The organism is Kitasatospora sp. NPDC094028, assembly GCF_049543595.1.
Classification (GTDB): Bacteria; Actinomycetota; Actinomycetes; order Streptomycetales; family Streptomycetaceae; genus Kitasatospora.
Window position 1 is genome coordinate 1 of sequence record NZ_JBMVFA010000007.1, and the last position, 90,636, is coordinate 90,636.

Annotated in this window: 87 protein-coding genes, 1 tRNA gene and 2 riboswitches; of the genes, 49 read left to right on the top strand and 39 right to left on the bottom strand. The window is 72.4% G+C overall.

What is annotated here, in order from left to right:
* The first annotated feature begins 276 nt into the window (after window positions 1-276).
* Both ACPC54_RS13410 and ACPC54_RS13415 read left to right on the top strand, forming a co-directional pair.
* A complete protein-coding gene (locus tag ACPC54_RS13410; protein WP_498964470.1) occupies window positions 277-1,194 on the top strand; it encodes a DUF4097 family beta strand repeat-containing protein in 918 nt (305 codons plus the stop codon).
* A gap of 1 nt (window position 1,195) precedes the next feature.
* Window positions 1,196-2,224, top strand: coding sequence for a PadR family transcriptional regulator (locus ACPC54_RS13415; RefSeq protein WP_498964472.1), 1,029 nt, complete (start codon window positions 1,196-1,198; stop codon window positions 2,222-2,224).
* A 62-nt stretch (window positions 2,225-2,286) separates the two neighbouring features.
* On the opposite strand, the gene ACPC54_RS13420 is transcribed toward ACPC54_RS13415, so the two are convergent.
* Both ACPC54_RS13420 and ACPC54_RS13425 read right to left on the bottom strand, forming a co-directional pair.
* Window positions 2,287-3,249 carry a zinc-binding dehydrogenase gene (locus tag ACPC54_RS13420; protein ID WP_498964474.1) on the bottom strand — a complete coding sequence of 321 codons (963 nt, stop codon included), beginning with the start codon at window positions 3,247-3,249 and terminating at the stop codon, window positions 2,287-2,289.
* 96 nt (window positions 3,250-3,345) lie between these two features.
* Entirely contained in the window at window positions 3,346-4,527 is a 1,182-nt protein-coding gene (locus tag ACPC54_RS13425) for an NAD(P)-dependent malic enzyme (protein ID WP_498964921.1), read from the bottom strand.
* A gap of 912 nt (window positions 4,528-5,439) precedes the next feature.
* Here ACPC54_RS13425 and ACPC54_RS13430 point away from each other — a divergent pair.
* The 4 genes from ACPC54_RS13430 (at window position 5,440) to ACPC54_RS13445 (ending at window position 8,903) form a co-directional block, all read left to right on the top strand.
* Complete coding sequence (locus tag ACPC54_RS13430; RefSeq protein WP_498964476.1) at window positions 5,440-6,378, top strand: ABC transporter substrate-binding protein; 939 nt, start codon at window positions 5,440-5,442, stop codon at window positions 6,376-6,378.
* 39 nt (window positions 6,379-6,417) lie between these two features.
* A complete protein-coding gene (locus ACPC54_RS13435; RefSeq protein WP_498964478.1) occupies window positions 6,418-7,392 on the top strand; it encodes an amino acid ABC transporter permease in 975 nt (324 codons plus the stop codon).
* Between the two features lie 50 nt (window positions 7,393-7,442).
* Complete coding sequence (locus tag ACPC54_RS13440; RefSeq protein ID WP_498964922.1) at window positions 7,443-8,195, top strand: amino acid ABC transporter ATP-binding protein; 753 nt, start codon at window positions 7,443-7,445, stop codon at window positions 8,193-8,195.
* A 123-nt stretch (window positions 8,196-8,318) separates the two neighbouring features.
* A complete protein-coding gene (locus ACPC54_RS13445; protein ID WP_498964480.1) occupies window positions 8,319-8,903 on the top strand; it encodes a CGNR zinc finger domain-containing protein in 585 nt (194 codons plus the stop codon).
* Here the strand turns inward: ACPC54_RS13445 and sodX are convergent.
* On the bottom strand, window positions 8,900-9,262 hold the full coding sequence (sodX, locus tag ACPC54_RS13450) for a nickel-type superoxide dismutase maturation protease (RefSeq protein WP_498964925.1): 363 nt from the start codon (window positions 9,260-9,262) through the stop codon (window positions 8,900-8,902). The two genes, ACPC54_RS13445 and sodX, sit on opposite strands and share 4 nt — an antisense overlap.
* Window positions 9,263-9,530: 268 nt before the next feature.
* Here sodX and sodN point away from each other — a divergent pair, with 268 nt between their 5' ends.
* From sodN to ACPC54_RS13485, 7 genes are all read left to right on the top strand, one after another.
* Entirely contained in the window at window positions 9,531-9,926 is a 396-nt protein-coding gene (gene sodN, locus ACPC54_RS13455; protein WP_498964482.1) for a superoxide dismutase, Ni, read from the top strand.
* 86 nt (window positions 9,927-10,012) lie between these two features.
* A riboswitch (cobalamin riboswitch) is annotated at window positions 10,013-10,128 on the top strand.
* A 133-nt stretch (window positions 10,129-10,261) separates the two neighbouring features.
* Entirely contained in the window at window positions 10,262-11,314 is a 1,053-nt protein-coding gene (locus ACPC54_RS13460) for a FecCD family ABC transporter permease (protein WP_498964484.1), read from the top strand.
* Window positions 11,314-12,093, top strand: coding sequence for an ABC transporter ATP-binding protein (locus ACPC54_RS13465; RefSeq protein WP_498964486.1), 780 nt, complete (start codon window positions 11,314-11,316; stop codon window positions 12,091-12,093). Before ACPC54_RS13460 ends, ACPC54_RS13465 begins: the two co-directional genes overlap by 1 nt.
* Window positions 12,094-12,110: 17 nt before the next feature.
* Window positions 12,111-13,106: an ABC transporter substrate-binding protein gene (locus ACPC54_RS13470; RefSeq protein WP_498964488.1), complete on the top strand. Its 996-nt coding sequence runs from the start codon at window positions 12,111-12,113 to the stop codon at window positions 13,104-13,106.
* Between the two features lie 56 nt (window positions 13,107-13,162).
* Window positions 13,163-13,642, top strand: a complete 480-nt coding sequence (locus tag ACPC54_RS13475; RefSeq protein ID WP_498964490.1) for a GNAT family N-acetyltransferase — start codon at window positions 13,163-13,165, stop codon at window positions 13,640-13,642.
* A 232-nt stretch (window positions 13,643-13,874) separates the two neighbouring features.
* A complete protein-coding gene (locus ACPC54_RS13480; RefSeq protein ID WP_498964492.1) occupies window positions 13,875-14,285 on the top strand; it encodes an ATP-binding protein in 411 nt (136 codons plus the stop codon).
* A 157-nt stretch (window positions 14,286-14,442) separates the two neighbouring features.
* A complete protein-coding gene (locus ACPC54_RS13485; RefSeq protein WP_498964494.1) occupies window positions 14,443-15,435 on the top strand; it encodes an RNA polymerase sigma factor SigF in 993 nt (330 codons plus the stop codon).
* A 49-nt stretch (window positions 15,436-15,484) separates the two neighbouring features.
* Here the strand turns inward: ACPC54_RS13485 and ACPC54_RS13490 are convergent, their stop codons facing one another.
* Window positions 15,485-15,901 (bottom strand): hypothetical protein, encoded by a 417-nt coding sequence (locus ACPC54_RS13490; RefSeq protein WP_498964496.1) that lies wholly within the window; start codon window positions 15,899-15,901, stop codon window positions 15,485-15,487.
* Between the two features lie 50 nt (window positions 15,902-15,951).
* On the opposite strand from ACPC54_RS13490, the gene ACPC54_RS13495 reads away from it, so the two are divergent.
* A complete protein-coding gene (locus ACPC54_RS13495) occupies window positions 15,952-16,923 on the top strand; it encodes a diacylglycerol/lipid kinase family protein (protein ID WP_498964498.1) in 972 nt (323 codons plus the stop codon).
* A 364-nt stretch (window positions 16,924-17,287) separates the two neighbouring features.
* Window positions 17,288-17,539, top strand: a complete 252-nt coding sequence (locus tag ACPC54_RS13500) for a WhiB family transcriptional regulator (protein ID WP_014138019.1) — start codon at window positions 17,288-17,290, stop codon at window positions 17,537-17,539.
* Between the two features lie 431 nt (window positions 17,540-17,970).
* On the opposite strand, the gene ACPC54_RS13505 is transcribed toward ACPC54_RS13500, so the two are convergent.
* The 7 genes from ACPC54_RS13505 to ACPC54_RS13535 form a co-directional block, all read right to left on the bottom strand.
* Window positions 17,971-19,491 (bottom strand): sensor histidine kinase, encoded by a 1,521-nt coding sequence (locus ACPC54_RS13505; RefSeq protein WP_498964504.1) that lies wholly within the window; start codon window positions 19,489-19,491, stop codon window positions 17,971-17,973.
* A gap of 437 nt (window positions 19,492-19,928) precedes the next feature.
* Window positions 19,929-20,981: an SIS domain-containing protein gene (locus ACPC54_RS13510; RefSeq protein ID WP_498964506.1), complete on the bottom strand. Its 1,053-nt coding sequence runs from the start codon at window positions 20,979-20,981 to the stop codon at window positions 19,929-19,931.
* Between the two features lie 198 nt (window positions 20,982-21,179).
* Window positions 21,180-22,493, bottom strand: coding sequence for a type 2 periplasmic-binding domain-containing protein (locus ACPC54_RS13515; RefSeq protein WP_498964508.1), 1,314 nt, complete (start codon window positions 22,491-22,493; stop codon window positions 21,180-21,182).
* A 302-nt stretch (window positions 22,494-22,795) separates the two neighbouring features.
* Window positions 22,796-24,349: a glycoside hydrolase family 3 protein gene (locus ACPC54_RS13520; RefSeq protein ID WP_498964510.1), complete on the bottom strand. Its 1,554-nt coding sequence runs from the start codon at window positions 24,347-24,349 to the stop codon at window positions 22,796-22,798.
* Between the two features lie 6 nt (window positions 24,350-24,355).
* Window positions 24,356-25,186 (bottom strand): carbohydrate ABC transporter permease, encoded by an 831-nt coding sequence (locus ACPC54_RS13525; protein ID WP_498964512.1) that lies wholly within the window; start codon window positions 25,184-25,186, stop codon window positions 24,356-24,358.
* On the bottom strand, window positions 25,183-26,202 hold the full coding sequence (locus tag ACPC54_RS13530) for a carbohydrate ABC transporter permease (RefSeq protein WP_498964514.1): 1,020 nt from the start codon (window positions 26,200-26,202) through the stop codon (window positions 25,183-25,185). Before ACPC54_RS13530 ends, ACPC54_RS13525 begins: the two co-directional genes overlap by 4 nt.
* A gap of 91 nt (window positions 26,203-26,293) precedes the next feature.
* On the bottom strand, window positions 26,294-27,574 hold the full coding sequence (locus ACPC54_RS13535; protein WP_498964516.1) for an extracellular solute-binding protein: 1,281 nt from the start codon (window positions 27,572-27,574) through the stop codon (window positions 26,294-26,296).
* Window positions 27,575-27,912: 338 nt separating this feature from the next.
* Between ACPC54_RS13535 and ACPC54_RS13540 the strand changes: the two genes are divergently transcribed.
* From ACPC54_RS13540 to ACPC54_RS13555, 4 genes are all read left to right on the top strand, one after another.
* A complete protein-coding gene (locus ACPC54_RS13540; RefSeq protein ID WP_498964518.1) occupies window positions 27,913-28,704 on the top strand; it encodes a GntR family transcriptional regulator in 792 nt (263 codons plus the stop codon).
* Between the two features lie 275 nt (window positions 28,705-28,979).
* Window positions 28,980-29,273, top strand: a complete 294-nt coding sequence (locus tag ACPC54_RS13545) for a DUF3311 domain-containing protein (RefSeq protein ID WP_498964519.1) — start codon at window positions 28,980-28,982, stop codon at window positions 29,271-29,273.
* Window positions 29,270-30,877: a monocarboxylate uptake permease MctP gene (gene mctP / locus ACPC54_RS13550; RefSeq protein WP_498964520.1), complete on the top strand. Its 1,608-nt coding sequence runs from the start codon at window positions 29,270-29,272 to the stop codon at window positions 30,875-30,877. The genes ACPC54_RS13545 and mctP overlap by 4 nt, the downstream gene beginning before the upstream one ends.
* A 157-nt stretch (window positions 30,878-31,034) precedes the next feature.
* Window positions 31,035-31,877 (top strand): histidine phosphatase family protein, encoded by an 843-nt coding sequence (locus ACPC54_RS13555; RefSeq protein ID WP_498964522.1) that lies wholly within the window; start codon window positions 31,035-31,037, stop codon window positions 31,875-31,877.
* A gap of 59 nt (window positions 31,878-31,936) precedes the next feature.
* Here the strand turns inward: ACPC54_RS13555 and ACPC54_RS13560 are convergent, their stop codons facing one another.
* Window positions 31,937-32,890, bottom strand: coding sequence for a helix-turn-helix domain-containing protein (locus ACPC54_RS13560; protein ID WP_498964927.1), 954 nt, complete (start codon window positions 32,888-32,890; stop codon window positions 31,937-31,939).
* A gap of 398 nt (window positions 32,891-33,288) precedes the next feature.
* Between ACPC54_RS13560 and ACPC54_RS13565 the strand changes: the two genes are divergently transcribed.
* Both ACPC54_RS13565 and ACPC54_RS13570 read left to right on the top strand, forming a co-directional pair.
* A complete protein-coding gene (locus ACPC54_RS13565) occupies window positions 33,289-33,780 on the top strand; it encodes a GNAT family N-acetyltransferase (protein WP_498964524.1) in 492 nt (163 codons plus the stop codon).
* Window positions 33,781-33,909: 129 nt separating this feature from the next.
* Window positions 33,910-36,123, top strand: coding sequence for an SGNH/GDSL hydrolase family protein (locus tag ACPC54_RS13570; RefSeq protein WP_498964526.1), 2,214 nt, complete (start codon window positions 33,910-33,912; stop codon window positions 36,121-36,123).
* A 27-nt stretch (window positions 36,124-36,150) separates the two neighbouring features.
* Here ACPC54_RS13570 and ACPC54_RS13575 read toward each other — a convergent pair whose 3' ends face one another.
* The 5 genes from ACPC54_RS13575 to ACPC54_RS13595 form a co-directional block, all read right to left on the bottom strand.
* A complete protein-coding gene (locus ACPC54_RS13575; protein ID WP_498964528.1) occupies window positions 36,151-37,344 on the bottom strand; it encodes a glycoside hydrolase family 113 in 1,194 nt (397 codons plus the stop codon).
* Window positions 37,345-37,360: 16 nt separating this feature from the next.
* Window positions 37,361-38,812 (bottom strand): glycosyltransferase family 2 protein, encoded by a 1,452-nt coding sequence (locus tag ACPC54_RS13580; protein ID WP_498964530.1) that lies wholly within the window; start codon window positions 38,810-38,812, stop codon window positions 37,361-37,363.
* Window positions 38,813-38,922: 110 nt separating this feature from the next.
* Window positions 38,923-39,777, bottom strand: a complete 855-nt coding sequence (locus ACPC54_RS13585) for a hypothetical protein (RefSeq protein ID WP_498964532.1) — start codon at window positions 39,775-39,777, stop codon at window positions 38,923-38,925.
* A 133-nt stretch (window positions 39,778-39,910) separates the two neighbouring features.
* Window positions 39,911-41,377: a glycoside hydrolase family 26 protein gene (locus ACPC54_RS13590; RefSeq protein WP_498964534.1), complete on the bottom strand. Its 1,467-nt coding sequence runs from the start codon at window positions 41,375-41,377 to the stop codon at window positions 39,911-39,913.
* A 180-nt stretch (window positions 41,378-41,557) separates the two neighbouring features.
* Window positions 41,558-42,784, bottom strand: coding sequence for a flagellar basal body-associated FliL family protein (locus ACPC54_RS13595; protein WP_498964536.1), 1,227 nt, complete (start codon window positions 42,782-42,784; stop codon window positions 41,558-41,560).
* A gap of 265 nt (window positions 42,785-43,049) precedes the next feature.
* Window positions 43,050-43,181, top strand: a riboswitch (cobalamin riboswitch).
* Window positions 43,182-43,372: 191 nt separating this feature from the next.
* Here ACPC54_RS13595 and ACPC54_RS13600 point away from each other — a divergent pair.
* Window positions 43,373-45,772 carry a ribonucleoside-diphosphate reductase subunit alpha gene (locus tag ACPC54_RS13600; RefSeq protein WP_498964929.1) on the top strand — a complete coding sequence of 800 codons (2,400 nt, stop codon included), beginning with the start codon at window positions 43,373-43,375 and terminating at the stop codon, window positions 45,770-45,772.
* Window positions 45,772-46,788: a ribonucleotide-diphosphate reductase subunit beta gene (locus ACPC54_RS13605; RefSeq protein WP_498964538.1), complete on the top strand. Its 1,017-nt coding sequence runs from the start codon at window positions 45,772-45,774 to the stop codon at window positions 46,786-46,788. Before ACPC54_RS13600 ends, ACPC54_RS13605 begins: the two co-directional genes overlap by 1 nt.
* Window positions 46,789-46,851: 63 nt before the next feature.
* On the opposite strand, the gene ACPC54_RS13610 is transcribed toward ACPC54_RS13605, so the two are convergent.
* Both ACPC54_RS13610 and ACPC54_RS13615 read right to left on the bottom strand, forming a co-directional pair.
* Entirely contained in the window at window positions 46,852-47,040 is a 189-nt protein-coding gene (locus ACPC54_RS13610; protein WP_498964540.1) for a DUF397 domain-containing protein, read from the bottom strand.
* A gap of 17 nt (window positions 47,041-47,057) precedes the next feature.
* Window positions 47,058-47,930 carry a helix-turn-helix domain-containing protein gene (locus ACPC54_RS13615; RefSeq protein ID WP_498964542.1) on the bottom strand — a complete coding sequence of 291 codons (873 nt, stop codon included), beginning with the start codon at window positions 47,928-47,930 and terminating at the stop codon, window positions 47,058-47,060.
* Window positions 47,931-48,128: 198 nt separating this feature from the next.
* On the opposite strand from ACPC54_RS13615, the gene ACPC54_RS13620 reads away from it, so the two are divergent.
* The 8 genes from ACPC54_RS13620 to ACPC54_RS13655 all read left to right on the top strand — a co-directional run bounded on the left by ACPC54_RS13620 (window position 48,129) and on the right by ACPC54_RS13655 (window position 52,402).
* Window positions 48,129-48,542, top strand: a complete 414-nt coding sequence (locus ACPC54_RS13620; RefSeq protein ID WP_498964544.1) for an ATP-binding protein — start codon at window positions 48,129-48,131, stop codon at window positions 48,540-48,542.
* Window positions 48,539-48,811, top strand: a complete 273-nt coding sequence (locus ACPC54_RS13625) for a hypothetical protein (RefSeq protein WP_498964546.1) — start codon at window positions 48,539-48,541, stop codon at window positions 48,809-48,811. The genes ACPC54_RS13620 and ACPC54_RS13625 overlap by 4 nt, the downstream gene beginning before the upstream one ends.
* A 433-nt stretch (window positions 48,812-49,244) precedes the next feature.
* Window positions 49,245-49,766 carry a DUF6879 family protein gene (locus ACPC54_RS13630; protein ID WP_498964548.1) on the top strand — a complete coding sequence of 174 codons (522 nt, stop codon included), beginning with the start codon at window positions 49,245-49,247 and terminating at the stop codon, window positions 49,764-49,766.
* The gene (locus tag ACPC54_RS13635) at window positions 49,763-50,599 is read left to right on the top strand and encodes a helix-turn-helix domain-containing protein (protein WP_498964550.1); all 837 of its coding nucleotides are present in this window, start codon (window positions 49,763-49,765) and stop codon (window positions 50,597-50,599) included. Before ACPC54_RS13630 ends, ACPC54_RS13635 begins: the two co-directional genes overlap by 4 nt.
* Entirely contained in the window at window positions 50,592-51,209 is a 618-nt protein-coding gene (locus tag ACPC54_RS13640) for a DUF5753 domain-containing protein (RefSeq protein WP_498964552.1), read from the top strand. The genes ACPC54_RS13635 and ACPC54_RS13640 overlap by 8 nt, the downstream gene beginning before the upstream one ends.
* Before the next feature lie 169 nt (window positions 51,210-51,378).
* Window positions 51,379-51,615 (top strand): hypothetical protein, encoded by a 237-nt coding sequence (locus ACPC54_RS13645; RefSeq protein ID WP_498964554.1) that lies wholly within the window; start codon window positions 51,379-51,381, stop codon window positions 51,613-51,615.
* A gap of 86 nt (window positions 51,616-51,701) precedes the next feature.
* Window positions 51,702-51,941 carry a DUF397 domain-containing protein gene (locus tag ACPC54_RS13650; RefSeq protein ID WP_498964555.1) on the top strand — a complete coding sequence of 80 codons (240 nt, stop codon included), beginning with the start codon at window positions 51,702-51,704 and terminating at the stop codon, window positions 51,939-51,941.
* A 59-nt stretch (window positions 51,942-52,000) separates the two neighbouring features.
* Window positions 52,001-52,402, top strand: coding sequence for a hypothetical protein (locus tag ACPC54_RS13655; RefSeq protein ID WP_498964557.1), 402 nt, complete (start codon window positions 52,001-52,003; stop codon window positions 52,400-52,402).
* A 5-nt stretch (window positions 52,403-52,407) separates the two neighbouring features.
* On the opposite strand, the gene ACPC54_RS13660 is transcribed toward ACPC54_RS13655, so the two are convergent.
* Complete coding sequence (locus ACPC54_RS13660; RefSeq protein WP_498964559.1) at window positions 52,408-53,001, bottom strand: TetR/AcrR family transcriptional regulator; 594 nt, start codon at window positions 52,999-53,001, stop codon at window positions 52,408-52,410.
* Window positions 53,002-53,084: 83 nt separating this feature from the next.
* On the opposite strand from ACPC54_RS13660, the gene ACPC54_RS13665 reads away from it, so the two are divergent.
* Window positions 53,085-53,921 (top strand): SDR family oxidoreductase, encoded by an 837-nt coding sequence (locus ACPC54_RS13665; RefSeq protein WP_498964561.1) that lies wholly within the window; start codon window positions 53,085-53,087, stop codon window positions 53,919-53,921.
* A gap of 17 nt (window positions 53,922-53,938) precedes the next feature.
* On the opposite strand, the gene ACPC54_RS13670 is transcribed toward ACPC54_RS13665, so the two are convergent.
* Entirely contained in the window at window positions 53,939-54,556 is a 618-nt protein-coding gene (locus ACPC54_RS13670; protein ID WP_498964563.1) for a TetR/AcrR family transcriptional regulator, read from the bottom strand.
* A gap of 120 nt (window positions 54,557-54,676) precedes the next feature.
* On the opposite strand from ACPC54_RS13670, the gene ACPC54_RS13675 reads away from it, so the two are divergent.
* Window positions 54,677-55,234: an ester cyclase gene (locus ACPC54_RS13675; protein WP_498964565.1), complete on the top strand. Its 558-nt coding sequence runs from the start codon at window positions 54,677-54,679 to the stop codon at window positions 55,232-55,234.
* Between the two features lie 188 nt (window positions 55,235-55,422).
* Complete coding sequence (locus tag ACPC54_RS13680; RefSeq protein ID WP_498964567.1) at window positions 55,423-56,640, top strand: serine hydrolase domain-containing protein; 1,218 nt, start codon at window positions 55,423-55,425, stop codon at window positions 56,638-56,640.
* 86 nt (window positions 56,641-56,726) lie between these two features.
* Here the strand turns inward: ACPC54_RS13680 and ACPC54_RS13685 are convergent, their stop codons facing one another.
* Both ACPC54_RS13685 and ACPC54_RS13690 read right to left on the bottom strand, forming a co-directional pair.
* Window positions 56,727-57,629 carry a hypothetical protein gene (locus ACPC54_RS13685; RefSeq protein WP_498964569.1) on the bottom strand — a complete coding sequence of 301 codons (903 nt, stop codon included), beginning with the start codon at window positions 57,627-57,629 and terminating at the stop codon, window positions 56,727-56,729.
* Window positions 57,630-57,770: 141 nt separating this feature from the next.
* Window positions 57,771-58,160 (bottom strand): VOC family protein, encoded by a 390-nt coding sequence (locus ACPC54_RS13690; RefSeq protein WP_498964571.1) that lies wholly within the window; start codon window positions 58,158-58,160, stop codon window positions 57,771-57,773.
* 123 nt (window positions 58,161-58,283) lie between these two features.
* Between ACPC54_RS13690 and ACPC54_RS13695 the strand changes: the two genes are divergently transcribed.
* The 6 genes from ACPC54_RS13695 (at window position 58,284) to ACPC54_RS13720 (ending at window position 63,514) form a co-directional block, all read left to right on the top strand.
* Window positions 58,284-59,060 (top strand): TetR/AcrR family transcriptional regulator, encoded by a 777-nt coding sequence (locus ACPC54_RS13695; RefSeq protein WP_498964573.1) that lies wholly within the window; start codon window positions 58,284-58,286, stop codon window positions 59,058-59,060.
* Window positions 59,061-59,372: 312 nt separating this feature from the next.
* Entirely contained in the window at window positions 59,373-59,813 is a 441-nt protein-coding gene (locus ACPC54_RS13700) for a hypothetical protein (RefSeq protein ID WP_498964575.1), read from the top strand.
* Window positions 59,800-60,597 carry a class F sortase gene (locus ACPC54_RS13705; RefSeq protein WP_498964577.1) on the top strand — a complete coding sequence of 266 codons (798 nt, stop codon included), beginning with the start codon at window positions 59,800-59,802 and terminating at the stop codon, window positions 60,595-60,597. The genes ACPC54_RS13700 and ACPC54_RS13705 overlap by 14 nt, the downstream gene beginning before the upstream one ends.
* Before the next feature lie 126 nt (window positions 60,598-60,723).
* Window positions 60,724-61,533, top strand: a complete 810-nt coding sequence (locus ACPC54_RS13710) for a hypothetical protein (protein WP_498964579.1) — start codon at window positions 60,724-60,726, stop codon at window positions 61,531-61,533.
* Window positions 61,530-62,312: a two-component system response regulator CseB gene (cseB, locus tag ACPC54_RS13715; RefSeq protein WP_498964581.1), complete on the top strand. Its 783-nt coding sequence runs from the start codon at window positions 61,530-61,532 to the stop codon at window positions 62,310-62,312. The genes ACPC54_RS13710 and cseB overlap by 4 nt, the downstream gene beginning before the upstream one ends.
* Window positions 62,309-63,514: a sensor histidine kinase gene (locus tag ACPC54_RS13720; protein ID WP_498964583.1), complete on the top strand. Its 1,206-nt coding sequence runs from the start codon at window positions 62,309-62,311 to the stop codon at window positions 63,512-63,514. Before cseB ends, ACPC54_RS13720 begins: the two co-directional genes overlap by 4 nt.
* A gap of 378 nt (window positions 63,515-63,892) precedes the next feature.
* On the opposite strand, the gene def is transcribed toward ACPC54_RS13720, so the two are convergent.
* The 8 genes from def to ACPC54_RS13760 all read right to left on the bottom strand — a co-directional run bounded on the left by def (window position 63,893) and on the right by ACPC54_RS13760 (window position 71,839).
* A complete protein-coding gene (gene def, locus ACPC54_RS13725; protein ID WP_498964931.1) occupies window positions 63,893-64,459 on the bottom strand; it encodes a peptide deformylase in 567 nt (188 codons plus the stop codon).
* Between the two features lie 132 nt (window positions 64,460-64,591).
* A complete protein-coding gene (locus ACPC54_RS13730) occupies window positions 64,592-65,578 on the bottom strand; it encodes a tetratricopeptide repeat protein (RefSeq protein WP_498964585.1) in 987 nt (328 codons plus the stop codon).
* 257 nt (window positions 65,579-65,835) lie between these two features.
* On the bottom strand, window positions 65,836-67,113 hold the full coding sequence (locus ACPC54_RS13735) for an HD-GYP domain-containing protein (protein WP_498964587.1): 1,278 nt from the start codon (window positions 67,111-67,113) through the stop codon (window positions 65,836-65,838).
* 92 nt (window positions 67,114-67,205) lie between these two features.
* Window positions 67,206-68,642, bottom strand: coding sequence for an HD-GYP domain-containing protein (locus ACPC54_RS13740; protein WP_498964589.1), 1,437 nt, complete (start codon window positions 68,640-68,642; stop codon window positions 67,206-67,208).
* Between the two features lie 380 nt (window positions 68,643-69,022).
* Window positions 69,023-69,403, bottom strand: a complete 381-nt coding sequence (rsrA, locus tag ACPC54_RS13745; protein WP_498964591.1) for a mycothiol system anti-sigma-R factor — start codon at window positions 69,401-69,403, stop codon at window positions 69,023-69,025.
* Entirely contained in the window at window positions 69,400-70,308 is a 909-nt protein-coding gene (locus tag ACPC54_RS13750) for a sigma-70 family RNA polymerase sigma factor (RefSeq protein WP_498964593.1), read from the bottom strand. The genes rsrA and ACPC54_RS13750 overlap by 4 nt, the downstream gene beginning before the upstream one ends.
* A 99-nt stretch (window positions 70,309-70,407) precedes the next feature.
* Window positions 70,408-71,052 (bottom strand): alpha/beta hydrolase family protein, encoded by a 645-nt coding sequence (locus tag ACPC54_RS13755; RefSeq protein ID WP_498964595.1) that lies wholly within the window; start codon window positions 71,050-71,052, stop codon window positions 70,408-70,410.
* A 40-nt stretch (window positions 71,053-71,092) separates the two neighbouring features.
* Complete coding sequence (locus tag ACPC54_RS13760) at window positions 71,093-71,839, bottom strand: SOS response-associated peptidase (protein ID WP_498964597.1); 747 nt, start codon at window positions 71,837-71,839, stop codon at window positions 71,093-71,095.
* A gap of 182 nt (window positions 71,840-72,021) precedes the next feature.
* Here ACPC54_RS13760 and ACPC54_RS13765 point away from each other — a divergent pair, with 182 nt between their 5' ends.
* The 5 genes from ACPC54_RS13765 (at window position 72,022) to hisN (ending at window position 76,485) form a co-directional block, all read left to right on the top strand.
* Complete coding sequence (locus ACPC54_RS13765) at window positions 72,022-72,744, top strand: M50 family metallopeptidase (RefSeq protein WP_498964598.1); 723 nt, start codon at window positions 72,022-72,024, stop codon at window positions 72,742-72,744.
* A 68-nt stretch (window positions 72,745-72,812) separates the two neighbouring features.
* The gene (gene aroA, locus ACPC54_RS13770; RefSeq protein ID WP_498964600.1) at window positions 72,813-74,144 is read left to right on the top strand and encodes a 3-phosphoshikimate 1-carboxyvinyltransferase; all 1,332 of its coding nucleotides are present in this window, start codon (window positions 72,813-72,815) and stop codon (window positions 74,142-74,144) included.
* 15 nt (window positions 74,145-74,159) lie between these two features.
* On the top strand, window positions 74,160-75,215 hold the full coding sequence (gene rsgA / locus ACPC54_RS13775; protein ID WP_498964602.1) for a ribosome small subunit-dependent GTPase A: 1,056 nt from the start codon (window positions 74,160-74,162) through the stop codon (window positions 75,213-75,215).
* A 108-nt stretch (window positions 75,216-75,323) separates the two neighbouring features.
* Window positions 75,324-75,647: a DMT family transporter gene (locus ACPC54_RS13780; RefSeq protein WP_498964604.1), complete on the top strand. Its 324-nt coding sequence runs from the start codon at window positions 75,324-75,326 to the stop codon at window positions 75,645-75,647.
* A gap of 40 nt (window positions 75,648-75,687) precedes the next feature.
* The gene (hisN, locus tag ACPC54_RS13785; protein ID WP_498964606.1) at window positions 75,688-76,485 is read left to right on the top strand and encodes a histidinol-phosphatase; all 798 of its coding nucleotides are present in this window, start codon (window positions 75,688-75,690) and stop codon (window positions 76,483-76,485) included.
* A 187-nt stretch (window positions 76,486-76,672) separates the two neighbouring features.
* On the opposite strand, the gene ACPC54_RS13790 is transcribed toward hisN, so the two are convergent.
* Window positions 76,673-78,148, bottom strand: coding sequence for a catalase (locus tag ACPC54_RS13790; RefSeq protein ID WP_498964608.1), 1,476 nt, complete (start codon window positions 78,146-78,148; stop codon window positions 76,673-76,675).
* Between the two features lie 103 nt (window positions 78,149-78,251).
* Between ACPC54_RS13790 and ACPC54_RS13795 the strand changes: the two genes are divergently transcribed.
* A complete protein-coding gene (locus ACPC54_RS13795) occupies window positions 78,252-78,665 on the top strand; it encodes a Fur family transcriptional regulator (RefSeq protein ID WP_498964610.1) in 414 nt (137 codons plus the stop codon).
* Window positions 78,666-78,681: 16 nt separating this feature from the next.
* On the opposite strand, the gene ACPC54_RS13800 is transcribed toward ACPC54_RS13795, so the two are convergent.
* From ACPC54_RS13800 to ACPC54_RS13810, 3 genes are all read right to left on the bottom strand, one after another.
* A complete protein-coding gene (locus ACPC54_RS13800; RefSeq protein WP_498964612.1) occupies window positions 78,682-80,676 on the bottom strand; it encodes a tetratricopeptide repeat protein in 1,995 nt (664 codons plus the stop codon).
* A 372-nt stretch (window positions 80,677-81,048) separates the two neighbouring features.
* A tRNA-Met gene (locus ACPC54_RS13805) sits at window positions 81,049-81,122 on the bottom strand.
* 64 nt (window positions 81,123-81,186) lie between these two features.
* A complete protein-coding gene (locus tag ACPC54_RS13810) occupies window positions 81,187-84,186 on the bottom strand; it encodes a UPF0182 family membrane protein (protein WP_498964933.1) in 3,000 nt (999 codons plus the stop codon).
* A gap of 199 nt (window positions 84,187-84,385) precedes the next feature.
* Between ACPC54_RS13810 and ACPC54_RS13815 the strand changes: the two genes are divergently transcribed.
* Window positions 84,386-84,958, top strand: a complete 573-nt coding sequence (locus ACPC54_RS13815; RefSeq protein WP_498964614.1) for a PPA1309 family protein — start codon at window positions 84,386-84,388, stop codon at window positions 84,956-84,958.
* Window positions 84,959-84,963: 5 nt separating this feature from the next.
* Here ACPC54_RS13815 and ACPC54_RS13820 read toward each other — a convergent pair whose 3' ends face one another.
* The 4 genes from ACPC54_RS13820 to ACPC54_RS13835 form a co-directional block, all read right to left on the bottom strand.
* The gene (locus ACPC54_RS13820) at window positions 84,964-86,091 is read right to left on the bottom strand and encodes a YlbL family protein (RefSeq protein WP_498964616.1); all 1,128 of its coding nucleotides are present in this window, start codon (window positions 86,089-86,091) and stop codon (window positions 84,964-84,966) included.
* Between the two features lie 42 nt (window positions 86,092-86,133).
* On the bottom strand, window positions 86,134-86,325 hold the full coding sequence (locus tag ACPC54_RS13825) for a hypothetical protein (RefSeq protein ID WP_498964618.1): 192 nt from the start codon (window positions 86,323-86,325) through the stop codon (window positions 86,134-86,136).
* A 213-nt stretch (window positions 86,326-86,538) separates the two neighbouring features.
* Window positions 86,539-86,979, bottom strand: coding sequence for a molybdenum cofactor biosynthesis protein MoaE (locus ACPC54_RS13830; protein WP_498964620.1), 441 nt, complete (start codon window positions 86,977-86,979; stop codon window positions 86,539-86,541).
* 97 nt (window positions 86,980-87,076) lie between these two features.
* Entirely contained in the window at window positions 87,077-88,225 is a 1,149-nt protein-coding gene (locus ACPC54_RS13835; RefSeq protein ID WP_498964622.1) for an NAD-dependent epimerase/dehydratase family protein, read from the bottom strand.
* 199 nt (window positions 88,226-88,424) lie between these two features.
* Between ACPC54_RS13835 and ACPC54_RS13840 the strand changes: the two genes are divergently transcribed.
* Both ACPC54_RS13840 and ACPC54_RS13845 read left to right on the top strand, forming a co-directional pair.
* Complete coding sequence (locus tag ACPC54_RS13840; protein ID WP_498964624.1) at window positions 88,425-89,948, top strand: zinc-dependent metalloprotease; 1,524 nt, start codon at window positions 88,425-88,427, stop codon at window positions 89,946-89,948.
* Window positions 89,945-90,532, top strand: coding sequence for an NUDIX hydrolase (locus ACPC54_RS13845; RefSeq protein WP_498964626.1), 588 nt, complete (start codon window positions 89,945-89,947; stop codon window positions 90,530-90,532). Before ACPC54_RS13840 ends, ACPC54_RS13845 begins: the two co-directional genes overlap by 4 nt.
* The last annotated feature ends 104 nt before the right edge of the window (window positions 90,533-90,636 follow it).

Sequence of the window (90,636 nt, forward strand, 5' to 3'; positions counted from 1 at the left end):
GCAGCCACCGGCACATGCGGTTCGATCAAGGCCCACTCGGCATCCGTCACGTCAAAACGCGCCACAACCCCGAGTTCTACCAGAGACACCCAGCCAACAACCGAGCCCAACCAAGATCCGAACCTTCAACAGCTCCTAAGGGGACGGCCGGGGGACGACTCCGGGGCGGCTCCGGGCCGCTCCCGGGTCGGAACCGCTTGCTTTTCCCGGCACGCGATATATCGTCTTTAAAAGAGAACGCGATACATCGCGACCAGGCAGCGGGAGGCGGTAGGCATGAGCCAGTGGACGATCGAGGGGCCGGGCAGGACGACCTTCGAGGACGCGGTCCGCGAACTGCACGTGCGCGTCATCGACGGCACCGTGAACGTGGTCGCGGCCGAGGGCCCGGCCCGCATGGAGGTGACCGAGCTCCGGGGGGAGCCGCTGCACGTGACGCTGGTCGACGGCGTCCTGACGGTCACCTACAAGGACATCAACAGCTGGGGCGAGTTCGGCGAGCAGCTCAAGTCGGTCGCCTCGGTCAAGAGCTTCCTCGGCAGCTTCAAGCGCAAGCGGACGGTCGGCGTCACGCTGACCGTCCCGGTCGACGCCGTGGTCAAGGTCGGCACCGTCTCGGCCGGCGCCACCGTCACCGGCATCGACGGGCACGTCTCGGTGCAGAGCGCCAGCGGCGACGCCACCCTCGCCAAGGTGACCGGCCGGATCGACGCCGCCACCGTCACCGGCGACGTGGACGCCCAGGCGGTCGGCGGCGAGCTCCGGGTCAACACCGTCTCCGGGCAGCTCACCGTGATCGCCGGCACCGCCGACCGGGTCCAGGCCAACTCCGTCACCGGCGCCGTCACGCTGGACCTCGACGTGGCCGGCGAGACCGACGTCAAGGTCAACACGGTCAGCGGGCCGGTCGTGGTCCGCATCCCCGCGCAGGCCGACGCCACCGTCGAGGCCGGCTCCACCACCGGCGACGTCTCCAGCACCTTCGAGCAGCTCAAGATGAGCAGCACCTGGGGCGCCAAGAAGATCTCCGGGCAGCTCGGCGAGGGCCGCGGCACCCTGAACGTCACCACCGTCTCCGGCGCGGTCACCGTGCTGAACCGCCCCGACGCCGAGGACGACGCCCCGGCCCGCGAGCTCCCGGCCGGCCCCGACCTCACCAAGCCCGCCGGGCCCGATCTGACCAAGGAGGCCTGAGATGACCCCTGTGTTCGGCCACGGCCGGCTCCGGCTCTACCTGCTGAAGCTGCTGGACGAGTCGCCCCGGCACGGCTACGAGGTGATCCGCCTGCTGGAGGAGCGCTTCCAGGGCCTGTACGCGCCGTCGGCCGGCACCGTCTACCCGCGCCTGGCCAAGCTGGAGCAGGAGGGCCTGGTCAGCCACAGCACCGAGGGCGGCCGCAAGGTGTACCGGCTGACCGACGCCGGCCGCGCCGAACTCGAAGCCCGGCAGAGCGAACTGGACGAGCTGGAGGGCGAGATCCGGGACTCCGTGGCGCAGTTGGCCGGGGCGATCCGGGAGGACGTCCGGGACAGCGCCAAGGACCTGCGCGAGGAGCTGTGGAAGGCCGCCCGGCAGGCCCCGAAGGCGGGCCGCCCCGAGGGCGCCGGCGACCCGTGGGCCGGGCCCTGGGGCGACAACGAGTCCTGGCAGCGCGCCAAGGAGGAGTTCATCCAGTTCAAGCTGCATGCCAAGGAGCAGGCCAAGCGCGCCCGGGAGCAGGAGAAGGCCGCCAAGGCGAAGGCGAAGGCCGCCGAGGAGGAGGCCCGCCGGCTGCGCGAGCAGGCCAAGGCCTCGCGCACCGCGGCCCAGCAGGAGGCCCTGCGGATCAAGCGCCGGGTCGAGCAGCAGGTGCGCGAGCACGCGGCGCAGGGCGACTGGCCGAAGGGGCTGGCCGAGGGCCTGGCCGAGCTGACCAAGGGCCTGTCCGGGCTCGCCGACGCCGCCCGCTGGGGCCACCCGGCGGCGGAGTCGGACGAGCAGGTCACCGTCACCCGGATCGACCTGGACAAGCCCGGCGCCCCCGCGGCCCCGGCCGACCTGCCGGCGTGGGCGCGCACCGACCCGGCCGGGGAGCCGGACCGCGAGCTGGAGCGGCTGCTCGACCGCTTCCGCGACCAGGTCCGCGACGCGGCCCGGGACGGCGGGGTGAGCGCCGCGCAGCTGGCCGAGGCCCGGACGGTGCTGGGCACGGTCGGCGAGCGGCTGAAGCGGCTGCTGGGCTGAGCACCGCCGTACGGAACGGTCCGGCACCTCCGGGGGGAGGGTGCCGGGCCGTTCCCGTGCGTTCAGGGCGTGAGCACGATCTTCCCGAAGAGGTCGCCCTTGGCGAGCCGGGCGAAGCCGTCCCGGGCCTCGGCCAGCGGCAGCACCGAGTCGATCACCGGCCGCACCCCGGTGTTGGCGCACAGCGCCAGCAGCCCGGCCAGCTCCTCCTTGGAGCCCATGGTCGAGCCGACCACCTTCAGCTCCAGGAAGAAGATCCGGTTCAGCTCGGTGGCGCTCGGGTTCGGGCCGGAGGTGGCCCCGGAGATCACGATGGTGCCGCCCGGGCGCAGCGACTTGACCGAGTGCGACCAGGTGGCGGCGCCGACCGTCTCCATCACCGCGTCCACCCGCTCGGGCAGCCGGGCGCCGCTCTCGAAGGCCGCGTCCGCGCCGAGGCCGATCGCCCGCTGCCGCTTGGCCTCGTCCCGGCCGGTGACCCACATCCGCAGGCCGGCCGCCTTGCCGAGCACGATCAGCGCGGTCGCCACCCCGCCGCCGGCGCCCTGCACCAGCACGGTGTCGCCGGGCTTGACCCCGGCGTTGGTGAACAGCATCCGGTAGGCCGTCAGCCAGGCGGTGGGCAGGCAGGCGGCCTGCTCGAAGCTCAGCTCGGCGGGCTTGGGCAGCAGGTTCCAGGTGGGCACCGCGACCCGCTGGGCGAAGGTGCCCTGGTAGCGCTCGGTCAGGATGGACCGGGGCTCGTCCGGGCCGACCCCGTGGCCGCTCTGGCCGATCACCGAGTGGATGACCACCTCGTTGCCGTGCTCGTCGATCCCGGCGGCGTCGCAGCCGAGGATCATCGGCAGCTTGCCGGCGGGCAGGCCCACCCCGCGCAGCGACCACAGGTCGTGGTGGTTGAGGCTGGCGGCCTTGACCGTGACCACGCTCCACCCGGGGCGGGCCTGCGGCTCGGGGAGTTCGCCCAACTCCAGCCCGCTCAGCGGGTCGTCGGCGTCGATACGTGCGGCGTAGGCAGCAAACATGTCCCGGACGATAGCCGGGTACGGCCGAGGCCGGAACAACACGTCGGTGTGACGCGCGTCCCGGCCTCGGGCCGACAAGTGCCGATCGTCAGATCGTCAGATCCGCGCCACGCCCTCGGCGCGGGCGGCGTCGGCCACGGCCTTGGTGACCGCCGGGGCGACCCGCTCGTCGAACGGCGAGGGGATGACCTTCTGCGGCGTCAGCTCCTCGGCCACCACGCCGGCCAGCGCCTTGGCGGCGGCCAGCTTCATGCCCTCGGTGATCCGGGAGGCCCGCACCTGCAGCGCACCGGCGAAGATGCCCGGGAAGGCCAGCACGTTGTTGATCTGGTTCGGGAAGTCGCTGCGCCCGGTGGCGACGACGGCCGCGTACTTGTGCGCGACCTCGGGGTGGATCTCCGGGTTGGGGTTGGCCATCGCGAAGATGAACGCGCCCTCGGCCATCGTCGCGACGACCTCCTCCGGCACGGTGCCGCCGGAGACGCCGATGAACACGTCGGCGCCGTTCAGCGCGTCGGCCAGCGAGCCCTTGACGCCGGTGCGGTTGGTCAGCGCGGCGATCTCGGCCTTGACGTCGGTCAGGTCGCCGCGGCCCTCGTACACCACGCCCTTGCGGTCGCACACGGCCACGTCGCCGATGCCCGCCGCCACCAGCATCTTGGCGATCGCGATGCCGGCCGCGCCGGCGCCGGAGATGACGGCCCGCAGCGAGCCGATCTCGCGGCCGGTCACCTTCGCGGCGTTCCACAGCGCGGCGGTCGTGACGATCGCGGTGCCGTGCTGGTCGTCGTGGAAGATCGGGATGTCCAGGGCCTCCTGGAGCCGGCGCTCGATCTCGAAGCAGCGCGGCGCCGAGATGTCCTCCAGGTTGACGCCGCCGAAGGACGGCGCCAGCCGCACCACGGTCTCGACGATCTCGTCGACCCCGGTGCAGGCGAGCGCGATCGGCACCGCGTCCACGCCGCCGAACTGCTTGAACAGGATGGCCTTGCCCTCCATCACCGGGAGCGAGGCCTCCGGGCCGATGTCGCCCAGGCCGAGCACGGCGGTGCCGTCGGTGACCACCGCGACGGTGTTGGACTTCCAGGTGTAGTCGTTGACCAGCTCCGGCTGCTCCGCGATGGCCGTGCAGACGCGGGCGACACCGGGGGTGTAGGCGAGGGACAGGTCGTCCGCGTCGCGCACCGGCACGGTCGCCCGGATCTCCATCTTGCCGCCGCGGTGGAGCGCGAAGACGGCGTCGACCGGATCGTCGGTGTCCTGGGTGCTGCTGTGCATGATCTCCGCTGCCACGATGACCTCTTCGTCATTGGATTGGCGAGGTGCGCGGCCGACGGACTGGGCGACCCGCCGGAAACCGGAACCCGGGTACGCCGAAGCGGACCCGGGGGGCGGGGTCGGGGCGCTGCCGCCGGGCGGCGCCCTCGGATGAGGGTTTTATGAGGTTCTTGTTGTCCGTTGTGCTTCCGGGCCGAGCGTAGGTCGGACGACGGCATCGCACCTATGCCTTTTCGTCCTCGTCGCGAGCTGTTCATCGCCGCGCCGTCGCGTCGGGCGCCCGGCGTCACGGGAGCCGGTGTCCGGCACAGGCAACGGCAAGAAACGCACGCTTACCCGCAGGAGTGAACGCAGACCAGGGGGAGCCGGTGCCCGGGATACGGAGCCGCGTGAGGACTTCCGTTCCCTGACACCCCGAGCCTGTCGGGACTCGTCGGTCTGGTTCGAGCGTTCGGGGGTCACCCGGGGTACGAATTCTGACACACCCGCCCGCAGGGCCCGGCGGCGGGCCTCCGAGCCGGTGGCCCGGGGATCTGCATACTTATACGGAGGGTGACAGGGGTACTGTATTCGTCCGGATAGCGGACACCGTACGCCCTCGTTATCCGATTTTGATCTGGATGAGGGTCACCTGACCGTCCTCAGATGGCAGGATTCCCCCCATCTCGGATCGAGCCGGCCACTGGTCGAGGCGGTTCGGTCAACGTCCACCTCGGCGGAGGGTGGCGGAAGCAGTACCCGTACGACCCTGTGCGCCCCCGCGCCCAGGCCCCGCACCACCCGGCCCGCACGTACGACGACGTACAGCCGAATACACCACCCTCCGTACGGCGCCGTACGGCCTGCTGCACCGGTGCGCCGCTCCCGCGGCGTGCTCCGCCCGACCTCTCTCCCGAGAAGGAGATCCCCCTCATGACCGCCCGTACCCAGCGCACCCGGCTCCTCGCTGCCTGCGCGGTTGCCGCCTCCGTCTCGCTCGTGCTGACCGGCTGCGGCAGCAGCAAGTCCTCCTCCGGCTCCTCGGCCGGCGCCGGTGCCAACCCGAGCGCCACCGTGGCCGCCGTGACGGCCGACCCGAAGCTGGCCGACCTCGTCCCGGCCGACGTGAAGGCCTCCGGCAAGCTCGTGGTCGCCGCCGACGCCTCGTACGCGCCCAACGAGTTCAAGGACGAGAAGGGCAACATCGTCGGCATGGACGTCGACCTCGCCGACGCGATCGCCAAGAAGCTGGGCCTGACCGCCGACGTCCAGAACGCCGACTTCACCTCGATCATCCCGGGCATCTCGGCGAAGAAGTACCAGCTCGGCATGAGCTCCTTCACGGACACCAAGGAGCGCGAGGCGACCGTCGACATGGTCACCTACTTCACCGCCGGCAGCGCCGTCGCGGTGAAGAAGGGCAACCCGGACAAGATCGACCCCAAGGACCTCTGCGGCAAGAAGGTCGCCGTCCAGACCGGCACCACCCAGGCCGACGAGATCAAGGACACCCGTAACCCGGAGTGCACCAAGGCCGGCAAGCCGACCATCCCGAACGACGGCGACAAGTTCCCGCTGCAGACGGACGTCACCCAGTCCCTGATCGCCGGCCGCGACCAGGCCATGATGGCCGACTCCCCGGTCATCGACTACGCCCTCAAGCAGACCAACGGCCAGCTGGAGAAGGTCGGCGACACCTACGACAGCGCCCCCTACGGCGTGGTCGTCGACAAGAACTCCCCGCTCTCCAAGGCCGTCCAGGGCGCCGTCCAGTCGCTGATCGCCGACGGCACCTACAAGCAGATCCTCGCGAAGTGGGGCGTCGAGGCCGGCGCGATCGACAAGTCCGAGATCAACGCCGCCAAGAGCTGACCTTTCCGCACCACCTGACACCCCCTGAGGCCACCCACTGTGAATCCTTCAGACCAGGGGCTGGCGAAGCCGGGACGGCCTGAGCCCATCAAGGCCGTCCCGGTCCGCCACCCCGGACGCTGGGCCGGAGCCATCGTCGTCGTCGTCCTCGCGGCGATGCTGCTCCACGCCCTGATCTACAACCCCGCGTTCAAGTGGGACGTCGTCCGCGACACCATGCAGGACGACACGATCATCAGCGGTATCGGGACGACCCTCGAACTCACCGTGTTCTCCATGCTCATGGGCGTGGTCGGCGGTGTGCTCCTGGCGATCATGCGGCTCTCGCCGAACCCGTTGCTGTCCGGAACGGCCTGGTTCTACATCTGGGTGTTCCGCGGCACCCCGGTGCTGGTCCAGCTGGTGTTCTGGAACTTCCTGGGCTCGCTCTGGGAGAAGATCTCGATCGGCGTCCCGTTCGGCCCGGCGTTCTGGTCCGAGAACACCAACACGCTGATCCCGACGTTCACCGCCGCGCTGCTCGGCCTCGGCCTCAACGAGGCCGCGTACATGGCGGAGATCGTCCGCGGCGGCATCCAGTCCGTCGACGAGGGGCAGAGCGAGGCCGCGCACGCGCTGGGCATGAGCCGCACGGCCACCCTGCGCCGGATCGTCCTGCCGCAGGCGATGCGGGTGATCATCCCGCCGACCGGCAACGAGACCATCTCGATGCTGAAGACCACCTCGCTGGTCCAGGTCATCTCGCTGTCCGAGCTGTTCACCGCCGGCCACGACATCTACTCGCGCACCTTCCAGACCATCCCGGTCCTGGTCGCGGTCAGCATCTACTACCTGATCATGACCTCGATCCTCACCGTGGGGCAGTACTACATCGAGCGGTACTACGCTCGTGGTGCGAACCGAACACTGCCGCCGACGCCGCTCCAGCGGCTGCGCAGGCTGTTCGCCGGAAAGCCCGCCCCGAAGGTCGAGCACGACGTCGTCCCGGGGCTCGAGGGAGGTGGTCACGTATGACCGATCTGACCAAGACCCCCCAGGACGGCGCCCGACCGGCCGCCGAGCCGATGGTCCGGGCCGAGGGCGTGCACAAGTCGTACGGCCTGGTCGAGGTCCTCAAGGGCATCGACCTGGAGGTCAAGCAGAGCGAGGTGTTCTGCCTGGTCGGCCCGTCCGGCTCCGGGAAGTCGACCTTCCTGCGGTGCATCAACCACCTGGAGAAGATAAACGGCGGCCGCCTCTGGGTGGACGGCGATCTGGTCGGCTACCAGCAGCGGGGCGACAAGCTCTACGAGCTCAAGGACCGCGAGGTCGCCCTGAAGCGCCGGGACATCGGCATGGTCTTCCAGCGCTTCAACCTGTTCCCGCACATGACGGCCGTCGAGAACGTCATGGAGGCCCCGGTCCAGGTCAAGAAGGAGAACAAGGCCGCCGCCAAGGAACAGGCGATGGCCCTGCTGGAGCGGGTCGGTCTCGCCGACAAGGCGAAGAACTACCCCTCCCAGCTCTCCGGCGGCCAGCAGCAGCGCGTGGCGATCGCCCGCGCGCTGGCCATGAAGCCCAAGCTGATGCTCTTCGACGAGCCCACCTCGGCGCTCGACCCGGAGCTGGTCGGCGAGGTGCTGGACGTCATGCGCGGGCTCGCCGAGGAGGGGATGACGATGATCGTCGTCACCCACGAGATGGGCTTCGCGCGCGAGGTCGGCGACGCGCTGGTGTTCATGGACGGCGGCGTGGTCGTCGAGTCCGGCAACCCCCGCGAGGTGCTCACCAACCCGCAGCACGAGCGCACCCGGGCATTCCTCTCCAAGGTGCTCTAACCGGTGCTCTGAGTACGCACGGTCGGCGCCCGGCAGGCGAACCTGCCGGGCGCCGACGTTTTCCCCGCACGGGTAATAGGCTGGACGCTGTCAGCCCGTTACCGATCATCTGGAAGGACCGCCGTGGAGCTGGCCTCGTACGCCGACCTCGCCGTTCGGCTGGTGAACACCGAGGAGCCCGAGCGCGGCACCGACACGCTGACCTCCGTCGACGCGGTGCGCTCCCTGTTCTCCGACTCCTCCCGGGCCGGCGCGCTGGCCGAGGAGGCCGACGTGCCCCGCCTGCGGGGCGTCCGGACCAGGCTGCGCGGCGTCTTCGAGGCCGCCGCCGAGGGCGACGAGGTCCGCGCCGTCGACCTGCTGAACAGCCTGCTGATGGAGTACCCCGTCAGCCCGCTGGTCTCCGGGCACGACCACCTCGACGACGCCGGGCGCCCGCGCTGGCACCTGCACCTGGCCGACAACTCGCCGACCGCCACCGCGCACTTCAGCGCCGTCGCCTGCATGGGCCTGGCCGTCCACCTCACCGAACTGGGCGCCGACCGGCTCGGCATCTGCCAGGCCGCGCCCTGCCGCAACGCCTACCTGGACACCTCGACCAACCGGTCCCGCCGCTACTGCTCGGACCGCTGCGCCACCCGCGCCAACGTGGCCGCCTACCGGGCCCGCAAGCGCCAGGAGGCGGCGGCCGCCATCCAGGAGCCCTAGAGTTCCTCGGCCCAGACGCCGAGCCGGCGGGCCAGGCCCGGCACCCGGGCCAGCCGGGGGGCGAGCAGCAGCCGCTCCAGCCGCCGGCCCGGCGCCAGCCAGGCCGGCGAGGGGCGCAGCCGCAGCAGCACCCGGCCGAGCAGCAGTTCGTCCGGCACCGGGCCGTAGGAGCGGCTGTCGCTGTCGACTGGGCGGTTGTCGGAGAGCAGCCACCAGCCCTGCGGGCGGCGCTCGGCGGCCCGCTTCACCACCAGCAGGTCCTGCTGGAAGGGGTGCCGGAAGAGCACCACCGCGCCCGGCCGGATCGGCGCGCCGTAGCGGACCAGCAGCTGGTCGCCCTCGCGCAGGGTCGGCACCATCGACGGGCCCGCCACGTCGACCAGCCCGAACGGCAGCGCGCCGCCCGGCCCCGGCCGTTCGGTGCCCACCGGTCCCGTGCTCCGTGCCACGACTCCTCCTCCCGCGCTGCCCGCACCCCAGTCTGCCGTACGGACCGTCACCTGTTCGATGTCCGGATTACCCCGGTTCCGGGTCCGTCTTTCGCCCTAGGCCCACCGCCCGGCCGCGAAACCGGGAGGCCGGAAGGGTAATCTCGGGCGCGGGAAGACGATCTAAGGAAGGACTCCCATGTTCTCTCGTCTGTTTGCACCGCGCGCCACCGCCCACGCCCACTGCGACCTGCCCTGCGGTGTGTACGACCCAGCCCAGGCCAAGCTGGAGGCCGAGTCGGTCAAGGCCACCCAGGAGAAGTACCAGGCCAACGAGGACGAGCACTTCCGCGCTCGCGCCATCATCATCAAGGAGCAGCGCGCCGAGGCCGTCAAGCACCACATCTCGGTGCTGTGGAGCGACTACTTCAAGGCCCCGCACTTCGAGAAGTACCCGCAGCTGCACCAGCTGATCAACGACACCCTGAAGGCCGCCTCGGCCGCCAAGGCGTCCACCGACCCGGCCACCGGCCAGGCCCTGCTGGACCTGATCGCCGAGGTCGACAAGATCTTCTGGGAGACCAAGCAGGCCTGAGCCTGACGCGTCGCCACCCGACCGCCCCCGTCCGCAACCGCCGGACGGGGGCGGTCGTGCGTTCACGTCCCGACAAAAGGTAAGGGTCATTCATGCCGTGCGACTGTTATGCTGCGAGGGCGTCCGAGGGAGAAGTCCGGTGTGAATCCGGCGCTGACCCGCAACGGTGAGCGGAGCCCGTACAGCCCGTACGGCCCCGCCAGCCCGATCGCCCCCGGCCGCTGAACTCCCGACAACTCGCCGCGGACTGCGAGGGGACGGCGCGCCCCGGCACACCCTCCGGCAGGCCGCCCGGCCCGGCGCACCCACGGCCCGAGGCAAGGCGCAGCCCGTCCGTGAGCACCCGTGAGACCCGCCGAACACCCGCCGCCCCGCTCGCCCTGGGCCTCGCCGCCGTGCTGCTGGTCTCGTTGCTGTGCGGCGTCTCGCTGGGCGCCTCCGGGATCGGCCTCCCGCACGCCCTGCGGCTGGTCGGCGCCGGACTGACGGGCGGTCGGCTGGACGCCGACGAGGCCGCCGCGTACGCGATCGTCTGGCAGATCCGGCTGCCGCGCACCGTGCTCGCCGCCGTGGTCGGCGCCGGGCTGGCCGCCACCGGGGTCGCCGTGCAGGCGCTGGTGCGCAACGCGCTGGCCGACCCCTTCGTCCTCGGCATCTCCTCCGGCGCCGCGGTCGGCGCCAACGCCGTCCTGCTGCTCGGCGCCTTCGCCTCGCTCGGGGTCTGGGCGATCTCCGTCTCCGCCTTCGGCTCGGCACTGGCCGCGATGGCGCTGGTCTACCTGGTGGCCCGCACCGCGGCCGGGCTCACCCCGCTGCGGCTGGTGCTCACCGGCACCGCGCTGTCCTACGGCTTCTCCGCCCTCACCTCGCTGATGGTCTTCGCCGCCGCCCGCGGCGAGGCCGCCCGGGACGCCATGATGTGGCTGCTCGGCAGCCTCGGCGGCGCCACCTGGGGCTCGGTGCCGATCGCCGCCGCCACCGTGCTCGCCGGGCTGGCCTACCTGGCCTGCGCCGCCGGGCGGCTGGACGCGCTCGCGATGGGCGACGAGACCTCCGCCTCGCTCGGCGTCGACCCGGACCGGCTGCGCCGCGAGCTGTTCACGGTGACCGCCGCCGTCACCGGCACGGTGGTCGCGGTCAGCGGGGCGATCGGCTTCGTCGGGCTGCTGGTGCCGCACCTGGCCCGGATGCTGGTCGGCGCCGGGCACCGCCGGGTGCTGCTGGTCGCGCCGCTCGCCGGGGCGGTGCTGCTGGTCTGGGTGGACATCGCCTCGCGCACCCTGCTGGCGCCCGCCGAGCTGCCGGTCGGGATCTTCACCGCGGTGCTCGGGGTGCCGGCCTTCCTGCTGCTGATGCGCCGCCGCGGCTACGCCTTCGGAGGCCGCTGATGACGACCGCCGCCGATCTCACCGTCGACGGGGTCTCGGTGGAGCTGGCCGGTGCCCGGCTGGTCCACGAGGTGACCATGCGGGCCACCGCCGGGCAGGTGGTCGGGCTGGTCGGGCCGAACGGCAGCGGCAAGTCGACCCTGCTGCGCTGCGTCTACCGGGTGCTGCGGCCCGCCGCCGGAGCCGTCCGGCTGGACGGCGCCGACCTGCACGCGCTCACCGCCCGGGAGTCGGCCCGCCGGGTGGCCGCACTGCCCCAGGAGCACTCCGCCGAGTTCGACTTCACGGTGGCCGAGGTGGTCGCCATGGGCCGGCTGCCGCACCGCCGCCCGCTGGCCGGGCCCGCCGCCGCGGACCACGAGCGCTGCGCGGAGGCGCTGCGCCGGGTCGGCGCCGGGCACCTCGCCGAGCGGGGCTTCCTGAGCCTGTCCGGCGGCGAGAAGCAGCGGGTGCTGATCGCCCGGGCACTGGTCCAGGAGCCGCGGCTGCTGGTGCTGGACGAGCCCACCAACCACCTCGACATCGCGCACCGGTTGGAGGTGCTGGCGCTGGTCCGCGAGGCCGGCCCGACGGTGCTCACCGCGCTGCACGACCTCAACCTCGCGGCGGGCCACTGCGACCTGCTGTACGTGCTGCGGGCCGGCCGGATCGTCGCCTCCGGGCCGCCCGGGGAGGTGCTCGAACCGGGCCTGCTGGCCGAGGTGTTCGGCGTCCGGGCCACCCCCGTCCGGCACCCGGTGACCGGCGCCCTCCAGCTGCTCTTCGACCGCCTCTCCTGAGCCCCCTAGGAAGTTCCGTGCGCACCAAGGCCGTTGCCGCCACCGCCCTGCTCGCCCTCGGGCTCACCGCCTGCGGCGCCGAGATCGCCCCGAGCGCGGGGCCCACCACCGCCTCCGCCCACTACCCGGTGACCGTGGACAACTGCGGTACCCCGCTGACCTTCCGGCAGAAGCCGGCCCGCGCCGTCACCAACGACGTCGGCATCACCGAGCTGATGCTCTCCCTCGGCCTCGCCGACCGGATGGCCGGCTACGTGATGCCCGACGACAAGGGCCGGATCGACCAGGTGCCGTGGAAGGACGGCTACCAGCGGACGGCGTGGCTCTCCAGGAAGCAGATCACCAAGGAGATCGCCCTGGACGCCCGGGCCGACCTGGTCTTCGCCGGCTGGCACTACGGCTTCGACGAGGGCCGCGGCGTCACCCCGCAGGCGTTCGGGGCGCTCGGCATCGACTCCTACGTGCTCACCGAGTCCTGCCGCAGCGGCAAGGGCTCCGAGCGCGGCGTGATGGGCCCGCTCGACGCGCTCTACACCGACCTGGCCAACCTCGGCGAGATCTTCGACGTCCGCGAGCGCGCCGACCGGCTGATCGCCGACTTCAGGGCCCGGATCGCCGCCGTCCCGCAGCCGGAGCACCGCCCGTCCGTCTTCCTGTACGACAGCGGGAAGGACAAGCCCTACACCGCCGGGAAGTTCGCCGCGGCCGAGGAGATCATCGCCAGGGCCGGCGGGCGGAACGTCATGGGCGACCTCGCCGACTCCTGGGTGACCACCGGGTGGGAGAGCGTCGTCGAACGCGACCCCGAGGTGATCGTGATCAACGACTACGGGGACGTCGGCGCCGAGGAGAAGCGGGCGTTCCTCAAGTCCCTCCCGGCGCTGGCCGGGGTCTCCGCGATCAGGAACGACCGGATCGTGGTGCTGGACTACGTCGACCTGGTGGAGAGCCCGCGCAACCCGGCCGCGATCACCACGCTCGCCGAGCACCTGCGGGCCGTCCCGTCCCGCTGAAAGCCCGTGCCCTTCACCCCTGGGAGGAACCGGGCCCGGTCGGTAGGCTCGGTGGCATGATCCGCACCGCCGTCGCCAGCGACGTCCCCGTCATCCGGGAATTCATCCGCGAGCTCGCGGAGTACGAGAAGGAACCGCAGGAGGCCGTGGCCACCGACGAGCAGCTGCACACCGCACTGTTCGGCCCGGACCCGGCGCTGTTCGGCCTGATCGCCGAGGACGACGCCACCGGCGAGCCGGTCGGCTTCGCGGTCTGGTTCCGCAACTTCTCGACCTGGCGCGGCACTCACGGGATCTACCTGGAGGACCTGTACGTCCGGCCCCAGGCCCGCGGCGGCGGCCACGGCAAGGCGCTGCTGCTGGAGCTGGCCCGGATCGCCGTCGAGCGCGGCTACTCCCGGGTGGAGTGGTCGGTGCTGGACTGGAACCGTCCCTCGATCGACTTCTACGAGTCGCTCGGGGCGGTGCCGATGACCGGCTGGACGGTCTACCGGCTGACCGGCGAGGCGCTCGCCGCCGCGGGCGGCCGCGCCTGAGACGACCGACCGGCGCCGTGCGGATTCTTTCGGGGCCCGCGCGGTGTTGTACGGAGTCAGGCGGAATCTTGCGGAGTCGGGAAAGGCCCTGCCACCCTGCGTCGCAATGCCTTACCATGAGTAACCCTCGCACCAGGGTGCCGAGGGCTTTGAGCAGCGATGGCGGATTCCCGGCATCGAGCCCCCGTCCGGGGGTACCTAGGAAGCACGGCACGCCACCCAGGAGGCAAGGGTGTCCCAGATCGACGACGATCTCGGAGTTCAGGACTTCGTGGAGGTCCGGCTGCCCGCGGCGGGGGCCTACCTCTCCGTGCTGCGGACCGCGACGGCCGGGCTCGCGGCCCGGTTGGACTTCACCCTCGACGAGATCGAGGACCTGCGGATCGCGGTGGACGAGGCCTGCGCCATCCTGCTCCAGCAGGCGGTGCCCGGTTCCGTCCTGTCCTGCGAGTTCCGCCTGGTCGGCGACTCGCTGAAGATCACCGTGTCCGCCCCGACGACCGACGGCAAGGCCCCCGAGCGGGACACCTTCGCCTGGACGGTGCTCTCCGCGCTGGCCGGCGAGGTGGACTCCTCGGTCGGCGAGGACAACACCGTGTCCATCAGCCTGCACAAGAAGCGCGGCGGCTCCGCCGCCCACTAGCGGGCCCCGCAGCAACACCCTGCACGGGCCGTCCGCCGCTCCCCGCCCGGGGGCCGGAGGACGGCTCCCGGTACCGCAGCACCACGCGGTACGACCAACGAGACGACTTCCGGGGCCAGCGGCCCCGGTGCTCCCGGAACGGAACGGGGGAATGGCCGTGAGTGATCTGGACCGTACCGGCCTCGCGACGGCGGGCCCTGCCGTACCGACCCAGGCGAGCGTTCCCGGCCTCGCCGCCAACGACGAAGCGCACCCGAAGGACGCCCACCGGATGAGCCAGCCGACCGAGCCGACGTCTGATCCGTCGCACGACTCGCCGAACCCGCCCGAGCCGGCGGGCGGGGCCGGGGACCTGCACGGTGCGGTGCCCGCCCAGGGCTCGCACCGCACCGGCGCGCCGGACCGGGAGGCGGCCCGCGCGCTGTTCGTCCGGCTGTCCGCGCTGCCCGAGGGCTCCCCGGAGCGCGTCGAGCTGCGCAACCAGCTGGTACGGATGCACATCCCGCTGGTCGAGCACCTGGCCAGACGCTTCCGCAACCGCGGCGAGCCGCTGGACGACCTGACCCAGGTCGCCACCATCGGCCTGATCAAGTCGGTGGACCGCTTCGACCACGAGCGCGGGGTCGAGTTCTCCACCTACGCGACGCCGACCATCGTCGGCGAGATCAAGCGGCACTTCCGCGACAAGGGGTGGGCGGTGCGCGTCCCGCGCCGCCTGCAGGAGCTGCGGCTGTCGCTCACCACGGCGACCAGCGAGCTCTCCCAGCGGCACGGCCGCTCCCCCACGGTGCACGAGCTCGCCGAGCACCTGGGGATCTCCGAGGAGGACGTGCTGGAGGGCCTGGAGTCCGCCAACGCGTACTCCACGCTGTCCCTGGACGTCCCGGACAGCGACGACGAGTCGCCGGCCGTGGCGGACACCCTGGGCGCCACCGACGAGGCGCTGGAGGGCGTCGAGTACCGCGAGTCGCTGAAGCCGCTGCTGGCCCAACTGCCGCCCCGGGAGCAGAAGATCCTGGTGCTGCGGTTCTTCCGCAACATGACCCAGTCGCAGATCGCCGCCGAGGTGGGGATCTCCCAGATGCACGTGTCCCGGCTGCTCGCCCGGACGCTGGCCCAGCTGCGCGAGAAGCTGCTGGTGGAGGAGTAGGACTGACGGCCGCTCAGCGGCCGTCAGTCGTGCCGGCGGCCCGGTGCGCTCAGCCCTCGCGCTGGGTGTACAGGGCCGCCGTCGACTTCGGGCTCAGCAGCGACCCGATGCCGACCAGCCCGAGCAGGAAGGTCAGCACGCCGATCACGACCATCGCGCCCCCGCTCTGGACCATGTAGTACCCGACCGGCAGGCAGATCGAGTTGGTCAGCACCGCCGGGCTGCGCCCCCAGCGGCGCTCCTTGAGCAGCGCCCGGGCGGCCAGGATCGGCAGCACGCCGAGCAGCACGATGACCACGCCGCCGAACTCGTTCAGGGCCAGCTGCTTGGCCTGGCCGGACAGCGCGGAGACCATGTCCCAGACGCCGACGACGGCCAGTGCGGCGCCCTCCAGGGCGGTGATGGCGGCGCCCAGGGTGAGCGAAACCGGGCGAGTGGGTACGGGTGCGGAGGTTTCTGCGGTCACTCCAGCAGGGTAGCCGCCGACCGGTCCGTACCGACCCGTAGGCTTTCCCCATGCGCGCACTCCTGGTCGTGAACCACAAGGCCACCACCACCAGTGGCCGGACCAGGGACGTACTGATCCACGCGCTGCGCGCCGACCTCAAGCTGGACGTCGCCGAGACGCAGTACCGGGGCCACGCCCGCGACCTGGCCCGGGAGGCCGCCCAGGACGGCTCGGTGGACCTGGTGGTGGCGCTGGGCGGCGACGGCACCGTCAACGAGGTGGTGAACGGGCTGCTGACCCACGGCCCGGGCGAGAAGGTCCCGCGACTGGCCGTGGTGCCGGGCGGTTCGACCAACGTGTTCGCCCGCGCGCTGGGCCTGCCCAACGACCCGGTGGAGGCCACCGGCGTCCTGCTGAACGCGCTGGACCACGGGCGCGAGCGCCCGATCGGCCTGGGCAAGGCGATGACCGAGGGGCTGCCGGACCGCTGGTTCACCTTCACCGCCGGCTACGGCTTCGACGCCGGGGTGGTCGGCCGGGTCGAGGCCCAGCGCAACGCCGGGCGCAAGTCCACCCACTCGCTGTACGTCGGGCAGGCGATCCGGCACTACTTCACCCAGCGTGAACAGCGCCGGTCAGGGCCGGTGTCCCTGGAACTTCCGGGCCACGAACGGGTGCCGGGCCTGGTGATGGCCATAGTCAGCAACACCTCGCCGTGGACCTTCCTCGGCAACCGCCCGGTCTACCCCTCGCCGCTCGCCTCCTTCGACACCGATCTCGACGTCTTCGGGATCACCCGGATGACGGCGTTCGGTACGGCTCGAACGATCCGTCAGATCCTGCGGTCGCACACGCCTTCGGCGGACGGCACCCCGCCCGCCGGCCCGTCCGGGAAGCACGTCGTCTCCTATCACGACGTCAGGCACTTCACCTTGGTTTCAGAGGAACCCGCACCGTTCCAGGTGGACGGGGACCATCTTGGAGACCGGAGTCGCGTCAGTTTCACAGGCGTACGACGGGCACTGCGTGTGATTGTGTGACCAGAAGCGGGGTTCGCCCTTCTTCTCGAACGCACAAGCCCCCTTCACTCCATCGAAGTACTGGCTGTGAGCTAAGCGACACCGAAGAATCAAAAATTCCTCCCCGAAGGGGGTTGTATCCGAGCCCGAGGTTTGCGAACCTCTACATGGCGATCGGGACACATCGCAGCGACGGCGACCAGCACCACAGGGAAGCTGACCGCGAGGTGCCCCTCGAATCGCCGAATCCCCTCCCAGCACAGACCACCCGGGCCGATGGGCCTTTGGTCTCTTTTGCTGTTGTGGGATTCGTGAAAGCGTTCACATTCACAAGCCATTCGATTATGCCGGTGCCACCCCCGCCGGCTGGAGGAGTTGGACGACCATGGACTGGCGCCACCGCGCTGTCTGCCGCGAAGAGGACCCGGAGCTGTTCTTCCCGATCGGGAACACCGGTCCTGCTCTGCTGCAGATCGAGGAAGCCAAGGCCGTGTGCCGCCGCTGCCCGGTGATGGAGCAGTGCCTGCAGTGGGCGCTCGAAACCGGCCAGGACGCCGGCGTCTGGGGCGGCATGAGCGAGGACGAGCGTCGCGCCATGAAGCGCCGCGCCGCCCGCAACCGCGCCCGCACCGCCTGATCACACGCAGTGACACAGGCGGCGACGCCGCACCGGTGGCAACACCAGCTGTAACCGCAGTACCGATCGACTCATGATCAAAGGCTTCCCTGCACTTCCTGGTGAAGCCTTCCGAACAAAGGGCCTTGCCTCGCAAGGTCCCGCGACACCAGACCGTCCAGCCACTTGATACTGTTCACTTAGAGCAATATTGTGGAGCTGAGGCGCTCACCGTGTGCAACGCACCGGCTGGGTGTCGCACCACCCAGAGCCCCCGTTCCGGCCGACTCCCCCCGACGGCCGGAACGGGTTGAGAGGCCCTGTCGACCCACCCCCCCCGGTCGACAGGGCCTCATTTCTGTTTCCGCACCCCGTCACCCTTCGGGTGGGCGCACGGAGCGTGCACCCGGCGCTCCCGCCGAACGCACGCCCCCCACACACCTCGGTGCACCTCAGCGCACCGGGATCTCCAGGACGACCTTCGTCCCGCCGTTCGGGCCGGCCACCATGTCGAAGGTGCCGCCCAGCTCCCCGGTGGCCAGCGTCCGGACGATCTGCAGCCCGAGGTTGCCGGCTGTCTTCGGGTCGAAGCCCTCGGGCATCCCGCGGCCGTCGTCCTGCACCGTGATCAGCAGGTACTCCTCCGGCCGGGCGCCGCCGTTCCAGCTGTCCGACCAGCCCATACCGGTCGCCGGGGCCCGCCCGCGCAGCGCGCTCACCTCCAGGTTCCCGGAGGCGGTCGGGCCGAAGGCGTGCTCCAGGGCGTTCTGCAGCAGCTCGGTCAGCACCATCGACAGCGGCGTGGCCACCTCGGCGGACAGGATGCCGAAACTGCCGGTGCGGCGGGTCGCCACCCGGCCGTCCTGGGACAGCTCCATCACCATCGCCAGCACCCGGTCGGCGATCTCGTCGAAGGCGACCTGCTCGTCCAGCGCCTGGGAGAGCGTCTCGTGCACGATCGCGATCGAGCCGACCCGGCGCACCGCCTCGTCGAGCGCCGCCCGGCCGGCCTCGGACTCCATCCGGCGGGACTGCAGCCGCAGCAGGGCGGCGACGGTCTGCAGGTTGTTCTTCACCCGGTGGTGGATCTCCCGGATGGTCGCGTCCTTGGTCATCAGTTCGCGGTCGCGCCGGCGCAGCTCGGTCACGTCGCGGCACAGCACCAGCGAGCCGGTCAGGGTGCCCTTGGGCTTGAGCGGGATCGCGCGCAGCGTCACCACTCCCCCCTGGGCCTCGACCTCGGTCTGCCGGGGCGCCCAGCCGCTGGCCAGCTTCACCAGTGCCTCGTGCACGGCCGAGCGGGACGGCGGGGCGAGCTCGGCGGTGGCCCGGCCGAGGTGGCTGCCGACCAGGTCGGTGGTGAGGCCCAGCCGGTGGTAGGCGGAGAGCGCGTTCGGGCTGGCGTAGGTGACGATGCCGTCCGCGTCCACCCGGATCAGGCCGTCGCCGACCCGGGGGGCCGCGTCCATGTCGGCCTGCTCGACCCCGGGGAACGGGAAGCTGCCGGCGGCGATCATCTGGGCCAGGTCGGAGGCGCTCTGCAGGTAGGTGAGTTCGAGCCGGCTGGGGGTGCGGACGGTCAGCAGGTTGGTGTTGCGGGCGATCACCCCGAGCACCTTGCCCTCGCGCCGGACCGGGATCGACTCGACCCGCACCGGCACCTCCTCGCGCCACTCCGGGTCGCCCTCGCGCACGATCCGGCCCTCGTCGAAGGCGGCGTCCAGCAGCGGGCGGCGGCCGCGTGGGACGAGGTGTCCGACCATGTCGTCCTGGTAGGAGGTGGGGCCGGTGTTGGGCCGCATCTGGGCGACCGACACGTAGCGGATGCCGTCCCAGGTGGGGATCCACAGCACCAGGTCGGCGAAGGAGAGGTCGGAGAGCAGCTGCCACTCCGAGACCAGGTTGTGGAGCCATTCCACGTCGGCCCCGGTGAGGGTGGTGTGGCGGCGGACGAGTTCGTTCAGCGAGGGCACATGGCGAGGGTAGCGCCGCCGGTCCCGGCGGGGCGCGGCGGACCGGGCGGAACCGGTCCGCGACCCTCCGGAGTTGTTTAGACCAATTCGCCGAGCAACCTGGACAACCCCGATTGGTCTAGTCCACAATGAAAGGGCACCAAGGAGAGGCCCACCGCGCAACTGCCCTGACCGCGCGAGGCCGCTCCTCGGTCGGACACCGCCGAACGAGGACCCCGCACAGTTCTCGATCGTCCCCGGTGGCCGACGACAGCTCCGGGCTACGGTGCCGCATGGGTTGAGGGTCCCGTGTCGGCGCCGTGGCCCGTAGTGCTTTCCGGGCCCGGTGCCCCCGCGCCCCGGCCCCCCGATGCGCTCCCCCGGCCACCTTCCGCCGCTCAACGGGCCGGGCCCCGTCCACAGCCTGTGGACGGGGCCCGGCCCGCGGCACGCGGGGGTCAGTGCGTCTCGGTCACCTTGGCCAGCGCGCGCGGGGCGTCCGGGTCCTGGCCGCGGGCGATGGTGACCTCGTACGCCAGCAGCTGCAGCGGCAGGATCTCCAGGATCGGCTGGACCTCCTCCGGCACGCCCGGCGGCAGCGCGAAGCCGGCCGAGGCGGCGTCCACCTGCGCCTGCTGGCCGACCACCACCAGGTCCGCGCCGCGCCCGCGCAGCCGGTCCAGCACCGGCTGCAGCGCCTCGCCGCCCTTGCCGTCCGGGACGATCGCGATGACCGGCGAGACGTTGTCCACCATGGCCAGCGGGCCGTGCAGCAGGTCGGCGCCGGAGAACGGGCTGGCCGGGATGTAGGTGGTCTCCATCAGCTTCAGCGCCGCCTCGCGGGCGGTCGGGTAGCCGTAGCCGCGCGAGGTGATCACCAGCCGCTGGGCGAAGCGGTAGCGCTCGGCGAGCGCCTTCACCTCGGGCTGCCGGGCCAGGATCCCGGCGGCCAGCTCCGGCAGCCCCCGGGCCCGGTCGCCGTCGCCGCCGCGCAGCCCCTCGACCAGCAGGTAGAGCGCGAGCAGTTCGGCGGTGTAGGTCTTGGTGGCCGGCAGCGCCTTCTCCGGGCCGGCCAGCACGTCGATGTGGAACTCGGAGACCTCGGCCAGCGGCGAGGCCGCGTTGTTGGTGACGGCCAGGGTGATCGCGCCGGCCTCGCGGGCGGCCTTGGTGGAGGCGACCAGGTCGGGCGAGCCGCCCGACTGGCTGACGGTGACGACCAGCACGTCGGTGAGGTCCGGCTTGGCGCCGTACGCGGTGGTGGTGGACATCGAGGTCAGGCCGGCCGGCTTGCCGAGCAGGATCTCGATCAGGTACTTGGCGTACAGCGCGGCGTTGTCGGAGGTGCCGCGTGCGGTCAGCAGGACGAAGCGCGGCTTGCGGGCGGCGATCTCGGCCGCGATCCCGCGGATCTTCGGGGCGCCCTCGTCGAGGATGCGCCGGAGGACGGCCGGCTGCTCGGCCATCTCCGCCGCCATGATCCGGCCGGGAGCGGTCTGCGGGTCGGACATCTGGGTGTGCCTCCGATGAGATGGGTCGACCCCGCTGGGCGGGCGCCCGGCGGGGGCCTCTACGGCGGCGAGTCCGCACACTCGCTGCGGTGGTCTTCCTGGCGCGGCAATCCTACGAGCGCGGCCGCCGGGCAGCACCTCCGGCCACCGCGCCCCGGACGGCCGGAGCGGGGCGGCCGGAGGCGGCCGGACGGGCGGTCAGGACGGGTTGTTGATCAGCTGGTCGATCGCCGCGTCGGCCTCCTTGGTGGCCTGGTCGACGGACTTGCCCTTGAGGATCGCGGCCAGCATGTCGGGCAGGATCTTCTGCTTCTCGACCGCGCCCCAGCCGGGGGCCAGCGGGGTGAACCAGGCGTCCGGCACGGCGTTGGCCGCGGCGGCGGTGGTCGGCTTGTTCTTCAGCGGGGCCAGCTGGGTGAGGTTGTTCGGCAGGATGTCCTTGTCGGCCAGCGCCTGCTCGGACTTGGTGCTGGTGAACATCCGGATCCAGTCGGCGGCCGGCCCCGGCTGCGCGGACTTGGCGGTGACCGCGAGGTCGGAGCCGCCGATGAAGGTGGGCAGCGGCTTGCCGTCCGGGCCGGGCATGGTGGCGAGCTTGACGGAGTCCTTGAGGCTCGCGTCGCCGGTGCCGGGCGCGGTGACGCTGGAGGCCTCGTAGCCGTTGCCGTAGAAGGCGGCGGCGCGCCCGCGCGCCATCGCCTCGTACTGGTTCTGCTCGTTGACCGTCTGGTCGCCCTTGTTGTACTTGCGGACCAGGTCGACGAAGTGGCTGACGCCCTGCTGGGACTTGGGGTCGTGCAGGGTGCCGTGCCAGTTGCCGGAGGAGTCGAACTTGGCGATGCTGCCGCCGTACGCGGCCACGTAGCTCATCGCCGCGTACCAGTACGGGCCCGGCAGGTAGAGCGGGGAGTAGGACTTGTCGGACCTGTTCTTCTCGGCGATCCGGTCCAGCGCGGCCAGCAGGTCGGTCTCGGTCTTCGGGAACTCCGCGCTGCCGGTGGCCTGCTGGAACACGGCCGACTGGTAGACCGCGACCCGGGCGCCGGCGTAGTAGGGCACGCACCAGAGCTTGTCCTGGTAGGTGCAGGTGTTGGCGAGCGCCTTGATCCAGGCGTCGGAGTTGTCGAAGCTGCCGCGGTCGACCGGGGCGAGCGCGCCGGAGAGCACGTACTTCATGGTCTCGGTGTTGCCGAGTTCGACCACGTCGGGGGCGCCGCCGTCGGCGATGGCCTTGTCGAGCTTGCCGACCTTGTCGGCCCAACCCTGGTAGGAGAGCTTGAGGGTGACGTTCGGGTACTTCGCCGCGAACTCGTCGTTGACCCGCTGGACCAGGTCGGGCCAGTTCTTCTGGGCGTCGTCCATCAGCCAGACCGTGACGGTGCCGCGGGCTGCCTTCGGATCGGCGGCGGCGCTCTTGTTGTCGGCCGAGGGCGAGCCGGTCGAGGAGCAGGCCGCCAGGGCGAACGCCAGGGCGGTGATCCCGGACGCGGAAATGAGCTGACGCTTCGTCACGTCATTCTCCGAGGTGCTAGAGCAGAAAGTGGTGCAGGAGGGATGGGGTGGACTTTGGCCTAGACCAAAGGTGGTGTCAACGGCCAACCACCTTTGCCAACACGGCCGTTGCAGAGCCGTTGTATCGCGTGGCGATCAGCCACCGGGCCATCACTCTCCGTGGGAATTCCAGGCGGATTCAAGACCTGTTTGAGGGAGCACGGTCATTCCGGGGAATCCACAGGTCAATTCCGGGAAATGCCCGGGAAAACGGAAAAGGGCCAGTCATGCGCCATGCGCATGACGGGCCCGTGCCCCGGTTCTCAGGCGATCGCCCCGTACTGCCCGGTGAGCACCTCCACGGCGGCCAGCCCGCAGACCCGGGCGGCGCCGTGGGTGGCGATGTGCAGCGCGCCGACCGGCTCGGACTGGGGCAGCCCCATCTCGACCACGGCGGCGTCCGGCCGGGCCGCGACCAGGCGGCCCAGCGCGGCGGCCATCCAGGCGTGCCGGTGCGCGTCCCGGACCACCAGCACCAGGCGGCGGCCCTCGGCGGCGCCCACCAGCTCGGCGACCAGCGCGTCCAGCAGCTCGGGGGCGGCCTCGGCGGCCGACACCTCGCGGGTGCGGGTGCCCGGGAAGCGGTCGGCCAGCATGCCGGCCACGCCCCACGGGGTCACGTCGCCGACCGCGATGTTCGGCTCGTCCGAGAACGAGGCCACGTACGGGCGCTCGGTCACCGGCAGCACCTCGCGGCCCGGTGCCCGGACCACCTTGAGGGCCCGGCGCGCGGCCCGCAGGCCGACCGCGAGGTCCGGCTCGAACCGCTCGCCCTGCGCCGCGATCCGGCCCCAGCAGCCCAGTGCACGGACCCGCTCGGCGGCGTCCGCCAGCCGCTCCTCGGTCAGCCGGCCGGCCCGCACGCCCGCCACGATGGCGTCGCGCAGCATCAGCACGGTGTCCTCGTCGGCCAGCCCGCCGCCGACGCAGATCGCGTCCGCGCCGGCCGCCAGGGCCAGCACGGTGCCCTCGCCCATGCCGAAGGTGTCGGCGATGGCGCCCATCTCGATCGCGTCGCTGACGATCAGGCCCTGGTAGCCGAGGCCGCCGTCCTCGGGCGCGGCCCGCAGCAGGTCGCGCAGCACGGTCGGGCTCAGGGTGGCGGGCAGCTTCGGGTCCAGCGCCGGGATCATGATGTGGGCGGTCATCACGGCCTTGGTGCCGGCCGCGATGGCGGCCTGGAACGGCACCAGGTCGCGGGCGCGCAGCACGTCCAGGTCGACGTCGATGACGGGCAGGCCGTGGTGCGAGTCCACCGCGGTGTCGCCGTGGCCGGGGAAGTGCTTGGAGCAGGCGGCCACGCCGGCCGACTGCAGGCCCTCGACCCACGCGGCGGTGTGCCGGGCGCACAGCTCGGGGTCGGCGCCGAAGGAGCGGACGCCGATGACCGGGTTGCGCGGGTTGGAGTTGACGTCCGCGGTGGGCGCCCAGTTGTAGTTGACGCCGGCCTCGGCCAGCGCCCGGCCCAGCTCGCGGGCGACGTCCCGGGTCAGCCCCGGGTCGTCGATCGCGCCGAGCGCGAGGTTGCCCGGCCAGGAGGACCCGGAGCCGGCCTCCAGGCGGGTGACGTCGCCGCTCTCCTCGTCGATCGCGATCAGGAGGTCGGGGTTCTCGGCGCGCAGCGCGCCGGTGAGCGCCGAGAGCTGGTCGAGGTCGACCACGTTGCGGTCGAACAGCGCGACCGAGCCGAGCCCGGCGGCGAGGTGGCGCAGCAGCCACGTCGGCGGCTCGGTGCCGACGAAGCCGGGCTGCAGGACGGTCAGCGCGTCCCGGTGCAGCTGGTCGCTGTCCGGGGTGGTGGGGACGAGGATGCTCACGTTGACTCAGCCCTTCACGGCGCCGTCGGTCAGACCGCCGACCGCCTTGCGCTGCAGGAAGATGAACAGGATCAGGATCGGGACCGCGAAGAGGGTGGAGGCGGCCATGGTCGCGCCCCAGTCGGTGCCGAAGTTGGTCTGGAAGGACGACAGCCACAGCGGCAGGGTCTGGGTGTCGGGCTTCTTGTTCAGCCACAGGACGAGCGGGAACTCGTTCCAGGCGGTGACGAAGCCGAACAGCGAGGTCGACATCAGGCCGGGGGCGAGCAGCGGGAAGATCACCTTCAGGAAGGCCTGGGTGCGGGTGCAGCCGTCCACCATGGCCGACTCCTCCAGCTCCTTCGGCACCGCGGCGATGAAGCCGCGCAGCGTCCAGATGGTGAAGGGCAGCACCATCATCATGTAGAAGGCGGTGAGCGGGACGATGCTGTTCAGCAGGTCGTTGTCGCGCGAGAGCATGTAGACGCCGATGGTCATGACCTCCCACGGCGCCATCTGGGCCACCATGATGACCAGCACGAACGCCTTGCGGCCGCGGAACCTCATCCGGGCCACGGCGAAGGACGCCAGGGTGGCGATGATCAGCGAGATGACCACCGCGAGGACGGTCACCGTGAGGCTGTTGGTGACGTACGTCCAGAAGTTGTCGGCGTGGACGGCCTTGTCGAAGTGGTCGAAGGTGGCGTCCAGCGGGAGGAAGACCGGGGTCCGGCTGATGATGTCCTTGTCCTGCTTGAAGGACGTGGAGATCATCCAGTAGACCGGGAAGACGAAGAAGACGAAGAGGACGACCGCCAGCACGTTCGGCCAGGTGCGTCCGATGAGCGAGCGCCTCACAGCTCGTCCTCCTGCTTCAGGATGATGCGGAAGTAGTACGACATCAGCGCGGCCAGCATCAGGATGGTGAGCACCGCGATCGCGGAGCCCGCGCCGAAGCGCTGGGCGCCGATGCCTTCCAGGAAGGCGTGCACCGGCAGCGTGCGGGTGAGCCCGTCCGGGCCGCCGTGGTTGATCAGGTAGACCTGGGTGAACGCCTTGAAGACCCAGATGATCTCCAGGAAGGTCGTGGCCAGGAAGAAGGGCTTCAGGCTGGGGAAGACCACGGCGGTGAAGGTCTTGACGGGGCCGGCGCCGTCCATCCGGGCGGCCTCGTAGAGCTCCTTGGGGATGGTGGTCAGTGCGGCGTACATGTTGATCGCCACGAACGGGATCGACATCCAGACGATCAGCAGCACGATCACGAAGAAGGTCGAGTACTCGCCGCTGTACCAGTTGAAGTGCGCCATCGAGTGCCAACCCAGCTGGTCCAGGAACCAGTTGACGACACCGAAGTTCTGGTCGAAGAGCCAGGTGTAGACGGTGGTCGCGGCGACCACCGGCATCGCCCAGGCGAGGACCAGCCCCACCGACAGCAGCAGCCGCATCGTCTTGCCGAGACGGTTGAGCAGCAGGCCGATCAGGGTGCCGCCGAGCATGATCAGCAGCACGTTGACGGCCGTGAAGGCGATCGTGCGCCCGGTGACCGTCCAGAACTCCGAATCGGTCAGCTGCTCCTTGTAGTTGTCGAAGCCGTTCCACTCGGTCAGGTGCTGGATGAACTGCCGCTTGTTGAGGTTCTGGAACGACAGGAGGATCGTCTTGAGCAGCGGCCAGCCCAGCAGGCCGATGGTCGCCACGGTGGCCGGCAGCAGCAGCAGGTACGGCGCGAGGCGGGCGAGGAAGCCCGGTTCGCCGGTGGCTCTGCCGGTCTTCCTCGGAGTGCCGCCGACGCCGCCGATCACGTCGGTGGTGGCCACGGCCGGCTTCCTTGCGCCCGGGGACTGTGTCCGCACCGGGTCCGAATGCACCGCCATCGTTCTCTCTTCCTCACAACCTGACCACGACGGACGGGCGTCGCCCACCGGCCCCCCGCCGGGGGCCGGTGAGCGACGCCGCTCGACTGCCTTACTGCTTGGTGTTGAGTCGCTTCGCGATCTCGTCGTCGGCCTTCTTGGCCGCGGCGGCGTAGTCGCCGGTCAGCGCCGCGGTCAGGAACTCCTTGACCGGGTTCGGCTCGTTCTCGACGTTGCTCCAGGTCGCGACGTTCGGGGTGACCGCGCCGTTGGCGGAGGCCGGCAGGGCGGCCTTGGCGAACTCGCCGGCGACCTTGCTGTTGAGCGAGGTCTTGTTCGGGATGGAGCCGGCCGCGGCGAACAGGCCCTCGTTCTTGTCGCTGAGGGCGATCTTCAGGAAGCCCTTGGCGAGCTCGGGGTTCTTGGTCTGCTGGGCGATCGCCAGGTTCGAGCCGCCGAGGAAGACGCTGGACGGCTTGTCCGCGGTGGCGCCGGGGAGCGGGAAGTAGCCGATCTTGTCGGCGGCCATCTCCTCGGGCTTCGGGACCTCCCAGCCGAGGCCGATGATGGCGCCGATGTCACCCTTGGCGAAGACGTCCTTCTGCTGCGGGGTGGCCTCGTCCTTGTCCTTGGGGGCGGTGACCGAGTGGCTCTGCAGCTTCTTGAAGGTCTCGAAGGCCTTCTGGGCCTCGGGCGAGGAGAGGCCGCCGACCCACTTGTCGCCGTCCTTCTTGGCGAGCTTGCCGCCCTCGCTGGTCAACAGGCCGAAGTAGGCGTACCACTCCTGGCCCGGCATGTAGAGCGCGTCGGTGACGCCGGGGACGGCCTTGACCTTGTCCAGGTCGGTGTAGAACTCGTCCAGGGTCTTCGGCGGGGCGGTGATGCCGGCCTTGGTCCAGAGGTCCTTGTTGTAGGTCACCACGCGGTTGGTGAAGTACCACGGGGCGGCGTACTGCTTGCCGTCCATGACCGAGGACTCGTTCAGGTTGGCGGCCCAGTCCGCGCCGCCCAGGTCGGCCTTGTCCTTGGTGATGTCGAGCAGGCCACCGGTGGCGGCGTAGCCCGAGGTCTGGGTGTTGCCGATCTCCAGGACGTCGACCGAGCCCTCGGAGAGCGCGGCGGTGACCTTCTGGCCGATGCCGTTCCACTTCTGGGTCTGGATGTCGAGCTTGGCACCCGGGTAGGCCGCGGTGAAGTCGGCCTTGACGCTGTCCTCCCAGCCCTTGGGGGCGGAGCCGTCCATCAGCCACACGGTGAGGGTCTTGCCGTCGAAGCTCTTGGCCGCCGAGGACGAACCGCTCTTCGCGTCGTCCTTCTTGCCGTCCGAACCGCAAGCCGCCACGCCGACGACCATTGCTGCGACGCCGACCGCCGCGATGAGCTGACGCTTCACGCCATCCTCCTGAGGGATGCCTGGGTTACCCCACGTCGGACGGTAGCGGCATACCCGCGCACAGCGGGAGGAATGGTGCCGCGGACCCCTTCGATCGGGTGGGGGGATTCATCGGAACCGGCCTAGTGGTGTAGACCAGATGCCTGGAGCTTGGCCTAGACCAATGGGCCTGTCAACGGGAGTTCGACGGATCTCGACCACCCGTTATCAAGCCGACACCGCACATCGTTCATCGCGTGATGAGGTATTCGTTCCGTAGCCATACATGCAACGATGTGGTCCGTTAACGATGTGGCGGGGCCGGAAATGGCCTTGCGAGAAGCGGGAGAACAGGTCCGATGAGCAGCGACGGGGGAACCACCGCCCAAGCAGACGACCCCGAGGTGAAGAACCTCCCGACGCAGGCCGGCACCGATCCGACCGCGCGCGTCCCCAAGTACTACGGACTCAAGCGCCACCTGCTGCAGCTCACCGAGACCCAGCCCGCGGGCACTCCCGTCCCGCCCGAGCGGGCGCTCGCCGCGCAGTTCGACACCTCCCGCACCACCGTGCGCCAGGCCCTGCAGGAGCTGGTGGTCGAGGGCCGGCTGGAGCGCATCCAGGGCAAGGGCACCTTCGTCGCCAAGCCCAAGGTCGCCCAGGCCCTGCAGCTCACCTCCTACACCGAGGACATGCGCGCCCAGGGCCTGGAGCCCACCTCCCGGCTGATCGAGATCGGCTACATCACCGCCGACGACCGGCTCGCCCCGCTGCTCGACATCAAGCCCGGCGGCCGGGTGCTGCGGATCGAGCGGCTGCGGCTGGCCAACGGCGACCCGATGGCCATCGAGGTGGCCCACCTGTCCGCCAAGCGCTTCCCGGCGCTGCGCAAGAACCTCGCCAAGCACAACTCGCTGTACGCGGCGCTGCGCGAGGTCTACGGGGTCACCGTGGCCGAGGCCGAGGAGACCATCGAGACCACCCTGGCCAACCCGCGCGAGGCGGGCCTGCTCGGCTCCGACCTCGGGCTGCCGATGCTGCAGCTCTCCCGGCACTCGTTCGACGCCGAGGGCGACCCGGTCGAGTGGGTGCGCTCGATCTACCGCGGGGACCGCTACAAGTTCATCACCCGCCTGAAGCGGCCCGAGTAGGCCCACGGCTCCCCTCCTGCTGGACGGGCACCGGCGCGCGCGACCCGCGCACCGGTGCCCGTTCGCGTCCGTGCGCGGGCGCGTGCTCCGGACGCGCCCGCTCGCGATGTGAGAAGTTCCGTCAATTCCGGTGACATGGGTCACGTCATGCTCTAAATTGCGCAGCCGTACTGACTGTCGATCACCGATGGTGCTGCTCGGCGGACTCGCGGGGGCGCAGGACGTCCTCCGGGCTGCGGCGCCGACGGGGAGAACCCTCCGGAGCGGAGCCGAAGATGCCCTCTGATCCCGATCCCAACGACACCGTCGCACCCGGTTCCGGGGCGGCCGTCCCGGCCGTGACCCCCGAGCGGGTGCTGGCCGCCCTCGCCCTGCTCGTGCCGATCGTCGCGATGCTCTGGGTGCCCTCGTACAACAAGAACGACCCGGCGCTGGCCGGCGTCCCCTTCTTCTACTGGTACCAGCTGCTCTGGGTGCCGGCCTCGGCGGTCTTCACCGTCGCCGCCTACCTCCTGATCAACCGGGACGAGAAGGCCCGCAAGGCGGCCCGGAACGGCGGTGCGCGATGAAGGACGTCAACGTGCCGGCCCTCGTGGTCTTCGTGCTGTTCTTCCTCCTGGTCACCGTGATGGGCTTCCTCGCCTCGCGCTGGCGCCGTGCGGGCGACGCGGCGCACCTGGACGAGTGGGGCCTGGGCGGCCGCAGCTTCGGGACCTGGGTGACCTGGTTCCTGCTCGGCGGCGACCTCTACACCGCGTACACCTTCATCGCCGTCCCGGCGGCGGTCTACGCCTCCGGCGCCGGCGGCTTCTTCGCCGTCCCCTACACGATCATCGCCTACCCGCTGGTGTTCCTCTTCCTGCCCCGGCTCTGGTCGGTCTCCCGGGTGCACGGCTACGTCACCCCGGCCGACTTCGTCCGCGGCCGGTACGGCTCCCGGCCGCTGTCCCTGGTGATCGCGCTGACCGGCATCCTCGCCACCATGCCGTACATCGCCCTGCAGCTGGTCGGCATCCAGGCGGTGCTGGACGTGCTCGGGGTCGGCGGCGGGGCGGACGCCAACTGGTTCGTCAAGGACCTGCCGCTGTTCATCGCCTTCGGCGTGCTCGCGGCCTACACCTACTCCTCCGGCCTGCGCGCCCCGGCGCTGATCGCCTTCGTCAAGGACGCGCTGGTCTACATCGTGATCATCGTCGCGGTGATCTACATCCCGATCCGCCTCGGCGGCTACGGGCACATCTTCGACACGGTCGCGGAGCACTTCAAGCAGGCCCCCAAGACCGGCGCGATGACCCTCACCGACGACAAGACCTGGTCGTACGCGACGCTCGGCCTCGGCTCGGCGATGGCGCTGTTCATGTACCCGCACTCGGTGACCGGCGTGCTGGCCTCCAAGTCCCGCAACACCGTGCGCCGCAACATGGCGATCATGCCCGCGTACTCGCTGATGCTCGGCCTGCTGGCGCTGCTCGGCTTCATGGCGCTCGCGGCCGGCGTCGGCGGCAAGGACTACAACCCCCAGCTGTCGGTGCCGCAGCTGTTCGCGAACATGTTCCCGGACTGGTTCACCGGGGTGGCCTTCGCCGCGATCGGCATCGGTGCCCTGGTGCCGGCCGCCATCATGTCCATCGCGGCGGCCAACCTGTTCACCCGCAACATCTACAAGGAGTGGCTGAAGCCCGCCGCGACCTCCGCCGACGAGACCCGCGTCGCCAAGCTGGTCTCGCTGCTGGTGAAGGTCGGCGCGCTGGCCTTCGTGCTCGGCATGGACCGGCAGTCCGCGATCAACCTGCAGCTGCTCGGCGGCCTGTGGATCCTGCAGACCTTCGTGGCGATCGTCGCCGGCCTGTTCACCCGCTGGTTCCACCACTGGGCGCTGTTCGCCGGCTGGGCCGCCGGCATGGCGTACGGCACCTGGCAGGCGTACGAGCAGCACACCCCGAAGGTCAGGCACTTCGGCGGCAACGCGGCCGAGATCCCCGGCATCGGCGAGCTCGGCTACATCGGCCTCACCGCCTTCGTGCTCAACCTGGTCGTCGCGGTGGCGGCCACCCTGGTGCTGCGGGCGGTCAAGGCACCGGTCGGCCCGGACGAGACCAGGCCCGCCGACTACAGCGCCGAAGCCGGCGACGACGAGCCGAAGAACGCGCCGGAGCCCGTAGCGGCGCACTGATTCGCGCCGCGCGCGCCCTGTGATCGCGCCGCCTTCTCCGTCAACACTGGAGGAGGCGGCGCGATCACGAGGATGAAAAGACGTGCACGCCGGGCACCACCCAAGTCCGGACCGGCATCCGGCCGGGACCTGATCGACCCACGGGGAGCTCGCGGCCATGGCAGAACTCGGCACCACCCTCAACGGCCAGCACCAATCCACCCAGCAGCACCCGAGCGCGCAGCACCAGGCCGCCCAGCACCAGGGCACGCAGGGCCAGCACCACCTCCTCGCCCCCCACCGGACGGCCGCCGGCCGGCTGCCGTCCGTGCTGATCGCCACCCGGCACGGCGAGTCCACCGCCAACGTCGAGTTCCAGCTCGCCGAGGCCTCCGGCGCGCTCAGCGTCCCGATCAGCTGCCGCGACGCCGACATCCCGCTGTCGCTGCGCGGCCGGCAGCAGGCCCAGGCACTCGGCCACTGGTGGGCCGGCCTGCCCGCCGCCGACCGCCCGCGCAGCGTCTGGTGCTCGCCGTACGAGCGCACCGCCGAGACCGCCCGGATCGCGCTCGCCCAGGCCGCCGGGCTCGGCGCCGTCCCGGTCTCGCTGGCGGTGCGCTACGACGAGCGGCTGCGCGACCGCGAACTCGGCGTCCTGGAGATGCTGCCCAAGGCCGCCATCGAGGCCAAGCACCCCGAGGAGGCCGCCCGCCGGCGCAAGATGGGCGAGCTGTACTACCGGCCGCCCGGCGGCGAGTCCTGGGCCGACGTCGCGCTGCGGGTGCGCAGCCTGCTGCGCGACCTCGGCGAGGAGGAGGCCGGCCGGCCCGTCCTGCTGGTCGCCCACGACTGCACGGTGCTGATGCTGCGGTACGCGCTGGACCGGCTGAGCGAGCAGCAGCTCACCGAGCTCGGGCCGGTGCACAACTGCTCGGCGAGCCTGTGGCGGAGCCAGGACGGGCGGCTGCGGCCGGAGCGCTGGAACAGCGTCGAACACCTGACCGGCGAGGACGCCGGGTAGCGGTCGGGCCGTTCGGGCCGCTGAGGGCCGCTCAGGTCACTCAGGTCACTCAGGGCCGCTCAGGCCGCCGGATCGGCGAAGCAGCGCCGGTACGCCAGCGGCGTGGTGCCCAGCCGGCGCCCGAAATGGTGCCGCAGCGCGGCCGCGTTGCCGAAGCCGCAGCGCGCGGCGATCGCGTCCACCGACTCGGTGGTCGACTCCAGCAGCCGCTGCGCCAGCAGCACCCGCTGCCCGACCAGCCAGCGGTGCGGGGTGGTGCCGGTCTCCTGCTGGAAGCGCCGGGCGAAGGTGCGCGGCGACATCAGCGCCCGGGCGGCCAGCTGCTCGACGGTCGCGTCCTCGGCCAGGTGGTGGCGCATCCAGTCGAGCAGCGGCGCCAGCGAGGCGCCGTCCGGCTCGGGCAGCGGCCGGTTCACGAACTGCGCCTGCCCGCCCTCGCGGTGCGGCGCCACCACCATCCGGCGGGCGATCCCCCGGGCCACCTCGGCACCCTGCAGCTTGCGCACCAGGTGCAGGCAGGCGTCGATGCCGGCCGCCGTCCCGGCCGAGGTGATCACCGGGTCGTCGTCCACGTACAGCACGTCCGGCTCGACGGTGGTGGTCGGGAAGCGCCGCGCCAGTTCCTCGTTGTGCCGCCAGTGGGTGGTGGCGCGGCGGCCGTCCAGCAGTCCGGCGGCGCCCAGCACGAAGGCACCGCTGCAGATGGACAGCACCCGGCCGCCGCGTTCGACCACCCCGCGCAGTGCCGCCAGCAGCGGCTCGGGGTAGTGCTCACGCAGCCGGGAAGCGGTGACGACGGCGAGGTCCGCCTCGGCGAGCCGCTCCGGCCCGTACGGGACGTCCACGGTGAACCCGGCGTGGGTGGCGTGCGGTCCGGGGTGCGCACCGGCGATCGCGAAGGCGTAGCCCGGCAGGCCGTCCGCGGTCCGGTCCAGGCCGAACACCTCGCAGGCCACCCCCAGTTCGAAGGGGTGGACGTCCTCCAGCACCACCGCGACCACGTTCTCCAGCATGCCGACCAGGATGCCCCGGCCGGGCCGCCCGGCGGAACCCTCCGGGTGGCAGGATTTCGCGGTGGAAGGTCGTTCCTGCCACTCGTGGGCGCCCCCGCTCCCGGCCAGAGTGGAGCCATGGACAGCGACACCCTCGCCGGCGCGCTCGCCCTGGCCGGAGCGGTCGGCGGCTTCGGCCTGCTCGGCGCCCTGATCGGCCGGGAACTCTCCCGCGGCCCCGCCGCCGGCCGCGACAACCACCACCGCTCCGGCGGCTACCCCACCGACCCGGGCCTGCCCGACCGGCTGTACGGCACCATGCCCGCCGCCTCCCTGCGCCCCTCCGCCGACCCGGCCACCCTCCCGGTCCGTTCGACCCCGTACATCACCACCGGACACGGCTCCGGCACACTGTCCCGATGGACTACCTCATCCGCCGGGCCCTCCCGCAGGACCTCGACGCAGCCGGCCGCCTCACCGTCGACGTCTTCGTCGGCGACGGCTTCACCTCGCCCACGAGCCAGTACGTCGAGCACCTGCGCGACGCCGAGCGCCGGGCCCGCGAGGCCGACCTGCTGGTCGCCGTCGACGCCGACGGACAGGTCCTCGGCTGCGTGACCTTCGCGGTCGGCGGCACCGAGTGGGCCGACATCGCCGACCCGCACGAGGGCGAGATCCGGATGCTCGCCACCGCACCCGCCGCCCGCGGTCGCGGCGTCGGCGAGGCCCTGGTCCGGGCCTCCATCGCCCGCAGCCGCGAACTCGGCCTGGCCGGCATGGCGTTCTCCACCCGCCCGGAGATGACCACCGCCCACCGCATCTACGAGCGCGTCGGCTTCCGCCGCACCCCCGAGCGGGACTGGGCGCCGTACCCGGGCATGGACCTGATGGTCTACACCATGGCGTTCTGAACGCCCGGGGCCGCCCGCTCCCGGGTGACCGGCGGACGATCAACAGGCGGCTTTTGATATAAACCACAGATCAAGAGCTGTCGCGTGAAGCAGACACGACAGCGCGATCGACGCGGGGGAACGCACCAGATGGACAACGGGCCCGGCCTCGGCGCGCCCGCCGGCGGCCCCACCCTGCAGGACATGCGACGGGCCCGGGGCATCGAACCCCCCGCGGTCAGCCGCTACGCGGTCCCCGCGCCCGAACCGCGGCCGCGCGGACCGCTGCCGCCGTCGATCCGCTTCCGGGCGGTCGACGGGCTGCGCGGCCTCGCCATCGCCTCCGTCCTGCTGTACCACACCGACTGGTTCCAGAACGGGCTGTTCGGCGTCGACGTCTTCTTCGTCCTCTCCGGATTCCTCGTCACCCTCGTCCTGGTCCGCGAACTCGACCGCACCGACGGCATCCGGCTCGGCGTCTTCTACCGCCGCCGCGCCAAGCGCCTGCTGCCCGGCCTGCTCGCCACCGTCATCCTCGTCGTCGGACTGTCCGCCCTGGTCAGCCCGCTGCGGGACGTCCGCGACCTGCGCCCGCAGGCCCTCGCCGCCCTCGCCCAGGTCGCCAACTGGGCCCAGCTCTCCCGCGGCGACGCCTACTGGCAGCACTTCGCCCAGATCGACCCGCTCGCCGCGATGTGGTCGCTCAGCATCACCGAGCAGTTCTACGCCGTCTGGCCGCTGCTGCTGCTCGCCGTGTTCGGCCTCTGCCGCCGTTCCCTGCGCGCCGCCGGGATCGCCACCGCCGTCCTGTTCGCCGTCGCCGCGCTGGTCGCCCCGCTGATGTGGAACGGCGACAACAGCGACCGCCTCTACCTCGGCACCGAGACCCGCGCGGTCGGCTTCGCCGCCGGCGCCACCGCCGCCTTCGCCGTCTACCTGTGGCTGCGCCACCGCGTCCGCACCGCCGCCGCCGAGGGCACCGGCACCCGCGCCGGACTGCGCCCGCCCGGCGGGCCCGTCCTGCCCACCCTCGTCGGCACCGCCGCGCTCGGCGGCCTGGTGCTGGCCAGCCTGAAGGTCGGCAGCTACCACGAGCCACTGCTGTACCGGGGCGGACTGGCCGTGGTCGCGGCGCTCGCCGCCGTCCTCACCGCCTCGCTCTGCTACGACCGCGGCCCCCTCGTGTGGCTGCTCTCGCTGCCCCCGCTGCGGCTCACCGGCATCATCTCCTACAGCCTCTACCTGCTGCACCTGCCGGTGTACTGGCTGCTCCAGCACTACGTCGACGACATCTCGCCGCAGCGGCTGCTGCTCATCGGCGCGCCCGTCTCCTGGGTGCTCGCCTGGCTGCTGCACACCGGCACCGAGAAGCTCCGGGTGCTGCGCTGGCGGGCCGTCACGGCCGTCCCGATCCTCGCCGTGACGACCGCGGTGGCCACCGCGGGCGCCTGGTACCTGCCCGCCTGGGTCGCCCACGACATGAAGTCCGGGCCGAGCGGCAAGCCCGCCGTCCTCGTGCTCGGCGACTCCTTCGCCCAGGACCTCGCCACCGGCCTGTACCGCGCCGGCGACCGCTACCGGGTCGTCGACGGCGGCATCAGCGGCTGCGGCGTCTTCGACCCGCAGAAGGTCCGCACCGTCTCCGGGACGGAGTTCGAGACCGAGGCGGACTGCCGGGACCGGGCCGCCGCCTGGGACCGCTCCCTCGACTCCGCCGAGCCCCGGGCCGTCGTCGTCCACCTCGGCTGGGACGCCGCCGAGCAGTACCTCGACGGCAGCTGGCTCAACCCCTGCGACGAGGACTACCGCACCCGCTACACCGCCCGGCTCACCCAGGCCGTGGACCAGATCCGGCGGCACGCGCACGGCGCCCAGGTGCTGCTGATGAACGAGCGGGTCGAGAACGGCGCCATCAACAAGACCTGGGGCACCTGCTACAACCGGCAGGTCGCGGACTTCGCGAAGTCCACGGGCGGCGGCGTCCGGCTGATCGACTTCAACACCTTCTACTGCCCGTGGGACACCTGCGTGTGGAAGGACAAGGACGGCCACTGGGTCACCCCCGCGAACGACGGGGTGCACCTCACCCCGGCCGGCATGCGGTTCGTGACGCCGTGGCTGGAGCAGCAGATCGCGGACGCCCTGGCCGGCGTGCCGCCGAAGGCACCGCCGGCGCCGGCACCCACCGCGACGGCCACGCCGACGCCGACCGCGGCGCCCGCGACCACGCCCACGCCGACCCCGACGCCCACCCCGACGCCGACCGCGACCACCAGGCCGCCGGTCAAGCCGACCACGAAGCCCACCCGGGCGGCCAAGCCGACCGCCCCGGCCACCGAGCCCCCCGCCGACGCCCAGCCGTAGCGGGCGGTCCGCCGAGGCCGACCGCCGCTACCCGGGCGGCAGTTGGTAGGTCTGCGCGAAGCAGGTGCGGATCGCCTGCTCGGAGGCGTGGCGGCCGGCGAAGTCCATCCGCGGGGTGTCCGGGTTGGTCGGCAGGGTCGGGTCGATGCCGAAGTACAGCGACCAGAAGTACACCCCGCCCAGCTTGCGGTCCTGCGCGACCTGGCAGACGGCGCTGAACCAGGCCGCCTGCACGCCCTCGTTGAGCTCGCGCCTGGTGTAGAAGTCGCCGGGCGTCTTGTACGCGCCCTTCTGGGCCGGGATGCCGACCTCGGTGAGCTTGGTGGTCGGCTGCGGCCCCTTGCCGCGCTTGTCGAGCCAGCTCTGCCAGCTGGCCGCGAGGTCCTCGATCGAGGCGTCGTCGCCGGCGGACTTGGCCGGGAAGTAGGCGTCGACGCCCGTCCCGTCCGCCTGGACGGGCAGCGGGCCCTTGGACCAGTTGTCCCAGTTGGCGTCGTAGACGAGCTGGCCGTGGAAGGTCTTGCGGGCCTGGTCGATGAGGCCGGGCCAGTGCGGGTCGTTCTCCAGCGAGTTGAACTCGGTGCCGATGGTGAACTCGGTGGCCGCGTGCTCCTGCGCGGTCTTCAGGTACGGGGTGAGGAAGGCCAGGTAGCTGGCGAACCAGGCGTCCTTGTCGGTGGGCGCGATGTTGCCGCGCCAGCCCTGGGTGGCGGCGTAGTCGAACACCTCCTCGTCCATGATCGGCCGCACGGTGGTGCGCAGGCCGGCCCGGTGGGCGGCGTCGAGGAGCAGGGCGAGGCGTTCCGGGCTGGGGCTGGTGGGCCGGGCGGCTACGGCGTTCGACCTGGCGCCGGTGGTGTAGTACGGGAACGTCACCGACAGGGAGTTGGCGTTCAGCCCGACGACGTACTTGACGATGCGGTCGGCCTTGCCCTGGACGAAGGTGTCCGGGTCGGCCGGATCGTCGAGCCAGTACACCTGGACGCCCCACTCGGGGCTGCCCTTGGTCCACGGCCTCGCGACCTTGGGGCCGGTGTCCTCGACCACCGGGGCGTCCTTGCCGAAGCCCCAGACCCGGCCCTGCTCGGTGGGGGCGGCGAAGTGGACGGTGGTGGGGCGCTGGTGGTCGAACCGGATCGGGTGGTCGCCCCACAGCACGGGCACGGCGATGGTGACGGCGACCACGGCGGTCGGCAGGACGAAGATGAGGGGGCGCTTCAACGGTCGCGACTTCCGATCAGGCCGGCTTGGCGATGACGACGAACTTGTTCTCCTCGCGCTTCAGGAACTTGATCAGCCCCCGAAGGCCGCCCCAGCCCTCCAGGAAGGAGAACAGCGGGATGCAGGCGACCACGACCATCGGCTCCCACCACTTGCGCCGGTGGTTGGCGGAGGCGACGACGTTCAGCCGCAGCCCCTCCCAGTACGTCCAGATCACGTAGGCGAAGTTGATCGACCAGACCAGCACCACGGACTGGGTGACCGGCGAGGTGTTCCAGGTGCCGGTGAACCAGGCCACCAGCAGCACCAGGCCGACGTGCTGCAGCGGGCCGAGCACCCAGCTGACCATGCCCATCCCGATGAACAGCCGGTACCGCAGCGGGATGGTCTTGTTGAAGCAGAGCGCGACCAGGCCCCAGGCCCAGCGCTCGCGCTGCTTGAGGAAGTCCTTGACCCCCGCCGGCGAGGCGCCGTAGCAGCGCCCGTTGAACCAGTCGCTGCGGCCCGGATAGCGCTGGCAGAAGTTCAGCGCCATCTGGGCGTCCTCGACGATGGTCTTCGGGCCGAAGTCCCAGCCGATGGTGGCCTCCACCGAGGAGCGCACGATCAGCAGCTCGCCGTGCACGCCGGCGATCGGGGTGCCGGTGCCGGTCATCGCGCGGAAGCGGGCGATGTCGTCGGCGGGGCGGATCGCGTCGGCGAGCCAGGTGAAGGTGGAGACGGCGTTCTCGCGCGGGTACGTGAGGATGCCCTGCGCCATGTGCTTGGCGTCGTCCCCGGCCCGGCGCTGCCGGTTGACGAACTGGGCCACGGCGGCGGCGGTGTCCGGGCCGACGCCGGTGTCGTCGTCCATGTGCAGCACCCAGACGTCGTCCTCGGCCTCGCCCTCCTCGATCCGCAGCTCGTGCGAGTAGTGGTTGGCGCGGGCCTTGAACTTGGTGCCGTTGGGCGTCTGGTACGCCTTCGGGACGGTCACCACCCGGATCAGCGGGTGGCGTTCGGCCAGCTCGTCGATCTTCTCGGCGGCGGCGCAGCCCTCCTCGGTGAGGATGTCGACGCGCATCCACGGGAAGTAGGGCGGCAGGTGCTCGACGTACGAGAGCACCGAGCGCTCCAGCGCCGGGTAGGTGTCGTGGCGGCCGATGGTCGGCACCAGCACGATCAGGAAGTCGTCCTCGACCGGCGCGGCCGGCGTCATCCGGCTGACCTTGCGCAGCCGGCGGCGGACCATCAGCACGCCCTGGAAGCCGATCAGCACGCCGAACACCGGCATGCCCCACAGGATGGTGATCGCCCAGCCGAGCGGGGTCGGGTTGGGCACGTACGCCCAGACGGAGAAGGCGAAGATGACGGCGAACGATATGTAGAACGGCGCCACTCTCGGCTTCCACGACATCTGTCGCTCGGCGAGCCGGGCGGCCTCGCGGGACGTGGTGAGCACCGTCCGCTCCGGGGCTGTCGTTGACATGGCGGAAGTCGTTCCTCGTCTGGTCTCGGGCCCTGTCCCCGGGCGGGTCAGGGGTCGTTCGTGGGCGGCCTACGGCTGTGCGGGCCCGCGTCGGGCGGGCGCCGCCGGGCTCAGCCCTGCGGCGGGCGGTCGGTGGGCGGGCGGTCGGCGGGCGGCGGCACGACCGGGCCCGGGGCGGCCGGCCCGGGGGCGGGCTGCCCGGCGGGCGGGGCGGCGGGCCACTGCTGCTGGGGCAGGGTCTGCGGGTAGCCGTACGGCGCGGGCTGCGGCTGCGCGGGCGGCTGCGGCGCGGGCGGCTGCGGCGGCCAGGCGGCGGGGGGCTGCTGCACCGGCTGCTGCTGGTACGGCTGCGGCGGCTGGGGCTGGTACGGCTGCGGCTGGGGCTGCTGCTGCCACGCGGGCTGGGCCGGCGGCTGCTGCGGCCAGGCGGCCTGCTGCTGGACCGGCGGCTGCGGCTGCTGGGCGGGGAAGTGGGTCGCCGGGACGGTCTGCAGGATCGACCAGTGCGGCTCCGCGGCCGCCGCCCCCTCCGGCTGCTCCCCCCACTTCGACTTGGCGAGCAGCAGGATCAGCGTCGCGCTGACGACCACGCCGAGCGCGAAGGTCGCGATCTTGAGCTGGCCCTCGGTGGTGTGGGTGAACCACTCGCGCTGCGGCTTGTCGAGCAGCGCGCCGGTCAGGCTGCGCACCCGGTTGTAGCCCTCGACGCCGGCGACACCGGCCGCCACGGCGAGTGCCCAGCCACGCCCGCGCAGCAGCAGGAGGCCCGCGATCAGGTACAGCAGGCCGTAGTTGAGGCTGCCGGTCTCGGCGTCCACGGAGGAGCCGCCGTAGTAGAAGATCCCCTCGACGTACGTGCCGAGGCCGACCTGGCCGAAGCAGTTGTACGCCGCCCAGCAGAGCAGCACCGCACCCCAGCCGACGGCGAGGCCGCCGGCCACGCGCATCGGACGCGTCTGTGTCATCCCGTTCCCCCGCCTCGCCCGTTCCGCCCCACGGCCGCTCGCCGACCCTCGGCTTTCGCCGCCACAGGATGCCACACCCCGCAACGGACCCGGAATTCCCCGGGTTCGGACGATCTCCGGGCCGTCCGATCGGTCAGCGCACGTGCAGCCCGCCCCAGTCGACGGTCGGCCCGAACGGACCGGCGCCGCCGGTGATGGCGAGCGGGCTGCGGTAGGTGGCGTTGACGTCGGCGGCGGAGTTGCGCGGCTGATCGGGGGTCAGGTTGTCGGCGGTGAGCGACTGCCCCCAGACCGTCCAGATCGTCCAGGGCGTGAGCCGGAGCGTGTCCGGCTGACGGGAGTTGACCGGGACGGCGAAGGACTCGGCGAGGATGCGCGGCTTCTCGTACGCGGCCAGCCCGTCGTAGTACCGCCTGGTCCAGGTCTCGCCGGTGCCGATCGGGTGCGCGGGGCTGCCGCTGTAGTCGTCCACCCCGACGACGTCGACGAACTGCGCCCCCGGGTAGTAGTCCCACGGGTCGACGCCGGGGGCGCCGTCCCAGGAGACCGGCGTCCAGACGAACAGCAGGTTGTGCAGGCCCCGGGTCTCCACCAGGTACTTGTAGGTGATCTTCCACAGCGCCTGGTAGTCGGCCGGCTTCTGCCCGGCCCACCAGAAGCGGCGCGAGCAGTCCAGCACGTTCATCTCGTGGTACGGGCGCAGCAGCACCGGCACGTCGTGGGCGGCCAGGTAGTCCAGGTGGTCGGCCAGGTAGGAGAGGTCGGTGATCAGCGACCGGTACTCGGGGGTGTCGTGCGCGGCGTCGACGACCCGGCCGAACCAGGCCGGGTCCTTGGCGGCCGGGGAGTTGGAGCAGAGCACCCGGTCGAAGGACTTGACGTCGGATCCGGGGTACGGCTGGTGGAAGCTCATGCCGACGATCCCGGCGGGCGCGCCGCCGTTGTCGGGCAGTTCGGTCATGCTGCCGTCGCAGTTGTGCTGGGCGCCGGCGAAGTCGTACGTGCCGTCGTCGGCGCGCGGGTGGCCGGACCAGACGGCCGCCATCAGGTCGACGGCGTCGTCGGTGTACTGCCAGCCGGCCCGGCAGGTGGGCCAGCGGCCGGCCGAGTAGGACCGCGGGTTGCCGACGCCCCAGGTGTTCTGGCCGTAGCCGGGGCCGAGGTCGGTCTCGACGAAGCCGGGCAGCTTGCCGGTGATGTCGGCGGCCTTCTTGTAGTAGTAGCCGACCTGCTTGGTGCCCCGGTAGTCGCCGTACTCGGGGTTGTTGCGCTCGTTGTGCGCCTCGACGTGCTGGCCGATGACCGTCCCGCCGCTCTTGCCGGTGCGGGCCTGCCGCTCCAGGTCGTCGAGGAACTGCTGGACGGCGCGGGCGTTCGGCGAGGCCAGCGGATCCCGGGCGACCAGTTCCTTGCCGACGTCCGGCGGCAGGGTCCGCCCGGGGGCGCCGACCGACACCTCCACCCGCGGCGGCTGCGGCTGCTCGTCGTCCGGCCGTCCGCCGTCGCGGTCCAGGACCACGAAGGCGCCCGCGGCGAGCACGACCGCCCCGGCCGCCGCGAGCACGGCGGGCTTTCCGCGCAGGGCTCTGGGCAGGGCCACGGACCACTCCTCCGGTTGCTCGCCGGCGCCGACCCCCACGGACGCAACCGGAACACGCGTACGACTGACTACGGCGAGAGCCTGCCACACTCCCCCGGCCCCGGCGAACGAACCCGCCGGGGGTGGGGGGAGGTCGTCGGCGCCGACCGGGCGTCGGCCGGCCGTCAGCCGGTCGGGCCGTCAGCCGGTCGGCGTGGCGGCCGGGGCCGCCGGGGCGCCGGGCGCCGCGTTGCCCGCGGCCTTGGCGCGCTGCAGCAGCTGGCCCTTCACGTGCTCCGCGAAGCCGCCCGCCGCCGCGGTCGCGGTGGCGTCCGCCGTGTTGCCGCCCTTCACCGAGCCCTCGACCGTGAAGTAGGCGTACCGGCCGATGACGTTGTGCGTGTTGGCGCAGCCCGGGTTCGCGCAGTAGGCCGGCGCGCCGGGGGCGGAGAGGCCCTTGAGCTGGCCGGCGTAGTTCTTCGTCGCGGTCTCGGCCTGGATCTTGTGGTCGAAGACCGCGACGCCGACCGTCACCGCGCTGTCGCCGGAGACGTACGTCGCCCGCAGCACCTTCTGGCAGCCCTGGTCGCCGAGGATCTTGCCGAGGCCGCCGGTCGTCGAGTTGCCGTCCCAGCAGGGCTGGTCGAGCGAGACGGTGGTGCGGTTCCAGGTCGCGCCGTTGATGTTCACCTGGGCCGCCGAGAACAGCGCGTTCGCGTCCTGCGGCGCCGGGTCGGTGCTGACGTCCCAGATCGGCTTGGACGGGTCGTCGCCGGCCCCGCCCTGGGTGGTCGCCGGAGCCGGCGACGGGGGCGTGCTGACGGGCGCGGTCGGGGCGGTGACCGGCTTCTTGGGGTCGTCGTGCTTGCCGTTCATCAGCACCACGCCGCCCGCGGCCAGGCCGCCCACCAGGACCACGGCAGCCGCGATGCCGATCACCTTGGTGCGGCGCTTGCGCTTGCCGTCCGCCTCGTTGCGGTCGGCCAGCGCCTCCCAGTCGGGCTCGGCGCGCGGGGGCCGCGGCTGCTGGACCGGCTGGGCCTGCGGCGGCTGGGGCTGGAACTGCTGGGCGGGCAGCGTCGGCTGGGCCTGCGGCTGCCACTGCGGCGCGGGCTGGGCCGGGGGCTGTTGCACCGGCTGCGGGGCCGCGGGCTGCGGGGCCGGAGGCTGCTGGACGGGCTGCGGGGCCGGGGGCTGCTGGACCGGCTGGGGCGCGGGCTGCGGCGGCACCGGCCCCGGCTGGGGCACCGGCGGGACGGGCTGCGCCACCGGCTGCGCGGGCGGCAGGACCGGCCCGTACGACGCCGGCGGCGGCCCGAAGCCCCCGCTCGGCGGCGGCACCGGCCCCGGCTGGTTCTGCGCGCTCCCCGCCCCGGCCGGGGGCGTCCCCTGCGGCCCCTGCCCAGGTGCGCCGAATCCGTCGCTCATGCGGCCCCCTCGCTGCCTCGTCGATCGCTCCGCGAGACGCGCACCCCTCGTGTCGCGGACCCGCCCGCTGCGCTCGCTCACATGTCGCCCAGATCGTAGGGCATCTCCCCGACGGACCGGCCTCCCGGTGACCGTTCCGTATCGAAACCAGGACGCGCCGGGCGCGCCCGAGGGCCCCTTGGGGCGGCCGCGCCGGACACCGCCGGTCATCGGCCCGACACACGGCGCCGCACTACATGTGGGGCCACATCAGTGAGACACCACAACATGTATGCTCACTCCTGCTGTCGACGCAGGGGAAGCCGGTGAGATTCCGGGACTGCCCCGCAGCGGTGTGCGGGCGCTCACACGAGCCGGGCCCGCAAGTCCGAGTACCTGCCGGCGGCGTGCGCCACGGCCCTCCCGCAGGGGCCGCGCGAGCACCAGCACCACCTTTCCGGGCCTCGCGGGCGGGCCGGGGAGACACCGTCGCGCGACGCCGTCCGCGTTCGCGCCGTGCTTCCCTGCCCCGAACGGCCCGGCGCCACCCGATCACGCCGCCGATCGCCGCCAGGAGAGAGCGCCTTGACCACCGCTGCCTCAGCCACCCTGCCCGCCCAGGGAACCGGTACCGCCTTCACCGACCAGACGGTCACCGACCCCGGTGGGGCGCTCCTTCGGCTGCTCACCGACCGCAGCGCCGACCTCACCGAGGTCGACCCCGGCCACGTCGCCGCCGCCGCGCTGCGCGGGCGCCACGCCGGCTCCGACTTCGCCGAGCTGCGCGGGCTGGCCGTCGACGCCGCCGCGTCGATGATCGCCGAGGACCCCCAGTACTCGAAGCTGGCCGCCCGCCTGCTCGCCCTGGAGATCGTCGACGAGGCCAACAGCCAGGGCTCGGTGTCCTTCTCCGCCTCCATCGCGGTCGGCCACGCCGAAGGCCTGATCGGCGACACCACCGCCGACTTCGTCGCCAAGCACGCCGCCGCCCTCGACGCCCTGATCGACGCCCACGGCGACGACCGCTTCGAGTACTTCGGCCTGCGCACCGTCCAGTCCCGCTACCTGCTGCGCCACCCGATCACCCGCAAGGTCATCGAGACCCCGCAGCACTTCCTGCTCCGCGTCGCCTGCGGCCTGGCGGTCGGCGACACCGAGCAGTCCGTGCGCGAGGTCGCCGAGCTGTACGGCCTGATGAGCCGCCTGGAGTACCTGACCTCCTCGCCGACGCTCTTCAACTCCGGCACCCGGCACCCGCAGATGAGCAGCTGCTACCTGCTCGACTCCCCGCTGGACAACCTGGACTCGATCTACAACCGCTACGCGCAGATCGCCCGCCTGTCCAAGCACGCCGGCGGCATCGGCCTGTCCTACTCGCGCATCCGCTCGCGCGGCAGCCTGATCCGCGGCACCAACGGCAAGTCCAACGGCATCGTGCCGTTCCTGCGCACCCTCGACTCCTCCGTCGCCGCCGTCAACCAGGGCGGCCGGCGCAAGGGCGCCGCGTGCGTCTACCTGGAGACCTGGCACGCCGACATCGAGGAGTTCCTGGAGCTCCGCGACAACACCGGCGAGGAAGCCCGCCGCACCCACAACCTCAACCTGGCGCACTGGATCCCGGACGAGTTCATGCGCCGCGTGAACGCCAACGCGGACTGGTCGCTGTTCTCCCCGGCCGACGTCCCCGAGCTGGTCGACCTGTGGGGCGAGGAGTTCGACCAGGCCTACCTCAAGGCCGAGCTGGCCGGCAAGGCCGTCCGCACCATCCCGGCGCAGACCCTGTACGCCCGCATGATGCGCACCCTGGCCCAGACCGGCAACGGCTGGATGACCTTCAAGGACGCCTCCAACCGCGCCGCCAACCAGACCGCGCTGCCGGGCCGCACGGTGCACTCGTCCAACCTGTGCACCGAGATCCTGGAGGTCACGGACGACTCCGAGACCGCCGTCTGCAACCTGGGGTCGGTCAACCTCGGTGCGCACGTGGCGGTCGGCGCCTCCGCCGACGACCTGCTCGGCGCCATGGACTGGGAGCGGCTGGACGCCACCGTGCGCACCGCCGTGACCTTCCTCGACCGCGTGGTGGACATCAACTTCTACCCGACGACCGAGGCGGGCACGTCGAACTCCCGCTGGCGGCCGGTCGGCCTCGGCGTGATGGGCCTGCAGGACGTCTTCTTCAAGCTGCGCCTCGACTTCGACTCCGCCGAGGCCAAGCAGCTGTCCACGCTCATCGCCGAGCGCATCATGCTCACCGCGTACGAGCGCTCCGCCGACCTGGCCGAGCAGCTGGGCCGCCACGAGGCGTACGGCGAGACCCGCGCCGCGCGTGGCGAGCTGCACATCGACCACTTCCCGAGCGCCGCCCCGCAGTGGGCCCCGCGCTGGGACGCGCTGCGGGCGCGAATCGCCGAGACCGGGCTGCGCAACTCGCTGCTGCTCGCCATCGCGCCGACCGCGACCATCGCCTCGATCGCCGGCGTGTACGAGTGCATCGAGCCGCAGGTGTCCAACCTGTTCAAGCGCGAGACGCTGAGCGGCGAGTTCCTGCAGGTCAACCCGTACCTGGTGCGCGAGCTCAAGGAGCTCGGCGTCTGGGACCAGCAGACCCGCGACGCGCTGCGCGACGCCAACGGCTCCGTCCAGGACTTCAACTGGCTGCCGGACGAGGTCCGTTCGCTGTACCGCACCGCGTGGGAGCTGCCGCAGCGCGCGCTCATCGACCTGGCCGCGGCCCGCATGCCGTACCTCGACCAGAGCCAGTCGCTGAACCTGTTCATGGCGGCGCCCACCATCGGCAAGCTCAGCTCGATGTACGCCTACGCGTGGAAGGTCGGTCTCAAGACCACCTACTACCTGCGCTCGCGCCCGGCCACCCGCATCGCCCAGGCCGCCTCCGGTGCCGCCCGCACCGCCGCGCCGCTGCCGACCCCCACCATGACCCAGGCCGAGCAGGACGCCATCGCCTGCTCCCTGGAGAACCCCGAGTCCTGCGAGGCCTGCCAGTAATGACTGCCGACGACCGCAAGATGCTGCTCGACCCCGGCTTCGAGCTGACGCTGCGCCCGATGCGCTACCCGTCGTTCTACGACCGGTACCGGGACGCGATCAAGAACACCTGGACCGTGGAGGAGGTGGACCTGCACTCCGACGTCGCCGACCTGGCGAAGCTCAGCGAGGGCGAGCGCCACCTCATCGGGCGGCTGGTCGCGTTCTTCGCGACCGGTGACTCGATCGTCGCGAACAACGTGGTGCTGAGCCTCTACAAGCACATCAACTCGCCCGAGGCGCGGCTGTACCTCTCGCGGCAGTTGTTCGAAGAGGCCGTCCATGTGCAGTTCTACCTGACGCTGCTGGACACGTACCTTCCGGACCCGGAGGACCGCAACGCGGCCTTCGCCGCGGTGGAGAACATCCCCTCCATCCACCAGAAGGCCCAGTTCTGCTTCAAGTACATGAACGCGGTCGACCACATCGACTCGCTGCAGACGAAGGAGGACAGGAGGGCGTTCCTGCTCAACCTGATCTGCTTCGCGGCGTGTGTCGAGGGCCTGTTCTTCTACGGCGCGTTCGCGTACGTGTACTGGTTCCGCAGCCGTGGCCTGCTGCACGGCCTGGCGACGGGGACGAACTGGGTGTTCCGCGACGAGTCCATGCACATGGACTTCGCGTTCTCGGTGGTCGACACCGTCCGCGAGGAGGAGCCCGACCTCTTCGACGACGAGATGGCCAAGCAGGTCACCGAGATGCTGGAGGAGGCCGTCGCGGCCGAGCTCCAGTTCGCCCAGGACCTGTGCGGTGACGGCCTCACCGGCATGAACACCGAGTCCATGCGCCAGTACCTGGAGGCCGTGGCCGACCAGCGCCTGGCCCGGCTGGGGATGCCGATCCGCTACGGCTCGACGAACCCGTTCGGCTTCATGGAGCTCCAGAACGTCCAGGAGCTGACCAACTTCTTCGAGCGCCGCGTGTCGGCCTACCAGGTCGCGGTCGAGGGCTCCGTCTCCTTCGACGACGACTTCTAAAGAAGAGCGAATGACAGAGGTGCCCCGCACGGCCACAGCCCGTGCGGGGCACCTCTGTTTACATCAGTCGGTCGAAAACTCCCCGCCCTTGACCCCAGCAAGGAACGAAGCCCAGGCATCAGCCGCGAAGAGCAGCGCCGGCCCATCCGGATCCTTGGAATCGCGCACCGGCACGACCCCGGCCGCACCACCGGCCACCTCGACGCAATCACCGCCCTGCCCGCTGTAACTGCTCTTGCGCCACTCCAACATGCTTACCTCTCCATTGCTTAGTGGTACATCTCCTGCCGTACCCGAGCGATCATGTCGAGACTGTCGGCCGGGCTCAAGGCGATCGATCGAAGCGAATCGAAGATCAACGTGTAGTCCTCAGTCTCCGCCGGCGTCTCCATGTAAAGCGTCCCCGTTCGATGTTCGACGCACACGACGTCGGAGTACGTCGGCACAGGGAAGCTGAAGAGCACGAACGACCCCATGAGTCCGGGATGAGCCCCTGCTCGGTCCGGCAGTATCTGCAGCTCGATGTTGGGCCGCTCAGCCATCTCCAGAAGCCGGTCAAGCTGCTGGCTCATGACCTTGACTCCGCCCACCTGGACTCTCAGCGCCGCTTCCCCTGCGATCACGCAAACACGCGGCGGGTCGGCGCGGTTCAACACCTCCTGCCGCGCAATCCGAGCCGTCACAAGGGCCTCCACCTCATCCTTGCTCAGCGTGGACGGCCGCGCCTGGAGTACGGCTCGGGCATAGTCCGGAGTCTGCAACAGCCCAGCCACCAGGACGTTTTGGAATGACCGGATGTAGTCAGCTGTCTCCTCATAGCCAATGAAGTCCGAGTACGACGGCCTCGCCAAACTCGCGCGCTGCACCCAGCCAGGCTCACGGCCACGCCGAGCCATGCCCACCAGATCCTCAACGTATGCCTGGTCGTCAACGCCGTAGAACGCCAACAGATCGCGCAGCTCGCCGAGCGAGATTCCCAATCTGGCGTTCTCAATCCGGCTGATCTTTGTCCGGTGGCAACCGATCCGCTGAGCCGCGTCTTCCGGCGTCTTGCCCGCCTCTTCTCTCAGCTTCACCAGCGCGGAAGCCAACCTTCGACGACGCACTGTCGGCCGCACATCGCTCACTTGACGCTCCTTCATGCCTGGATCGTGACCAGCGTACCGCCGCAGCCCAATCTTGGAACGAGTTCCAAAGTCTCAGTTGCGAACGGAACGCGAGCGGATGCAAACTACATCACGTAGTCGCTACATCACCACAGAGTGATCATGGCGGCTCTTCACCGGGCATCCCCATGCCTTCAGCCGCTCTCACCTGCACACTCCAGAGGTGGCCCCGCCATGCCTGAACAGACCTGCTGGCTCCCCCGGCACCGCAAGTCCCCCCGCGCCGCCCGGCAGGAGCTCCGCTCCTTCCTCCTCCCCCACCCCTCCGGCGAACTCCTGCTCCCCAAAGCCGAGTTGCTGGTCAGCGAGCTGGTCACCAACGCCGTCCAGCACGCCCGCGCCCCGCGCGACCGGCTGATCTTCGTCCGCTTCCACCTCTCCCCGGACCACACCCTCCGGATCGAGGTGCACGACACCGACAGCGAAAAGCCCACCCTCCGCGACGCCTCCGATGCCGACGAGGCCGGCCGAGGCCTCCTCCTCGTCCGCGAGTTGGCCGCTCAGTGGGGCTGCTGCCCCCGCCCGGGCGGCATCGGCAAGTTCGTGTGGTGCCACGTCACCGCCTCCCCCGAGGCGGCTGCCGCGTGAGCGCCGTCCAGGCCGTGATCAGCGGCATCATGGCGCCGACCCTCTTCCCCACCCTCGACCACGCGCTGCCTGTCCTGTGGGAGCGGGTCCGCGACCTCCCCATCCGCGAGGCCCACCGCGACCTGATCCGCCTCTGCATCGGCCCCGCCGGCGGCGAGGGCGTCGCCAACTGCCTCGCCCGCCACGGCAGCTGGAGCATCACCCTCTACGTGGGCAGCATGACCAGCTGGACCGCCCACCCCATCACCATCACCACCCACCGCCTCTGAACTCCCCCGCCCCGGCGATCACGCCGGGGCGGGGCGCCACAGCTCCGCGTAGGAAGTCGACCCCGCCGACTTCCTACGCACCACCCACCACCTCTGAACTCGCTCGTCCCCGCCTCGGCGCTCGCGCCGAGGCGGGGACGGCCACAACTCACCAGACCGATTTCTCGTTCTCGAAAGATCGAGTTCTTGACGCCACACCTGGAGGCTCGGGAACATCGATCGAGAAGCCAAGGGGAGGGAACAGCCTTGAAGCTGACCGAACTAGACAGCTCCTGCGACCACGGGCCTTGCCCGACGATCTACGCCACTGACACCGGGGAACTGGTCGTACAGGGGTTCAAGGTGGACGACCCGGAAGCGCTGGCCACCATGCAGCTTCCGGACACCGAGACAGCCGTACGAATCCCCGTCGATCTCCTGATGAGGGTTGCCCGTGACCATCTCTCCTGGCGCATTCGGCGCGCTCTTCGACAGCTTCCACCAGGAAGCGTTCCGGCTGGAGACACTGGACGACTACAGCAAGTCCGGCAACGTCGATGCCTATCAGGCGTTCCTGGCCGGGAGCCCGAAGCCCGCCGGCTACAACGCCAAGTGGCTGGCGCAGGTCCAGCGGAACAGCGACGCTGGCCGCCGGATGTACCGCGTCCACATCCTGGCCCGGCCTCTCACCCCGTACCTCCGATTCGAACTCGGCTGGGGATACCGAACCAACGCCACGGCTGGCGAGGAGTTCTTCATCCTCGACATCACGGAGCGGCCGAACCCCCTCGAAGGCGTTCCCGACTTCTGGATGTTCGACGAGTCCACGACCGTCTCGATGACCTATGACAACGAGGGAGGATTCCTCGGAGCAGAGGAAGAACCCGACGTGCAGAAGTGGGTCCAGTGGCGGGACATGGCCCTGAGCCACGCTGAACCGTTCCCCGACTGGTGGGAGCGGCACGGCAGTAAGTGAGAGGGAACATCGGCAGCACGCTGCGGGAACTGCGAAAGGCCAGCGGGAAAGAGGCCAAAGCAGTCGCCCGCAGCGCTGCCATGTCTCCGTCCAAGCTGAGTCGCATCGAAACGGGGAAGATCGCCCCGACAGCAATGGACGTGGACCGCATCCTCGCGGCGATCGGGGTGTCCGATGAAGTCCGGGCCGGATTGGTCGAGACAGCCCGTCGCGAAGCTACCGAGGCCACGGCGTGGCGCCTGTACCGCCGCAGCGGCTTCCACTTGCACCAGGATGCCATCCGCTCCGTGGAAGCCGAGACTACCGTTCAACGGGTCTTCCAACCCTCCTGCTTCCCTGGCTTGTGCCAGACACCGGAGTACGTCCGGGCGATCCTCAGTACGAAGGGCCTGACTGAGGAGGTACTGTCACGGACCATCGGTGCCAGGCTCCGACGCCAAGCCGTGCTCTTCGACTCCTCCAAGTCATTCCGCTACCTGATCACGGAATCGGTGCTTCGGTGGCGGCTCGTCTCCCCACCTGAGATGGCCGTCCAACTGGACCGACTCATCGCTCTCTCCCGTCTCCCCAACGTCTGGATCGGCATCGTGCCGCTCTCCACCTCCATGACTGAAGCATCGTCCTCATCCTTCGTCGTCTACGACAACCGAATGGTAATCGTAGAAATCCCCCATGCGGAAATCACCACAAGTGAGCCGAGGGATGTGGAGCTCTACCTGGATCGGTTCGGGCGATTCGAGGTCAAGGCCCTTGCCGGTGACGCCATGCGGGAGATGGCAGGAACCATCCGGGACGAGTTCTTGGCAGAACAGGAAGGCAGCTTCGATGGATAACGAGCAGGTAGCGTGGCAGGACGCCAAAACTCTTCGCGGAATAGGCATGAACGCGAAGCAGGTTGAGCTGGCGGCCCTTGAGCAGACCTCAACGGAACTCCGCTACTTCCTGCCGACCATGATCACCGGGCTCCTCGCGACGCCGGAGTACGTCGGCGCGAGCCTGGCTCTGATCCCTGGCGACCACTCGAAGGTCATCGCCAAGAAACTCGAACGGCAGGCCATACTCCGCGACACAAGCAAGAGCTTCACCTTCATCCTGACCGAGCAGGCCTGCCTCTGGCCGCTGGTGCCGACACAGGCCATGGCCACGCAACTCGACCACCTGGCCTCGATCTCCCGGCTGCCGAACGTCCGGCTCGGAGTCATTCCCCTGGCAGGACACATGCCGAAAGCTCCGATGAGCGTCTTCACCGTGTACGACGATTCCCTGGCCACCATTGAGACAGCCGGCGGTGTGCTCGTGTTCCGCGACTCCCAGGAAATCCAGGCGCACTTGGATACGTTCCGGACCTTCGAGCGGTACTCGCTCTGGAATGAGAACGCTCGGGCCAAGCTGAACGAGTGGGCTTCCCGCCATCGAGAGGCGCCTCAGGGGCTCCGTCGATAGCCAAGTCATCCGACGCAGGAAGTCGGCCTGTCCGACTTCCTGCGCGCGCATTCGACAAAAGGAGGTCGGGACGAGTTCTTTCCGGAACAGGAAAGCGTGCAGCAACGGGCCCCAACTCCCCGTAATTTGGTGACTCGCCGAGACGATCCGCGAGCCACGGGAGCCCTTCATGCCTGATTCCGGTTCCGCACAGCCGACCAGCACTCAACAGCGTCGTACGCATGCGGAACTCATGGCGCGGATCAATGACAATCCGATCCGCAAGGACCTCACCACCGGGCGACTCGTCGAACTCGTGGGCGCCGAGGACGGGCGGGCGCTCGTTCGGCCGCTGTTCGAGCCTGACGCGCCGGCGCGTCAGGTGCCCGTGGACCAGCTCACCACTCGCATCAGCCTCTGGCGCTGATCACTTCTCCCCCAATCTTCCGCCCAAGTCCTGGGCGGGGCGGGGCCTTTCCGTACCCCGAAGCGAAGCACCGGAAGGTACAGACGATGACCGAACGCAATCTGTACGAACTCGACCTCTCCCGTGTCGAGTTCAACCGCGCGTGCGGCGGCAACCAGGGAGGGGGTGACGACGGCAGCGAGACCTGCGTGACCCTCGGCCTGGTCGAGCGCGGCGTCTACGCCCTGGGCGACAGCAAGCGCCCCGACCGCGAACCGCTGCTGTTCACCGCCGAGGAGCTGACCAGCGCCGGGATCGACCCGGCGCGGTTCGGGCTGTCCGTCTGAGAACCCGAAGCCCCGGCCGCCCGCAGCGGGCGGCCGGGGCACAGACCAGGAGCAGCGACGTGCACTTCCACGGCTACGAATGGGCCGGTGACGGGCGGCTGTTGGCGAAGGAGTCCGAGCGCCGGCCGCTCGACAACAGCGGCTTCGGCCTCTCCGAGCTGCCGCCGATGATGACCGGCTGGTGGCTGCTGCGCCCCGCCTCCCAGGTGCGCGGCACCTGGCACACCCCCACCGACGCCGCCGACTGGCTGGCCGCCCGCTACGCCGAGCACACCCCGCACGGCGACCCCTGGCTGCCGATCGCAGCCCGCCGGCAGCGCGCCATCGAGCAACTCGCAGACGGCGCCGACGTGTTGTGGTCCCGCTGGGTGTCCGACAGCCGCTGGTCCGGCCACTACGCGATCGCCTGCCCGAACAAGACCTGGCCGACCATCCCCTGCCCCACCCCGCCGCCCCCCTGAAGCGCTCAGGCCAGGGAGTCGATCCAGGCGGTCAGGCGCCGGCCCTGGACGGCCATGACCTCCGGGTCCCGCAGCGCATTGGTGAGCACGGACATCCCCTGGTAGGCGGCGACGAGTTCGATCGCCAGCTCGCGAGCATCGTCGGCGCGCCCCAGCTGCGCGAACTGGCCGGCGGCCCAGTCGATCAGGGCCCGCAGGACATCAGCAGCGGCGCCGTCCAGCCCGTCGTCGCGCTTGTCGAGCTCGACGGCCAGGGTGCCGAACGGGCAGCCGTACCTGGCGGCGGTCTCGCGCTGGCCGACCCAGCCGTCGACGAGGGCCTTGAGGCGTTCGGCAGGCTCCGGGAGCCGGTCGAGCTCTTCGGTGATGACGGCCAGCCGGTCGCGGTGAGCGCCCAGGGCGGCCTCGACGAGCTGGTCCTTCGTCTTGAAGTAGTAGTAGACGTTGCCCAGCGGTACGTCCGCCGCCGCAGCGATGTCGCCGAGGGTGGTGCGCTCCACGCCCTGCCGGTGGAACACCTCCGCCGCGGCCGCCGCCAGTCGTTCGCGCTTGCCGCCGCGGGTCTTCGCGGGCTTCGCCGCGCCATCTGAGTCAGTCACCTGACTGAGGATAGACAGGACCCCCACCACCCCGCTACCGTACTTCTCAGTTAGCCAACTGACTCACTGACTTGGGGAGAATCATGATCGTCGTGACGGGTGCCACCGGGAACGTCGGCCGCACGCTGGTGCGCATGCTCACCGAAGCCGGACACCAGGTGACCGCCGTAGCCCGCCGGATCGGCCAGGCCGACGTCCCGGCCGACGCACAAACCGGCGTCCGCGCGGTCGCCGCCGACCTCGGCGAACCGGCGAGCCTGCGGCCGGCGCTGGACGGGGCGAAGGCGCTGTTCCTGCTGGTCGCCGGGGACGACCCGGCCGGGCTGCTGGAGCAGGCGAAGCGGGCGGGCGTCGCGCGGGTGGTGCTGCTGTCCTCCCAGGGCGTGGGCACCCGGCCCGGCCCGGCCTACGCGCACGCCGCCGGGTTCGAGCAGGCCGTGGCCGCCGCCGGGCTGGAGTACACGGTCCTGCGCTCGGGCGGTCTGGCCTCCAACGCGTTCGCCTGGGCCGGGCCGATCCGCGAACACCGCACCGCCGCCGCGCCGTTCGCCGAGGTCGGCCTGCCGTTCGTCGACCCGGACGACGTCGCCGCGGTGGCGGCAGCCGTCCTGACCGGCGCCGGCCACCACGGCGCCACCTACGTGCTCACCGGCCCCGCGCCGACCACGCCCCGCCAGCGCGCGGAGGCCATCGCCTCGGCGATCGGCGCGCCGGTGACGTTCGTCGAGCAGACGCGCGAGCAGGCGCACGCCCAGCTGTCGGAGTTCGTCCCCGCCCCCGTGGTGGAGGGCACGCTGGCCATCCTCGGCGAGCCGACACCGGAGGAGCGGGCCGTCAGCCCGCACGTGGCGCGGATCCTGGGCCGCCCTGCCACCCCGTTCGCCGCCTGGGCCGCCCGCAACGCCGCCGTCTTCCGCTGAAGCCCGGGCTCAGGGGGTCAAGGCGCCAGCAGGGTGGCGAGGGCCGTGCGCAGGAGGAAGGCCTCGGCGCGGTCCCAGGACCAGCCGTTCTCGGCGATCAGGGTGCGCCAGCCGCCCGGGCCGAACCAGAACCACAGCAGGTCCGCCGTCTCCTCCTCCGAACCTTCGAGGGCCGCGACAACATGCAGGTGGCGCGCGGCCTCCCGCAGCGCGGCGCGGTAGTCGGCGGTGGCGCGCTCCCACAGGGCCTCGCCGTCCTCGTGCGACGGCAGCGCCTTGTGGATCGCCTCGTGGACGGTGAACATGCGCTCGTTCCCGGCCCGGGTGCCGCGGGCCAGCGCCCGGAGCGCGGCCTCCGGGCGCCGCTCGGCGAGCACGGCGCGCATCGTCTCCTCCTCGCCGGAGGCCCGTACGGCGGTGTCGACGATCTCGTTGAGGATGTCGCCCTTGCTCCCGGCGCTCGCGAAGACGGCCTTCGAGGAGACGCCCGCCTCGGCCGCGATGTCCGCGACGGTCACCCGCCCGTAGCCGCGTTCGGCGAACAGCCGGGTCGCCGCCTGGAGGATCTGCGCGCGCGTCTGGGCGGCGGCCTGCTCGCGCCGGGGCGAGACGTAGCTGCGTTTGGGGGTCGGCATGGGGCAAAGCGTAGTCGCGGGAATGCCAGACCTATTCAATAGGTTCCATGTAACCTGAATGTCGGTCAGGGCGGCCCCCCGCCCCAGGACCACACCCCGCGCACGAGAGGAACCGAACCGATGGGAATGTCAGCCGAGGACGCGGCCCGCGGCCTCTTCACCGTCCTGGCGACCGGAGACGCGGCACTGGCCGCCGCCGTCGTGCACCCGGACTTCTTCAACCGCCAGGCGGTCGTCTCCCCCGCCACCAGCTCGCTTCCCGGGCCCGCCGGCGTGCTGGCCTCCGGCGCGTGGCTGCGCGCCGCCTTCACCGACCTGAGCTTCCCCGTCACCGACGTGGTCCACGACGGCGACCAGGTGTGGATCCGCCTGCACATGCGGGGCCGGCACACCGGCCCGTTCGTCCGCTACCGCGACGGCGAGCTCGACCAGGCGATCCCGCCCACCGGGGTCGAGATCGACACCGAGCAGGTCCACATCCTGCACCTGCGCGACGGCAGGATCGTCCGGCACGAGGCGGTCCGCGACGACGTCACCCTGTTCGCACAGCTCGGCATCCTTCCCCCCGACCCCACCGCCGCCCAGCGCATCCAGGACTGGCACGCGGGCGGCGACGCCGCCCGCGCCGCAGTCCGGATCGCCGAGGCGGCCCAGCAGGCGGCAGCCGCCGCGGCCTGACGAGCGCGACCAGGTGATCACCCCTCGGCAGACCGCCGCCGAGGGGTGATCACCCTGAGACGGCGGGGCAGAACCGCTCAGGGGCGGTTCAGGGTTGATCCCGATACCGGCGGCGCCCGGGCAGCGGCCAGGATCGATCACGTCGTCAGGAGGCCGCCCGGCCGGCCGATCACCCCACGGAGTGTCACATGAAGCCCCTCGCCCGCCGCGCCGCCGCCCTCGGGCTCGCCTGCTCCGCCCTCGTCGGCCTCACCGCCGTCTCGGCCGGCCAGGCGTTCGCAGCGGACGGAAGCACCGCCGGCGCGGCGGCCTTCCCGCCGCTGAACCCCGCCGCGCTGGAGGCCGCCATCCGGACGCAGCCCGGCGACGGCTCCTCGGGGGCGATCGTCCGGGTCGCCGAGCCCGGCCGGCTGTGGAAGGGCTCGACCGTCGACGGCCAGACCGGCCGGAAGATCCCCGAGAACGCCCACTTCCACGCGGGCAGCATCTCCAAGGTCTTCGAGACCACCGTCATCCTCCAGCTCGCCGCCGAGGGCCGGATCGACCTCGACCAGACCGTCCAGCACTACATGCCCGGCCTGCTCCCCGAAGGCTTCGCCCCGATCACCGTCCGACAGCTGGTCAACTACACCAGCGGCCTGCCGAACGTGGACGAGGGCAAGCCCCCCGTGAGCGCCGACGACACCATCGCGGGCCGCTACGCCTACCGCACCTTCGACCAGGTCATCCAGGACACCCTGCGCCCTGACGGCCGCCCGGGGCCCGGCAAGCACTTCGACCCGGGCACCAAGCAGGAGTACAACTCGCTCGGCTTCCGGATCGCCGGCAAGCTCATCGAGCAGATCACCGGCAACTCCTACAAGGACGAGGTCACCAGCCGCATCCTGGAGCCGCTGCACCTGGACCAGACCTCGGTGCCCGAGGACGACCCCGAGATGCCGCGCCCGTACCTGCACGGCTACATGACCGACGGCAGCGGCCGGGCGGTGGACGTCAGCGAGCAGGGCGGCGACCCGTCCAACATGATCTCCACCCCCGCCGACCTCGACCACTTCCTCACCGCCCTGCTCCAGGGCCGGCTGCTGCCCGCCGCCCAGCAGGAGGAACTGTTCACCATCCCCAAGGGCGACGACGGCAAGCCCGTCCCGTTCATCGGCGGCACCTCCTGCAACAAGGTGGCCTGCTTCGGCGCCGGCCTGATGTCCACCCCGCTGCCGAACGGCACCGTGCTCTGGGGCAAGACCGGCCACGACGACGGCTACGCCAACGGCATGTTCGCCACCCGCGACCTGTCGGTCCGCGCCGTCTACTCGGTCTCCAACCTCGGCCTCGACTTCGCCGCCCCCACCCCGCTGTCCAACCGCCTCCTCGGAGCCGTCCTGAACCCCACCACCCCGAAGCACTGAGGCACTGATCACCGCGAGCGCAGCACGGACGGGCGAGGGCCCGACCGGAAACCCGGTCGGGCCCTCGCCCGTCGATCCGGCCGCGGTCAGGCGCCTTCCCGCCGGGGCAGTGGCGGCAGCGGCCCGCGGAAGCCGACCCGGTGGCGGCGGCGCAGCCGCAGCAGTTCGATCAGCGCGGTCACCGTCACCCCGACCGGGCCGACCAGCAGTCCGGCCAGGGCCGCCGCGCCGCTCGTCGTGGCGCCCTTGGTGTCGACCAGGGTGACGTGCCCGATCAGGGTGAGCCAGACCAGCAGCACCGCGACCAGGGGCCGTACCAGCGGGTGCCCCCGCACCGCGAAGGAGTTGCGGTGGATCAGGTACACCGTGGGGAGGGTGAACGCCGGCACCCAGGTCGCCATGAGCAGATGCAGCCCGGCGGTGTTGCCGATGTACGCGCCGGGGTCGGACTCCGCCATCAGCAGGAAGCCCACGAAGGTGACCGCACCGGTGAACAGCGGCCGGGCCACCAGGCGCCCCACCCGCCGCCTGGTCCCGGCCCGGGCCAGCAGCACCAGCGCCCCACACGCGAGCAGCAGCGCGATCGGCCCGGTGACCAGCAGCACGATGCTGTCCCCGAACGAGTCATTGAACAGCTCGTTGGCGGAGGCCCCGTTCGCCAGGCGCACCACCAACAGGATCGTGCCGAGGCCGAACAGCGCCCGGGCCCACATCAGCCGCTCCACCAGCGGGTCGAGCGTCTGCGCCACCAGCTGGGTGGCCAGCGGCTGCAGCAGCGGATCCAGCAGTTCCGCCCCCGCCACCGCCGCGACCCCGGAGGCCGACATCCGCATCATCCGGTAGGGCCCGTAGATCCGGCTCGCCAGCCGCCAGGGCAGCAGCACGTCGAGCGCCCACTCCCGTGGCGCCCGTCGCGGCTGCGGCGGCTGCCGGTAGGGCGGCCGGTCGTACGCGGCGGCGAGGTCTCCCGGCGTCACCAACCTGCCCATGGCAGCCTCCCGATCCGTCGGATGCCCTCGCACGTCGAAGCGCTGACACCGTGCCAGCTTGCCGCGCCCCGCGCAATCGGATAAGCCGCATCCGCCCGGGCCCCGCCGAACAGGGCCGGCCGGGCCCGGAGCCGGTGCGGGTCAGCTCGCGGCCGGAGTAACCCACTCGACGAGTTCGATCACCACGCCGTTGGGGTCGGTGACCTGGAACAGCCGCTCGCCCCAGGGCTCCTCGCGCAGCGGCAGGGTGATCCCGACGCCCTCCGACCGCAGCCGGTCCTGCTCCCCGGCCAGGTCGTCGACGGTGAAGACGACGAGCACGCCGGCGGCGCGCTGGTCGCGGAAGTCCTCGGGGAGGACGTCGAGGCCCCGGCGCAGGTAGATGACGTTCATCCCGGCGTCCTCGCGGCCGAGCGAGACGAAGCCGTCCGCGGCCATCTGCTCCTGGAAGCCGAAGTGCTCGACGAGGAAGGCCGCGGAGGCGGCGGGGTCCTCGACGGTGAGCGAGACGGCAGAGCTGTTGATCTTCAAGACGAGTCCTCTCGACGACAGACGACAGACCACAGACGACAGAGGTCGGCGACAAAGGTCAGCGATTCTCCGTACGACGTACACTATACATAGTACGGAGAATCGCTGTGACAGGATTCCCGCATGGCCACGAACCGGAGCGGAGCAGGAGACCCGGCCCGCACCCTCGCCCTGCTGTGGGGGACACCGACCACCCCGGCCGGCCGGCGCGGACCCCGCCAGGCGCACTCGCCGGCCGAGATCGCCACCGCGGCCGTCGAACTCGCCGACGCCGAGGGCGTCGAGGCCGTCACCATGCGCCGCGTCGCCCAGGCACTCGGCCTCTCCCCGATGGCCCTCTACACCTACGTCCCCGGCAAGGCCGAACTCCTCGACCTGATGCTGGACACCGTGTACGCCCGGATGCCGCGCAGCACGCCCGCCGACGACGGCTGGCGCGCCCGGGCCACCGCCGTCGCCGACGACAACCTCGCCCTGCATCGCGCCCACCCCTGGATGGCCGCCGTCCCCACCAGCCGCCCGCCGCTCGGCCCCGGCCTGATGGCCAAGTACGAGTACGAGCTGCGCGCCCTGGACGGCACCGGCCTGGACGACGTCGAGCTGGACGCCGCGCTGACCCACCTGCTGGGCTTCGTGCAGACCTGCGCCCGGATGGCCGCCGACGAGCGGGCCGCCCGGCAGGACAGCGCGATGAGCGACGAGCAGTGGTGGGCGGGCAACGCCGAACTCCTCGCCCGGGTCTTCGATCCGGAGCGCTACCCGACCGCCGCCCGGGTCGGCGCGGCCGCCGGCGCCGCCCACGGCGGCGCGTACAGCCCCTCCCACGCCTACGAGTTCGGCCTCGGCCGGGTCCTGGACGGGCTCGCCGCCCTGATCCGGGACCGCCGCCGCCCGCAGTAGCAGCCCCGCCCTCGCCCCGCCCTCGCAGCCCCGGGCGACCCAACTCACCCTGCCCGCCCGGGAGTCGGCCGGGCCGAGCCGCCACGCCCGCCTCCCGCCGCGCACCGTTACACAGCCGATGGGCGGCCGTGACACGACCGGCCGGGGACCGCGACACGGCCCTCCTAACGTCGCTGTCGACGCCCCGGCCGAAGAGGCCGGAAGGCATCCGCGACGCGAACGACCGCGTCAGGCGCCGACGACGGACGTCCGCGACCGCATCACGAGCGACCCTTCCGAGACCGACGCAGCACCCACGAGGAGAACCACCGCATGAGCACGAGCAGGAGCCGCACCTTCCGCTCCCCCGCCCGCCGCGTCCTGGCGGTCTGCGCCCTGACCGGCGCCGCCCTGCTGACCACCATGACCACCGGTCAGGCCTGGGCCGACGAAACCCCCAAGCCCGTCGCCGCCACCCCCACCGCCACGCCCTCCGCGGCCGCCACCCCCACCGCCGCTCCCGCCCCCGCCGGCAAGGACAGCGGCCCGGCCGTCTCCCCCGCGAGGACCGCCACCCCCTCGCCGATGGCGCCGGGCGGCGCCCAGCCGCAGGTCCGCGAAGTGCCGAAGGGCGCCGCGAAGGCCGGCGACGGCTCCGGGGCCGGCTCCGACAGCTCCGGCCTGATGCTGGCGAGCGGCGGCGCCGTCGCCGCCGTCGGCGCCGGTGCGCTGGGCTTCGCCGTCCTGCGCCGCCGCGCCGGTGCGCGCGGCTGACACCGGTCCCGAGCCCGCCGGGCACCCCGGCGCCCTTCCCCCGGTCCCGGCCGGCGGGGGAAGCGGCGCCGGGGCCGCCCCGCCGGCCGGGACCGGGAGGCACCGCGAGGACCGCCCCGGCGGCCGCGGCCGGGGCAGGCGCCGCGCCGCCCGCCCCGGCCCGAGCGTCCGGCGCCGTACGGCCTTCGGCACGGCCGGCCTGCTCTGCCTGGTGCTCGGCACCTCGCTGGCGCTGTCCGGCCGGGGCGGGAGCCCGGTGGTGCGGATCGAGACCTCCGGCCACAGCGCCGCGGACGCCCCGCCCCCGCCGGCCCGCTCCACCCCGGCGCCGCCCGTCGCCGCCTCGCCGCCGACCCGGCTGCTGATCCCCGCCGCCGGGGTGGACGCGCCGGTGTCCGGCCTCGGCCTGAACCCGGACGGGACGGTCGAGGTGCCGGCCGCCGACCACGGCGACGAGGTCGGCTGGTACCGCAACGGCCCCACCCCGGGCGAGACCGGCCCGGCCGTCCTGATCGGGCACTACGACACCGTGCGCGGCCCGGCGGTGTTCCGGAACGTGCCGAAGCTGAAGGCCGGCGACCTGATCCGGGTCCGGCGCGCGGACGGCGGCACCGTCGACTTCAAGGTCCGCACGCTGATCCAGGCCGCCAAGGACCGCTTCCCCACCGAGCAGGTCTACGGCGACACCCCCGCGCCCGCCCTCCGGCTGATCACCTGCGGCGGGCGGATCGGCGCGGACGGCCACTGGACGGACAACATCATCGTCCTGGCGGACCCGGCCTGACCGCGCGCGAGAACGCCCGCCCCGGAACCGCCGACCGCTTCCGGCACGACCTACCACCGAAGCGAACAGCCGGAACCCGGAACCACCCCCACCGGGCCGGCCCGACCAGGAGGACGCGCACCGACCGTGGCAGCAGCACCCCGACCCCGCCGCCGGCCGGGCGCCGTCCCGGTGACCGTGTCGGCCGCCCTGGCCGGCCTCCTCGCGCTCGCCGCCCTGCTCCTCGGCCGGGAGACCCCCGGCGGCCTGCGGGACGGCGGCCCCGTCCAGGCCGCCACCCCGCCGTCCGTCGCCAGACCGCTGTGGCCCGGCCTGGCCACCGCCCCGCCGCCGGTCCCGGCCACCGCCACCACCCCGCAGGCGCCGCCGCAGCCCGTCCCCGACCTGACCGTCCCCGGGCACGACCTCACCGCCGTCGACGTCCGCGCCCTGCTCGCCAAGGACCCGGCGCTCACCGCCGACGAGCGGCGCGCGCTCGACTCCTGCGCCGGGTGCGAGGTCCGCGCGCCGGAGTTCCGCGACCTCACCGGGGACGGCCGGCCGGAGCTGATCACCGCCGTCGTCACCACCGGACCGATCGTGCTGCACGTCTACACCCTCGCCGGGGACCGCGTCCTGCCCATCCTGCAGGTGCGCGTCCAGAGCGGGTTCAGCGCCGAGACCGTCGACTCCGACCTGTGGCTGCGCGAACCGACCAGCACCACCACCCGCACCAGCAGCCACTACCGCTGGGACGGCACCAGGCTCGCCCCGCTGGAGCAGCGGGTGGACGCGACCGGCCTGCTCCCGCCCACCGGCCCGGCCGTCGAACCGGCGAACGGCACCGCGGTGCGGCCGGTCCGCCCCACGCCGACCGCCACCCCCGTCCCGGTCCCGGCGCCCGCCAGGACCGCCGCCCCCTCTCTCCCCGCCGTGTCCCCGGAAGCGAAGCGATGACTCCCGCAGCCACCCCCGCAGCCACCCCCGCCGCCACCCCGGCGGCCGCCCCGGCCCAGCCGCACATCCTCCTGGTCGAGGACGACGAGGTGATCCGCGAGGCCACCCGGATGGCCCTGGAGCGCTACGGCTTCCCCGTCACCACGGCCGCGGACGGCCTGGAGGGCCTGGAGGCCTTCCACGCCGTCCGCCCCGACCTGCTCCTGCTGGACGTCATGCTGCCGCTGCTCGACGGGGTCGGCCTGTGCCGCCGGATCCGCGAGGAGAGCCAGCTGCCGATCCTGATGATGTCGGCGCGCACCGACCCGGTGGACGTGGTGTCCGGCCTGGAGGCCGGCGCGGACGACTACGTGGTCAAGCCCTTCGAGAGCGCCGTCCTGGTCGCCCGGATCCGTACGGTGCTGCGCCGCATCCCCGTCGCCCCCACCACCGCCGACCTCCCGCAGCGCGAGGCCCCGGCCGAAACGCCGCCGTCCCCCGTGCCCGCCACCCTGCGCAGCTTCGACGGCCTGCAGGTGGACACCGACAGCATGGAAGTCCGGGTGCACGGCCGCCTCGTCCCGCTCACCCCCACCGAACTGCGGCTCCTGCTGGAGTTCACCGCCGCCCCCGGCATCGTGCTGGAGCGCACCACCCTGCTCGAACGCGTCTGGGACTACGAGTGGGGCGCCGACACCCGGGTCGTCGACGTCCACGTGCAGCGGCTGCGCGCCAAGATCGGCGCCGACCGGATCGAGACCGTCCGCGGCTTCGGCTACAAGCTGCGGCGCCCGGCATGACCCTGCGCCGCCAGATCGCCACCGCCGTCGCCGCCATCTCCGTGCTGGTCGCGGTGGCCGTGGGCCTGCTGGTCCACCGGGCGATGATCCGCCAGCACGTCGACCAGGCCCGCACCGCCTCGCTCACCGTCCTCGACTCGGCCCTCACCGGCTACACCCGCGGCGACCGGACCGCCGGGCCGGGCAGCACCGTGAACGACCCGGCCCTGCCCGACCGGCTGCGCACCCTCGCCGCCGGCGGCCACCGCGGCACCCTGCTCGCGGCGGACGGGCCGGGCGAGTCGATGTGGGCAGCCGCCCCGGTCCGGGACGGCGTGCTCTCCGTCCGGGTCGACTTCACCCAGGACCGCCGGGCCATCGCCGACCTGGACCGGATCATCCTGATCACCGTCGTCGCCGCGGTCTTCACCACCGTGCTGGCCGGCGTCCTGGTCGCCGACCGGATCAGCCGCCGGCTGCGCACCGCCGCCACCGCCGCCCGGGGCATCGCCGCCGGCGGCACCGACACCCGGATCGGCGAACTCGTCGACGGCCGGGACGAGGTGGCCGACCTGGCCGCCGCCGTCGACCTGATGTCCCGCACCCTGCACCGCCGGCTGGAGGACGAGCAGCGCTTCACCGCCGACGTCGCCCACGAACTGCGCACCCCGCTCACCGGCCTGGTCACCGCCGCCGAACTCCTGCCGCCCGGCCGCCCCACCCAGCTCGTGCAGAACCGGGTCCAGGCGCTGCGCGGCCTGGTCGAGGACCTCCTGGAGGTCTCCCGCCTGGACGCCGACGCCGAGGCCCCCGACCTCTCGGCCGTTCCGCTGGAACGCGCGGTGCGGCGCACCGTCGGCCTCACCGGACTGGACGTCACCGTCGAGGTCGCCGGGGACCGCCAGGTCCGCACCGACCTGCGCCGCCTCGACCGGATCCTCGGCAACCTGCTGCTCAACGCGCACCGCCACGGCGCCGGCCCGGTCCTGCTGCACGTCGACGGCCACCGCATCACCGTCCGCGACCACGGCCCCGGCTTCCCCGACGACCTGCTCCGGCACGGCCCCCAGCGCTTCCGCACCAATGCCCCCGAACGCGGCCGCGGCCACGGCCTGGGCCTCACCATCGCCACCGGCCACGCCCGCGTCATCGGCGCCGCCCTCACCTTCGCCAACCACCCGGCCGGCGGCGCCCTGGCGACCCTCACGCTCCCCGAGGACTGACCCCGGCCCCGCGCCGGATCGAGGCCGATACGCATGAGGTCCGGCGCCCTCGGGGCACCGGACCTCATCCGTATGTGGAGCGCCAGGCCCGGGTTGCACGGACTCTTCCTACTGAAAGTAGGACGTGCTCTGGTAGCACCGCTGACGCCTGACGAAGGGTTGACTCCTTCGCGACGAAGAGAAACCTACCAGCTCAACGGCCGTACGACGAAACGGCCCTGGCCCGAACGGAGAGGCGGTGCCGAATGAGGCAGTCGCGGACGAACGGTTTCGACGAGTTCGTCGCGGCCCGCCGGTCGACCTCCCGACCTCGCTTCCGACGCCCACGGGCCGGTGCGGGTCCCCCCGCACCGGCCCTCGTCAACCGGCGCCGCCGACTTACTCGTTCGGCACCGTGGCGTACCGCGCCGTGCCCTCGGCCATCTGCCGCAGCGCGTCCTTGCGGTCCCGCTTCGACAGCTTGTCGATGTACAGCGTCCCGTACAGGTGGTCGGTCTCGTGCTGCAGGCAGCGGGCGAAGAAGCCGGTGCCCTCGACCCGGATCGGCTTGCCGTCCTTGTCGACGCCGGTCACCGCGGCGTAGTCGGGGCGCGGCAGCTCGGCGTACGCGGTGGGGACGGACAGGCAGCCCTCGTTGCCGTCGTCGAGCACCCGGCGACGGTCGGCCGGGTACTCCTCCAGCACGGGGTTGATCACGTGGCCGATGTGGCGCACGCCCTCGTCGTCCGGGCAGTCGTAGACGAAGACCTTCAGGTCGACGCCGATCTGGTTGGCGGCGAGGCCGACGCCCTCGGCGGCGTACATCGACTGGAACATGTCGTCGACCAGCGCGGACAGTTCGCCGTCGAAGGCGGTGACCGTCTTGACCTCGCGGTGCAGAACCGGGTTGCCGACGACGGTGATCGGACGGGCGGTGCCCTTGGTCAGGTCGGGCTCCTCGCCCATCACCTTCACGGGGGCCTCGGGCGCCGCCCCCTCCACGTCGTGCTCGTGGTCGTGCCCGTGCTGCTCGGCCTGCTCCGCCATGTCTTCCGCTTCCGTCGGTCTACGCGTACCTCACCAGGGTACTCAGCGGGCTCAGCAGACCTCTTCGAGATCCCGGTACGCGCGGCTGCCCGGCGCGGCCGCCACCCAGCGGTCCAGCAGGGTGCGGACCAGGTGCGCGGGCGCGGCGATCCCGCACTCGCGCTCGACCAGCCAGGACATCCCGGCGGCGCCGCCCTGGCTGAGGTGGCTGAGGTGCCCGGGGTGGGCGGCGTCCCCGTCGTCGTGCGGGTCGTGGTGGGCGGCGAGGCCGTCGTCGGCGGCCATCCGGCTCTCCGAGCAGGCCCGGCACAGCAGCCGCACCGAGGACGTCCAGTCCTCGGCCGCGTACCCGGCGTCGGCGACCAGCCGCTCCAGCGCGTCCCGGTCGCTGGCGGTGGCGGCCTGCAGCAGCACCACGTAGGTCGGCACCGGCGAGGGCGCCCACAGCTCGATCTCGTCGAAGACGGGGTAGGCGACCCCGTCGGTGACCCGCTCGCCGTGCGGGGCGCCGTCGTGCAGCACCACCTCGCCCCAGCGGCGGCCGGAGGACGGCAGCGGGATGGACAGCACCTCGATCCGGGCCGGGTCCAGCCGGCGGCCCCAGACCACCTCGGACTCGCCGTCCGGGGAGAGCCGCACCGGGGTGGTGCCGAGGTCGAGGGCGACCGGGCCGGTCTCGCCGGGGCCGCCGGGCAGCCGCAGGCCGTACGCCTGCCAGGCGCGGCGGGCCAGCGGCCAGTCCTGCAGGGCGGTGGCGGTGATGCCGAGGTTCCACCAGTCGGGGGCGCCGTGCTCGCGGTCGAGCAGGGCGACGGCGCGCAGGCCGGCCGAGCGGGCCTGCTCCCAGTCGCGGCGGAACTTGTGCAGCAGGGCGAGGTTGAACCAGGAGTCGGACAGCCAGGGCTCCAGGTCGGCGGCCATCACCAGCAGCGCGCCGGCGTCCTCGTAGCGGCCGTCGCCGATCAGCGTGAAGGCCCGGTCGGTCGTCTGCCGCCAGGTGGCGGACGGCCGGTGCCGTGCCCGGTGGAAGATCCTCACGTTCGTCCCTGCCGTCGTCGTCCGCTCAAGTCCCGGTGCGCACCGCCCCGGTGGCGCCCCGTGGTGCCCGGGGCGGCGCCCGGAGCCCGGTGCCCCGGGTCGGTGTTCCACGCTACGACCGCATCCAACCACGCCCGCCCCCGCCCGCGCTCCCCACCGCCGAGGTTGGGGCCCGCCCTCCCCAGCCTGCCCGTCCGGGGCCGCCGCCTCAACCCGTGCCGGGTCCCGCAGGCCCGGGGGCCGCGCGGACCGGGGCCTCAGCGCGCCTGTCCGCCCACCCGGGCCAGCGCGTCCACCACCCGCGCGTCGTAGACCCGCCCCCGGCCCAGCCGCAGCACCTCCAGCGCCTCCAGCCGCCCGACCGCCTCGCCCAGGCCCCGGCCGCGGGCGGCGGTCAGCAGGTCGTCGTGGGCGTTGGCGACCCGGATGATCCGGGCGGCGAGCGGGACGGGGCCCTCGCCGCCAGCCGTCCCGGCGCACGGGTCGGCCAGCCGGGCGACCTGCTCGGCGACCTGCCGGGGCACCCCGGTGCGGCTGATCACCTCGCTGCCCAGGCGGGCGATCCGCTGCTGCTCGGCGCAGGGCAGCACGGCGGTCGCGCCGTCCGGCACCGGTTCGACCAGGGACAGCTGGCCGACGTCGTGCATCAGCGCCGCGTACTCCAGCAGGGCCAGCTCGCGGGTGCCCAGGCCCAGCTCCCGGCCGAGCGCGCACGCCGTGTCGGCGACCCGGCGGGCGTGCCCGTGCGGGGTGTAGCCGGCCACCTCGGTGGCGCGGGCCAGCGAGGCGATGGTCTGCCCGGTGGTGGCGCGCACGGCGGCGGCCCGCCGGAACGACACCTGGGCGAGCAGCAGCGGGGTGCAGAACAGCGGCAGCGCCCACAGCCCGACCTCGCCGGCCGCGAGGCTGACCAGCATGCCGGTGGCGACGATCGCCGAGCCGATCCCGAACAGCGAGCGCAGCTCGTCCTCCAGCGCGGCGGGGAAGCGCAGCCCGGTCGCCGAGCGCCGCAGCACGGCGGCCAGGGTGGCGTCGCAGAGCGCGGCGAGCGCGGCGACGGCGGTCAGGAACACCCCGTAGGCGGGGCCGTCCGGGGAGAACCGGTCGACCAGGCCGCCGTTGTAGAGCGGCTGGAAGATCGCGGCGGCGAAGCCGACCCCGAGCAGCCGGCGGGCGGCGCTGTCCCGGCGGGCCGGGTCGGCCCACGGCGGGCGCCGGTGCGGGCGGGGGCGCCCGGGGCGGGCCGAGGCGAGGCCGGGCAGCCAGGCCAGCGCCAGTCCGGCCCCGGTGACGGCGACCACCTGGAGGGTGCCGTGCGCGGTCGGCAGCCCGCGCAGCGGTCCGAGCAGGGCGTACGCCAGCGCGCCGGCGGCGCCGATGGGCGCCTGTTCGCGGTCCCCCGGAAGAGTGATCCGGACGCACTCGCCGAGCGCGACCAGCGCGGTGAACGCCAGCGCGACCGCCGGTTCCGCGAGCCCGCGCACGGCGACCGCGCCCAGCGCGAGCGCCAGCAGCGCCGCCGCGGCCGCGTGCACCGCCCGCACCGTCCCGGCCCCGCCCGCCGTCCGGGCCCCGCCCGCCGTCCGGGTCGGGCGCGCGGCCCGGGCCGCGCGCCCCCGCGGCCCGGTCACGGCTGCCCGGCCATCGGCGTGCTCCCGCCCTGGGCGGGCACCCGGCCCGGCGCCGCCCGAGCCGGCTCGGGCACCCCGAGCGGGATGTCCGGCACCGCCCGGATGACCTCCTCGGGCGGCGGCAGCACCGGCTGCCAGTCGTGCACGGCCAGCGCGTCGATCAGCGCCCGCACCATCACCGGGTCGAACTGGCTGCCCGAGCAGCGCTCCAGCTCCGCGACGGCCTCGGTGACGGGCCGTCCGCGCCGGTAGGAGCGGGTGGAGGTCATCGAGTCGAAGGCGTCGGCGACGGAGATGATCCGGGCGAACTCGGGGATCCGCTCGCCGGCCAGGCCGCTCGGGTAGCCGCGCCCGTCCATCCGCTCGTGGTGGTGCAGGATGCCGGCGTGCGCCTCGCCGAGGAAGTCGATCCCGCGCACCAGCTCGTACCCGTACACCGGGTGGACCTCCACGGCCCGGCGCTCCTGCTCGGTGAGGGGACCGTTTCTGCGCAGCAGTTCGGTGGCCACGCCCAGCTTGCCGACGTCGTGCAGGATCCCGGCGAAGCGCAGGGTGCGCAGCCGCTCGGGCTCCATGCCGAGCTGACCGGCGATCAGCACCGAGGCCCGGCCGACCCGTTCGCTGTGGCCCCGGGTGTACGCGTCCTTGATCTCCACCGCCTGCACCAGGGACTGCACGGTCGCCTGGTGGGCGTCCCGCTCACGCTGCCCCTGGGCGAACACCCAGGCCGAGATGGACAGCGGCAGCAGCGCCAGCAGCGCGGCGAACGCCCCGTACGGGCCCTGCCACAGCACCGCGACCATCAGCCCGCCGGCCGCGTGCACCAGCACCGGCAGCCCGCACACCGAGCGGGCCCCGCGCAGCAGCACACCGGGGCGCCGCCCCTCGGTGAGCATCAGCATCCCGCCCACCAGCACCCCGTTGACCAGGCAGAACGCCGCGACGGCGGCGAAGCCGGGCAGCAGCGCGGCCGGGAAGCGGGAGCCGAGCAGCAGCTCCGGGCCGCGCAGCAGGTGGAAGACGACCGAGGAGGCGAAGGCGCACAGCGCGAGCTGCGAGCCGTTGAACAGCTGCCGGCGCCGGATGCCCGGCGCGATCGGCCCGCCGAGCAGCGCGGCCGGCACGGCGACCAGCGCGGCGGCGGCCGGCGGGAGCATCAGCACCCCGGCGAACAGCACCGGGAAGAAGGCGTTCGCCCCGGGCCGGGCGGGCGCGCGCTCGGGGAGCGCGGGGCGCAGCAGGGCCCGGCGCACGAGGCGCAGGCAGGGCGTCCGCAGGCCCTGGGCGAGCGACTCCCAGCAGCCGTGCAGGAAGGAGAGCAGGACCACCTTCGGCCAGTCCACCGGGGCGGCGAGCCAGCGCGGCACCCCGGGCGCGAGGTGGGCCGGCAGCAACGGCAGCAGACAGCACAGGGCCGCCACCGGGACGGCCACCGCGTAGCGCGCCGCGCCGGGCGCCAGGGGTTCGCCTCCACTGTCGGTAGCGATTTCGACCTCCCCGCCGTCCGGGCCCGCGTTGCCTCAGCACGCCGGCCAACCGGCGGTGAGCGTCCGTCAGGAGGATAGGGCGCTCGTCGGGCGCGGGGACGCATGATCGCGCAATGGCGCAGTTGGCGCACCGCCAACTCACTCGAACGAGTGAGGGCGCACGCGAGCAGAACGGGAGCGGCCCCGGGAGCACGTGCTCCCGGGGCCGCTGGACACCCGGTTCGAACCGTCCGGCAGGCGTCACCGACGCACTGCTCCACCCGGCCGACCACCCCGCACGGCCGTCACCGACCGTGACCACAGGGCCGGGAGCGGCCCCGCCGGCGTCACTCCGCCGGTGCGCCGGCCTCGACCGGCTCGCCCTCCGCCGCCAGGCTCGGCGCCGGCCGGGCGGACTCGACGTGGACCTCCGCCGAGGCGGCCTCGACGACCACCGGCTCGCCCGAACGCTGCCCGGCCCGGATCGAGTCGATCCTGGCCAACACCTTGCCGCGCAGGTCGGCCGGGGTGTCGTCGCACCCGCAGGAGCGCTTGATCAGCGCCTTGATCGCCTGCTCCAGCCCGTACTGCTTCAAGCACGGCGAGCACTCGTCGAAGTGCTCGCGCAGCTTGGCGCAGTCGCCCTCGGCCATCTCGTTGTCGAGGAATTCATAGAGGTGGTCGAGGACCTCGCCACACTCGGTTTCGTGCGGATCGCCGCAGCTCATGAGCCCGAGCCCTTCGCTTCCTGCCCTGCCCCGCTGCCGGCCGGGACGAGCCCGCGCTCACGGGCGTAATCCTCCAGCATGCCGCGCAGCTGACGACGGCCGCGGTGCAGCCGGGACATCACCGTACCGATGGGAGTACCCATGATGTCCGCGATCTCCTTGTACGCAAAGCCTTCTACGTCCGCGAGATAGACGGCGATCCGGAATTCCTCCGGGATGGCCTGGAGCGCGTCCTTGACGTCACTGTCGGGGAGGTGGTCCAGGGCCTGGGTCTCGGCCGAACGCAGACCGGTCGACATGTGCGACTCGGCGCGGGCCAGCTGCCAGTCCTCGATCTCCTCCGCCGCGGTGCGCTGCGGCTCCCGCTGCTTCTTGCGGTACGAGTTGATGAACGTGTTGGTGAGGATGCGGTACAGCCAGGCCTTGAGGTTCGTGCCCTCACGGAACTGGTGGAAGGACGCGTACGCCTTCGCGAACGCCTCCTGGAGCAGGTCCTCCGCGTCGGCCGGGTTGCGCGTCATGCGCAGCGCCGCCGAGTACATCGGATCCAGGTAGCCCAGGGCGTCGCGCTCGAAGCGCTCCCGCCGGGCCTGCTCGCTCTCCTCCGCCGACACCCGGAAGGTGTCCTCGCCGATCGCCTCGGCCAGCTCCTCACCGGTGAGCGCCTCGCCCGCGGGCATGGCCTCGTCCCGCCGGCCACGGCCCGGCTCGGCCTCGTGCTCGGTCCCGACGACCGGACCCACCTCCTCGGCATGACGAGCGCGACCCACGGCGGGCCGCCCAGAAATGGAGGATATCGGGCTGACGGGCTTCTCGCCCGCGTCGAGCCACTCCGACCACGAGGGGGAGAACGCCATGGCGGCCTCGCGCTCCTCAGGCCGTTCGGGGCACGCGATCGAACCCATCTGCCCTGCCTCTCACCGGTGACTCGTAGCTGCCGCTCACGCTGACGAAGGCGACAACCACCCGCGGCCCGCCCGCATTCCCGCCCCGGCGCGCCCCTTTCACACCAGCCGCAGCACGAAGTCCCCCACCGCCCGGCAGAGCAGCTCCAGCACCTCCTCCTGCCCCACCTCCGCCCGCTTGGGCACCTCGAAGCCGTGGTTGCCGTACGGCAGCGCCACCAGCTCGTGCCCGGGCGGCAGTTCGGGGAACTCCCCCGGCCCGCCGAACGGGTCCGCCGGCCCCTGCACCACCAGCGTCGGCAGCCCGGACCCCACCAGCTCCTCCGCCCGGCTCCTCTCCGGCCTGCCCGGCGGGTGCAGCGGGAACGCCAGCGCCACCACCCCCACCGCCCCGGTCGCCGCGCCCGTCCGGCAGGCCACCCGCGCCCCCGCGCTGCGCCCGCCGACCACCAGCGCCGGCCCCCGCGCGGCCAGCCGCTCGGCCACCGGCCGCCAGCCGAGGTCCAGCGTCCTCGGCGCGGGCGCCACCTTCCGCCCCGCCACCCGCCACGGCTGCTCCACCAGCGCCACCGTGATCCCGCGCGGCGGCAGCGCGGCGGCCAGCGCCGCCAGGTCCCGGGCCTCCACCCCGCCGCCCGCGCCGTGCCCCAGCGCCAGCACCGCCCGGGGCTCGGCCGCCCGGTGGTACGTGATCCGGGCCTCGCCCGCCTCGGTGTCCACGAGCTCGACGGTCATCCCATCCATCCCATCAGGGGTTCAGAAACGTTCAAGAAGAGTGCGGAGCTCAGAAGAGCGTGGTCTCGACCTCGGTGTACGGCTCCACGAGCTCCGGGCCGTTGTTGCGGATGTTCCCCACCGCGGGCGACACCGGCGTGGCCAGCAGCGCCCCCGGCGGCGGGGGTATCAGCAGCGGCCGCAGCCCGTCCGGGTCGGTGGACCGCGGGTCCAGCCACGCGTCCCACGAGCCCGGGTCGAGGAACAGCGGCATCCGCTCGTGGATCGGCGCCAGCAGCTCCTCCGCCTCCGTGGTCACCACCGCGAAGGTCACCAGCCACGCCCGCGGATGGTCCGCCGGCACCGTCCGGTCCCGCCAGAACTCGTACAGCCCCGCCAGCGCCAGCGGCGCGCCGTCCGCCCGGGACACGAAGAACGGCTTCTTGCGCGCCTTCCCCCGCTCCCCCGGCACCGTCTGCCACTCGTAGTAGCCGTCCACCGGCAGGATGCACCGCCGCGCCGCGAACGCCTGCCGGTACGACGGCTTCTCGTGCACGGTGTCCGCCCGGGCGTTGATCATCTTCACCGCGGTCTCCGCCGAGTTCGACCACTGCGGCACCAGCCCCCAGCGCAGCGCCCGCAACTGCCGCACCGCCCGCGGCTCGTGCTTCGCCGGCCGCTCCAGCACCACGAAGGCGCTGTTCGTCGGGGCGACGTTCCAGTTCGGGTCCAGCGTCTCCCCCGGATCCCAGAACTCCACGCCGAACAGGTCGGCGAGGTCCTCGGGCCTGCTGCTGGCTGCGAAGCGACCGCACATGCGGGCCAGCTTGCCATGCCGCCCGTCCTCACCACTTCCTCATCCCCCCGGCAGAACCACCCGCGCCCGCCCACCCGTCCCCGCATGGGAGGCTGCCCCGAACGGCCCAACCCGGCCGAGCGGCCCGATACGGCCCCGCGGCCCCGGCCGCCCCACCCGGAACCCGAGGCGGAGAGGAACCCGTGCACCCGACCAACCAGAACATCGGCGAACTGTGGGACCGGGTCACCGGCACCCAGGCCGCCCCGCCCGGCTGGCTCGTCCTCGCCACCGGCTGCGCCGCCCTGCTCGCCGTCCTCGCCCGCCCGCTCTGGCACGTCGCCCGCAACGCGATCACCATCGCCCACGAGGGCGGCCACGGCCTGGCCGCCCTCGCCACCCGCCGCAAGCTCGCCGGCATCCGGCTGCACTCCGACACCTCCGGCCTCACCCTCTCCTACGGCCGCCCCACCGGCCCCGGCATGGTCCTCACCGCCGCCGCCGGCTACACCGCCCCCGCCCTGCTCGGCCTCGGCTGCGCCGCCCTGCTCGCCGCCGACCGGATCACCCTGCTGCTCTGGCTCGCCATCGCCCTGCTGCTCGCCCTGCTGGTGCGCATCCGCAACGCCTTCGGCCTGTTCACCGTGCTGCTCGCCGGCGGCGCCTTCTTCCTCGTCTCCTGGTTCGGCACCCCCGAGGTCCAGGCCGGCTTCGCCTACCTCGGCTGCTGGTTCCTGCTCTTCGGCGCCGTCCGCCCGGTCCTGGAACTGCAGCACCAGCGCCGCATCGGCTGGGCCCGCGACTCCGACGCCGACCAGCTCGCCCGGCTCACCCACGTCCCCGCCCTCGCCTGGGTCACCGTCTTCCTGCTCACCGCCCTCGCCTGCCTCGCCCTCGGCGCCTCCTGGCTCCTCCAGCCCCGGTGACCGCGCAGCCGTCCCGCCATGCGGGCCGGCGCCGGAACCCCCCTGCCCCGCGGCCTAGACTGGCCCCCATGACCGAGACCCTGTGGCCCGCCCCCGTCGCGACCACCCCCGTGGACGCCACCGTCACCATCCCCGGCTCGAAGTCGGTCACCAACCGGGCCCTGGTGCTGGCGGCACTCGCCGACGAGCCCGGCTGGGTGCGCCGCCCGCTGCGCAGCCGCGACTCCCAGCTGATGGCGGACGGTCTGCGCGCCCTCGGCGTCGGCATCGAGGAACAGGTCAACAACGACTCCGGCGGCTACGGCGGCGGCGAGGCCTGGCGGGTCATCCCCACCCCCGCCCTGCTCGGCCCGGCCACCGTCGACGTCGGCAACGCCGGCACGGTCATGCGCTTCCTGCCCCCGCTCGCCGTCCTCGCCGACGGCCCCGTGCACTTCGACGGCGACCCGCGCAGCCACGAGCGCCCCCAGCACGGCGTCATCAACGCCCTGCGCGCGCTCGGCGCCCGGATCGAGGACGACGGCCGCGGCACCTTCCCCTTCACCGTGCACGGCACCGGCGGCCTGGACGGCGGCCCGGTCGAGCTCGACGCCTCCGCCTCCTCCCAGTTCGTCTCCGCCCTGCTGCTCTCCGGCGCCCGCTACCGGCAGGGCGTCGAGGTCCGGCACGTCGGCGGCCCGGTGCCGTCGCTGCCGCACATCCGGATGACCGTCGAGATGCTCCGCAAGGCCGGCGTCCAGGTCGACGCCCCCGAGGACGGCGGCGAGAAGGACGTCTGGCGGGTCACCCCCGGCGCCCTGATCGGCCGCGACCTCGTCGTCGAGCCCGACCTCTCCAACGCCGCCCCGTTCTTCGCCGCCGCCCTCGCCACCGGCGGCCGGGTCACCGTCCGCGACTGGCCCAAGCACACCACCCAGCCCGGCGACCAGCTCCGCGAGCTGTACACCCGCATGGGCGGCGCCTGCGAATTCACCGACGAGGGCCTGCAGTTCACCGGCACCGGCCGCATCCACGGCATCGAGGCCGACCTGCACGACGTCGGCGAGCTCACCCCGGTGATCGCCGCCGTCGCCGCCCTCGCCGACTCCGAGTCCCACCTGTACGGCATCGCCCACCTGCGCCTGCACGAGACCGACCGGCTCGCCGCCCTCGCCAAGGAGATCAACGACCTCGGCGGCGACGTCACCGAGACCGAGGACGGCCTGCGGATCCGCCCCCGCCCGCTGCACGGCGGCGTCTTCCACACCTACGAGGACCACCGCCTGGCCACCGCCGGCGCCGTCATCGGCCTCGCCGTGCCCGGTGTCCGGGTCGAGAACATCGCCACCACCGCCAAGACCCTGCCCGACTTCCCGCAGATGTGGGCGGACCTGCTCGGCGAAGCGGCGGCGGGCAGCTGAGCGGAGACTGAAGCCATGCGCCGCTACGGCAAGGACGCCGACGAGGACGACATCCGCAACCGCCCCGCCCGCCGGGGTTCCCGGCCGCGGACCCGCATCCGGCCCAAGCACGAGGACGCCGCCGAGGCGATGGTGCTCACCGTCGACCGCGGCCGGCTGACCTGCCTGGTCGACCCGGGAACGAAGCAGGAACGCGAGGTCGTCGCCATGAAGGCCCGCGAACTGGGCCGCAAGGGCGTGGTCGTCGGCGACCTCGTCGGCCTCGTCGGCGACCTCTCCGGGGACGCCGACACCCTCGCCCGGATCGTCCGGGTCGAGGAGCGCAGCTCCGTCCTGCGGCGCACCGCGGACGACGACGACCCGTACGAGCGGATCGTCGTCGCCAACGCCGACCAGCTCGCCATCGTCACCGCCCTCGCCGACCCCGAGCCCCGCCCCCGGCTGATCGACCGCTGCCTGGTCGCCGCCTACGACGCCGGCATGGAACCGCTGCTGGTCCTCACCAAGTCCGACCTCGCCCCGGCCGAGCCGATGCTGGAGTCCTACGCCCCGCTCGGCATCACCTACGTGGTCACCCGCCGGGACGAACTGGAGACCACCGGCGCCGAGGCCGTCCGCGAGCACCTGCGCGGCCTGTCCACCGTCTTCATCGGCCACTCCGGCGTCGGCAAGACCACCCTGGTCAACGCCCTCGTCCCGGACCGCCAGCGGCAGACCGGCCGGGTCAACGCCGTCACCGGCCGCGGCCGGCACACCACCGTCTCCGCCCTCGCCCTGCGCCTGCCCCCGCCGCCCGGTGCCAGGCCCGGCTCGAAGAAGGCGCTCGACACCGGCTGGGTGATCGACACCCCGGGCTTCCGCTCCTTCGGCCTGTCCCACATCGACCCGTCCCGGGTCATCCACGCCTTCCCCGACCTGGAGCCCGGCACCGTCGACTGCCCGCGCGCCTGCAGCCACGACGAACCGGACTGCGCCCTGGACGCCTGGGTCGCGGACGGCCACGCCGAGGGCGCCCGGCTCTACTCGCTGCGCCGCCTGCTGGCCAGCAAGGAGGCCCGCGAGGGCGACTGACGCCCCGGCTTCCCCGGCCGTTCGAGGTGTCGGACCGCGCCCGCCTGGCGATCATAGGAAGGTCGGGCCGGCGCGGGCCCGGCCCGTCGATCGACAGGGAGGGCACGGATGGCATGGGCCCTGGTGATCCTGGCCGGCCTGCTGGAGACCGGCTTCGCGATCAACCTCAAGCTCAGCGAGGGTTTCACCAAGCTCTGGCCCACCATCAGCTTCTGCGTGTTCGCCCTCGGCAGCTTCGGCCTGCTCACCCTCTCCCTCAAGAGCCTCCCGGTCGGCCCCGCCTACGCGGTGTGGACGGGCATCGGCGCGGCCGGCACCGCGATCTACGGCATGGCCTTCCTGGACGAGACCACCTCGGTGCTCAAGGTCGTCTCCATCTCCCTGGTGATCGCCGGCGTCATCGGCCTCCAGCTCAGCGGCACGGCCCACTGACGCTGCTCCTCGCCGACTCGCCTGGGCTAGGGTCTTGCCCATGGCCGACTACCACGACGATCTCCGACTCGCCCACGTCCTCGCCGACTCGGCCGACTCGGTCACCCTGGAGCGCTTCCGGGCCCTCGACCTGAAGGTCGAGACGAAGCCCGACCTCACCCCCGTCAGCGACGCCGACAAGGCCGCCGAGGAGCTGGTCCGCAGCGTCCTGCAGCGCGCCCGCCCGCGCGACGCCGTCCTGGGCGAGGAGTTCGGCCTGCAGGGCTCCGGCCCGCGCCGCTGGGTGATCGACCCGATCGACGGCACCAAGAACTACATCCGCGGCGTCCCGGTCTGGGCCACCCTGATCGCCCTGATCGAGGACGGCCCGGACGGCGTCGAGCGCCCGGTGGTCGGCATCGTCTCCGCCCCCGCGCTGCAGCGCCGCTGGTGGGCCGCCGAGGGCCTGGGCGCCTTCGCCGGCCGCAGCCTCGCCAAGGCCTCCCGGATCCACGTCTCCGGCGTCTCCCGGATCGAGGACGCCTCCTTCTCGTACTCCTCGCTGTCCGGCTGGGAGGAGCGCGGCCGCCTCGACCCGTTCCTGGACCTCACCCGGGCCTGCTGGCGCACCCGCGCCTACGGCGACTTCTGGTCCTACATGATGCTCGCCGAGGGCGCCGTCGACATCGCCGCCGAGCCCGAGCTGTCGCTGTGGGACATGGCCGCGCCGTGCATCGTCGTCCAGGAGGCCGGCGGCCGCTTCACCGGCCTGGACGGCATCGACGGCCCCGGCGGCGCCGACGCCGTCGCCACCAACGGCCTCCTGCACGAGGAGACGCTGCGGCGGCTCTCGGTCTGAGCCCCGCCCCGAGCCGAAGGGGCGCGCCGGTGCCGGAAGGGAGAAGCGACAAGCGACGGAGGAGCGCCGGAGCCCCGACCGTCGACACCGGGTCGGAGCGCCCCGGAGGCGAGCGGGCGAGCAGCAGTGCGGGCCCTGTGACCAGTGGGAGCTGGTCACAGGGCCCGCCGCTTTCCCGGTCCGGCCGCTACTGCTTGCGCAGCTCCCGGACCGCCGCCTCCAGCCGCTGCCCGTAATCGGCGTCGGCCTTGCGGAAGTTGTCGATCGCCCGCGCCACGATGTCCTCGCGGTCGGCCGAGACCTTGGCGAGGAAGCCCGCCAGGTTGGCGATCAGCCGCTGCTTCTCCTCCTCAGAGTACAGCCGGTACAGGGCGCCGGCCTGCCCGAAGTCGTCGTCCTCGGCGTGCGCGGGCGCGGCGTGGGTGCCGGTGGCCCCGGTGACGGCGGTCGCGGCCCACAGCGGGCGGCCGGTCTGCACCGGGCCGCCGAAGCTGTTCGGCTCGTAGTTCTTCTGCCGCCCGTGCCGCCCGTCGTAGAGGTGGCCGTCGCGCCCGTTGGTGCGGGCCTCGGTGGCGTGCGGGCGGTTGACCGGCAGGTGGTCGGCGTTGACGCCGACCCGGTAGCGGTGGGCGTCGGCGTAGGCGAACAGCCGGCCCTGGAGCATCTTGTCCGGGGACGGGCCGATGCCGGGCACGAAGTGCGCCGGGGAGAACACCGACTGCTCGACCTCGGCGAAGACGTTGTCGGGGTTGCGGTTCAGCTCCAGCCGGCCGATCTCGATCGGCGGGTAGTCGGCGTGCGGCCAGACCTTGGTGAGGTCGAAGGGGTTGAACCGGTAGGCGGCGGCGTCGGCCGCGGGCATGATCTGCACCTGCACCGTCCAGCTGGGGAACTCGCCGCGCTCGATCGCCTCGCGCAGGTCCCGCTGGTGGCTGTCCGGGTCCTCGCCGGCGAGGGCGTTGGCCTCGGCCTGGGTGAGGTTGCGGATGCCCTGGTCGGTCTTGAAGTGGTACTTGACCCAGAAGTGCTCGCCGGCCTCGTTCTGCCACTGGTAGGTGTGCGAGCCGTAGCCGTTCAGGTGCCGGTAGGAGGCCGGGATGCCGCGGTCGCCGAACAGCCAGGTCACCTGGTGGGTGGCCTCGGGCGACAGGCCCCAGAAGTCCCAGACGTTGTCGGCCTCCTGCGAGCCGGTGTACGGGTCGCGCTTCTGGGTGTGGATGAAGTCGGGGAACTTGACGGCGTCCTTGATGAAGAACACCGGGGTGTTGTTGCCGACGAGGTCGTAGTTGCCCTCCTCGGTGTAGAACTTCACCGCGAAGCCGCGCGGGTCGCGCACCGCGTCGGCCGAGCCGAGGTTGCCGGCCACGGTGGAGAAGCGCAGGAACACCTCGGTCCGCTTGCCGACCCCGGCGAGGAACGCCGCCCGGGTCCAGGGCGTCACGTCGGCGGTCACCGTGAAGGTGCCGTACGCGCCGGCGCCGCGGGCGTGCACCACCCGCTCCGGGATCCGCTCGCGGTTGAAGTGCGCGAGCTTCTCGAACAGCAGCTGGTCCTGGATCAGGGCCGGGCCGCCGACGCCCGCCGTCTCGGTGTTCTGGTTGTCGGCGACGGGGGCACCCGCCTCCGTGGTGAGGGTCGGGCGCAGCTCGTCCTGGGTGGTCATGGGGTGCCTCCGCGTCATCCGGTCGTGATGACACGAACCTAACTTTGGACTTTGTCCAAGTCAACACTGGAACCAATCCCGGAGCGTGACCTACTCTGGACCCATGAGCGACCTGCTGGAACGACTGCGCGCCCGCGGCTGGCGGCTGACCTCGCAGCGCCGCGTCGTGGCCGAGGTCCTCGACGGCGACCACGTCCACCTCACCGCCGACGAGGTGCACGCCCGCGCCGCCGCCCGCCTGCCCGAGATCAGCCGCGCCACCGTCTACAACACCCTCGGCGAACTCGTCGGCCTCGGCGAGGTGCTGGAGGTCGCCACCGACGGCCGCGCCCGGCGCTACGACCCCAACGCCCACCGCGCTCACCAGCACCTGGTCTGCTCCGGCTGCGGCACGGTCCGCGACGTCCACCCGCACGGCGACCCGCTCGCCGCGCTCCCCGCCGCCGAGCGGCACGGCTTCACCGTCACCGCCGCCGAGGTCACCTACCGCGGCCGCTGCCCCGGCTGCCGCCCCTGACCCGATGGTCGGGCCGCTACGCGCTCAACTCCGCGTGCAGGGCGCCGAGCAGCCGCCCGGCCCGCTCCGCCACCTCGGCCGGCCCGTAGTCGATCGCCCGCCGGCACCAGTTCTCCGCCTGCACCGGCTCGCCCCGGCGCAGCGCCAGCAGCGCCAGGCGCAGCGCCGCCCGCCCGTGCCCCGCGTCGGCGGCCCGGGTGTACCAGAGCATCGCCTCCGCCTCGCTGTCCTGCCGGGCCAGCAGCAGCCCCAGGTTGAACGCCGCGCTGCGGCTGCCCGCCTCCGCGGCCCGCCGGTACCAGCTCTCGGCGATCTCCAGCGCCCCCCGCTCGGCCGCCCGCACGCCCATCCGCACCTGCGCCCGCCGGTGCCCGGCGTCCGCCGCGAGCGCGTACCAGTGCTCCGCCTCGGCGTCCGCGTCCCCGCGCCGGTCCAGCAGCGAGGCCAGCCGGAACGCGCCCTCCGCCGACCCGCCGGCCGCCGCCTGCCGGTAGCGCTCCAGCGCGCCCGCCAGGTTGCCGCGCTGCTCCTGGACGACGGCCAGCTGCAGCGCCGCCTCGCCGTGCCCCTCGGCGGCCGCCCGCGCGTACCACTCCTGGGCCTGCTGCTGCTCGCCGCGCCCGGCGTGCAGCACGCCCAGGTTGAACGCGCCGTCCACGCTGCCCGCCTCGGCGGCCTTGGAGAACCACGGCTCGGCGCCGGACTCGTCGCCGCGCTGCAGCAGCACGACGGCCAGCGCGTTGCAGGCCTCCCGGTGCCCGGCGTACGCGGCCCGGCGGTACCACTGCTCGGCCTGCTGCTCGCGGCCGGCGCCGGCGCACAGCAGCCCGAGGTTGAAGGCGCCGTTCTGGTCGCCGGCCTCCAGCGCGGTGCGGTACCAGTGCTCGGCCTCCTTGGCTGCGCCGCGCCCGGCATGCAGGGCGCCGAGCGCGTTGGCGGCGTTGCCGTCGCCGGCCTCGGCGGCCTCCTGCCACCACTCGGCGGCGGCCGCCAGGTCCCCGGAGTCGCGCAGCAGGAAGCCGAGCGCGCAGGCGGCCCGCGCCTCGCCGTTCTGCGCGGACTGCCGGTACCAGCGGGCGGCCTCGTCCAGCAGCGCCTGGTCGCCGCCGGAGCGCTCCTCCAGGAGCACGCCCAGGCGCAGCGCGGCCCGGGCGTGGCTGCGGGCGGCGGCGGTGCGGTACCAGGCCTCGGCGGTGTCCTTGTCCCCGGCGGCCTCGCGCATCCGGGCCAGCCGGTAGGCGGCCTCGCGGTGCCCGGCGTCGGCGGAGACCTTGAACCAGCGCTCGGCCCGCACGTCGCGCCGGTGCTCCATCAGGTCGCCCAGCGCGTAGGCGCCGAGCGGGTGGCCGTGGTCGGCGGCGAAGTGCAGCCAGTACTCGGCGGCCTCCTCCTCGCCCTGGTCGCGCAGCTGCAGCCCGAGCGCGTGCGCGGCCGGGGCGCTGCCCGCCACGGCGGCCTGGCGCCACCACTGGCCGGCCTCGGCGCGGTGGCCCTGCTGGTGCAGCAGCACGCCGAGGTTGTTGGCGGCGGCGCGCAGCCCGGCGGCCGCGGCGCAGCGCAGGTAGGCCTCGGCGTCCTCCAGTTCGCCCCGGCGCAGCAGCAGGGTGCCGAGCCGGCAGGCGGCGTCCGGGTCGCCGCCGTCCGCGGCCTGCCGGTGCCGGGCCTCCAGCGCGGCGGACTCGCGGGCGGCGAGCGCCGTCTCGAAGCTGGTCGGGTCCAGGCCGGCCGGGTCGAGCGCGGCACCGGCCGGGCCGTCCGCGGCGGCGAGGCCGGCGCCCTGCGAGGCGTAGCTGCCGACCTCGGCGGAGAACTGACGGGTCGGTACGTGCACGAGGCTGTCGGGGCCGGATCCGCCGGCCGGGGGGCGCTCGGAGAGTCCGCTGGTGCGCTGGGCGGGCAGGGCTCCGGGGCGGTTCTCGGGGCTCTCGGTGCTCTCCGCCCAGGCGTCGGTGTCCGCCTCGACGGCGGCCGCCGGCTTGGCGCCCGGGCCGTACTTGCCGATCAGCCTCATGCCGACTCCCGCTCCCCCAGAGTGACGCGGCACCGCGCCCCGGCCCGTCGCCGGGGGGACTCCCGGGGGAGGCGCCGGACCGGACGACCGGTCAGCAGCCGTGCACCGTCCCCCGTGTGTCCCATCGTCGCATCACTCGCAACCCGCGTGCACCTGCCCCGGCCGAATTCGGGCGGGGCCGACCCGAAGCCGACGAAATTGCTTCGGCGCTTTGTCGATTTCCCGACACACCGGCACCACAAACCCCACTGCCGTCCTCGTTGGCGACGGTCGATAGTACCGGAGCGGTTCCCACCGCTTGCGGACGAGAAGCCCGCGGCGGGAACGCAGAAGGCCCGGAGGACGAATCCTCCGGGCCTTCCGGCTACTGAGTAGCGGGGACAGGATTTGAACCTGCGACCTCTGGGTTATGAGCCCAGCGAGCTACCGAGCTGCTCCACCCCGCGTCGGTGGTTAAACCATAGCACGGACGCGGGGTGGGACCTAAAACGGTTTCCGCAGCTGAGCGGCCTACGGGCGCGGGGGCGGTGCCGTGGCGCCCCCCGGCGTCGGCGCCGGGGCCCCGCCGCGGGCCGCCTCGGCGGCCTTCAGCGCGTCGCCGAGCGCCTTCTGCGCGGCGCCGTACGCCACCCAGTCGCCGTTCTTGAACGCCGTCTGGCTGTCGTTGTACGCCTTCTCCGCGTCACCGAGCGCCTTCTGCAGCTCCGGCGAGATCGTCCCGCCCGGCGCCGGCGTGGCCGGCGCGGAGGGCGCGGGCGTCGCCGATCCGGTCGGCGCCGGCGTCGCCGGAGCCGTCGGACTGGTCGGGCTGGTCGGCGCGGTCGGGGTGCCGCCCTGCGTGGCCGAGGTCGACGGCGCGACCGGCGTCACCGGCGGCGTCCCGTCCCCGAACAGCTTCTTCAACGCGTCCTCAAGGGTGTTCTCGAACGCCACGTTGTCGTCCCCGTACACCGCCAGGACCTTCTGCATCGTCGGGTACTTGGCACCGCGCCCGCGCACGTACACCGGCTCGACGTTCAGCAGCCCCCCGCCGACCGGCAGCGTCAGCAGGTTCCCGTACTCCAGCACCGTGTCGCCGTTCTTCAGCGCGTAGATCTGGTTCGCCACCTCCTTGCGGGAGTTGAACTTCGACTGCACCAGACCCGGGCCGGGGGCACCGGACTCGCCCGTCATCTTCAGGACGCGGATCTTCCCGTAGTCGTCCCCCGGATCCGCGTTCACCGCCATGAACGCCGCCAGGTTCGGCCGGTCGTTGGGCACGAACGAACTCGTCAGCGAGAAGCTCGCGTTCGCCGCGTCCGGCATCCGCACCGTCACGTAGTACGGCGGCTGGACCTGCTTGGTGTCACTGGTCGGGTCCACCGGGACCTGCCAGATGTCACTGCCGTTGAAGAACGAGTTGGAGTCCGTCACGTGGTACTGGCCGAGCAGGTCGCGCTGCACCTTGAACATGTCCTGCGGGTAGCGCAGGTGCGGCAGCAGCGACTGCGGGATGTCCGCCTTCGGCTCCACCGTGCCCGGGAAGGCCTTCATCCAGGTCTTCAGCACCGGGTCCTTCTCGTCCCACTGGTAGAGCTTCACCTCGCCGGTGTAAGCGTCCACCGTCGCCTTGACCGAGTTGCGGATGTAGTTGACCTGGTTGGCGACGGCCAGCAGCTCACCGCGCTGGTTGGTCAGCGAATCCTTGGTCGCGGTGCCCAGCGTCGTCTTCGACGAGAACGGGAAGCCGTCCGAGGTGGTGTAGCCGTCCACCACCCACACCACGTGCTTGTCCATCACGACCGGGTACGGGTCGGCGTCGATCGACAGCCACGGAGCGACCTTCTCCACCCGCTCCTTCGGCGTCCGGTTGTAGATCACCTTGGCGCCGTCGGTGATCGCTCCCGCGTACAGGATCTGCGGCTCGGCGAAGCGCACCGCGTACGCGGCCCGCGTGATCGGGTTGTCCAGCGAGACGCCGCTGGCGCCCTCGTAGGTCGTCTCGACGTTCACACCGGTCTTGACGTCGGTGTAGTCGATCTCCTTGTTCGAGCCGCCGACGATCGAGTACGACGTCGTCTTCTCGCCGTAGTAGATCCGCTGCTCGTAGTCGCCCAGCGTGCCGGTCGCCGGCAGGCCCGACTCGGTGAACACCGGCTGGCCGGTGGTGTCGACCTGGTTGCCCTTGGCGACCACCGCGCCGTAGCCGTGGGTGTACTTGAAGTGGTCGTTGATCCAGTTCCGCTGCACCCCGTTGAGGTCCAGCTCCCGCAGGCCGATCACCGCGTCCTGCTTGCCCGCGCCGCTGCCGTACCGGTCCACGTCCAGCGTGCTCGGGAAGGCGTAGTAGTTGCGCTGCTGCTCCAGCGACTGGAACACCGGCGAGACCACGTTCGGGTCCACCAGCCGCACGTCCGCGATCGTCTGCGCGTCCGGCTTCAGCGCGTCCGCCGTCGTCGAACCCTGCGGGGTGTACGGGGTGGTCTGCGCGTCCGCGATCCCGTACGCCTGCCGCGTCGCGTCGATGTTCTTCTGGATGTACGGCGTCTCCTTGGCCTGCTCGTTCGGCTTGACCTGGAACTGCTGCACGATCGCCGGGTACAGCCCGCCGATCAGCACCGCCGACAGCACCATCAGGCCCAGCCCGATCAGCGCCGGCGCCCAGGTGCGGCGCACCGGCGTCAGGAAGAACAGCACCGCGCAGATGACCGCCACGAAGAACAGGATCGTCTTGGCCGGCAGGAACGCGTTCGCGTCCACGTAACGCAGGCCCGTCCAGCCCGAGACGCCCTTGTACGAGCCGGTCTTCACCGCCAGGCCGTACCGGTCCAGCCAGTACGCCGCCGCCTTCAGCAGCACGAACACGCCCAGCAGCACCGCCAGGTGCCCCTGCGCGCCCGCGCTCGCCCGCCGGCCCGGGCCCTGCAGCCGCAGCCCCCCGTACAGGTAGTGCACCATCGTCGACGTCAGCAGCGACACGATCACCGCGCTGAACGCGAAGCCCAGCACGAACTCGTAGAACGGCAGGTCGAAGGCGTAGAAGGAGACGTCCATGCCGAACTGCGCGTCCTTCTCACCGAAGGAGGTCGAGTTCGTCCACATCAGCCAGGTCCGCCACTGGCCGGACGCGGCGGCGCCCGCCACCAGGCCGATCACCAGCGAGATGCCGATCAGCGCCCAGCGCTTGAACGGCGCCAGCCCCGCCCGGTAGCGGTCCAGGCTCTGCTGCTCGACCGACATCGCCGACAGCGGCGGCCGCAACCGGTGCGCCAGCCAGATGTTGAAGCCGACGATCGCCGCCATCAGCAGCCCGAACACCGCGAACAGGCCGACCTTCGTCCACAGCTGCGTGGTGAACACCGACGAGTAGTGGACCGACCTGAACCACAGCCAGTCCGTCCAGAACCCGGCGAACATGACGAACAGCAGGAACAGCACCGCGAGCACGCCCAGGGTCAGCAGGGCGACCCGCGCCCGCCGGGAGGGCGGGCCTACCCTGCGCCGGAAACCCGGCCCTGAGCGTTCCGGCATCTGGAATACCACGGTGGCACCTCAGCTGTGTCGTCTGGAGTCGGTCGGTCTTCAGAGCAACTTAACCAGGCTTTGGCCGAGTTCCCACCGTTAGCAGACGGTTACTACACCCCGCACCCGCCGCCCGCCACCCCACCCGGCCGGCCGCGCCCCGGCCCGCCCGGCGCCCCCGACCCGCCCGACGTGTGAGGATTGGGTCATGTCCGACGCGTCTGCATTCAGCAACTCCCCCGACGACGTCTCCAAGCTCCCGGCCGCCTCCCCGCTCACCCGGGCCGCGCTGGAGATCGACGAGTACGCCGCCTCCCTCGGCTGGGACCTCCCCGCCCGACTGTTCGCCCTGGTGGACAGCGCCGCCCTGCGCAAGGCCGACCCGCGCATCGCCAAGCAGCTCGGCCTCACCGACGACGACGCGGCCGGCCTCACCCCGGTCGAGCAGGAGGAGATCCCGGCCGGCATGGAACTCGACAAGTTCCTCGCCACCATCGCCTGGCCCGCCGCGGTGGCCGGCTGCGCCCTGGTCGTCGAGCGGCAGATGCTGCCCCCCGGCGCCGAGCAGTCCCGCCCGCGCGGCGCCAGCGACGCCCAGCTCGCCGAGTGGGTGGCCCACCACCCCAAGCGCGAGGAGGTGCGGATCACCGCCGCCGTGCTGCGAGGCGGCAAGAAGGAGATCGCCCTGCGGCTGCGCTCCAAGGACGTCGCCCGCGAGGTGCTGACCGGGCCGGACCTGGTGCCCGGCCTGACCGACGCCCTGCTGGCGACCTTCTCCTAGGGCGTCTACTTCGCGCAGGACGGCAGCGCCGAGGCCTGCCCGGAGCGGATCTGCTCCAGCGACTTCAGCGCGCCGTCCAGCGTGTCCGTCTTGACCAGGGTCAGCCCGGACGGCACGTTCTTCGCCGCCTCGGCGCAGTTCGAGGACGGGGTGAGGAAGTACTCGGCGCCGGCGTCCCGGGCCGCGATGATCTTCATCGCTATCCCGCCGATCGGGCCGACCTTGCCGTCGTCGTCGATGGTGCCGGTGCCGGCGACGAACTTCCCGCCGGTGAGGTCGCCGCCCGGGGTGAGCTTGTCGATGATGCCGAGCGAGAACATCAGCCCGGCGCTCGGGCCGCCGACGTCCTGCAGGCCGATGTCGATCTGGAACGGGTAGGTGTGCCGGATACCGGTGCCGATGCCGACCGCCGCGAGGTCGGCCCGCTCCGCCGGGGCCTTCGGGTCGAGGTCGCGGACCTTCACGGTCGGGACCGTGACGTCGGTGCGGGCGCCGGGGGTGGCGGACTGGGCGGCGGCCGGGCTCCCGTTCGCCGCGTCCTTCACCCGGGGCACCACGGTGAACACCGCGGACTCGCCCGGCTTGTGCTTGGTGACGGCGGCGACCACCTGGTCGACCGTGGTGACCGCGGTGCCGTCCACCGCGACGATCTGGTCGCCCGCGTGCAGCCGCCCCTCGGCGGGCGCGCCGGCGGTGACCGACTTGACGATCAGCTCACTGCCGACCGGGACGCCCAGCTGCTTGAGCGCGGCGGTGCGGGCGCTGTCCTCGGAGGAGGCGAACTCCTCGGCGTTCTGCTTCTTGGCGTCGGCGTCCGTCTGACCCTTCGGGTAGACGTTGTCGTGCGGCACCACCAGCACGTCGTCGCGCAGCCAGCCGATCACCGCGTTCACCAGGCTGGGCTCGTACCGGGCCCCGGTCACCTGGACGGTGGTCATGTTGAGGTGCCCGGTCGTCGGGTACGAGTCGTGCCCGGTGACGGTGATCACCGGCTTGCCGCCCTGGTCGCCGAGCGTGTTGTACGTCGGGCCCGGGCTCATCTCCGTGTACGGCACCTTCATCAGCACCGAGACGCAGAGCAGCGCTATGAGCAGCAGGGTGGCAGCGAGCATCGTCGCGGAGCGGCGTGGCATGCCTCGACAGTACGGGACGCCGGTGAACCGACGCCCGCCGGGCTACCGCCCCGAGTGCTCCCGGGAGGCGGCGGCACCGGCGGTGGTGCGTTCCATCGCGGCCATGAAGCGCCGGTGCTCGGCGAGCGAGGCCGGGTCCCCCGTGGCCTTCGGGGCCCGCTGGGCCCAGCCGGCCCACACGGCGGCGAGCAGGACGGCGATGACCGGAATGATCAACCAGGCGAGCGCACTCATGTCGGTACTCCCAGCTCGTCGTGTCTATGAGCAGATTAACCACTCCGGCGGACAACGCCGACGGCGCCGTCCGGGTTACGGCACCGCCGATCGGCTCACTTCCAGGGAGTATTCGGGGCCCCCGCCCGGGCCCGTTCGAGTGAGGGCCCGGCGCGCCTCACCCCGCGACCGCGCCGCGTGTGCGGGGCACGACGGTGCGTGACCTCGGCGGCCTCAGCAGGCCCCGGCGCCGACCCACTCCTCCTCGCCGTCCGCGAAGACCTGGTGCTTCCAGATCGGCACCTCGTGCTTGAGGTCGTCGATCAGCCGGCGGGCCGCCGCGAAGGCCTCGGCGCGGTGCGCGCAGGACACGGCGACGATCACGGCCTTGTCCGTGATCTCCAGCCGGCCGATCCGGTGCACCGCGGCGAGCGCCAGCACCGGGAAGTCCGCGACGACCTTCTCGGCGACCCGGCGCAGCTCCTGCTCGGCGCTCGGGTGGCAGCTGTACTCCAGCGCGGTCACCGACTTGCCGCCGTCGTGGTCGCGGACCGTCCCGACGAAGACGGTCGTCCCGCCGGCCGCGTCGTCACCGACCGCCTCGTACACCTCGTCCAGGGAGAGCGGGGTGTCGCGGACGGCGAGCAGACGGATGGGGTCGTGGTTCTCGGACATGACCCCATGATTGCCCATCCCCGCCCGCCCACGACAAGGGGTTTCCACATCACGATGTGGCAATTCCACATCGTGAGAACCGCCGCCCCGCCGCAGGTCAGAACCGGCGCCGCTTCCGGGCCCGCCGCACCAGCGCCGCCGTGCCCACCAGCGCCACCGTCGCCCCGGCCGCCCCCAGACTCGTCGCCGCCTCCTTGCCGCCCAGCCGGCGCCCCACCACCGCGTGCTTGCCCGACACCTGCGCCAGCAGCTCCGCCAGCACCTGCTCATTCGTGAACGCCGGACGCCAGCCCGCCTCGTGCAGCCGACTGCCCGACACCACCCACGGGTACATCGTGTACGCCAGGTCCCCCGCCGGAGCCGGCGTCAGCCCCAGCCGGTGCAGCCGCGCCGCCGTCCCCAGCGCCAGCGACGCCGGCAGCTCCATCCGCCGGATGCCCGACAGCCGCTCCACGTCCTCCTGCTCCAGCCAGCCGTCACAGCCGACCGTCACCTCGCCCTCGACCAGGCCCAGCGCCGCGTACTCCAGCGCCGCCGCCAGGTCGTCCACGTGGCAGAACTGCCAGCACGGGCGCGAACCCGCCACCACCAGCAGCCGCGGCGCCTCGAAGTGCCGGGTCAGCACCGTGTCCACCCCCGGGCCCACCACCACGGCCGGCCGCAGCACCGTCACCTGCAGCCCCGGATGCGCCCGCGGCGCCCGCCTCGCCAGCCGCTCGATCTCCAGCAGGTCCCCGACCAGCGAGGCCTCCTCGGTCGCCCGCAGCTCCGAGTCCTCCGCCAGCGGCACCTCGTTGTCGGCCAGCGCGCCGTAGACCATCGCCGAAGTGCACAGCACCACCCGGTGCACCCCCGCCGCCGCGGCCGCCGTCAGCACCGTCTGCGCGCCGCGCACGTTGTAGGCGCTGCGGGCCCGCGGATCCGACTCCATCCCGAAGTCCATCGCCAGGTGCACCACCACGTCCACCCCGGCCAGCCGCTCCGCGACCGCCGGGTCCCGCACGTCCAGCACCCGCCACTGCACCCCCGGCACGTCACCGCGCCGGTCGTCCACCGCCAGCACCCGGCGCACGTGCGGCGAGGCCACCAGCCGCGCCGCGACCCGCTCGCCCAGCACACCCGCGGCGCCGGTCACCGCCACGGTCAGCGGCCGCCCGCCGTACGCTGGAGGCGGCGACGCCGTGGTGTCCGGGGCGTCCTCCCCTCCGGTCAGCCCAGAGCGAACGTCCGAAGGCGGGGAACTCACCGGCCATCCTCCACGGTTAGCTTATGTGCGTACGGACGTGTGTCACGTACGTCCATCCTGCCCGAGGCGAAGGCCCCGCGGTGCACCCGGCGCGGGCCAGCCGCACGGGAGCCGCGCACGAGTCCCCCACTGAGCCGGTGCCCCGGGCGGGCAGCACACCCGCCACACCCGCATGACGGCCGACCGGATCGAGGACCCCGTGAGCGACCTTCCCTTCGGATTCGGCGTTCCGCCCGAGGAGCCCGAGGACGGCAAGGCCAAGCCCGACGACGCGCAGAAGAAGAAGGACCAGGGCCCGGCCGAGCCCGCCGCCGGCGGCCAGCAGCCGTTCGGCTTCGGCACCGGCAACCCCTTCGGCGCCCTCTTCGGCATGCCCGGCATGCCCGGCACCCCGGGCGCGCCCGGCGGCGCCGACAACCCCTTCGCCGCGATGTTCGGCGGCCTCGGCCCGAACGACCTCGGCGCCGCGTTCCAGCAGCTCGGCCAGATGCTCTCCTTCGAGGGCGGCCCGGTGAACTGGGACCTCGCCACCAACATCGCCCGGCAGACCGTCGTCGCCGAACCCGCCGAGGGCAAGACCAAGGACCGCTCGGTCAGCGCCGCCGAACGCTCCGCCGTCGCCGAGGCCGTCCGCCTCGCCGACCTGTGGCTCGACGGCTCCACCGAGTTCCCCTCCGGCGCCGGCACCGCCGTCGCCTGGAGCCGCGCCGAGTGGATCGAGGCCACCCTCCCCGTCTGGAAGGACCTCGTCGACCCCGTCGCCGAACGCGTCGGCACCGCCATGGGCGGCGTCCTGCCCGAGGAGATGCAGGCCATGGCCGGCCCGCTCATGGGCATGATGCGCTCCATGGGCGGCGCCATGTTCGGCACCCAGATCGGCCAGGCCCTCGGCGCCCTCGCCGCCGAGGTCGTCGGCTCCACCGACATCGGCCTGCCGCTCGCCCCCGCCGGCAAGGCCGCCCTCCTGCCGCAGAACGTCGCCGAGTTCGGCGAGGGCCTCAACGTGCCCGCCGACGAAGTCCGGCTCTACCTCGCCCTGCGCGAAGCCGCCCACCAGCGGCTCTTCGCCCACGTCCCGTGGCTGCGCGCCCACCTGCTCGGCGCCGTCGAGGCCTACGCCCGCGGCATCAAGGTCGACACCACGCGCATGGAGGAACTCGTCGGCCAGCTCGACCCGAGCAACCCCGAAGCCCTCCAGGACGCGCTCGCCGGCGGCCTCCTCCAGCCCGAGGACACCCCCGAGCAGAAGGCCGCCCTCGCCCGCCTGGAAACCGCCCTCGCCCTCGTCGAAGGCTGGGTCGACGCCGTCGTCCACGCCGCCGCCGCGCCGCACCTGCCGCAGGCCGACGCACTGCGCGAGACCGTCCGCCGCCGCCGCGCCGCCGGCGGGCCCGCCGAGCAGACCTTCGCCACCCTCGTCGGCCTCGAACTGCGCCCCCGCCGCCTGCGCGACGCCGCCCGGTTGTGGGCCCTGCTCGCCGACGCACGCGGCATCGAAGGCCGCGACGCCCTCTGGGAGCACCCCGACATGCTGCCCACCGCCGCCGACCTCGACGACCCGGACGCCTTCGTCCACCGCGGCAGCGGCGACCTGGAGGGCGGCATCGACTTCGACGCCCTCGACAAGCTGCTCGGCGAAGCCGCCGCCGGCGGCACCGGGAAGCCCGACCTCACCAAGAACGACGAGGGCGACACCGACGGAAAGGGCGAACCCACCGCATGACGTCCCCCCACCCCGGCGCCCCCGGCCTGCACGCCGACGCCGTCCGCACCCTCGCCGGCTGGCAGCCCGCCGAGCCGGAACAGGACCGGCTGCGCCGCGACTACCTGGCACACCTGGACGAGCAGCCCGAAGGCCTCTACCGGTCCTGCCTGCCCGCGCACATCACCGCGAGCGCGGCCGTCGTCGACCCGGCCGCCGGACGGGTGCTGCTCACCCTGCACCCCAAGGTCGGCCGGTGGCTGCAGATGGGCGGGCACTGCGAGCCCGGCGACACCAGCCTCGCCGCGGCCGCGCTGCGCGAGGCCGTCGAGGAGTCAGGCATCCCCGACCTCACCCTGCTGACGACGGACGGCGTGCCCGTGCCGGCCAAGCTCGACCGGCACCAGGTCCGCTGCACCGGCAAGGACCGGCCGGAGAACACCCACCTGGACGTCCAGTACATCGCGCTGGCCCCGGCCGGCGCGCGGGAGCTCATCAGCGAGGAGTCACTGGACCTGCGCTGGTTCGACTACGACCGCCTGCCGGAGCTCACCGACCACTCGGTGCGCGACCTGGTCGCCCGCGCCCGGCAGCTCACCGGCTGAAGCACGACGACGACGAGGGGCGGGGGGCCCGCGGGGCCCCCCCGCGGGCCCCACGGCCTCGTCGTCGTTTCCGGTGGAGCGATCGAGGGAGGGCGTGTGGGGGG

What these genes read in the sequence shown, in the direction of transcription:
- sodX (WP_498964925.1), bottom strand. Translation starts at nt 9,262, where the DNA reads ATGGTGCCGACCCTGCGCGAGGGCGACCAGCTGCTGGTCCGCTACGGC.
- ACPC54_RS13555 (WP_498964522.1), top strand. Translation starts at nt 31,035, where the DNA reads ATGGCAGAACTCGGCACCACCCTCAACGGCCAGCACCAATCCACCCAG.
- ACPC54_RS13420 (WP_498964474.1), bottom strand. Translation starts at nt 3,249, where the DNA reads ATGTTTGCTGCCTACGCCGCACGTATCGACGCCGACGACCCGCTGAGC.
- cseB (WP_498964581.1), top strand. Translation starts at nt 61,530, where the DNA reads ATGACTCCCGCAGCCACCCCCGCAGCCACCCCCGCCGCCACCCCGGCG.
- ACPC54_RS13545 (WP_498964519.1), top strand. Translation starts at nt 28,980, where the DNA reads ATGCCCTCTGATCCCGATCCCAACGACACCGTCGCACCCGGTTCCGGG.
- ACPC54_RS13665 (WP_498964561.1), top strand. Translation starts at nt 53,085, where the DNA reads ATGATCGTCGTGACGGGTGCCACCGGGAACGTCGGCCGCACGCTGGTG.
- ACPC54_RS13565 (WP_498964524.1), top strand. Translation starts at nt 33,289, where the DNA reads ATGGACTACCTCATCCGCCGGGCCCTCCCGCAGGACCTCGACGCAGCC.
- ACPC54_RS13610 (WP_498964540.1), bottom strand. Translation starts at nt 47,040, where the DNA reads ATGTTGGAGTGGCGCAAGAGCAGTTACAGCGGGCAGGGCGGTGATTGC.
- ACPC54_RS13595 (WP_498964536.1), bottom strand. Translation starts at nt 42,784, where the DNA reads ATGAGCGACGGATTCGGCGCACCTGGGCAGGGGCCGCAGGGGACGCCC.
- aroA (WP_498964600.1), top strand. Translation starts at nt 72,813, where the DNA reads ATGACCGAGACCCTGTGGCCCGCCCCCGTCGCGACCACCCCCGTGGAC.
- ACPC54_RS13695 (WP_498964573.1), top strand. Translation starts at nt 58,284, where the DNA reads ATGGCCACGAACCGGAGCGGAGCAGGAGACCCGGCCCGCACCCTCGCC.
- ACPC54_RS13815 (WP_498964614.1), top strand. Translation starts at nt 84,386, where the DNA reads ATGTCCGACGCGTCTGCATTCAGCAACTCCCCCGACGACGTCTCCAAG.
- ACPC54_RS13620 (WP_498964544.1), top strand. Translation starts at nt 48,129, where the DNA reads ATGCCTGAACAGACCTGCTGGCTCCCCCGGCACCGCAAGTCCCCCCGC.
- ACPC54_RS13425 (WP_498964921.1), bottom strand. Translation starts at nt 4,527, where the DNA reads ATGCACAGCAGCACCCAGGACACCGACGATCCGGTCGACGCCGTCTTC.
- ACPC54_RS13700 (WP_498964575.1), top strand. Translation starts at nt 59,373, where the DNA reads ATGAGCACGAGCAGGAGCCGCACCTTCCGCTCCCCCGCCCGCCGCGTC.
- ACPC54_RS13685 (WP_498964569.1), bottom strand. Translation starts at nt 57,629, where the DNA reads ATGGGCAGGTTGGTGACGCCGGGAGACCTCGCCGCCGCGTACGACCGG.
- ACPC54_RS13615 (WP_498964542.1), bottom strand. Translation starts at nt 47,930, where the DNA reads ATGAAGGAGCGTCAAGTGAGCGATGTGCGGCCGACAGTGCGTCGTCGA.
- ACPC54_RS13680 (WP_498964567.1), top strand. Translation starts at nt 55,423, where the DNA reads ATGAAGCCCCTCGCCCGCCGCGCCGCCGCCCTCGGGCTCGCCTGCTCC.
- ACPC54_RS13750 (WP_498964593.1), bottom strand. Translation starts at nt 70,308, where the DNA reads ATGGGTTCGATCGCGTGCCCCGAACGGCCTGAGGAGCGCGAGGCCGCC.
- ACPC54_RS13820 (WP_498964616.1), bottom strand. Translation starts at nt 86,091, where the DNA reads ATGCCACGCCGCTCCGCGACGATGCTCGCTGCCACCCTGCTGCTCATA.
- ACPC54_RS13800 (WP_498964612.1), bottom strand. Translation starts at nt 80,676, where the DNA reads ATGAGGCTGATCGGCAAGTACGGCCCGGGCGCCAAGCCGGCGGCCGCC.
- ACPC54_RS13640 (WP_498964552.1), top strand. Translation starts at nt 50,592, where the DNA reads ATGGATAACGAGCAGGTAGCGTGGCAGGACGCCAAAACTCTTCGCGGA.
- ACPC54_RS13650 (WP_498964555.1), top strand. Translation starts at nt 51,702, where the DNA reads ATGACCGAACGCAATCTGTACGAACTCGACCTCTCCCGTGTCGAGTTC.
- ACPC54_RS13780 (WP_498964604.1), top strand. Translation starts at nt 75,324, where the DNA reads ATGGCATGGGCCCTGGTGATCCTGGCCGGCCTGCTGGAGACCGGCTTC.
- ACPC54_RS13495 (WP_498964498.1), top strand. Translation starts at nt 15,952, where the DNA reads ATGCGCGCACTCCTGGTCGTGAACCACAAGGCCACCACCACCAGTGGC.
- ACPC54_RS13500 (WP_014138019.1), top strand. Translation starts at nt 17,288, where the DNA reads ATGGACTGGCGCCACCGCGCTGTCTGCCGCGAAGAGGACCCGGAGCTG.
- ACPC54_RS13670 (WP_498964563.1), bottom strand. Translation starts at nt 54,556, where the DNA reads ATGCCGACCCCCAAACGCAGCTACGTCTCGCCCCGGCGCGAGCAGGCC.
- ACPC54_RS13560 (WP_498964927.1), bottom strand. Translation starts at nt 32,890, where the DNA reads ATGCTGGAGAACGTGGTCGCGGTGGTGCTGGAGGACGTCCACCCCTTC.
- ACPC54_RS13580 (WP_498964530.1), bottom strand. Translation starts at nt 38,812, where the DNA reads ATGTCAACGACAGCCCCGGAGCGGACGGTGCTCACCACGTCCCGCGAG.
- mctP (WP_498964520.1), top strand. Translation starts at nt 29,270, where the DNA reads ATGAAGGACGTCAACGTGCCGGCCCTCGTGGTCTTCGTGCTGTTCTTC.
- ACPC54_RS13810 (WP_498964933.1), bottom strand. Translation starts at nt 84,186, where the DNA reads ATGCCGGAACGCTCAGGGCCGGGTTTCCGGCGCAGGGTAGGCCCGCCC.
- def (WP_498964931.1), bottom strand. Translation starts at nt 64,459, where the DNA reads ATGGGCGAGGAGCCCGACCTGACCAAGGGCACCGCCCGTCCGATCACC.
- ACPC54_RS13440 (WP_498964922.1), top strand. Translation starts at nt 7,443, where the DNA reads ATGGTCCGGGCCGAGGGCGTGCACAAGTCGTACGGCCTGGTCGAGGTC.
- ACPC54_RS13605 (WP_498964538.1), top strand. Translation starts at nt 45,772, where the DNA reads ATGACTGCCGACGACCGCAAGATGCTGCTCGACCCCGGCTTCGAGCTG.
- ACPC54_RS13430 (WP_498964476.1), top strand. Translation starts at nt 5,440, where the DNA reads ATGACCGCCCGTACCCAGCGCACCCGGCTCCTCGCTGCCTGCGCGGTT.
- ACPC54_RS13755 (WP_498964595.1), bottom strand. Translation starts at nt 71,052, where the DNA reads ATGGATGGGATGACCGTCGAGCTCGTGGACACCGAGGCGGGCGAGGCC.
- ACPC54_RS13410 (WP_498964470.1), top strand. Translation starts at nt 277, where the DNA reads ATGAGCCAGTGGACGATCGAGGGGCCGGGCAGGACGACCTTCGAGGAC.
- ACPC54_RS13510 (WP_498964506.1), bottom strand. Translation starts at nt 20,981, where the DNA reads ATGTCCGACCCGCAGACCGCTCCCGGCCGGATCATGGCGGCGGAGATG.
- ACPC54_RS13790 (WP_498964608.1), bottom strand. Translation starts at nt 78,148, where the DNA reads ATGACCACCCAGGACGAGCTGCGCCCGACCCTCACCACGGAGGCGGGT.
- ACPC54_RS13415 (WP_498964472.1), top strand. Translation starts at nt 1,196, where the DNA reads ATGACCCCTGTGTTCGGCCACGGCCGGCTCCGGCTCTACCTGCTGAAG.
- sodN (WP_498964482.1), top strand. Translation starts at nt 9,531, where the DNA reads ATGTTCTCTCGTCTGTTTGCACCGCGCGCCACCGCCCACGCCCACTGC.
- ACPC54_RS13570 (WP_498964526.1), top strand. Translation starts at nt 33,910, where the DNA reads ATGGACAACGGGCCCGGCCTCGGCGCGCCCGCCGGCGGCCCCACCCTG.
- rsrA (WP_498964591.1), bottom strand. Translation starts at nt 69,403, where the DNA reads ATGAGCTGCGGCGATCCGCACGAAACCGAGTGTGGCGAGGTCCTCGAC.
- ACPC54_RS13760 (WP_498964597.1), bottom strand. Translation starts at nt 71,839, where the DNA reads ATGTGCGGTCGCTTCGCAGCCAGCAGCAGGCCCGAGGACCTCGCCGAC.
- ACPC54_RS13645 (WP_498964554.1), top strand. Translation starts at nt 51,379, where the DNA reads ATGCCTGATTCCGGTTCCGCACAGCCGACCAGCACTCAACAGCGTCGT.
- rsgA (WP_498964602.1), top strand. Translation starts at nt 74,160, where the DNA reads ATGCGCCGCTACGGCAAGGACGCCGACGAGGACGACATCCGCAACCGC.
- ACPC54_RS13720 (WP_498964583.1), top strand. Translation starts at nt 62,309, where the DNA reads ATGACCCTGCGCCGCCAGATCGCCACCGCCGTCGCCGCCATCTCCGTG.
- ACPC54_RS13540 (WP_498964518.1), top strand. Translation starts at nt 27,913, where the DNA reads ATGAGCAGCGACGGGGGAACCACCGCCCAAGCAGACGACCCCGAGGTG.
- ACPC54_RS13585 (WP_498964532.1), bottom strand. Translation starts at nt 39,777, where the DNA reads ATGACACAGACGCGTCCGATGCGCGTGGCCGGCGGCCTCGCCGTCGGC.
- ACPC54_RS13795 (WP_498964610.1), top strand. Translation starts at nt 78,252, where the DNA reads ATGAGCGACCTGCTGGAACGACTGCGCGCCCGCGGCTGGCGGCTGACC.
- ACPC54_RS13475 (WP_498964490.1), top strand. Translation starts at nt 13,163, where the DNA reads ATGATCCGCACCGCCGTCGCCAGCGACGTCCCCGTCATCCGGGAATTC.
- ACPC54_RS13845 (WP_498964626.1), top strand. Translation starts at nt 89,945, where the DNA reads ATGACGTCCCCCCACCCCGGCGCCCCCGGCCTGCACGCCGACGCCGTC.
- ACPC54_RS13530 (WP_498964514.1), bottom strand. Translation starts at nt 26,202, where the DNA reads ATGGCGGTGCATTCGGACCCGGTGCGGACACAGTCCCCGGGCGCAAGG.
- ACPC54_RS13675 (WP_498964565.1), top strand. Translation starts at nt 54,677, where the DNA reads ATGGGAATGTCAGCCGAGGACGCGGCCCGCGGCCTCTTCACCGTCCTG.
- ACPC54_RS13830 (WP_498964620.1), bottom strand. Translation starts at nt 86,979, where the DNA reads ATGTCCGAGAACCACGACCCCATCCGTCTGCTCGCCGTCCGCGACACC.
- hisN (WP_498964606.1), top strand. Translation starts at nt 75,688, where the DNA reads ATGGCCGACTACCACGACGATCTCCGACTCGCCCACGTCCTCGCCGAC.
- ACPC54_RS13465 (WP_498964486.1), top strand. Translation starts at nt 11,314, where the DNA reads ATGACGACCGCCGCCGATCTCACCGTCGACGGGGTCTCGGTGGAGCTG.
- ACPC54_RS13825 (WP_498964618.1), bottom strand. Translation starts at nt 86,325, where the DNA reads ATGAGTGCGCTCGCCTGGTTGATCATTCCGGTCATCGCCGTCCTGCTC.